Genomic DNA, 115,343 nt, shown 5'->3' with positions numbered 1-115,343 from the left:
CCGTCCAGCAGGGCGAGCCGCCGGCGGCTGGCGGTGGCTTCGAGGATGGCCTGTTCCCGGTCCGTCACGTCCACCATCAGCCCGCCCACTCCGGGGCGGGAGCCGACCGCCTCGCTCAGCGGGAAGAAGCTCACCGACCGCACCTGGTCACGGTCCGGATGTCCCTGCGGGCGCATGCCCACCAGCGCCCCCACGACCGGTTCGCCGCCGCGGGCGACGGCGCGGAGCATGTTCTCGTACTCGCCGCCGTCGGACATGATCATGATCTCGTCCATGCGGCGCCCCAGGTGCTCCTCGATGGGCAGGCCGTCCATGTCGGCGAGCACCTGGTTGAGGTGGATGTACCGGAGGTCCGGGTCGAGCATGACCAGACCGATCGGGCAGGTCTCGAAGAGGGCGTCGAGGAAGGCGAGGTTGGTCTTGACCCGGTCGAGCTCGTCGCTGCGGCTCGCCAGGCCCATCACCACGGGCCGGCTGCCGGCTCCGGTGACGGGGAAGACCCGGAAGCCGCAGTCGAAGGCGGTGCCGTCACGGTGCCGCGCCTTCAGCTGGCCCCGCCAGTACCCCAGGGTCCGGCCCTTCTCCGCGAGCCCGGCACCGGAGACGGATTCGCCCCGGACCTCGTCGGCGAAGAGGAGGGCGGCGGGCTTCGACAGGACGGCGGCGGATTCGTACCCGAAGAGCTCCCCCGCGCCGGGCCCCCAGTAGCAGACGAGGCCGCGGTCGTCGATGCCGAAGACGGCCACGCGCACGTGCTCCAGCAGCGTCCCCGGCTCGGACCAGAACGGGCCGTGAACCTCCTCGCCCCCCGGCCTAGCCGATGGCACGAGACGACCCCTTCCGCCCGCCGATCCCTCCACCCATTATGCGGACGCCACCGTGATTGCGCGGCGGCTGGCAGGCGAACCGCACCGATATGACAATGGGATCCATGTGCACACATGGGGGCGATCCCCTCGCGGCAGAGCAGCCGCGGGGCCGGGGAGTCGGGCCGCGCCACCGGCGGGGCTTCGCCTAATCTGGCACAAAATTTCCGCATCATCGCGAAGGGGAAATACGGTGCCTTCTCGCCTCAACCCGTACATCAGCTTCAACGGCAACGCCCGGCAGGCCATGGAGTTCTACAAGGGTGTCTTCGGCGGCACCCTGACGGTGAACACGTACGGCGACTTCGGCAGCGGGAAGGAGGCCGGAGGCTCCGACGACCTGATCATGCACAGCATGCTCGAAACCGACAACGGCTTCACGCTCATGGGCGCCGACAACCCACCGGGGTCGGAGATCAAGCCCGGGAACAACATCACGATCAGCGTGAGCGGGGACGAGGCCGACGAGCTGCGCGGCTACTGGGCCAAGCTCTCCGGCGACGGCGCGGTCGCTGTCCCGCTGGAGAAGCAGATGTGGGGCGACGTCTTCGGCATGTGCACGGACCGCTTCGGCATCACCTGGATGGTCAACATCGTCCAGCCCCACGGCTGACCCGGCGAGGCCTGCCCGCGAGCTCCCGGACAGGGCCTAGCAGCCCGGGCCCTCGGGACCACCCTTCCACGGTGGCGCTCCGGGGGTCCGTGTTGCGCCACCCCGGCACCTGCCGCCGGCGCCCGGCTCCCGCATGATCGATTCCCTGCACCGAAGGAGGAGCCCGTGCGCTCCTCCCCCACCGCATTCCTTCGATCACGGGAGCCCGCCACATGTCCGACATCAGCGTGCGTGCCGTACGGGCCGAGGACTTCGCCCAGTGGCGCGCCCTCTACCGCGGCTACGCCGATTTCTACAAGGTGGAGCAGACCGAGGAAGCGGCCGCCACCGTGTGGTCCTGGGTGAACGACCCCGGCCACGAGGTCGGCGCCCTGGTCGCCGAGGACGCCTCCGGCCGCCTCCTCGGCCTGGCCCACTACCGCCCGTTCGCCCGGCCGCTCTCCGCGACGGTCGGCTGCTTCCTCGACGACCTGTTCGTGGCGCCCGAACACCGCGGATCGGGCGCCGCCGACCGGCTGCTCGGCGCCCTGCGCGAGCTCGCGGCCGAGCGCGGCTGGAGCGTGGTCCGCTGGATCACCGCGGACGACAACCACCGCGCGCGGTCGAAGTACGACCAGGTGGCCACCCGCACCATGTGGGTCACCTACGACATGGCACCCAGCCGCTGACCCCGGCTACGCGCTCGTGAGGATCACGAGCTGCCGGGTCGCCCGGGTCATGGCGACGTAGCGGCTGACGGCGCCTTCGACGCCCTCGCCGAAGGTGTCCGGGTCGATCAGGACGACCAGATCGAATTCGAGCCCCTTCGTCAGTTCCGGCGCCAGCGTCCGGACCCGCGACGTGGTCCGGAGCGCGCCGCCGTCACCGATGTCGCCGGTGGCGATGACACAGGCGACCCCCTCGGCGTGCGCGGCGAGCCAGGTGTCGAGGACCTGGTCCAGCTCCGCGACGGAGCCGTGGGCGACCGGGATGCCGCTGCTGCGGATCGAGGTCGGCACGTTGGCGTCCGGGAGCACGGCGCGGATGGCCGGCTCCGCGTGCGCCATGACCTCTTCCGGCGTGCGGTAGTTGACGCTCAGGGAGGCCACGTCGATACGGTCGAGCCCGACCCGTTCGAGCCGTTCCCGCCACGACTCCGTGAACCCCTGCCGGGCCTGGGCGCGGTCGCCGACGATGGTGAAGCTGCGGGACGGGCAGCGCAGCAGCAGCATCTGCCATTCGGCGTCGGTCAGTTCCTGCGCCTCGTCCACGACGATGTGCGCGAACGGGCCGGCGAGCTGGTCCGGTTCGGCGCGGGGCAGTGCGTCCTCGTCGACCAGGGTGTCCTGCAGGTCCGCCCCGTGCAGCATGCCCACCGCGCCTTCGCTCTCGTCGAGCACCACGTTCTGCAGCAGGCTGTCGATGGCGTCGGACCGGCGCGCGCGTTCGGCGGCGACGGCCGCGTCGTGCCGGCGCTTGCGTACGGAGGCCTCCGCGTCGCCGAGCCGCTGCCGGGCCGCGTCCAGGAGCGGCAGGTCGGACACCGTCCAGGCCTGGGCGTCCGTGCGCTGCAGCGCGCGGACCTCGTCGGGGCCGAGCCACGGAGCGCACTTGCGCAGGTAGGCGGGCACCGACCACAGGTCCGCGACGAGGTCGGTCGGCTCGATCATCGGCCACGCCCGGTGGAGGGCCTTGAGCAGCTGCCGGTCCTGCAGCAGCGCCCTCCTCAGCAGGTGGGGCGGGGCGTCGCTGTCGTCCTTGTCCATCAGGATCGTGGCCAGCTCCTCCCTGATCTGGTCGTGCGCCTCGTTGTGCGGCGTGCCGGATTCCACCGCGTCGAACGCCACCGCCCAGTCGTCGGCGCTGAGCCAGAGGTCGGACCAGGGGGTCTCGACCTCCATTCCCTCGGTCGGCGGCTCCTCGTAGATGCGGACGGCCGCTTCGACCGCCTTCACCAGGTCGGCGGACGCCTTCAGCCGGGCCACGCCCGGGTCGGTCTCGACCGCTGCTCCGGCCCCCTCGGTGACGAGGTCGCGCAGGGTGCACGTCTGCACGCCTTCCTCGCCGAGGCTGGGCAGGACGTCGGCGACGTAGGCCAGGTAGGGCTCGTGCGGGCCGACGAACAGCACGCCGCCCCGACGGTGGCCGAGGCGGGGGTCGGAGTAGACGAGGTGCGCGGCCCGGTGCAGGGCGACGACGGTCTTGCCGGTGCCGGGACCGCCGTCGACGACGAGGGCGCCGCGGGATCCCGCCCGGATGACGGCGTCCTGGTCGGCCTGGATGGTGGCGAGCACGTCCCGCATCCGCTCCGAGCGGTTGGAGCCCAGGCTGGCGATGAAGGCGGACTGGTCGTCGAGCGCGGCGTGCCCTTCGAGCCCGTCGGCGGTGAACACCTCGTCCCAGTAGTCGCTGATCCGGCCGCGGGTCCAGCGGTACCTGCGGCGGCTCGCCAGACCCATCGGGTTGGCGTGGGTCGCCGCGAAGAACGGCTCGGCCGCGGGGGAACGCCAGTCGACCAGGAGCCGGCGCCCCGTGCTGTCGGTGAGGCCGAGGCGTCCGATGTAGACGGGCTCGGCGTCGTCCGCACCGACGACGTGTCCCAGGCACAGGTCCAGGCCGAAGCGGCGCAAGGTGCGCAGACGGCTGGTCAGGCGGTGGATCTCCGCGTCCCGGTCCATCGCCTCGCGGCCGATGCCGCCGGGCGCCTTGCGCGTGGCCTCCAGGCGGTCGGTCAGTTCGGCGATCGATTGCGCGAGGCTCTCCGAGATGGCCGCGAAGTGCTGCTCGTCGCGGTCGATCAGTGCCGCGTCGGCCTTGGCGACAAGGCGCTCGGGGAGGTCGAACGCACTGGTGGTGGCAAGGGAGTTCACTGCATCAGCTCCGATCCGCGGTCGCACGACTGATCATTCGACAACAGCACACACACGTGGTGGATCTCCCGTTTCGCCAGGTCGGAGCTCGGTCCGCGAAGTCTGCCTCACGGCCGGGGCCTTGCCGCAAGCCCCCCGGTGCGCTATAAGTTGAGAGCGGCAAGGAGTGGTTCTACCTCCTTGCCTTTTTCTTTGCCCTCGTGCGTTCTCGGCGTCGCCGCCACGCCCGCGCGCCGTTCCTGCATGCCACCCACATCACGGCCCGGTGGTCGCGCGCGCCCCCGAAACCGGCTACTGGCGAGTACTGCATCTGCTAGGCGAATTCATGGAATCAGCCCTACTTGCAGGCTTATCTGACTGATACATTCCGCAAGCGCAATCCGCATGCCCGTCAGCTCGCGGCGGCCCACGACCTGGCCCGCCCGGCTTCCACGCCCCTTCGCCGCCGTGCTCTCAGGGGTGCCCCTGACGCTCCCCACGGCCCCGCACCCGTACCGCGACACCGCTGTGCGCCCCCGGCCGGCCGCCTCAAGCCGAGATCCACTCCGAAAGGGAAATTTTTGATGAGGAACATGCTTCTGCGGCGCTCCGCCGCGGGGAAGGCGCTGGTCGTGAGCGCCCTGCTCATCCTGGCCATACCGGGAAGCGCGTACGCCAACACGGTCGGCGTGACCGTGAAGACCCCCGGGGCGACCTCGGGTCCCGGCTCCACCTTCTCCGAGATCACGACCAACGCCGCCTGCAGCAGCGGCCTGATCTCCGGCGGCGGCATCAACCAGGCCATCGGCACCGGCACTTCGTCCAACGGCAACAAGATCAACGGCACCTCGCCGAGCCCCAACGGCAGCACCGAGTACCTCGGCTCCACCGGAGTCGTCGGTACCGACGTGACCTACTGGCTCGGCATCGGCGGGAGCGGCGGCGCGGTCAACGCCTCCTTCTCCAGCACCCCGTACGCGATGTGCTTCAGCAGCAGCCTGATCAACCACACCCAGGTGGTGATGAACAAGGTCGCCGGACCCACCACCAGCTCGACGGTGGGCCTCGTCACCGCCACCTGCCCGGCCAACACGCGGCTGCTCGGCGGCGGAGCCCGGATCACCCCGGCCGTCGTCGGCAGCCTCAAGCCGATCGCCAGCTTCAACGACTCCGCCCACGGCTACGGCCAGAAGGCCGCGGCCGACGGGGAGACCAACCCCGACTCCTGGAGCGCGGTGGGCTGGAACGGCGGCGGCGGGGACAGCGGCAACACCACGTACGCGTACGCCATCTGCAGCGGCAACAACATCGACATCAGCGGTACGACCGTCAAGGTCCGCTTCAGCGAGGTCAGCGGCCCCACTTCCGCCACCAGCGGCGCGACCGTGACCGTCGGCTGCGGCCAGAACGACGGCAAGCTGGTCAGCGGCGGCGCCGCGATCAGCGGAGGCTCCGTCACGACGACGAACTTCACCGGGCCGGGCTCCCCGGGCGACCACCTCAACGGCAGCTACCCCAGCGACTCCGGGGGCAACCCGGTCGCGGACGGGACCACCACGGCCTCGTACTGGTCGGCCTTCACCCACACCGGTGGAGGCAGCTCCCCGAACACCTACTCCGACGCCTGGGCGCTGTGCGCCGACGACGGCGTCTGAGCCACCCGTAGCGCGGTCGCCGCAGCCGGCCACGGTCGTGGCCGGCTGCGGCCCGCACCACTCGTCTCCCAAGTACCCCCGTTTGGAACCCTCTTGAGCATGTACCGATCGAAGTTCCTGAAGGCCGCCGCCGCGGCCGGCCTGCTGGCCGCCGCGCTGGCGCCCCTGCCCGCGACGGCCGATCCGGCGGCCCCGGCCGCCCCCGGCCCCTGCGGCACGGGCGGCGTCTTCACCGCCGCGCCGCCCACGTGCACCTACGCCGCCGTCGGCACGGACACCTTCACCGTCCCGGCCGGAGCGACCGCGGTGACGGTCGCTCTCTTCGGCGCCGAGGGCGGCAGCGCGGCCGGCTTCGTCCTCCCCAGTCCCCCGAACGACGGCGCCCCCGGCGGACTGGGCGGCGAGACCCGCGCGGACCTGGCCGTCACGCCGGGTCAGAACCTCCAGATCACCGTCGGCGGAGTCGGCAGCTCGGGGACCTCCCGGAAGGGCGAGTTCGCACGCCCCGGGGGCCGTGGCCACGGCTCCGGCGGCGGTGGCGCCCACGGCGGCGGCGGCTCCGGCGGCGGCGCGAGCGACCTGCGGACGGGCGACTTCGGCGGCGCCGACCGGATCCTGGTGGCCGGCGGCGGCGGTGGCGCGGGCAACGGCGGGCCGCTGCTGCACGGCGGCCACGGCGGCGGGCTCGAAGCGCAGCCCGGCGGCCAGGGCGGCGGCCCGGAGGGGTCCGGCCTCGCGGGCGGCGGTGGAACCCAGTCCGCCCACGGCGCGGGCGGACCGCGCAACAACACCGTCGGCGCGCCGGGAGGCGCGGGCAGCGACATCGACCAGTACGGCAGCCAGCCCAACCGCGGCAGCGGAGGCTCCGGCGGCAACGGCGGTGGCGGCGGAAACGGCGGCGGCGGTGGCGGCGGCGGTTACTTCGCCGGTGGCGGCGGCTCCGGCGGCGGCCGGCCCGGCGACCTCGCCGGGGCCGGCGGCGGGGGCAGCAGCTACGCGGCGCCCTCCGCCACCGGAGTCACCCTCGCCCAGGGCGTCAACCGGGGCAACGGCAAGGCGGTCGTCTCCTTCCGGTACGGGGCCTCGCTCGCGGTGGCCGCGGACACGGCCGCGCCGCTGTTCGGCCACGCCGTCACCCTCACCGCCACCGCCACCTCGGCCAATCCGACGGCGGACACCCCGGGAGGAACGGTCACGTTCCTCGACGGGACGACCCCGCTGGCGACCGTCCCGCTGGACGCCGGCCGCGCGCAGCTGCGCACCGGCGCCCTCCAGCCCGGCGACCACGCGATCACCGCGACGTACAGCGGGGACGCGAGCCACACGGCGGGCGTGACGGAGGCGCCTTCCGGGGTCACGGTGGGCTTCAGCGAGCCGTGCATCACCACGGCGCGCGTCGGCGCCCTGACCGTGCGCGCCGGCCAGGCGCTCTGCTTCGCCTCCGGTGGCAGCCAGACGGGCCCGGTGACGGTGGCGCCGGGCGGGTCGCTCGCCCTGTCGGACGCGCGCGTCACGGGTGCCGTCTCGGCCGACGGCGCTCTCGCCGTGAGCGTCTGCCGGTCGCGCCTCACCGGCCCGGTGTCCGTCACGGGCACCGCCGGTTATGTACTGATCGGCTCGCAGGACGCGGCGGCGGGCTGCGCCGGCAACACGTTCCAGGGGCCGCTGAGCATCGTGGGCAACACCGGGGGTCTGCAGGCCTCGGCCAACACCGTCACCGGACCGGTGCGGATCGACGGCAACCGCGGCAGCGGCCCGCGGGCCGGGGAGGACGCCCCGGCGTTCCAGGCCAACCGGGTCACCGGACCGCTGCGCTGCGAGGGCAACGAGCCGGAGCCGGTGCAGACGGGCACGGTCGTCACGGGCCCCCGGACGGGGCAGTGCCGCCAGGCGCCGTAGCGACCGGAGGCAGGCGGCAGCACGGCGAGGCACCCGGGACGGCCGTCCCGGGTGCCTCGCCGCATCCCGCCCGGCACGAGCGGCGGAACACCGCCTATGCTGCGGGCGTGCCGTCGTATTCCATGGGGCAGGCCGCCCAGTTGCTGCGCGTGAGCCCCGAGACCGTCCGCCGGTGGGCCGAGACCGGACGGCTGCCGGCCGGCCGCGGCCCGGACGGGTCCCGGATCGTCGACGGGCTGGTCCTCGCCGCCTTCGCCAAGGACCGTGCCGCCGGGCTGCATCCCCTGCCGTCGGGGACCGTCGTCACCTCCGTCCGCAACTCCTTCGCCGGGATCGTCACCGCCGTGCGGCTCGACGACGTGGCGGCCCAGGTCGAGATCCAGTCGGGCCCGCACCGGGTGGTGTCCTTGGTGACCAGGGAGTCGGTCGAGGAGCTCGGCATCACGGTCGGGGCGACGGTGACGGCCCGGGTGAAGTCCACCGAGGTCCACATCGACCTGGCGTAGCCGGGCCCCTGCCGGCCGACGCCCCGCGCCCGCGCCCGCGCTCCGTCATCCGCAGCGCAGGGCCGCGTACAGGTCCAGCTTGTGGTCGAGGCGGGACAGGGCGCGGCCCGTCAGGGCCTGCACCCGCTCGATCCGGTAGTGCACGGTGTTCACGTGCAGGTGGAGCGCCTCCGCCGTGCGCGCCCAGGAGCAGTTGTTCGCCAGGAAGACCTCCAGGGTCTCCCGCAGCATCCCGTCCCCGAGCGCCCCGAGGATCTGGGCGGCGAACACCGTCCGCACCTCCGGCGGGACCCCCGCCATCAGTTCGGCGAGGGTGTCCAGCTGCTCGACCTCGCGCACCGGGACGGCCTCGTCAGCCGCCGTCAGCGCGAACCGGGCCTGGCTGAGCGAGGCGCGCAGTCCCTCCGCTCCCGCGGTCTCGGCCCCCACGCCCAGCCGGAGGTCCGCCTGCGGCCCCCCGCACTGCTGCAGCAGCGGCCACACCGCGCGGAGCCGGTCCGCCGCGTCGCCCCCGGTGTCCGGGTCCTCGTGCAGCACCGCCACCGAACGCCCCACCGCGTACGAGGCGTTGTCCAGGTGGCGCAGGGCCTCCGCCAGGGCGTCGCCCGAGGTCGCCGTCAGGACCCGGTACGGCCCGCCCGGCGGCAGCCCGGCCGCCGCGAGCGCCTCCTCCAGGGCTCCCGCGTCCGTCGGCGCGGGGGCCGCCGGGGTCCCCTCCAGCAGGGCGGTCAGCTCCTGTCCGGCCGCCCGTTCCGCGGCGAGCCGGCGGGCTTGGCCGCCGCGGCACTGGGCGAGCACGTCGGCGATCTCGTGGAGCACGCGCGGAGGCGCCGCGTCCGGGTCGGGCACGTGCAGCTGCCAGGCGTCGTACGGGGAGCTCTCGGCCTCGATCCGCAGCCAGACCCCGCCCCGCGCGGAGGCGGCCGAAGCCTGCCGGGCGGGAAGCTCGGGGGCCGACGGCGTACGGGCCACCGTGCGGCCGCTGGCGGTGAGCAGGTAGCAGGACACCCGGCCCAGGTGCGCGCAGGCCCGGTCCAGGAGCTCGGCGGGGCCGGCTCCGCCCTCGACGAGCCGGCTCAGTTCGCCGCGCACGTTCTCGGGCAGGGCGAAGAGCCGGGTCGGGCGACGGCTCAGATCGCCCCACTGGCGCAGGTACACCGCTTCGGTCACCGCGCGGAAGCTGGTCCGGGCCGGGACGGCCACGAGCGGCACCCGGTGGGCCCGGCAGGCGGCCACCAGTTCGTCGGGGACCCTGCCGTGGGTCTCCTCCCCGGCCAGCAGCGCGGTGGCTCCGGCGTCGGCGAGGGCGGTGACGAAACGATCCGCCTTGGCCTCGTCGCCTTCCGACCACCACACCAGACCGCTCAGCACGAGCTCCCCGGGGCCCAGGAACCGGCCGGGCTCCTCCAGGTCGGTGGCGGTGACCCCGATGACCTCCTGGCCGAGAAGGGCTTCCTCGCCCCAGAGCAGGTTGAGGCCGAGGCTGTCGAGCTGGAGCAGGTCGAGGACGTGCATGGCGGGGACTCCTTGCGGCGGGCGGTGCCCACATTCGCGAGGTGAACAGAGGCCGAGTCATCGTAAATGCTAGGTGAAGCACCCGGGGGGCCTCTTGGTTGATCCTCCAGGACGGACCGCGGCGGCCTCGTTCGTTTCCGCGGCCGGGACCAGTCGTTTCGCCCGGGCCCCCTTGCTTCACTGGCGGAAACCCCTCGGTGGCCAGAAAGGCTGGTGGCGCGAATTGGATCTCAACACGGTGCTCGACGTACGCGATGCGCGCCGCCGCGAACCCTGGCGTCCCGGCGACGCCTGGCTCGGCGGCGGCACGTACCTCTTCTCCGAGCCGCAGCCCCACATCCGCCGCCTGGTCGACCTCTCCCGGATGGGCTGGCCGCCCCTGTCCTGGCAACCCGACGGCTCCCTCGACATCGCCGCGACCTGCACCATCACCGAGCTGTCCCGGTTCGGCCGGACCCTGCAGAAGACCGCCGCCCCGCTCATCGAGCAGTGCTGCCGGGCCTTCCTGGCCAGCTTCAAGATCTGGAACATGGCGACCGTCGGCGGGAACCTCTGCAACGGCCTGCCCGCCGGCCCGGTCATCTCCCTCGCCGCCGGCCTCGACGGCACCGTCCTGCTCCAGGGCCAGGACGGCTCCACCCGCCGGCTCGCCGTCACCGACTTCATCCGCGGCGCGGGCGTCAAGGACCTGCGCGACGGCGAGCTGCTGCGCTCGGTACGCATCCCGGCCCGCGCACTGGAGTGCCGGACGGCCTTCCGCCAGGCCTCCCTCTACGGACTGGGCCGTTCCGGCGCCCTGATCATCGGCACGGCCGACCCCCGGGACGGCTCCTTCGTCCTGATCGTCTCGGCCGCCACCACCCGCCCCTTCCGCTTCTGGTTCGCCCTGTGGCCGACCGCCGCCGAGCTGCGGGCGGCCATCGACGACACCGTCCGCCCCGACGAGTGGTTCGACGACATCCACGGGCTGCCCGCCTGGCGGCGGCACATGGCACTGCGCCTGGCGGAGGAGATCCGCCGCGAACTCACACTGGAGGAGGCTTCCCGATGAGCTACGAGATCGAGATCAACAAGCAGCGCTTCGAGGACGAGCCGCGGGCCGGCCAGTGCCTGCGCACCTACCTGCGCGAGCACGGCTGGTTCGGCGTGAAGAAGGGCTGCGACCAGGGCGACTGCGGGGCCTGCACCGTCCACGTCGACGGGCAGCCGGTGCACAGCTGCCTCTACCCCGCCGTCCGCGCCGGGGGCCGCTCCGTCACCACGGTCGAGGGCCTCTGCTCCCCCGGCGGCGAACTCCACCCCGTCCAGCAGCAGTTCCTCGACGCGCAGGGCTTCCAGTGCGGCTTCTGCACGGCGGGCTTCCTGATGACCACCGCCGCCCTCCAGGCCGAGCAGGGCACCGCGCACGACGACGGCAAGCTCGACGACCTCCCGCGCGCCTTCAAGGGCAACATCTGCCGCTGTACGGGCTACCGGGCCATCGAGGACGCCGTCCGCGGGGTCAAGCACACCGAACGTCCCGAGGCGGGGCAGGCCGTCGGCAAGTCCCTGGGGGCCCCGGCCGGCCCGCTGGTCGTCACCGGCACCGCCCGCTACACCTTCGACGTCGAGGTGCCCGGGCTGCTGCACATGAAGCTGCTGCGCTCCCCGCACCCGCACGCCCGCATCGTCTCCATCGACACCCGCGAGGCCCTCCAGGTCCCGGGCGTGCACGCCGTCTTCACCCACCACGACGCCCCCGACCGGCTGTACTCCTCCGCCCGGCACGAGCACCCGACCGAGGACCCGATGGACACCCGCGTCCTGGACGACGTGGTCCGCTTCGTCGGGCAGCGCGTGGCGGCCGTCGTCGCCGACAGCGAGCAGGCCGCCGAGGAGGGCTGCCGCCGCGTGGTCGTCACGTACGAGGAGCTCCCGTACGTGATCGACCCGGAGGAGGCCATGCTCCCGGGCGCCCCCGTCCTCCACCCCAAGGGCCCCGAATCGGGGATCTTCCGCGCCGAGAACAACGTGTGCGGCGAGGTCCACCACACCATCGGCGACATGGAGCAGGGGTACGCGGAGGCGGACGTCGTCTACGAGGAGACCTTCCAGACGCAGCGCGTGCAGCACGCCAGCCTGGAGACCCACGGCAGCGTCGCCTACTTCGAGCCCAAGGAGGAGGGCGACGGCGAGCGCATCACCGTCCGCTCCTCCACCCAGGCGCCGTTCCTGACCCGGCGGGCGCTGTGCGCCCTCTACGACCTGGGCGAGGACGAGGTCCGCGTCGTCGCGGGCCGCGTGGGCGGCGGGTTCGGCGGCAAGCAGGAGATGCTGACCGAGGACATCGTGGTCCTCGCCGCCCTGAAGCTGCGGCGTCCGGTGAAGCTGGAGTTCACCCGGGCCGAGCAGTTCTACGGGGCCACCACCCGCCACCCCTTCAAGATCACCATCAAGATCGGCGCCAAGGCCGACGGCACCCTCACCGCGCTGCGCATCCGCGTGCTCTCGAACACCGGCGCCTACGGCAACCACGGCCCGGCCGTCATGTTCCACAGCGTCGGCGAGTCCTTCGCCGTCTACAAGGCGCCGAACAAGCAGGTGGAGGCGTACTCCGTCTACACCAACGGCGTACCGGCGGGCGCCTTCCGCGGCTACGGCCTGGGCCAGGTCCTCTTCGCCCTCGAATCGGTGATGGACGAGCTCGCCATCAGGCTCGGCATGGACCCGCTCGTCCTGCGCGAGAAGAACGTCATCGGCGCCGGCGACCACATGGTCACCCCGATCGGCCACGAGCCGGACCTCTTCATCGCCTCGTACGGGATGAAGCAGTGCATGGACGTGGTCCGCAAGGCCATCGCCGAGGACCGCAGCCACGAGGACGTCCCGGAGGGCTGGCTTACCGGCACGGGCTCGGCGGTCGCGATGATCGCGACCGGCCCCCCGGGCGGCCACTTCGCCGACGCCCGGGTCAGCCTGCTGCGCGACGGCACGTACGACATCGCGGTGGGCACGGCGGAGTTCGGCAACGGCACCACCACCGTCCACAAGCAGATCACCGCGGGCGCGCTGAACACCACGGTCGACCGGATCACGGTCCGCCAGTCGGACACGGACGTCGTCCGGCACGACACCGGCGCGTTCGGCTCGGCCGGCACGGTGGTGGCGGGCAAGGCCGTGATGCTGGCGGCCGACTCGCTCGCGGAGCGCCTCAAGACCTTCGCGGCCCGGCACACGGGCGTGGCCCGCCACCTGTGCAAACCGGGTGCCGAGGCCTTCGACTGCGCGGGCCGTGTCGTCACCCTCAAGGAGCTGTACGAGGCCGCGTACGACAAGGGCAAGCTGGACGAGATCGCGGCGGACGGCCACTGGACCGGCTCCCCCCGCTCGGTGGCCTTCAACGCGCAGTGGTTCCGCCTGGCCGTCGATCCGGACACGGGCGAGATGAGGATCCTGCGCAGCGTGCACGCGGCGGACGCCGGCAAGGTCATGAACCCGATGCAGTGCCGCGGCCAGGTCGAGGGCGGCGTGGCCCAGGCGCTGGGCGCGACCCTCTTCGAGACGGTACGGGTGGACGAGCGCGGGGAGGTGACCACGGCGGCGTTCCGCCGCTACCGGCTCCCCCAGTACGCCGATGTCCCGCGCACCGAGGTGCACTTCATGGAGACCTCGGACGCGATCGGCCCGCTGGGCGCCAAGTCGATGAGCGAGAGCCCCTTCAACCCGGTGGCGCCCGCCTTCGCGAACGCCCTGCGGGACGCCACGGGGGTGCGTTTCACGGAGATGCCGGTGACCCGGGACGTGGTCTGGCAGAAGATGCAAGCCCACCGCGAGGAAACCTCACACAGGTGCCAGCCACATAGTGAGATGCGGGTGGCAGATACGTTTCTAAGATGACGAAGTCTGGGCATCGGACCCGTATGGCCAAACTCATGCTGCACGGCGATCTGGACCACCCGGCGACCCTGAGCGTCGCGGACCTGCGGGAATGGCCCCAGCACCGCATGGAGGTGGTGTTCGAATGCGCCACCAACGGCCCGCAGCACCACGTGTTCGAGGGCGCGCTGCTGCGCGACGTGGTCGCGGGGGCCGGTCCCGCCTTCGACGCCCGGCGGCGCAAGGACCGCTCGCGCTTCCTGCTCGCCGTCAGCGGCGGGGACGGGCACCACACCGTCCTCGCCTGGGCCGAGCTCGACGAGGACTTCGGCGACAGCCCGGTGCTGCTGGCCACCCGCCTCGACGGGGAGGAGCTCGACGAGGCGGGCGCGCAGCTGGTGGTCCCCACGGACCGGTGCGGGGCGCGCTACGTCAGCGCCGTCACGCACGTGTGGTTCGGCGCGCTGGCGGCGCCGGACCTCTGACCGGGCCGGCCGGCCCGGCCTGCGACCGGGGATCAGTCGGTGGCGAGGGAGATCTCGGTCGACTTGATCAGCGCGACGACCGACGAGCCGGCGGACAGGCCGAGCGCCTCGACCGCGTCGGCGGTGACGGCCGCGGTGAGGTGGCCTCCGTTCACGTTGACCTTCACGGCGGCCATGGCCGGGCCGGTGGCGACGTCGGAGACCGTGCCGGTGAGCTGGTTGCGGATGGAGATGTGCTCGACCGGGCCGGTGGCCAGGGCCACCTCGGTGGCCTTGACGAGCGCCTTGACGCCGGAGCCCGAGGTGATGCCGAGGTCCTTGACGGCGTCGGCGGTGATGGCCGCGGTGATCTCCTGTCCCCCGTCCAGACGGACCTTGACCGTCGCCATGGCCTCGCCGACGGTGACGGCGGTGACGGTGCCCGGGATCTGGTTGCGGATGCTGAGACTCATGAAGGTTCGACCTCTTGTCTGGACACGTCGCGGTCCGGAGGGAACCGCTCACGATCGACCGTAGGGCCCCTCGATCCGGCTCGCACGGACCCCCTCGCATCGGCCGGCCGGAACCACCCGCCCGGCTGGCCCCCGCCGGTGCGGGCGTCCTCGGGAGCGCCCTCGAAACCGCCCGGCCGTCAGAGCGGGTCGCCCAGGGGCCCGTACTCCTCTTCCAGGCTCCGGGCCCAGTGCGCGGCGAAGTCCGGTTGCGTGCCGTCGGCGTCGGTGAAGCCGTACTCCCGGTACAGGCCCCACGTGGCCAGGGCCCGCCCGGTCTTGGCCATGACGTCGGGGTCGGCGGCCAGCGCGGCGACTGCCCGGCCGAGGTAGGCGGGGGTCTCGGAGTGCGCGAAGTTCGGGTCCTGGGCGGCGCCGTCGCGCCAGTTGTCCTCGGTGACGCCGAAGTGGTCCAGCAGGGTCTCCGAGCGCAGGAAGCCGGGTGTGACGGCCACCGCCGCGACGCCGAACGGCCTGAGCTCGGCCGCCTGCGCGACGGCGAGCCGGATCACGGCGGACTTCGCCAGGTCGTAGAAGAACGAGCCGCGGTAGCGGGCGGTGTTGCCGTCGGTGACCTCCACGACCAGGCCGCTCTTGCGGGCGACCAGCAGCGGGAGCACGAACCGGCTGGTGATGACGTGGGTCTCCACCGCCTGGCGCAGCAGCCGGAGACCGGTCTCCAGGTCCTGCTGCCACAGCGGGTTCTCCCAGTCGGTCAGCGGGTCGCCGCCCCATACGGAGTTGACCAGGACGTCGAGCCGTCCCCGCTGCTCGTCGGCGATCCTCTCGGCGAGGGCCCGGACCTCGTCGGGGCGGCTGTGGTCGACGCGGACGGGGATGCCGGTGCCGCCCGCGGCGGTGACCTTCTCGGCCGTCGCCTCGATGGTCTCCGGGCGGTCCAGGTCGGAGCGCCCGGCCGTCCTGCTGCTGCGGCCGGTGACGTACACCGTGGCGCCGGCGGCGCCGAGCTCGACGGCGATGCCCCGTCCGCCTCCCCGGGTGCCGCCGGCGACGAGGGCCACCCGGCCCTTGAGCGGGCGCGTGTCGGTCATCGTGATTCCTCCAGGTCTCGGCCGTGCCGGGGCGCGACGTGCGGGAGCAGTACGGTGTCGAGCTCCTGCCGGAGCCGCTGTTCGAGGGTGCCGCGGCGTTCGAGCGCCCAGGTCAGGCCGGCTCCGGCGGTGATCGCCTGCACGGTGCGGGCCAGGGCCGCGACATCCGTTCCGGCGCGGAGCTCGCCCGCGCCGGCCGCCTCCGCCAGCAGCGCCTCGACCGCCCGCCCCTGGGCCCGGTGAACGGCCAGGGCGTGTGCGGAGAGCTGCGGGTCGGCGAGGTCCGTGCACAGGAAGGCCAGATGGTGGGCGAAGGTCTCCGGTGTGTCCATCCCGGCCACCGATTCCACCGTGAGCGCCGCCAGGGCCCCGAGCGCCGAGGCGTGTGCCTGACGCACGCGGCCGGCCCGTTCGCCCGCGTCCTTCGCGGACTGCTCGGCGAGGGCCAGCAGCAGACCTCGCTTGGACCCGAAGCGCTGCACGAGGGTGCCGGGCACCAGCCCGACCTCGCGCGCCACGGCGGCCAGCGTGAGCCCGGCCGGCCCGACCCGGCCCATGACCCGGGCCGCGGCGCGCAGGATCACCACGTCCTCGACCCCGCGGGGACGTCCCACCACCGCACACCCCCTAATTAATAAATGCTCGTTCATTTATTAAACCGCGCGATGCACGCCGCGGCAAGCCCGCCTTGCGGCCGGGACTCGACCTTGCGCCCGCGGCCCGGGCACTGGCCTACTACCAGAAGGCGCGGGAAGTCCCGCGGTCCGGCCCCCGGTTGACGCCGCGGCAAGATAGCAGCCTTTCGCGGACCCGCCGGGATGTTTGTCCGATGGTGATGTCCTCCCGCAGCGGCGCCACGCCTGGCACTAGCGTCCCGTGACACCCCGGGAATGCGGGTGTGCACCGCACGGCTCGTGCGGACCCTCCTGCCCCGCCACCTTCCCGGCCCCTGGAGCAAGGAGGCACAGTGCTGTCATTGCGGCGGAGATCATCCTTCAGCAGCTTGTCGGTGGCCACGAGATACACGATCGGAAGCGGTGTCGTCATCACCGCGCTTGCGCTCACCCTGATCGCACTGCTGATACCCGTGGACCGGTTCGGCGGCACCGCCACGGCCGCCGCCGCGGCTCCCGCGGGCGACGACGACGGCCTCGGAACGATGAGCACGGCGTACGGGCCGCTGACGGCCGTGGACCGGGACTTCATCCGCAAGGTCCGGCTCGCCGGGCTGTGGGAGCTGCCCGCAGGACGGCAGGCCCAGCAGCGCGGGACGCGCCCCCCGATCCGCACGGCGGGGGACCACCTCGTCGACGGCCACACCAAGCTGGACCGGGAAGTCATCCAGGTCGGCCAGGCCCTCGGCGTCGATCTGCCCAACCAGCCCTCCGCGCAGCAGCAGGAGTGGCTGAGTCAGATGACCCGCGCCAAGGGGGACGAATACGAACGACTGTTCATCAAGCTGTTGCGCCGAGCGCACGGAAAGGTCTTCGCACTGGTGGCCGTGGTCCGGGCGCAGACCCGCAACTCCATGGTGCGAGCCCTCGCCACGTCCGCCAACACCACGGTCCTGGACCACATCACGGTCCTCGAAGACAGCGGACTGGTCGACTTCGACTCGCTCTCCGACAATGTCCAACCGACGAAGTGAAGTGATCGCATGAGTCAAAAGGGCCACAAACGCCCCCGGTTGTCGAACAAGCTCCTGGCCGTGGTCTCCGCCCTCGTGCTGGGCGGTGGCGGAGTCGCCATCGTCGCCGGAAACGCGTCCGCGGGACAGGAGGGTGGCCGTGCGGGGAAACTGACGGCGACCATCGACTGCCCCGACGTCGGGGAGAAGATCACCGCCGTGCCCGACCAGGCCAAGGCCCAAGTGGACGAGGGCCTCGCCAAGCTGGACGACCAGGTGGCCGATGCCTACCGGCGGCTCGCCGCCGGCGAGGCGAAGGGCGACGCCCTCCTCGGCGAGCTCAAGCAACAACGTGACCAGACCATCAACGGCATGGCCGACGCGATCGGCCGCGCAGGCCAACCCCCTGCGGAGATAAAGCAGTTGAGCGCCTGCACGATGAAGGAGGCGCCCGCCGCGGACGACGCCCAGGCGGGCGGGGGCGGCGAGCAGAACGCCGCCGCCAAGAACGGCGCCGGGCAGAAGGGCGGTCCCGCGCGGAGCGACTTCGTCAACATCACCAAGATCAAGCCGAACGTACGCACCCCCGCCGCCGCGGGAAACGCCTCCAAGGGATCCTTCAGCTCGCAGTGCGGCCGCAACGAGAACGGCCACTTCAACCCCGACAACGTGATCGTCGCCCCCGGTGTCTCCAACGGCGCCCACCACATGCACGACTACGTGGGCAACAAGACCACCGACGCCTTCTCCACCAACGACAGCCTCGCCGCCTCCGGCACCACCTGCGGCAACGGTGACCAGTCGAGTTACTACTGGCCCGTGCTGCGGCTGCGCGACGGCAAGGCGGAGCGGGACGCCAACGCTCCCGGCGGCGGCCAGGACGCCAACGTCGGCACCATCCTCCAGCCGAAGCAGGTGTCGATCACCTTCAAGGGCAGTCCCGTCGGCAAGGTCACCGCGATGCCCCGGTTCCTGCGCATCATCACCGGTGACGCCAAGGCCTTCACCAACGGCAATGCCAACGCCAACGCCTCGTGGAGCTGCACCGGATTCGAGAACCGCCAGCTGAAGGACAAGTACCCGGTCTGCCCCAAGGGCAGCGACGTGGTGCGCAGCTTCACCTTCCAGAGCTGCTGGGACGGCAAGAACGTCGACAGCGCCAACCACCGGACGCACGTGGCCTTCCCGGACAAGAACGGCCGCTGCCAGAAGGGGTTCAAGGCCATTCCGCAGCTGGTGATGCGCCTGACCTACGGGGTGGCGCCGGGTGCCCGCTTCGCCGTGGACAGCTTCCCCGAGCAGCTGCACAAGCCGGTGACCGACCACGACGACTTCATCAACGTCATGTCGAACGGCCTGATGAACAAGGCCGTGAGCTGCATCAACGACGGGCGCACCTGCCGCTGACCCCCCTGGTCCGCACCGGTCCGGTTCCTCGCGATCCGGGCCGGTGCGGACCCTTTTGCTCCCGGGCCGGGCGCTTCCCTCCCCCACCCACCGCGCCCGGCCCGGGAAAGGTGTTGGTCCGGAGCCGACTTCGGGCCAACACCGCACACAAGAAGCCCGGCCCGGCCCCGTGACGACGGGGCCGGGCCGGGCTGCTTGCGGTTCAGAGGCCGTTCAGAGGCCGTTGACGCGGGCCATGCGCCCGACGACGACGGGGGTGAAGTCCGCGGTGATCACGCGCGCCGCCCTGCGGCTGACACGCGAGTGCTGGCGCCGCACCTGGGCCATCAGCCGGCGGCTGCGCAGGGCCATCTCCAGTTCGAAGCGGGTACGGGGGTCGCGCAGGCCGGTGCCGAAGAGCTTCTCCAGCTGGCGCATCCGGTAGCGCACGGTCTGCGGGTGCACGCTCAGGGCTTTGGCGGCCTCGGGGGCGCCGCCGCCCTCCAGCCAGGCGAGCAGGGTCACCTCCAGGCGCTCGCTCTGGCGCGGGGTCAGGTCGGCCAGCGGCCGCAGCCACCGAGCGGCCAGCGCGTGGGCGAGCGGTTCGTCCTGGAGCAGCAGCAGGGTCGAGAGGTGGTCGTCCACGAACACGGCCCGCAGCTCCAGGCCCGGGCGGGCGGGCGTCAGGGCGAACAGCCGCAGGGCCCAGCGCAGCGAGGAGGCCGTGTCCCGGAGCGGGACCGCGTGTCCGACGGCCGCGAACCGGCCGCGCAGCAGCTGGTCCAGAGGGGCGCGGCTGTCGGGGTCGGGGCTGGGGAGCAGCAGGCACGGCCGGCCCGCGAAGGCGCCGGCGAGGGCCTCGGGCAGTACGGAGGCGAGCTGTTGGGCCTCGACGGGCGTGGCCGGCACGATGGCCCGTACGGCGGGCGGGAGGGGCCAGCCGGCGGCCTCGGCGAGCTCGACGAGAGAACTCTCGGAAGCCGCCCGGTCATCGGTGAGCGCCTTGAAGAGGTCCTCACGTGCACGGTCGGTGTCATTGGCGCTCTCGCGGGTGTTCGCCCGAACGCCTTCGCGAACGCCCTCGTACCGGCCCTCGTGCGTGACCTCGCACTCGTCGTTCCTCTCGACCGTGATTCCGGCCTTGATCCGGGCCTTGGTCTCGGCCCTGGTCTCGGGCCTGCTCCCGCGCCTGGTCCCGGCCGCGACTTCGCCCGTGTCGGTGTCCGCGATGTCGTCCTCACTCTCGTCCGGGCCCTCGTCCGGGTCCTCGTCCCGGTCCTGGTCCTCGTACTTGTCCGGTGTCTGTTCCCGGGTTTGCTTCTGGTAGCCGAGCGCGGTGAGGAGAGCCTCTTCCACGCACTGCCTGAGCAACTCGTCATCGATGGCATCGTTGTCATCGATAAGGGCGGAAAATTCCGGAATTCCATGCAGAAGCTCCTCCACTATCTCGGCGGCCAGCGCGGGCAGTTCTTTGCGCAGGACGCGGGTCCACTCGCCACGCGGGCGGGACCAGATGCGGTTCAGAAGTTCGCACATCGTTTCCTCGTTCGTGCCGGGGTGAGGCTTGTCCGGGGAAGAGCGACAAGCCCGCCGAGGTTGCCCCCCACGCCAACAACGCTGTCTGGCACGGGAGTTGCGGCCCTCGTACTCCCTCCTGGAGAGGTCCGGCCACTTACGGCCCCTTGATTTTGCGGTAATTTTGCCGTCGGGGACGCGTAGGTGACAGGCGGCGCGGTGGCCAGTCGCAACCTCCGCTGGAGGGGAATCTTCCGGTGTTGTTCGATGCGTCGGAGACGCGGTGCGAGAAATTATCACGTTTCGATAAATCCTGTGGAGCTGGTGTGCAGCTCCACGATGCTGCTGCACTCCGGCCCCAAGTTCCCTCGGCCGGCGCGGAGTTTCACAGCGCTGCCGGGCACAGAGGACACAACGACCCCCGGGTGCCCGAGCGCCAGGTGGAGTGCTCGGAGCCCAGGCGCACAGGAGAACTGGATGCCCCTGCCCCAGCCTCACATGCCCCGCTCACACAGAGCCCGCCGCAGAAGCCGTCACGCGGCAGCGGCAACGGCACCGGCCGCCGGCCGCCGGGCCGTTCGGCGGCCCTCCCTCCTTCCCACCGCAGGCAGACTGCGCCCCGGCGTGATCTGCGCCGCCGGCGCGGCCATCGTGGCCTTCGCCGTGGCCGCCCGCGCGGGCGCCCTGACCCATCTGTGGGACTTCCTCGACTACGGGGCGGGCGTGCTCTCGCTCGTCTCGCTCACCTCGACCGTCCTGTGGGGGCTGGTGGCCAGCGACCGGCTCCTGCTGGGGTCGGGCCACCGGCTGCTCGCCCAGGGCGTGCACCGCGGCCTCGCGGTGGCGGGGCTGGGCTTCCTGGCCCTCCACATCTGGGTCAAGATCGCGGAACAGCGGACGACGGCGGCTTCGGCGGCGGTGCCGTTCACGGACGTCGGCCAGCCGTTCCTGATCGGCCTCGGCTCGCTGGCCGGATACCTCTTCCTCGCGGTGGCGGTTTCCGGTGCGGTGCGCAGCGCCTTCGCCACCAAGGGCCGCTCCCTGTGGTGGCGGGCCCTGCACTTCGGGGCCTATCCCGCATGGGGCGCGTCCCTGGTGCACGGGCTGAAGGCGGGCCGGCCCGCCGACGTCTGGGTCACGGCGGCCTACGCCCTGTGCCTGGCCGGTGTCGCCGGTGTGCTCGCCTTCCGTCTCAAGGCCCGCATCAGTGATGTGACGAACCGGCCGCCCACCCCACAGCCCGTGGCGCAGCCGTCCGTTGTACTGGCGTCCGTGCCCCGGCCGAGGCGGGGCACGCGTCCCGTCCCGTTCGACCGGCCGGCGGCGCCGCCCGGGCCCGACGACCCGCCGCGTACCGCCGTGTACGCGCGGAGCCGGGCCGGCAGCCTCGGCCCGGCGGAGGAGCAGTTCGCCACCCGAGAGCAGCGGCTGTGACCGGCGAGCCGACCCCCAGCCTGGGCTGCGTGGGCGCCCCCAGACTGCTGGCCGGGCTCGACCAGGCCCCCCGGCTCGACCGCGTCGCCCATCTGACCACGCACGGCTCGCTGCCCCGGTACCGGCCGGAGGAACTGGTCGACCTCGCCGACAACATCGACCTGCGGGGCCGCGGCGGGGCGGGCTTCCCCTTCTCCCGCAAGCTGCGCGCGGTCATGCGGTCCGCCCGGGGCCGCGAAGGACAGACCGCCGTCGTCGTCAACGGCAGCGAGGGAGAGCCGAGTTGCCTCAAGGACACCGCACTCCTGCTGCACGCCCCGCACCTGGTGCTCGACGGTGCCCTGCTGGCCGCCGCCGCGATCTCCGCCGAGGACGTCGTGGTCGGCGTCACGAGGACGGACGTGGAGCAGTCGGTACGGGCCGCCGTCGCGGAACGCGGCCCGGCCGGACGCCGGGTGCGGGTGGCACTGCTCCCCGAACGCTTCGTCACCGGCGAGGGAACCGCCCACATCAACGGATTGAACGGGGGTGAGACGCTGCCGTCCGGGCAGAAGGTGCGGACCAGCGAGCGGGGCCTGAACGGCGTTCCCACCCTGCTGTCCAACACCGAGACCTTCGCCCAGCTCGCCGTCGCCGCGCGGCTCGGCGCGCTGGACTACCGTACGGCCGGCCTGCCGGCCGAGCCGGGCACCGTCCTGCTGACCGTCGCCGGCTCCACCGTCGTCGAGACACCGACCGGGGCCGCGCTGTCGTACATCCTGGAACTGTGCGGCACCGGTCCCGGCCAGGGCGTACTGGTCGGCGGCTATCACGGCAAATGGCTGGATCCGGGGTCCGCCCGGGCCGCGGAGGTGTCCCGGCAGTCCCTCGACTCGCTCGGCGCGCGGCTGGGCGCGGGAGCGGTCCTGCCGCTGCCCGAGGACACCTGCCCGGCCGGCGAGGTGGCACGGGTGACCCGCTGGATGGCGAAGGAGTCGGCCGGCCAGTGCGGCCCCTGCGTCCGCGGGCTGCCCGCACTGGCCGACGTACTGGAGGACGCGATCCGAGGAGGGGGCGCGAGCGCCCTCGAAACGGTGCAGGCGCGGCTCAAGGCGGTCCTGGGCCGCGGCGCGTGCAGTCATCCCGACGGCACCTCGCGCTTCGTGGCCTCGGCGCTGAGCGTGTTCCCGGACGAGTTCCGGGACCACGCCCTAGGCAGCGGGTGCGGCCGGCGGGTGCTGGGGGCGCTGCCGCTGCCCCAGGACGAGAGTCCGGAACGGCTGGTCGTGGACTGGACCCTGTGCAAGGGGCACGGCCTGTGCGTGGACATCCTGCCCGACGTCGTACGGCTCGACGCGGACGGCTTTCCGGCGCAGGCGTCCATGCCGGTGCCGGGACGGCTGCGGCCGAAGGCGCTGCGCGCGGTGCGGCGCTGCCCGGCCCTCGCCCTGCGCATCCAGGACTGAACCATTGCGCCGGGTTCAATCTTGGCGCGATCTGACAAATTCCCAGGGAATTCCGCTTCGACCGCCGGGAGCCCCGTATCAATTACCGGGGCAAGGAAACGCGGAACCGAACCTGAAGGAGAGATCGTGAAGAGGATGCGTCGTGAGATATTCGCCGGGTCGGCGGTCGCGGTACTGCTGATGACCGCCGCATGCGGAACCGGAGACAATTACTCGGGAAAGGGGAGCTCGGTCCAGCCGGTGGGCGACAGCAAACAGGTCGGGAACGGATACGACGACGTCTACGGCAGCGGATCCGGGGCCGACCCGGGCGCGGCCGGCAAGAGCGGCCCGGCCGGGCAGCTGAAGGTGCAGGACATCGCGGACCTCGGCGAGGGGGTCACCGACAGCGAGGGCTTCACCCTCTACCGGTTCGACAAGGACACGCCCAAGCCCCCCAAGTCCAACTGCGAGGGGGACTGCGCCACGACCTGGCCCCCGGTCCCCGCGGACGACGCCACGGCCGGTCAGGGCATCGACAAGACCCTCCTCGGCTCGGTCGCCCGGGCCGACGGGACCCGGCAGCTGACGCTCGCCGGATGGCCCGTGTACCGCTACGCGAAGGACGCCAAGGCGGGCGACAGCCTCGGCGAGGGCGTCGGCGGAACCTGGCACGTGCTGGGACCCGGCGGGAAGCCGGCCGCTCCGGCCAAGGGCGGGGCGGACAAGGAGGCGGACAAGGGCGAGGCGGACAAGACCGGGAACGACGGCGCGGAGGAACAGCTCACCGAACTCGCCGCCAATCAGAATGCCCAACTCGGCCCCATCCTCTCGGACGCGGAGGGCCGGACGCTCTACCGGTTCGACAAGGACAGCGCCTGGCCCATGAAAATCGGCTGCGTGGACGCCTGCACGGATACCTGGAAGCCCGCCAAGCCGGTCGACAAGGCGAATGTGAAGGGAATTGCCGCCGAATTGATCGGCAAGGTGAAGCGGCCCGACGGCAGTGAGCAATTGACGATCGACTGCTGGCCGGTCTATACGTTCACCGGCGACAAGGAACCCGGGGACATCAGCGGGCACAACAACAAGGGCCTCTGGTTCGCCGTCACCGACAAGGGCAAGAAGGCGAAGGTGACCGGCTAGGACCGGGCCGGTCCCTCCCGGCGCATCCCCCCTGCTCCCTGCCCCTCCCCTCGACGCGTGGTGCCCGGGCCCTCCCCTCCCGGGCACCACGACCCCCGTCCCGATCAGCCAGTGAGGTCGCCATGCCCTCGTCCACCTACCGCCGTACCCGCCGGACGGGCCCGTCCCGTGCGGCCCTCGCCGCGCTGTGCCTCACGGCCCTCCTGTGCGGCGGCTGCGGCACGGGGAAGGCGGCCGCACACCGCACCCCGGCGTCCGCCCCCCAGACCTCGATCGAGGAGATCGCCACGGCCATCGGCTGCACCGCCCAGGTGAGCGTGGAGGCGGACGAACTGCGGCAAGGGGGCTGCGAGACCGGGCAGGGCGGCTCCTACCGGATGGTCACCTTCGCCGCTGAGAAGGGGCTTCGCTCCTGGCTGGCCGAGGCCCGGGCCTACGGCGGCATCTATCTGGTCGGGGACCGGTGGGTCGTCACCGCCCGTTCGGAGGATGCCCTGGTGGCGGTGCGCGGCCGGCTCGGCGGCTCCCTGGAGACCGGCGACACGCACGCCGGCCCCGCGGAGCATGCCGGCCCTTCCGAGCACGGCGAACCCTCCGCGCACGCCGAGCACTCCGCCCATCCCTGAACCTCCACTGCTTTTCGGCCACTTGTTCTGGTTTCAGCTCATTCATGAGGAGCACAAGGTACGACCCTTCGGGATGATTCGGCAGGCCCTCCACGTACAACAAGGTGGACCTGTCAGCGACTTCACCGAAAGGAACCGCCTTCGTGCGCCTGAAACGCTTCGCACCGCTGCTCGCCGCCGCCGGACTCGTCGCGTCCACCGTGCCCCTGCTGTCCGCGACCCAGGCATCGGCCGCCCCGGCATCGGACCACCTGCGGCAGAAACCCGCCTGGCAGCGCTGCAGCCCCGAGCTGCCGGCCTCGTACGAGTGCGCCACGCTCAAGGTGCCGCTCGACTACCGGCGTCCCGACGGGCAGACGATCGACCTCGCCATATCCCGGATGAAGAGCGAGAATCCGGCCAAGCGGCACGGCGCCATGCTGCTGAACCCCGGTGGCCCCGGCGGTTCCGGGCTGGACCTGCCGCTGATGATGAACGAGGCGATGCCCAAGGAGGTCCGCGAGCAGTACGACCTCATCGGCTTCGACCCGCGCGGGGTCGGCGCCAGCAGCCCGATCACCTGCGGACTGGACGACGCCGAGCAGGACTTCAACCGGGCCTACCGCCCGGAGACCTTCGGCTCCGACGTGACCTGGGCGCGCACCGTCGCCGACAAGTGCCGCGAGAAGGCCGGTTCGGTGCTTCCGTACATCACCACCCGCAACACGGCGCGCGACATGGACACGATCCGCGCGGTGCTGGGCGAGCGCAAGCTCTCGTACCTGGGCTACTCGTACGGGACCTACCTCGGCGCGGTGTACTCGCAGATGTTCCCGGACCGTACGGACCGCTTCGTGCTCGACAGCGGTGTGGACCCGCAGCGGATCTGGCGCGGCATGATCCAGGTCTGGGCCACCGAGGCCGAGCCGGCGTTCGCGCGGTGGACGCAGTGGGCGGCGGAGCGGTCGGCGGAGCACCAGCTGGGTGACAGCCCGAAGGCCGTGTCCGAGACGTTCTGGGGGCTGGTCGCGCGCGCCGACAAGGAGCCCATCGACTTCGAGGGCATGAAGATCAACGGGGACATGATCCGCTCCGCACGCGGGGTGTTCTTCTACCCGGCGCAGGCCACTCCCCTGGTCGTGGCCCTGAAGGCCGCGGCCGAGGGCAAGCCGCTGCCCGCGGGCACGACGCCGACCGAGATGAAGCGGCTGCTGACCGGCGGCGCGGCTGCCGAGCCCGCCTCGGACAACAGCACGGCCGTCTTCTGGGCGGTGGCGTGCGGGGACACCGGCAGCTGGCCCCGCTACACGGAGCAGTACGAGCGGGACGCGGCGAAGGACAAGGCGAGGTACCCGCTGTACGGGGACTTCGCGTCCAACATCAAGCCGTGCGCCTTCTGGGACCGGCCGGTCGAGGCGGCCACGCCGATGAACAAGAAGGCGAACGTGCTGACCGTGCAGAACGAGTGGGACTCACAGACCCCGCTCGTCAGCGGGCAGGGCCTGCACCGCGCGCTCAAGGGCTCGCGGATGGTGCTGGCGGCCGGCGGTGAGGGCCACGGGGTGTACCTCGCCGACCCCACCTCCTGCGCCAACGCGCCGGTCCACGCGTACCTGACCACGGGCAAGCTGCCCGCCCAGGACGTGACCTGCCAGAACCCGGCGAGCGCCGCCGAGCAGCGCGGGGCCGTGGTCCCGTCGAAGCCGCTGCCGATCCCGGCCGGGCCCGGGCGGTTCTGACACCGTCCGGACGACGCCAGCTCGGCCGGACGGACGAATGGCCGGACGAACGGGCGAGTGGACGGTCAAGCGCGGGACGCCTCCGCGGCAGCCTTGATACGGCGGCCGAAATCGGGGGCGTCCTTGCGCGCGGCGCTCGCCGCGAGGCCGACGAGCAGCTTGCCGAGGCCGTGGCCGTGCAGGGTGTTGAAGATCCGGACCCGGGTGCGGCCGCCGGGGAGGGCTTCGAGGTCGTAGCCGCCCTCGGCGGTGACCAGGTTCTTGCTCTGCTCGGTCCAGCGGATCAGGTGCGGCGGGTCGAAGCCGACGATGCGGAACTCGCGGGCGGTCTTCATCCCGGCGTCCTTGACCGTGCTGCGGAAGACCGTGCCGAGGGCCGTGGGGCCGTCCGGGACCCTGGTGATCTCCTGGACGCGCGGACTGAAGTCCGGATCGTTGCGCCCGTCGGCGAGGTAGGCGAAGACCTCCTCGACCGGCCGGTCGATCTCGACGCTCGCCTCGAACTGTCCGGACATGTCAGCTCCTCGGTGTGACTGCACCTGTGATCCACGATCCCAGAACGCCACCCGGTGCGCGCGCCGGGGGCGAGTACCGGTGATCGCTGGTGGGACCGGGGCGCCTGCCCCTACGATGCCTCTGGTCAGGTACATGCCCGACCCATAACTGAATGCCTGCGCGACTGGGGGAAGCCGGTGTGATTCCGGCGCTGACCTGCAACCGTGTGCGGCGCATCCGCGTCGCGAGTCGGACAACCCAGCGTGTGGTGCGTACGGCTTCCCACTGTCACGGTCTGCAGCACGAAGCCCTGAGCCCAGGCTCACCGCTCACCTGTGTCCGCTTTCCCGGGCCCGGGACCGCGGTGTTGCCCAGGGCGATCGGGGCCGGCGGCGCACGACCTCGAGTTCACGCCAGGAAGGCACTCCATGCGCCAGACCCTCGCCCGCCGCGCCCTGATCACCACGGCGGCCCTCGGGCTCGCCCTCGCCACGGCGCCGGCCGTCGCGCACGCCGAGGCCGCCCCGAACACGAACAAGAAGATCAACGTGTCCCTCACCGTGCAGGGTCCCGACGGTCTGCTGTTCAAGGGGAAGGTCAACACCAAGGGACACGACGTCACCACGGCGACCGGCGGCACGCACAAGTGCGACGGCACCAACGGGGCGGCGAACCCGACGGCCGTGCCCACCCCGACGGCCGCGCTCGACGACGCCGCCCGCCGGAACTACTTCGCCTGGGACGGCACCTGGTACGCGTCCTTCGACGACTTCTCGGTGGACTCCATCAAGAACGTCAGCGGCGGCGGATCGGCCTACTGGAGCATATCGGTCAACGGCACCCCGACCCCGGTCGGCGGCTGCCAGTTCAAGCTGAAGGCGGGCGACGAGGTGGCCTTCACCTGGACCGCCTTCTAGAGCAGGCCGGAGGAAGCGTCCGCCGGGACGGAGCGCCTCCCGACGGGAGCGCGGAGCGGCTCACCGGGCCGCTCCGCGCTCCTTGTCCGTGCCGCCGGGGTCCCTCAACCCCGCAGCGGCACCACCGGGTCCCTCATCAGCCCCGGTCGTATGTGTGGAACCCGCGGCCGCTCTTGCGGCCCAGCAGCCCCGCCTGCACCATCCGCTGCAGCAGCGGGGGCGGGGCGTAGAGCGGCTCCTTGAACTCCTCGTACAGGGATTCCGCGATGGCCGCGACGGTGTCCAGGCCGATCAGGTCGGCGAGCTTGAGCGGGCCCATGGGGTGGGCGCAGCCCAGCTCCATGCCGGTGTCGACGTCGGCGGCGGTGGCGAAGCCGGACTCGGCCATCCGGATGGCCGAGAGCAGGTACGGGACCAGCAGCGCGTTGACGACGAAGCCGGCCCGGTCCTGCGACTGGACCGTGGTCTTGCCCAGGGATTCCCGGGCGAACGACTCGACCGCGGCCAGTGTGTCCGCCGAGGTGTGGAGGGAGGAGACCACCTCGACCAGGGGCAGGACGGGGACGGGGTTGAAGAAGTGCAGTCCCACGACCCGGTCGGCGCGGCCGGTGGCCATGCCCAGCCGCATGATCGGGATGGCGGACGTATTGGTCGCCAGAATGGCTTCGGGGTCCTCGACGATCTTGTCGAGGGCGGTGAAGATCTCGGTCTTGGCCTCGGGGTTCTCGGTGACGGCCTCGATGACCAGCTGCCGGTCGGCGAGGTCCTCCAGGTCTCCGGTGAACACCAGCCGGGCCAGGGCGTCCTCGGCGGTGAACCGGTCCAGCTTGCCCCGCTGGACGGCGCGTTCGAGGGAGACGGCCACCCGCTCGCGGGCGGCGCGGGCCGCGGTGGCATCCGCCTCGGCGACGACGGTGTCCAGGCCGGCGCGGGCGCAGACCTCGGCAATGCCGGCTCCCATCTGCCCGCCTCCGACGACCCCGACGCGCAGGACCCGGGTCGGCTGCCGGGCCGGGGCGCTCACGCGGTCACCTGCACGGCGGCGGTGCGGACCAGGTGGCGGGTGTACGCCTCGGGGGTGAAGAACGCGGGCAGCTGCACCGAGAGCGCGGTGTCGACGAAGACCTCACGGGCTTCGAGGACCAGGGCCTGCGGGTCCTCGGCCTCCAGGGCGGCGCACTCGGCGTCGAGGAGATCGGTGAGCGTGCGCCGGTCGACGCGGTCGTGGCGGAGCCACTGCCAGATCTGCACGCGCGCGATCTCGGCCGTGGCGGCGTCCTCCATCAGGCCGTACAGGGCGACGGCGCCGCTGCCGCGCAGCCAGGCGTCGAAGTAGCGCAGGGCCACGGCCACGTTGGAGCGGATGCCCTCGGAGCTCGGCGGAGCGGCGATCCGGCGGACCGACAGCAGATCGGCGGCGGCCACTTCGACGTCCTCGCGCGTCCGCTCCAGCTGGTTCGGCCGCTCCCCCAGCACCCCGTCGAACACCTCGCGGCAGACGGGGACGAGTCCGGGGTGGGCGACCCAGGAACCGTCGAAGCCGTCTTCGGCCTCCCGCTCCTTGTCGAGCCGGACCTTGGCGAGGGCGGCCGTGTTGGCCTCGGCGTCCTTGCTGGGCACGTGGGCGGCCATGCCGCCGATGGCGTGGGCGCCCCGCTTGTGGCAGGTGCGGACGAGCAGTTCGGTGTACGCCCGCATGAACGGGGCGGTCATGGTGACCTTGGCCCGGTCCGGGAGCTGGAAGTCGGTGCGGTGGCCGAAGGTCTTGATCAGGCTGAAGAGGTAGTCCCAGCGGCCCGCGTTCAGCCCGGCGCTGTGCTCGCGCAGCTCGTGGAGGATCTCCTCCATCTCGAACGCGGCGGTGATCGTCTCGATCAGAACGGTGGCCCGGACCGTGCCGCGCGGGATGCCCAACAGCTCCTGGGCGAACAGGAAGATGTCGTTCCAGAGCCGGGCCTCGTACCGGTTCTCCAGCTTGGGCAGGTAGAAGTAGGGGCCGTGCCCGGCGTCGATCTGGCGCTGCGCGCAGTGGAAGAAGTACAGGCCGAAGTCCACGAGCGAGGCGGACACGGGCCGGCCGTCGACCTCCAGGTGCTCCTCGGTGAGGTGCCAGCCGCGCGGGCGCACCATGATGGTCGCGAGCTCCGTCCCGAGGCGGTACTCCCTGCCCTCCGGGGTGGTGAAGTCGATGCGCCGCTCGATGGCGTCGAGCAGGTTCAGCTGGCCGCCGATGACGTTGTCCCAGGTGGGCGCGGTGGCGTCCTCGAAGTCGGCCATCCACACCTTCGCCCCGGAGTTGAGGGCGTTGACGGCCATGCGGCGCTCCGGCGGGCCGGTGATCTCGACCCGCCGGTCCGTCAGCCCGGGCGCGGGCGGGGCGACCCGCCAGTCGGGGTCGGTACGCACGCCGACGGTGGCGCGGGAGAAGTCCAGGGGCGACCCGGCGACCAGATGGGCGGCGCGGCGGCGGCGCTCCTTGAGGATCTCCAGGCGGCGGTCCGCGAAGGCGGCGTCGAGCCGGCCGATGAACTCCAGGGCCTCGGGGGTCAGGATCTCCTCGTGGCGCTCACCCAGCGCGCCGAGGACCTGGACACTGCTGGTCAGGGGCGTGTGTGACATGCGGTTCTACTCCTCGGCGTGGGGCGGCCGGCGCCCGGGGCCGCGAGGGCCCCGGGCGCCGTCGGACGGCGATCGGAAGGCGATCGGAAGGGGCCGGCGGGAACCGCCGGGCCTCGCGCTCCTAGTGGAACTGCTCCTCCTCGGTGGAGCCGGAGAGCGCCGTCGTGGAGGAGGCCGGGTTGACGGCGGTGGAGACCAGGTCGAAGTAGCCGGTGCCGACCTCGCGCTGGTGCTTGACCGCGGTGAACCCGTGCTCCTGGGCGGCGAATTCGCGCTCCTGGAGGTCGACGTAGGCGGTCATGCCGTGCTCGGCGTAGCCGCGGGCGAGCTCGAACATGCCGTGGTTGAGCGAGTGGAAGCCGGCCAGGGTGATGAACTGGAAGCGGTAGCCCATCGCTCCCAGCTCCCGCTGGAACTTGGCGATCTGGTCGTCGTCCAGCGCCGCCTTCCAGTTGAAGGAGGGCGAGCAGTTGTAGGCGAGCATCTGGTCCGGGTGCTCGGCGTGGATCGCCTCGGCGAACTCGCGGGCCTGGGCGAGGTCCGGGGTGCCGGTCTCGACCCAGATCAGGTCGGCGTACGGGGCGTAGGCGAGGCCTCGGGCGATGACGGGCGCCATGCCGTTCTGCACGCGGTAGAAGCCCTCCGCCGTGCGCTCCCCCGTCACGAACTGCGCGTCGCGCTCGTCGACGTCGCTGGTCAGCAGGTTGGCGGCGAGGGCGTCCGTACGGGCGATGACCAGGGTGGGGACATCGGCGATGTCGGCGGCCAGGCGGGCCGCGTTGAGGGTGCGGATGTGCTGCGCGGTCGGCACGAGCACCTTGCCGCCCAGGTGGCCGCACTTCTTCTCGGAGGCGAGCTGGTCCTCGTAGTGGATGCCGGCCGCACCCGCCGCGATCATCGCCTTGGTCAGCTCGAAGGCGTTGAGCGGGCCGCCGAAGCCGGCCTCGGCGTCGGCGACGATCGGCGCCAGCCAGTCGGTTGTGTCGCCGCCGCCCTCGGCGGTGGCGATCTGGTCGGCGCGCAGCAGCGCGTTGTTGATCCGGCGCACCACCTGCGGCACCGAGTTGACCGGGTAAAGGCTCTGGTCGGGGTAGGTGTGGCCGGCCTGGTTGGCGTCGGCGGCGACCTGCCAGCCCGAGAGGTAGATCGCCTGCAGCCCGGCCCGGACCTGCTGGACGGCCTGGCCTCCGGTGAGCGCGCCGAGCGCGTGGACGTAGTCCCGCTCGTGCAGCTGGCGCCACAGGCGCTCGGCTCCGCGCCGGGCCAGGGTGTGCTCCTCGCGGACGCTGCCGGAGAGCCGCACCACGTCCTCGGCGGTGTAGGTGCGCTCGATCCCGGCCCACCGCGGGTCCGTGGCCCACCGCTGTTCGAGCTGCTGGGCCGCCGCCGTCGTGTTCGCCTCTGCCATGACCGTCACCGTCTCCATGAATCGCTTGATCTGCCAATGTTCTGGTCAGCTGTGCAAGGTGCTGGCACCGTGTGCCTCAATGTGGGATCGCGGCCGCCGGACCGACCCGTAGGCCGAACGGAGCAATGTTGCCGAGCCGCCGAGCCGGAACCGCCGGGATCTCCGACATTAGGGCATGAATCGCGCCCGGAGCGTCCGTCTCGGCCGCCGGGTCCGGCGGGCCGCAGGACAGACTCTGACAGTGGCACCGAGTGCCATCAAGGAGGGACGGATGCCAAGTTCTGCCAATCTTCACCGGCGGTTTTGCCAAGTTTGCAAACGTCGGCGGGGCGCGGATCCCGCGTAGGGTTACGGCTGTCCCCGGCACCCGAGGAGCAGGCGAGGAGCACGGTGAGCAAGACGTACGCGGGCGCGCGGCTGCGGCGGTTGCGCGAGGAACGGCGGATGAGCCAGGCGGAGCTGGCGCGCGTCCTCGCGATCTCGCCCAGCTACCTCAACCAGATGGAGCACGACTCGCGCCCGCTCACCGTCCCGGTGCTGCTGCGGCTCACCGAGGCGTTCGGCGTCGACCCGGGCTTCTTCTCGGAGCGCGACACCTCCCGGCTGGTGGCCGACCTGCGCGAGGCGCTCGCCGCGGAGGTCGCCGAGGCCCGGGTGTCCGCCTCGGACCTCGCGGAACTCGCCACCCGGATGCCCGCCGTCGCCTCGGTCCTGCTCGACCTCGGCCGGCGCGGCCAGCTGCTCGCCGAGCGGCTGGCCGGGGCCGCGGACGGCCGGGACGGCGCGCTCGACCTCCCGCGCTCACCGCACGAGGAGATCCGCGAGTTCTTCTACCGGCGGCAGAACTACCTGCACGACGCCGACCTCGCCGCCGAGGAGCTGGCCCGCGAGGTGGGGATCCGTCCGGGGGACGTCGTACGCGCCCTGTCGGCGCGGCTCACGGACCGGCACGGGGTGCGCCTCGCGGCCGATTCGGACCGGCTGCACCACTACGACGAGCGCTCCCGCGTCCTGCACATCTCCAGCCGGCTCCGGCCGGGCCAGCAGGCCTTCCGGCTCGCCACCCAACTGGCCCTGCTGGAGTACGGCGAGGAGCTGGACGCCCTGGCGGCGGAGGACTTCCCGCCCGGTTCCGCGACCCACGGCCTGGCCCGGATCGGCATCGCGAACTACTTCGCCGCGGCGCTGATCCTCCCGTACCGCGCCTTCCACACGGCCGCGGAGGAGTTCCGCTACGACATCGAGCGGCTCACCGACCACTTCGGCCTCGGCTACGAAACCGTCTGCCACCGCCTCAGCACCCTGCAAAGGCCCAGGCTGCGTGGGGTCCCCTTCTCCTTCGTACGCGTGGACCGGGCTGGGAACATGTCCAAGCGACAGTCCGCCACCGGATTCCACTTCTCCCGGGCGGGCGGCACCTGCCCGCTGTGGAACGTCTACGAGGCCTTCGCCGCGCCCGGCCGCATCCACGTCCAGGTCGCGGCCATGCCCGACGGGCAGCGCCACCTGTGGACCGCCCGCGCCGTCACCCGCCACCGGGGCGGCTGGGGCGAGCCCGGCAAGACCTTCGCCATCGGCCTCGGCTGCGAGATCCGGCACGCGTCCCGCCTCGTCTACTCCGACGGGCTCGACCTGGACAACACGGCGGCGGCCACGCCCATCGGCATGGGCTGCCGCCTCTGCGAGCGCCTCGACTGCCCCCAGCGGGCGGTCCCGCCGCTCGGCCGCACCCTCGCCGTCGACGAGAACAGCAGCACCTTCATCCCGTACCCGGTCACCGCGGAACGCGGCTGAACGGCGCGGCGGGGCACAGCGCGGCGCAGCCCGGCGTGGCGGCTCAGTCCAGCCGCCGGGCCTCCGCCGCGGTCACGGGCTCACCGGCCCGTACGGAGTGCAGCACGTGGGCGAGCACCTCCGCGCCGCGCACCACGCGCGGCCCGGGCCGGTTGAAGTACGCCGGCCCGTCGAGGACCCAGACGGCGCCGGAGCGTACGGCGGGCAGCTCGTCCCAGCCGGGCAGGGAGGTGAGCAGCTCCCGCTCCCGCAGGGTGCGTTCGGGCGGGAAGCCGCAGGGCAGGACGAGGAGCACGTCGGGGCGTGCGGCGACGACCTCGTCCCAGGTCATCGCCTTGGTGTGCTCCCCCGGCGAGGCGAGCAGCGGCTCGCCTCCGGCGCAGTCGATCTGTTCGGGGACCCAGTGCCCGGCCGGCCACAGCGGGTCGAGCCATTCGACGGCCACCACCCGGGGCCGGGCGCGTCCCGCGGTCAGCCGCCGCACCCCCGCGAGCCGTGCGCGCAGTTCCCCGCGCCGCCGCTCGGCCCGCTCCCGTACGCCGAGCAACTCCCCCACGGTGACCAGGCAGTCCAGTACGTCGTCCAGGGTGCGGGGCTCCAGGCTGAGCACCCGCGGACCGGCGTCGAGCACCCGGACCGCCTGCGACACCCCGCGGTAGGACACGGCGCAGACGTCACACAGGTCCTGGGTCAGCACCACGTCGGGGGCGAGGGCCGCCAGGGCCGCGGTGTCGAGGGTGTAGAGGGAGGATCCGGAGTGCGCCGCGCCGCCCACGGCGTCGGAGATCTCCCGGCTGCTGAGCGTCTCGGCGGAGAATTCGGCCGCGGTGACGACCGGGACACCGGCGACCGCCTCCGCCGGCCAGTCGCATTCGTGGGTGCGTCCCACCAGGTCACCGGCCAGACCGAGCTCGGCGACGATGTCGGTGGCGGCCGGCAGCAGGGAGACGATGCGCATGCCCCGACTGTAGGCGCACCGCTGTGCACGGGGTGGTGGGGTGGACTTACTAGGACGTCCAACTATATGTTCGTTGAACAAGGTCCGCGGTGCAGGGAAGCCGGTGAGAAACCGGCACGGTCCCGCCACTGTGACCGGGGAGTGTGCTGCCATCCACACGCCACTGACGAGGTCTGTCGGGAAGGCGGGCGGCACGCGGGGATCCGGGAGTCAGGATACCGGCCGCGGAACGTTCCGTGTTGTCCACGAGGATGGAGCAGACACGCATGGCACCGGTCCGTACCCACGACCCTGGTGATCCGGCGGAGCGAGCGGCGACCCCCGCGTTCAGGTAGCTCTCGGCGGCCGACGAGCCGCCGTGTCCCACGGCGTTCCCTGCGGCGCACCCGACCCGGGTGCGGCCGCCGGTCCGCCGTGCCGTCCCCGGATCCACACCTGACGAGAGCAGGCAACCATGGTCCGCGAACTCACCCATTTCATCGGCGGCAAGCACGTCACCGGAGCATCCGGCCTCTTCACCGATGTGTACGACCCCAACACCGGCGCCGTCCAGGCCCGGGTCCCGCTCGCCGGGCGCGCCGACACCGAGGCCGCCATCGCCGACGCCGAGACCGCTCAGCGCGAGTGGGGCGAGTGGAACCCGCAGCGCCGGGCCCGCGTCCTGCTCCGCTTCCTCCAGCTGGTGGAGGGCGAACGCGAGTCGCTGGCACGGCTGTTGTCGGCGGAGCACGGCAAGACCATCGCCGACGCCCACGGCGATCTCCAACGCGGCCTGGAAGTGGTGGAGTTCGCCGCCGGCATCCCGCACCTACTGAAGGGCGAGTTCACCGACAACGCCGGCGGCGGGATCGACGTGCACTCGCTGCGCAGCCCGCTCGGCGTCGTCGCGGGCATCACCCCCTTCAACTTCCCCGCCATGATCCCGCTGTGGAAGGCGGCGCCCGCGCTGGCGTGCGGAAACGCCTTCGTCCTCAAGCCCTCCGAGCGCGATCCCTCGGTGCCGTTGCGGCTCGCCGAACTCTTCCTGGAGGCCGGTCTGCCGCCGGGCGTCCTCAATGTCGTCAACGGCGGCAAGGAGGCGGTCGACACCCTGCTGGAGGACCCGCGGGTCCAGGCCCTCGGCTTCGTGGGCTCCACCCCGATCGCGGCGCACATCTACGCCACGGCCGCCGCCCACGGCAAGCGCGCCCAGTGCTTCGGCGGCGCCAAGAACCACATGATCGTGATGCCGGACGCCGACCTCGACCAGGCCGTCGACGCCCTGATCGGCGCCGGCTACGGGTCCGCCGGCGAGCGCTGCATGGCCATCGCCGTGGCGGTGCCCGTCGGCGAGGAGACCGCCGACGCGCTGGTCGCGCGGCTGACGGAACGGATCGCCGCCCTGCGCATCGGCCGGTCCGACGACCCGGACGCCGACTTCGGCCCGCTGGTGAGCCGGGACGCCCAGGACCGGGTGCGCCGCTACGTGGACATCGGGGTCAACGAGGGCGCCGAACTCGTCGTCGACGGGAGGGGGTTCACCCTGCCCGGGCACGAGAACGGCTTCTTCGCCGGCGCCTCCCTCTTCGACCGGGTCACCCCGCAGATGCGGATCTACCGCGAGGAGATCTTCGGCCCGGTGCTGTGCGTCGCCCGCGCCGCCGACTACGAGGAGGCCCTGCGGCTGCCCACCGAGCACCCCTACGGCAACGGCGTCGCCATCTTCACCCGGGACGGGGACACCGCCCGGGACTTCACCCGCCGCGTCGGCGCCGGCATGGTCGGGGTCAACGTACCCATCCCGGTCCCGGTGGCGTACCACACCTTCGGCGGCTGGAAGCGGTCCGGCTTCGGCGACCTGAACCAGCACGGCCCCGACGCGATCCGCTTCTACACCCGCACCAAGACCGTCACCTCGCGCTGGCCCTCCGGGGCGAAGGAGGGCGCGAGCTTCACCATCCCGACGATGGGATGAGCCCGGTGACCACCACCCTCACCCCCGACCAGCTCGCCCTGGCCGAGGTCACCCTCGACTTCGCACAGGAGCAGCTCTCCCCGTACGCCGTCGCCTGGGACCAGGACAAGCACTTCCCGCTGGACGTGATCCGCAAGGCGGCGGACCTCGGGCTCGGCGGCGTCTACGTCCGCGAGGAGCACGGCGGTTCGGGCCTGTCCCGCAGCGACGGGGTCCTCGTCTTCGAGACCCTCGCCACCGGGTGCCCCTCCATCGCCGGGTACCTGTCCATCCACAACATGGTCGCCTGGATGATCGACCGCTACGGTGACGCCGGCCAGCGGGCGCGCTGGCTGCCGGACCTGTGCGCCGCCCGTTCGCTGGGCAGTTACTGCCTGACCGAGCCCGGCGCCGGTTCCGACGCCGCCGCCCTGCGCACCCGGGCCGCGCGGACGGGCGAGGGCTACGTCCTGAACGGGGTCAAGCAGTTCATCTCCGGCGCCGGCGCCTCCGAGGTGTACATCGTCATGGCCCGCACCGGCGGCGCGGGGGCCGGCGGGATCTCCGCCTTCGTCGTCGAACGCGGCGATCCGGGGGTCTCCTTCGGCCCCGACGAACGCAAGATGGGCTGGAACGCCCAGCCCACCCGCCAGGTGGTCCTCGACGGCGTCCGCATCCCCGCCGACCGGCGGCTCGGGGCCGAGGGCGACGGCTTCCGCATCGCCATGAACGGCCTCAACGGCGGCCGCCTCGGCATCGCCGCCTGCTCGCTGGGCGGTGCGCAGAGCGCGCTGGACCGCAGCCTGGCGCACCTGGCCGACCGCGAGGCCTTCGGGGCGCGGCTGCTGGACGCGCAGGGCCTGCAGTTCCGGCTCGCGGACATGGCCACCGAGCTGGCGGCGGCCCGCGCGCTGGTCCGGCAGGCCGCCGACGCGCTCGACCGGGGCGACCGGCTGGCCCCGCAGCTGTGCGCGATGGCCAAGCGGTTCGCCACCGACACCGGCTACACGGTGGCCGACCGCGCCCTGCAACTCCACGGCGGTTACGGCTATTTGAGCGAGTACGGCATCGAGAAGATCGTCCGCGACCTGCGGGTGCACCAGATCCTGGAAGGAACGAACGAGGTCATGCGCATCATCGTCGCCCGCGGGCTCACGGAGGCCGTGCGATGAGCACCGAAGCCGCAGCCTCCGAGGCCGCCGACGGCTCCGACCAGGTCCTCGTGCACACCGCCGGACGCGTCGGCCGCCTCACCCTGAACCGTCCCCGGGCCCTCAACGCGCTCACCCGCGCCATGGTGCTCCGCGTCGAGGAGGCGCTGGCCGCCTGGGAGTCCGATCCCGCCGTCGAGGCCGTGGTCATCGGCGGCGCCGGCGAGCGCGGGCTGTGCGCCGGGGGCGACATCCGCTCCATCTACGAGGACGCCCGCTCCGGTGGCACCGCCTCGGCGGACTTCTGGCGGGACGAGTACCGCCTCAACGCCCGCATCGCCCGCTACCCCAAGCCGTACGTCGCCCTCATGGACGGCATCGTCATGGGCGGCGGCGTCGGCATCTCGGCCCACGGCACCGTCCGCATCGTCACCGAACGCTCCCGCGTCGCCATGCCCGAGACCGGCATCGGCTTCGTCCCCGACGTCGGCGGCACCTGGCTGCTGTCGCTGGCGCCCGGGGAGCTGGGCACGCACCTGGCCCTGACGGGGACGGCGATCGGCGCGGCGGACGCGCTGCTGTGCGGGCTCGCCGACCACTTCGTGCCCGCGGAGCACCTGCCCGCGCTCGCCTCGGACCTGGCGCGCGACTCCGTACACGAGGTACTGGAGCGGTACGTCGCGCCCGCGCCCGGCGGCGTGCTCCCCGGCCATCGGGAGTGGATCGACCACTGCTACGCCGCGGACACGGTGGAGGAGATCGTGGCCCGCCTGTCCGGCAGCGGTGTGCCCGAGGCGAAGGAGGCCGCCGACACGCTCCTGGCCAAGTCGCCGACGGCGCTCAAGGTGACCCTGGCCGCCCTGCGCCGCGCCCGCGAACTGGGGCCGCTGGAACGGGTGCTGGAGCAGGAGTACCGGATCTCCTGCGCGGCCCTGGCCTCCCCCGACCTGGTCGAGGGCATCCGCGCCCAGGTCATCGACAAGGACCGCAGCCCGCGCTGGACCCCGGCCACCCTGGCCGAGGTCGCCGGCGCGGACGTGGAGCGGTTCTTCGCCCCGCTCGGCGAGGGACGCGAACTGCGCCTCGCCGGGACCGACTTCCCTCAGGAGGTGCCGTGGTGAGCAGTACCGTCGCATTCATCGGGCTCGGCCACATGGGCGGCCCGATGGCCGCCAACCTGGTCACGGCGGGCCACCGCGTCCTCGGCTTCGACCTCGTACCGGACCTGCTGGCCGCCGCCGCGGCCACGGGCGTCGAACCCGCGGACTCCGCCGCCGGGGCGGCCGCCGCGGCGGACGTGGTCATCACCATGCTGCCGGCGGGCCGCCATGTCCTCGCTCTCTACGGGGAACAGGGGCTCCTGGCGGCCGCCCGGCCCGGCACCCTGTTCGTCGACTGCTCCACGATCGACGTGGCCGACGCCCGCACGGCGCACGAGGCCGCCGTCGCGGCCGGACACCGGGCACTCGACGCCCCCGTCTCCGGCGGGGTGATGGGGGCCGAGGCCGCCACGCTCACCTTCATGGCGGGCGGCGGGGCCGGGGAGTTCGCCCGGGCCGAGCCGCTGCTGTCCGCCATGGGCAAGAAGGCGGTGCACTGCGGTGCGGCCGGGGCCGGCCAGGCGGCGAAGATCTGTAACAACATGATCCTCGCCGTGTCGATGATCGGGGTCAGCGAGGCCTTCGTGCTCGCGGAGAGCCTCGGCCTGGACCACCAGGCCCTGTACGACGTCGCCTCCACCGCCTCCGGCCAGTGCTGGGCGCTCACCGTCAACTGCCCCGTCCCCGGGCCCGTTCCGACGAGTCCCGCGAACCGTGACTACCGGCCCGGCTTCGCCGCACCCCTCATGGCGAAGGACCTCGGCCTGGCCGCGAACGCCCTGCGGGCCGGCGGTGTGGACGCGCCCCTGGGCCTCAGGGCCGCCGAACTGTACGCCGCATTCGCCGAGGGAGAGGGCGCCGGTCTGGACTTCTCCGCGATCGTCCGCACCCTCCGACCGCAGAACGGAACCCCCGCATGACCTACGAGACCATCCTGCTGGAGCGCAAGGGCCGGGTGGCCGTGCTCACCCTCAACCGGCCCGACGCGCTCAACGCCCTCAACCTGAAGGTCATGACCGAGGTCGTGGCCTCCGCGGAGGAACTGGACCGCGATCCGGAGGTCGGCTGCATCGTCCTCACCGGTTCCGCGAAGGCCTTCGCCGCGGGCGCCGACATCAAGGAGATGCGGCCGCAGAGCTACATGGACATGTACCTCTCCGACTGGTTCACGGCGTGGGACCGGCTCGGCCAGGTCCGTATGCCGACGGTCGCGGCGGTCTCCGGATACGCGCTGGGCGGCGGCTGCGAGCTCGCGATGCTGTGCGACGTCCTGCTGGCCGCCGACACCGCGGTCTTCGGGCAGCCCGAGATCAAGCTCGGGGTGATCCCCGGCATCGGCGGCTCCCAGCGGCTCACCCGGGCCGTCGGGAAGGCCAAGGCGATGGAACTGTGCCTGACCGGCCGCACCATGGACGCCGCCGAGGCGGAGCGGGCCGGGCTGGTGTCGCGGATCGTGCCGGCGGACGAGCTGCTCGCCGAGGCGCTCGCCGTCGCCGAGACCGTGGCGGGGATGTCCAAGCCGGTCGCGATGATGGCCAAGGAATCCGTGAACCGTGCCTTCGAAACCACCCTCGCGGAGGGGGTGCGCTTCGAACGGCGGCTGTTCCACGCCGTGTTCGCCACCGCCGACCAGAAGGAGGGCATGGCGGCCTTCGTGGACAAGCGCCCGCCGGGGTTCGTCCACGGCTGAGCCTCCGGGCGGGCCCGCGAGAGCCTCGCGGGCCCGCCCGGATCAGCCGAGCAGCGCGTAGACGGTCGAGGCCGTGGCGGCCGGTTCGTCCGAGCCCTCGGGGGTGAGCGTGATGTCGGCGAAGGCCATCCGCTTGCCGAGCTTGGTGACCCGTACGTGGATCAGGAGGTCGGCGCCGACCACCGGCCGCTGGAAGCTCGTCGACTGCTGGACCGTGGTCATCGGCCCGTAGCCGCCGCGGGCGGCGGAGATCGCGATGACGGTGGCCGTGTCGGCGGCCGCCATCATGGCCTGCCCCGAGAGGCCGCCGCCGTCCCGGGCCAGCTCCCCGGACCAGGGCAGGCGCAGCACGGCGTGCCGCTCGCCCGTCTCCTGGACGGTCAGTCCGAGGGCGAGCACCCAGGGGGCGAAGTGGTCGGCGAGGATCTTGTCTGCGTCTGCGGCTGAGAACGTCACCGGGAAATTGTGGCGGCCGGGCCGGACCGCCACAATCCCCTTCGGCCTGCGGATCTCAGAGCGCGGCGGCCAGTTCCGTGCCCTGCCGGATGGCCCGCTTGGCGTCGAGCTCGGCGGCCACGTCGGCGCCGCCGATCAGGTGCGCCTCGACACCGGCCGCGCGCAGCGCCTCGTACAGGTCGCGGCGCGGCTCCTGGCCGGTGCACAGGACCACCGTGTCGGCGGGCACGAGGCGCTGCTCCCCGTCGACGGTGATGTGCAGGCCCTCGTCGTCGATCCGGTCGTACGCGGCTCCGGCGACGGAGACGACCCCGCGGTGCTTGAGCTCGGCGCGGTGGATCCAGCCGGTGGTGGTGCCGAGGTCCTTGCCGACCTTGGTGGTCTTGCGCTGGAGGAGGTGGACCTGGCGCGGCGGCGCGGGGCGCTCGGGCTTCGCGAGCCCGCCGGGGCCGGTGTACGCGGTGTCCACGCCCCAGTGGCGGAAGTAGACCTCGGGGTCCTGTGAGGCGCCCTCGCCGCTGTCGGTGAGGAACTCGGCGACGTCGAAGCCGATGCCGCCGGCGCCGACCACGGCGACGCGCTCGCCGACGGGGGCGCCGTCGCGCAGTACGTCGAGGTAGCTGACGACGTTGGCGTGGTCCACGCCCTCGATGTCGGGGGTGCGGGGGGTGACGCCGGTGGCGACGACGACCTCGTCGTAGCCCTGGAGGGTCTCCACGTCGGCGCGGGTGTTCAGGCGGACCTCCACGCCGGACTCCACGAGCTGGGTGCCGAAGTAGCGGATGGTCTCCTCGAACTCCTCCTTGCCGGGGATGCGGCGGGCGATGTCGAGCTGGCCGCCGATGTGGCCGGAGGCCTCGAAGAGGGTGACGGCGTGGCCGCGTCCGGCGGCGGAGACCGCGCAGGCGAGACCGGCCGGGCCGGCGCCGACGACGGCGACGCTCTTCTTGGTCCGGGTCGGGGACAGGACGAGCTCGGTCTCGTGGCAGGCGCGGGGGTTGACCAGGCAGCTGGTGATCTTGCCGCTGAAGGTGTGGTCGAGGCAGGCCTGGTTGCAGCCGATGCAGGTGTTGATGGTCTCGGAGCGTCCGGCCGCGGCCTTGGCGACGAAGTCGGCGTCGGCCAGGAAGGGGCGGGCCAGCGACACCAGGTCGGCGCGCCCGTCGGCGAGCAGTTCCTCGGCGATCTCCGGGGTGTTGATGCGGTTGCTGGTGACGAGCGGGACGCTCACCGCGCCCATCAGCCGCTTGGTGACCCAGGTGTAGGCGCCGCGCGGGACGGAGGTGGCGATGGTGGGGATGCGGGCCTCGTGCCAGCCGATGCCGGTGTTGATGATGGTGGCGCCGGCCGCCTCGATCTCCTTGGCGAGGTGGACGACCTCGTCGAGGGTGGAGCCGCCGGGGATGAGGTCGAGCATGGACAAGCGGTAGATGAGGATGAAGTCCTCGCCGACGGCCGCGCGGGTGCGCCGGACGATTTCCAGCGGGAAGCGGACGCGGTTCTCGTACGTGCCGCCCCAGCGGTCGGTGCGCTTGTTGGTGGCGGCGGCGATGAACTCGTTGATCAGGTAGCCCTCGGAGCCCATGATCTCGACGCCGTCGTAGCCGGCGAGCTTCGCGAGGCGGGCGGCGCGGACGAAGTCCTCGACGGTGCGCTCGACCTCGGCGTCGGTGAGCTCGTTCGGCACGAAGGGGCTGATGGGAGCCTGGAGGGCGCTGGGGGCGACCAGGTCCTTGTGGTAGGCGTAGCGGCCGAAGTGGAGGATCTGCATCGCGATCTTCCCGCCCTCGGCGTGCACGGCCTCGGTGATCACCCGGTGCTCGGCGGCCTCGTCCTCGGTGGTGAGGCGGGAGCCGCCCTCGAAGGGGCGCCCGGCGTCGTTCGGGGCGATGCCGCCGGTGACGATCAGGCCGGCGCCGCCGCGGGCGCGCTCGGCGTAGAAGGCGGCGAGGCGCTCGAAGCCGCCCGCGTGCTCTTCGAGGCCGGTGTGCATCGACCCCATGACCACGCGGTTCGGCAGGGTGGTGAAACCGAGGTCCAGGGGGCTCAGCAGGTGCGGGTACCGGCTCTGGGAACTCATGAGGGGCGCCTCCTCGCGCGGGGGTGATGACCCTGTTCTAGCGAGGGGCGGCTGGTTTTGCAACTAGGTGCATAACCGGATGCCCGCGTCGCACCCCGCCATCCCAGGGCCCACGGGGCCGGCCCTCACGTACCTGTGGCGGAGTTCACGCCGGCGGCGCGGCCCGGGCCCCGCCGGGCGGACGGACGGCCGGCGCCGGTAGCGTCGGCCGGATGATCGAAAACCACTCCTTGATCGTGAACGGCCTCCCGTTCGGGTACCAGGTGGCAGGGCCCGCGGACGGCGATCCGCTGGTGCTGCTGCCCGCGCAGGGCGACTGGGCGTCGCTGCGGGACGAGCTCGCGCGCAAGCGCCGGGTGTACGTCCCGGACATGAGCAACCACGGCGGCGAGACCGAGGCGTATCCGTATCCGTCCTCGCAGCGGTTGTGCGACGAGCTGCTCGCCCTCCTGGACGCGCTCGGCCTCGACCGGGTGGACCTCGCCGGCCGTGCGAAGGGCGGGGAGGCGGCCTACCTGGTCGCACAGGCCCAGCCCTGGCGGGTGGCCCGGCTGGTCCTGGAGGAGGTCTGGGCCCCGCTCCCCTACGCCGGCCGCGGGAAGATGCGGCCCGAAACCACTGACGTGGACTGGTTCCAGCTCCCGGGGGACCCGTCCCTGCCCGAGCCCGATGAACTGGACGGGTTCCGGCGGATCACCGCACCGACCCTGGTCCTGGCGGGCGGCCCCGCGAGCCATCTCCGGCAGGACGTCCTCGCGGAGATGGCCCGCCGGATACCCGATGCGCGGCTGACCACGATCCCCGTGGGACACCTCGTCCACGCGGCCTCACCGCAGGAGTTCGTACGGTCGGTCGTGGAGTTCCTCGACGAGCTGCCCGACAGCGAATCGGCCCGGCTCTGGCTGGCCGAGCGCGGCGTGGTCCGGACCGGCGAGGACTCCTGGACGGACGGGGAGTCCGAGGAGGGCCGGCTCACCTCGAACGAGGTCGCCCACCGGTGGGCCGCGGCGGCCGTCGGGGACGACTCCGTCGACATGGAGCACCGGCTGCGGCTCGGCTTCGGCTTGGTGGACCTCCTGGACGAGTACCGGGTGACCGCCGAGATCGGCTTCGCCGTCCGGGGCACCGAGGATCCGGGCACGACCCGCGCGCTCTGGAACGGCTACCGCAGCCGGCTGGATGCTCCGGCGGCCTGCGAGGCGATCGTCCACTCCCTCCGGGTCGACTGGTTCGAGGACCGCGACACCGCTGAGACGGCCTTCACCGAGGTCCTCGGCAAGGACATCACACAACTGCGGCCGGACACCCCGGAGCCCATGCTGCGCCGCGCCCAGCGCGTGCTGGAATCCTCCGGACCGGTGCCCTGGCAGGTCAAGGCACTGGCCTACCGGGCCGCGGCCCGGGTGCCGGCCCTGCGCGAGGCGGTCTTCCGGGGCATCCTGCACAGCCACCACGACGTGTACGGCGATCTCGATCCCGTCCGGGCGCACGCGCTGCTCGACCAGATGGAACTCCCGGAGGACACCGAGCACCTGGCCGAGCTGCGGAGCGCACTGAAGAGCGGGCCCCGGCCCTGACGGCCGGGACGGGGTCGTGGCCGCGGCCCACCCCGGGCGGCGGTCAGACCCGGTGCAGGCGGACCGTGACGATCTGGAACGGGCGCAGGGTCAGGGGGACCGCACCCGCCGGGGTGGGGGCGCCCACCGCCGAGCCGGCCAGCGGGCGTTCCAGCAGGTCGCTCTCGACCGCCGCCGAGATGGGGAAGTCCGCCGTCAGGACTGCCGTCGCACGGCCCCCGCGGGACTCGTAGAGGCGCACGACCACGTCACCGCTGCGGTCCTCGGCCAGTTTCACCGCCTCCACGACCACCGCGTCCTCGTCGACGGCGAGCAGCGGGGCGACCGGGCCCGCGCCGGTCACGGTGCGCTCGGGCAGGTTCAGCGCGTGGCCCTCGCGGACCGCGTCCCCGATCGACGCGCCGGGCGCGAGGGAGAACCGCAGGGTGTGGGCGCCCTGGTCGGTCTCCGGGTCGGGGTAGCGGGGGGCCCGCAGCAGGGAGAGCCGGACGGTGGTGGTCTGACCGCCGTCGCTCCGCACGTCCCGGGTGACGTCGTGCCCGTACGTGGAGTCGTTGAGCAGCGCGACCCCCCAGCCGGGCTCCTCCGCGTGGATCCATCGGTGGGCGCAGATCTCGAACTTGGCCGCCTCCCACGACGTGTTGGTGTGGGTGGCCCGGTACACGTGCCCGAACTGCGTCTCGGAGGCGGTCCGTTCGGCCTTCACGTCCAGCGGGAAGGCGGCCTTGAGGAACTTCTCCGTCTCGTGCCAGTCCACGTCCGTGACGATGTCCACCGTCTTGGCCCCGGCCCGCAGGGTGACCGACTGGACGGCGGTGGAGGAGCCGAAGGAGCGGGTGACCCGGACCGTGGCGGCCGCCGGCCCGCTCTCGGTGACCTCCAGGACGTCCACGTCCACCAGGTCCGTCACCCGGTTGCGGTAGAACGCGTCGATGTCCCACGCGTCCCACATATTGGGGAAGTCCGGGTGGATCTGCAGCAGGTTCGCCGCGGTCCCCGGAGCCACCGTCTCGCGGCGCGCCTCCAGGTCGTAGACGGAGACGATCAGCCCGCGGCCGTCGATCTCCACCAGCAGCCGGCCGTTGGCCAGCACGTGCCCGCCGCCGTGCCGCTCCTCCACCGTGACCGGCTCCCCGGCCCCGGCCGGGCGCCCCGCCCCGCCGGCCGGGACACCGCGCCGGGCGTGCGGGGCGCAGTTGAAGACCAGCTCCTCGCCGCCCTCCCCGGCGAGGGCCAGCTGCGCGGCGAGGGTGATCCCCCGGAGTTCCTCGCTCAGCTTCGCGTACGTCTCGCGCGCCTCGCGGTGCACCCAGGCGATGGAGGAGCCCGGCAGGATGTCGTGGAACTGGTGCAGCAGCACCGTCTTCCAGATCCGCTCCAGGTCCTCGTACGGGTACCCGTACCCCGGCACCCTGACCGCGGCGGTGGCCGCCCACAACTCGGCCTCGCGCAGCAGTGATTCGCTGCGCCGGTTGCCCTGCTTGGTCTTGGCCTGGGAGGTGTAGGTGCCGCGGTGCAGCTCCAGGTAGAGCTCGCCCGCCCAGACGGGCGCGTCCTCGTACTCGGCGCGGGCCTTCTCGAAGAAGGCGTCCGGGCGCTCGATCCGCACCTTCGGGGAGCCTTCGAGGTCCCGCTGGCGCTTGGCGCGGGCCAGGTGTTCGCGGGTGGGTCCGCCGCCGCCGTCACCCCAGCCGAAGGGGGCCAGCGACCGCGAACCACGGCCCTTCTCCCGGTAGTTGCGGGCTGCGTGCGCCAGCTGGGCGCCGCCGAGGTCGGAGTTGTAGGTGTCGACGGGCGGGAAGTGCGTGAAGACGCGGGTGCCGTCGATGCCCTCCCACCAGAAGGTGTGGTGAGGGAAGGCGTTGACCTGGGACCAGGAGATCTTCTGGGTGAGGAACCACCGGGAGCCGGAGAGTTTGACGATCTGCGGCATCGCGGCGGTGTAGCCGAAGGAGTCGGGGAGCCAGACGTTGTTCGTCTCGATGCCGAACTCGTCGAGGAAGAACTTCTTGCCGTAGAGGAACTGCCGGGCCATGGCCTCGCCGCCGACCATGTTGGTGTCGGACTCCACCCACATGCCGCCGACCGGCACGAACTGCCCGTCCGCGATCTTCTTCTTGACCCGCTCGAACAGCTCCGGCCGGTAGGTCTTGATCCAGTCCAGCTGCTGGGCCTGTGACATGGCGAAGACGAACTCGGGGTGCTCGTCCATCAGGTTGGCCATGTTGGACGCGGTGCGCGAGACCTTGCGCACCGTCTCGCGCAGCGGCCACAGCCAGGCGGAGTCGATGTGGGCGTGGCCGACGGCGCTGATCCGGTGCGCGGAGGCGCCGGCCGGGGCGGCCAGCACCCCGGCGAGCTCGGCGCGGGCGGCGGCCGCCGAGCCTGGGACGTCCGTCAGGTCCACCGCGTCCAGGGCGGAGCCGATGGCGTGCAGGATCCCGTGGCGCCGGGCGTCCCCGGTGTCGAGCTGGACCATCAGGTCGTAGAGGACCTCCAGGTCCTGGACCAGTTCCCACACCTCGGTCTCGAAGACGGTGAGGTCCATCCGGGCGAGCCGGTAGAGCGGCTGGTCGCCGCTGGTCAGCCGGTCGCCCTCGTACGTGACCGCGTGGTCGACCAGGACCGGGTTGGAGGCGGCCTCGACGTACCATTCGACGCGCTCGCCGCCCTCGGCGCGGTCGGCGACGCGGACCCAGTCGTTGTACGGGTTGAGCGCCTTGATCTCGCCGCCGTCGGCCCGGTGGACCAGGCCCTCGCACTGGAAGCCGGGCATCATCCGGTCGAAGCCGAGGTCGAGGACGGCCTCGACGGTACGGCCGGCCCAGTCGGCCGGGACGGTGCCGGTGACCTTGAACCAGGTGGTGCCCCAGGCCGGGCCCCACGGGTCGCCGATCGCGCAGGGCCCGTACGGGGCCGCCAGGCCCTCGGCGACGGGGACGGGCTCCCCCGGGGCCTCCCAGCGCTCGACGGTCAGCGGGAGCGGGCGGGAGTGGACGGCGGGCTTGATCCGCTCCTTCAGGACCCGGCGGAGGCGGTGCTCGGTGATGCTGCGGTCGTCGTGCATGACGGCTGCTCCAGGGACTGGGTGGTCGGTACGGACGGCTGGTCGGTGCGGGGGCGGCGGAACGGGCCGGGCGGGCGGCGGAACGGGCCCGACGGTGGACGGACGGGCTCAGGTCTTGACTGCTCCCTCGCCCACGCCCTTGAAGAAGAAACGCTGGAGGGCGAAGAAGAGCAGCATCATCGGCAGGAGTGCGGCCATCGCGCCGGCGGCGATGAGCCTCTGGTCGTTGACGGTGGTGGCGCCGGCCAGGGTCTTCAGGCCGAGCTGCAGGGTGTAGTGGTCGCTGTTCGTGAGGACCAGCAGGGGCCAGAGGAAGTCGTCCCAGGCGCCCATGAAGCTGGTGATGCAGACGACGGCCAGGGCGCCCTTGGCGGCGGGGAGGAACACCCGGGTGAAGCGGGTCCATTCGCCCGCCCCGTCCAGGACCGCGGCCTCCTCGACCTCCTTGGGCACGGCGAGGAAGGCCGCCCGCATGATCATGATGTTGAGCACGGAGACCGCGCCGGGGAGCCAGACGCCGATGAGGGTGTCGACCAGCCCCATCTCACGGACCGTGAGGAACATCGAGATCATCACGGACTCGAAGGGGAACATCAGGGTCGCCACCAGCACGGTGAAGACGGCCCGGCGGCCCTTCCAGGCGGCCCGCGAGAGGGCGTACCCTCCCATCGCCGCGAAGAGCAGGTTCGAGGTGATCGCGAGGACCGCGACGGTGAGGGTGTTGCCGACGTACTGGAGCAGCGGGAAGGACTCGGCGACCCGGACGTAGTTGTCGAGGGTGGGCTGCGAGGGCAGCACGCCGTCGTAGACGTTCTCGGTGCGGCCGCGGATCGAGGTGAGGAACTGCCAGACGATCGGGCCCAGCATGACGACGAGCATCAGCAGGAGCGTGGCGTACCGGGCGGCCGGGCCCAGCCACCGGCGCCTGCGGACGGCGGCGCCGGACCGCCGGGGCGGCTCGTCTCCCGGGGAGGGCGGGGTGCTCAACTCTCGTCTCCCTTCGACAGGCGGCGGCCCAGCAGGCTGAAGACCAGGGTCAGGAGGAACAGCAGGATGGAGATGGCGGAGGCGTAGCCGGTCTCGCCCGAGAAGCCGAGGCCGACCTGCCGGATGAGGAAAGGCAGGGTGCGGGCGCCGCCGCCGGGGCCGCCGCTCTCACCGCCGAGGATGTAGATCTCGGTGAACACGCGCAGCGCGGAGATCGCGGAGAGGGTGCAGACCAGCAGCATCATCGGCTTCACCTGGGGGACGGTGATGCTGAAGAAGCGGCGGACGGGACCGGCGCCGTCGATGGCGGCCGCCTCGTGGAGGGAGGCGGGGACGTTCCCGAGGGCGGCCAGGTAGAAGACCATGTAGTAGCCGAGGCCCTTCCACACGGTCACGAGCATCGCGGAGACCAGCAGCATCGCGGAGTCCGTCAGGAACGGGATCGGCTCGGAGACGAGGTTCAGCCGCTGGAAGACGGTGTTCACGAGACCGTCGCTGCGCAGCACCCACTGCCAGATCAGCCCGACGACCACGGCGGAGGCGATCACCGGGGTGTAGAAGGCGGACCGGAAGAAGCCGATGCCGGGGACCTTGGTCTGGACGAGGACGGCGAGGGCCAGCGGGAGGAGGACCAGGCACGGCACGACGACCGCGAGGTACAGCACGCTGTTGCCGGTGGCGACCCAGAAGTCGGGGTCGTCGAAGGCGCGGCGGTAGTTGTCGAAGCCGACGAAGGTGCCGCCGCGCAGGATCTGCGCGTCGGTGAAGGAGAGGACGACGGTGTTGACGAACGGCCAGAGGCTGAAGAGCGCCACCATCGCCAGACCGGGGGCGAGGAACAGGTAGGGGGTCCACCACTTGCGGTGGACCAGGCCCGTATCGGCCTCCATGGCACGCCGCGCGGCCCGGCGTCGCCGCCTGTCCGCGGCCGTCACTTGTCGGCCGCGGCGGCGAGGAGCTTGTTCGCCGCTTCCTCGGCCTTCTTCACCGCCGTCCGGGGATCCTGCTCACCCGTGATGGCCTTCTGCACCTCGCGTACGACGGCGTCGCCGACCTGGTTGGTCCACTGGACGGGGGTGTTGGCATCGAGTGCGGCGGTCTTCAGCTGCTCGGCGCCGACCGCGCGGGCCAGGGTCTCCGCGTCCTTGCCGTCGCCCTTGTCCGAGAAGAACGGGTCGGCGAGGCCCTGGGCGTTGGACGGGTAGATGGTGGCCTTCCTGGAGAACTCCACCTGGTTGGGGCCGTTGGTCACCCACTTCGCGAACTCGGCCGCCGCGTCGGGGTGCTTGGTGTCCTTCTTGATGCCGAGCGACTGGGCGTAGATGCCGATGTGGCCGAGCTTGCCCGTGACGGCTCCCGCGACCTGTGTCTTCGCGTAGACCTGCGGGGCGTTCTGCCTGATGTCCTTGACGAAGCCCGGGGAGCCGGGGCCGAAGACGAGTTTGCCGCCGCCGTAGAGCTGGTTGATGTCGTCGGACTTGAGCAGGGACTCCTTGGGCATGGCGCCCTTGGCGTACAGGTCCTTCATCCGTTCCACCCAGGCGACGGCCTGGTCGGTGCCGAAGGTGAACCGGTCCTGCTTCTCACTGAGGATCGGTACGCCCATCTTCTGCCAGTCCCCGGGCAGCCGGCCCTTGGGGTCGGCCATGAAGGCGGAGTACTGGCCCCCGGACGTGGCGGCGATCTTCTCGGCGTAGTCGAAGAACTGCTCCACGCCGGTCGGCGGCTTGGCCGGGTCCAGGCCGGCCTTCTCGAAGAGTTCTCTGTTGTAGGTGAGGATCTCGGGGGTCACGTACCAGGGGTACGCGTACACGCTGTCCCCCTTGCCCGGCAGTTTGAACTGCTCCCAGGCACCGGGCACGTACTCCTTGGCCGCCGCCCCGTCGAGCTTGGCGACGTCGGCGAGCATGCCGCGGTCGGCGAGGAGCTGGAAGGAGTCGGTGGAGAGGTTGACCACGTCGGGGAGGGCCCCGGCCTGGGCGTCCGCGACGAGCTTCTCGTTGTAGCCGTCGCCGGGGACGTCCTCCCACTTGACCTTGACCTCGGGGTACTTCTGCTGGAACGCGTCGATGACCCCCTGCACGTAGGCCGTGAACGTCGGCTTCAGTTGGAGGGTCCGGAAGGTGATCTCACCGGCCACCTTGCCCGTCTTCTCGGCCTCTTTCGCGTCACCGGCGCCACCGCTGAGGCCGCACGCGGCGGTCGAGAGGAGCGCGCCGGTCACCAGCGCGGCCACGGCAATACGGGTCGGGTTCGAACGGGTCATCGTCGCCGCCTTTGCAGAAGTCCGGCCTCTTTGCCGGAGGCGGTGCCCACCGTCGCCCGAAGTCAGGATCCCGTCAATGAGGCAGACCTCCCATTGGCCGGTGACACCCGGGTGCCGAATGCCTCAACAGGCCTGCACGGATGGCCAGATGCCCTCATCACGCCAAGGTTGACCTCGACTAATGCGCTTTAGTCCAAAGCCTGTCGAGCATGATATCGATTCGATAACGAAGCCCGATCCTCCGTCAACATCCCCTCGCTTATGGCCGGTTCGCGAGGGCGTGCACTAATGCGCTTTACCACCGCACCGCGATGGCCGAGCCGAACGCGTTCCATCAGGCGGAGACCGGCGCCGGCATGCCCGTAGGACAGCGTGCGGAGTTGAAGAGGCGGATCGCCCAACAGCCGGGCATCGAGCGGGTGCGGCTCCACCGGGTGCGCGGCTGACCGACTGCGGCGCGGGCGTGGCCGGGCATTGGCCTCACGCTTGCCAGTCGGCTGATAATACTTCAGACCCCCTGGTCACGACCGGTGACCGCCCCTTGGGGGTGTGGCCGGCAGCGGCGCGAAGCGGCTGCCCTGACGTACGGGAAAGACGATCGCGTGAGCCCCAAGCACCCCCGCCCGGCGCAGAAGACCGACGACCAATTACTGCATGCCTCCCGCTCCACCGCGGCTGCGCAGCGGGCGGCGACGCCGCCCGTCGGGCTGATGGCGCTCCAAGCCGGTGCGGGCAACGCCGCGGTCGTGCAGATGCTCCGCCGGTCCGGTCACTCCATCGATCAGGAGCAGCACCAGCACACCGACGGATGCGGACACCAGCAGACCGGGCAGACCGGGCGGCCCGCGGTGCAGCGGTCCGCCGTCCACGACGTCCTGCGCACGCCCGGACGCCCCCTGGACGATGCCACCCGCACCGACATGGAAGCCCGGCTCGGCGCGGACTTCTCCGACGTCCGCATCCACAGCGACAGCGCCGCCAAGGCCTCGGCCGCGGAAGTCGGCGCCCGCGCCTACACCTCCGGCAGCCACGTCGTCATCGGTGACGGCGGCCACGACAAGCACACCCTCGCCCACGAACTCACCCACGTCATCCAGCAGCGCCAGGGCCCCGTCGCGGGCACCGACAACGGAACGGGACTCAAGGTCTCGGACCCGTCGGACCGGTTCGAGCGCGAAGCGGAAGCGAACGCCAGGCGGGTCATGGCGGGCGGCTCCCGAGCCGCCACGGACGTGCAGCGCCAGGCGGCGCCTTCGCAGGCCTCCGCCGCCCACCCCTCCGTACAGCGCGTCGAGAACCCTCAGGACCGGATGAAGGTCGAGTACTGGGAGGACAAGGCGGGACTGGGCGGATCCAGCAGCAGCGCCGCGAAGGACCGGGCCAAGCAGATCGCCACGTCCAAGGCCAACGCGAAGAAGTTCAAGGCCCACAAGCCTGCGCGCACGATCGACGAGATCGTCAAGAGCGTCGGCCCGAAGCTCCTGGCCGATCTGTCGCTGAAGGGGGAGGACGCCGGGCGGATGGAGCTGTTCAGGTCCATGAGCTTCGAGGAGGCCCACAGCGCCCTGACCTACTGGGGCGACGCGGCCTCGCGCACCGCACTGCTGGAGTACGTGGGCAGCGGTGAGGGCTCGGCGAAGGGCTTCAGGGAGCAGGGGTTCGGGGGCCTGACGATTGGTGCCCATCTCGGCGACCAGGGTCAGGCCGACGGGTACTACGACACCCAGGGTGCTCCCTACGCGGTCCAGCTGAAGTTCACGCTGAAGCCGGGCGCCCACGAACTCCTCTTCAACCAGGACCACATGGCTCTCGGACCGGGCTACAAGAACGACGTGATCCGCGAGGCGAACAAAAGCGGCGGGACCTACAAGAACGCGAGCCCGAACGAGGGCACCCTGGGCGGGTACATCGGTGTGAAGGCCGAGGACAAGGAGCCCTACAGCCTCGGCATCGCGCAGGGGGCCAACGGCAAGAACGGCAGGGAGCTCGGCGCGAGCCAGCTGCTCTTCCAGCTGTTCGTCGAGAACGTCGAACTCGTGAAGAACAGGTCGGGGCAGGACCTGCCGTAGCCCCGTCATGGCAGATCGCCGCGATGCCCCGGACCGGACCGGTCCGGGGCATCCGCGTGCGGGGGTGGCAGCACCTACTGCATCGGGTACTGCGTCTTCTCCGCGAGCTTGCCGTCCTTGAAGCAGAAGCGGAGCACGGTCTCCTTGCCGTTCTTGGTGTCGCCGCTGGAGATGTACCAGGAGCAGGCGCTGCCCTCGGGCTCGGCCGGTCCGCCCTCCTTGAGGGCGCCCTTCACGAAGCTGTCGCCGGACGGGAGCCTGCCGCGGACCTCGCTCTCCGCGTCGCCGGTCTTCACGGACTCGTAGACCGTGGGGTCGACCAGGGTCTTGTCGGCCATGTCGAGGACCTTGCCCATGCCGAAGACCACGGCCACGAGAAGCCCCACGCCCAGCACCAGCGCCACGCCGCACCCGATCAGACAACCCTTGCGCTGAGCCACGCCCGTTCCTCCATGTCGCTCCGTGTCCGGCGGCGGTCGCCTGGACGCTCACACCCTCGCAAGGGGCGGGGGTCCCGGACTGTCCTCGAAAGTCGTCGGGCGTCGCAACGATCGTCGTTCGAGGTCGGGCCGGTGTTCCGGGTATACAGGGAGGAGATCGACTATCCGGACGAAGCGAGAGGAATCCCCGTGAGCGAGCAGGACACCGTCGAGCCTCTGATCGTCGTCGGCGTGGACGGTTCGAACCATTCCAAGGAGGCCCTGCGCTGGGCCGTCGCGCAGGCCGGGATGACGGGCGGCCGGGTGCACGCCGTCATGGCCTGGGAGTGGAACCGCAATCCGTTCTCCATCGCTCCGGTGGCCGCCGAGGTCTCCGACTCCGAGGCGGTGACGGTCGAGGAGGCGGCCCGGCGGAAGCTGGCGGACACCGTCAAGGCGGCCGTCGGCGCCTCCCCCGGTGTGCCGGTGTTCCGTCGCGTCGAGCAGGGCTCCGCGGCTCAGGTGCTGGTCGACGCCTCGAAGGAGGCGGACCTGACGGTGGTCGGCACCCGTGGGTACGGCGGGTTCAAGGGCGCCCTGCTGGGCTCGGTGAGCCAGCAGGTCGTGCAGTACGCCGCCGGCACCGTCGTGGTCGTCCGCGAGGTCGAGGACGACGCCTGACGGCGGGCGACGGCGGGCGACGGCGGCCGACGGGCAGCGGGCGGCGGCCGGGCCGTCCGCCGGCGTCCCGGCCCGGCGGCCGGCTCAGGCCGTGGGGGCCACCAGGTCCCGGGGGTCCGTGTTGGCCCCGCACAGGACGACGGCGACCCGCTCGCCCAGCGGCTCCGGCGCACCGCGCAGCGCCGCCAGGGCGGTGGCCGCGCCCGCCTCCACGACGATCCGGTGCTCCTCCCAGAGGGCGCGCCGGGCGGCCGTGATGGCCGTGTCGGACACGAGCACGGAGGTCACGTGCTCCTCCTGCGCGGCGGCCAGCGCGTCCGCCGAGACCCGGGTGGCTCCCAGGGAGTCGGCGGCGACCGAGTCCACGGCCACGTCCACGACCCGGCCCGCCGCCAGGGCCGCGTTCAGGGCCCGGCAGTTCTCCGGCTCGGCCGCGATCACCCGTACGCCGTGCTCGCGCGCGGCGGTGGCGATCCCGGCGAACAGTCCGCCGCCGCCGACCGCGACGACCACGGCGTCCAGCCCGGGCAGGGCGGCCCGGATCTCGTCGAGCAGCGTCCCGGCGCCCGCGGCGATGAGCGGATGGTCGTAGGCGTGGCTGCTGAGCGCCCCGCTCCCGGCGGCGAACCCCTCGCAGGCGGCGAGCGCTTCGGCGTAGCGGTCGCCGACGAGCCGCACCTCGGCCCCGTATCCGCGCAGCCGGTCCACCTTCACGCGCGGGGCGTTGGCGGGCAGGAACACGGTCGCGGGCACGGACAGCGCGCGGGCCGCCCAGGCGCAGGCGAGCCCGGCGTTGCCGCCGGAGGCGATGGTGACGCCCGCGGCCGGGAGGGCGCCGGCCTCGTGGTGGGCGGCGAGGAAGTTGCGGGCGCCGCGCGCCTTGAAGCTGCCGGTGTGCTGGAGGTACTCCAGCGCGTACCAGACCCCCGCTTCGGCCGCGGGCGCCACGGCGACGGGCCGCGTCCCGCCGGCGATCCGGTCGGCGGCGGCGCGGACGGCGGCGTAGTCGAGCTGCTGTGCCGGTGCTGCTTGCACGGTCTGTCTCCCCATCAGGTGGTGGGCCGGGCGGCCTCGATCAGCTGGCGCAGGGCGCCGTAGTACACCTCGTGGTCCGTCAGGGGCGGCAGTACGTCGGCCAGTCCGCCGCAGAGCACGGGGAACTCCGCCGGATCCAGCGCGGCCAGGGCCGCCCGCGAGGCGGCGGTGGCCCCGGCCGGGTCCCGGTGGTCCACGAAGGCCGCGCTGCCCAGGGTGAGCAGGTACATGCGGCGGTAGACGGTCATCGCCTCGGCGGCGGTCATCCCGGCGGCCACGCTGTCGGCGAGGGCGGGCTCGACGAGCCGGGCGAGGAGCTGGCGGCCGAGCCAGGGCCGGCCGCCGCGCAGCACCAGCAGCCCGGGGTGGGCGGTGAGCAGCAGGTAGAGCGCGCGGAACCGCTGCTCGGTGGCCTGCGCCCAGTCCGTGCCGGCGGGGATCTCGGGGAGCTGCGCGGCCAGGTGCTCGGTGCACAGGTCGAGCAGCCCGGCGAGGTCGGTGCAGCGGCGCTGGACGGTGGCGTGGGAGACGTCGAGCCGGTCGGCGAGGGTGCGGAAGCTGAGGCGCTGCGGCCCTTCCTCGTCGAGGATCCGGAGGGCGGCGACGGCGATGGCCTCGGGGGTCGCACGGTCCAGGGCGTCTGATCTGCGAGGCATGAGATACACCGTAACATACGACGTATCTTCTCTTTCGTGTGACATCGATTGCAGCCATATTGCTGGTCATTGGCCGACAACGAGCGACTTTTGTTGACAGTGGGTAATCGCATCGCTGCACTGGGCGCACGCCTGCCCCCACGTCAAGGAGACTCCGTGCCGCCTCGCCTGCGTGCGTCGCTCCCCTGCCTGACCGCGGCCGCCCTGTTCGCCCTCGCGCTCTCCCCCGCCCCGGTGGCGGCCGAGCCCCGGGCCACCTCGGACACCCCGCTCGCGCTCACCCCTCCCATGGGCTGGAACAACTGGGCGCACTACATGTGCGACATCGACGAGGCCAAGGTCGTCGCCAACGCCGACGCGCTCGTGTCGACCGGTCTCGCCGCCAAGGGCTACGACACCGTGACGGTCGACGACTGCTGGATGACGAAGAGCCGGGACGCGCAGGGCGCCCTGGTCGTCGACACGGCGAAGTTCCCGCACGGCATGGCCTGGCTCGGCGAGTACCTGCACGCCAAGGGCCTGAAGTTCGGCATCTACCAGGACGCCGGCTCGCTCACCTGCGAGAAGTACCCCGGCAGCGGCGCGCCCCAGGGCGGCGGCGCGGACCACTACGCCCAGGACGCCCGGCAGTTCGCCTCCTGGAACGTCGACTACGTGAAGATGGACGGCTGCAACCTGTGGGTGCCGCCGGGGCAGACCAAGGAGCAGGCCTACCGGGACGCCTACAACGCCGTCGCGAAGGCGCTGCGGGAGAGCGGCCGGGACATGGTCCTGTCGGCGTCGGCGCCCGCCTACTTCCAGCAGGGCGAGTGGGGCGGCTCCGACTGGCACAAGGTCCTCGGCTGGGTCGGGGAGACCGGGCAGCTGTGGCGCGAGGGCAAGGACATCAAGGTCTACAACCCGGCCACGCCCGCCACCTCGCGGTGGAGCTCGGTCCTGGGCAACTACGGCTACAACCGCTGGCTCGGCCGGTACGCGGGCCCCGGCAACTGGAACGACCCCGACTTCCTGCTCGCGGGCGCCCCCGGGCTCACGGCGGCCGAGAGCCGCAGCCAGGTCGCCCTCTGGGCCATGATGGCGTCCCCGTTCATCCTCTCCTCCGAGGTCTCCAAGCTGACCCCGCAGGGGCTCGCCGCCCTCGGGAACACCCGGATGATCGAGCTGGACCAGGACCCGATGGGCCGGCAGGGCGCGGTGGTCTCCTCCAACGCCACCTTCGAGATCCTGGCCAGGCCGCTGGCGAACGGCGACCGGGCGGTGGCCGTGCTCAACCGCTCGGCCACGACGCGGGACATCAGGGTGCCGCTCGACGAGATCGGCCTGAGCGCGTGCACGGCCGACGCCCAGGACCTGTGGAGCGGGACGCGCCGGGAGGTCACCGAGGCCCTCACCGGAAGGCTGGCCGGGCACGACACCGCGGTCTGGCGGCTCAGCCCGCGCGGCTGCGCCGAGGCCGTCCCGACCGGGCAGGTCGTCGGTGACGGCGCCAGGTGCGCCGACGGGGCCAACACCACGGGCGTCGGCGCGGTCGTGATGGCCGCCTGCACCGGCGCCCCCGATCAGCGGTGGACCCTGGGCGACGACGCGAGCCTGCGGCTGGCCGGCGAATGCCTCTCCGCGGGCGAGGACGGGCTCGTGGAACTGGCCGACTGCGCGCCCGCGCAGGACCGGCAGCCCGGCCAGAGCTGGACGCACCGCCGCGACGGGGCCCTCGTGGAGCCGGAGAGCGGGATGTGCCTGACGGCGCCGGCCGCCGCCGCGACCCCGGATGCCCCGGCCGCCCGGCTGCGGCTGACCGCCTGCGGCGACCACCGGGTCGACCAGGCCTGGGCCCTGCCGGTCTGACGGCCCGAGCCGACCGATGAGGAACACGATGCCGCGCGGCGGGCGCCGCCCGCTCACCCCCCGCCCGCTCGCCCTCGCCGCGCTGCCCGCGGCGCTGCTGGCGCTGGTCTGCGCGGGGCCCGCGCCCGGGGACACCGCCCCGGGCGCGGGGTCGCCCGCACCTGCCGACGTACGGACCGATGCGCGGTCCGACGTACGGTCCGACGTACGGTCCGACGCGCGGGACGGCGTACGGGCCGGTGCGCCGGCCGACGTACGCAGTGCCGGGCGGGCGGGTGCGCCCCGGAGCCGGAGCTTCGACACCGCGCCCGCCCGGGCCGCCCTGGAGCGGCTGCTTCCGCGCCACTCCGGGCAGTTCACCCTGGTGCCCGACACTGCCGTCGGCGCCGACACCTTCACCGTGTCCGGGTCCGCCGGCGCGATCACCGTGCGCGGCAGCACCGGGGCCACCCTGCTCACCGGGGTCGGCTGGTACCTCCAGCACGTCGCCGGGGCCGACATCGGCTGGCCGGGCGACTCCATCGGCATGCTGCCCGCCCGCCTGCCCGCCGTCCCCGCGCCGGTCACCCGCAGTGCGCAGGTCCCGCACCGGTACGCGCTGAACGACACCGACGACGGGTACTCCGGCCCGTACCGCACCTTCGAGGAGCACCAGCGGCAGATCGACCTGCTCGCGCTGCACGGCGTCAACGAGGTGTTCGTGCAGGTCGGGGCCGAGTACCCGTACTACCTGGCGCTCCAGCGCTTCGGCTACTCCGCCGAGGAGCTGCGGCAGTGGATCCCCGGCCCCGCCCACCAGAGCTGGTGGCTGCTGCAGAACCTCAGCGGGTTCGGCGGCCCGGTCACCGAGCGGCTGATGCGGGAGCGCGCCGACCTGGGCGGGCGGATCGCCGAGCAGCTGCGCGGGCTCGGGATGACCCCGGTGCTGCCCGGCTACTTCGGCACCGTGCCGCCCGGGTTCGCCGCGCGCAACCCCGGGGCGGCCACGGTGCCCCAGGGCGACTGGGCCGGCTTCGACCGCCCCGACTGGCTGGACCCCGCCTCGCCCGCGTTCCGGCAGCTGGCCGCCGCGTACTACGCGGAGCAGCGCGAGGTGTTCGGGGACAGCACGATGTACCGGATGAGCCCGCTGCACGAGGGCGGTCAGACCGGGTCCGTCGACGTGGGCGCCGCGGCGGGTGCGATCCAGGCCGCCCTGCACGCCGCCCACCCGGGCGCGCTGTGGGCGGTGCTGGGCTGGCAGGACGACCCGACCCCGGAGCTGCTGGCCGGGGTGGACACGTCGAAGCTGCTGATCCTGGACGGGCTGTCCGACCGGTACAACCGGCTGGACCGCGAGGCCCGTTGGGGCGGCGCCCCGTACGCGATGGGCACCATCTACAACTTCGGCGGGCACACCACGATCGGCGCGAACACCTCCGTGTGGCTCGAACGGTTCGGCCCCTGGCGGGACAAGGCGAACAGTGCGCTCGCGGGTATCGCCTACCTGCCGGAGGCCACCGGGACCAACCCGGCCGCGTTCGACCTCTTCACGGACCTGGCCTGGGAGCCGGGCGGGATCGACCAGCGCGCCTGGTTCGCCGGTTTCGCGGCCCGCCGCTACGGCCGTCCCGACGCCGCGGCCGCCGCGGCCTGGGAGGAGCTGCGCAAGGGGCCGTACAGCACCTCCTCCGGGCTGTGGTCGGAGTCGCAGGACAGCCTGTTCACCGCCCGGCCGGGCCTGACCGCGGCGGGGGCGGCGTACTGGAGCCCCAAGTCCATGCGCTACCCGGCCGGTTCGGTCCGCAGGGCCCTGGACCACCTGCTGAAGGTGGCTCCGGAGCTGCGCGGCTCCAGCGCGTACCGCTTCGACCTGGTGGACACCGCCCGGCAGGCCCTCGCCAACCACTCGCGGGTACTGCTCCCGAAGATCAAGGCGGCGTACGAGGCCAAGGACCTGACCCTGTTCCGCACGCTCACGGCCGAATGGCGGCAGAGCGGGGCGAGGCTGGACGCGGTGACCGGCTCCGACCCGAACTTCCTCCTCGGCAGCCGGCTCGCCGCGGCCCGCTCCTGGGGCGCCGACCGGGCCGAGCAGGACCGGTACGAGTACGACACCCGCTCCCTGCTCAGCGTGTGGGGCCGCCGCAGCACCAGCGAGGGCGGTTTCCTGCACGACTACGCGAACCGCGAATGGAGCGGCCTGATCTCGGAGTTGTACCTCCCCCGGTGGGAGCGCTACTTCGCTTCGCTGGAGGAGGCGCTGGTACGGAAGGCCGCGCCGCGGGAGATCGACTGGCACGCCTTCGAGGCCGAGTGGGCCGGGCGGACCACCCGCCATCCGGACCGGCCGGGCGGGGACCCGTACCGGCTGGCCGCGCGGATCGCGGCGGCCCTGCCCCCGGCGGCCTCCGGCGGCTGACCTGCACCAGCCTCCGGCCCGGACACCGGTCCCCCGGTGCCCGGGCCGCCCCGCGGGAAGGGGTCATGGCCTGCGCCGCTGCGCCCCACGGGCGGCGCCGGCCGCGGCCAGACCGAGGACGGCGATCGAGACGGCCGAGACCAACAGGGTTTCCCGGGCCCCGAGTCCGGCCACCAGGGGGCCGCCCAGCGCGGTACCGAGCGGGACCGAGAGCACGCGGACCGCCGAGCTCGCGGCCAGGGTCTGGGGGAGGAGGTGCCGCGGGGCCGAGCGCTGGAAGAGGGCGGTGGACAGCGCGGCGTACGGAGGCCAGAGCAGACCGGCGGCGGCGAACCCGGCGACGGCGACGGCCGTCGGCGCTCCCAGCCCGGTCGGCAGCAGGAACAGGCCGAAGGCGACGACGATGCCGGTCGTGGCCGGCCACATCGGCAGGCGGCTGAGGTATCCGGCCAGTACGGAGCCGAGGACCGCGCCGATGCCGAACGCGGTGTAGAAGGCGGCCAGCAGACCCGCGGGACCGCCCAGGCCCTCCGAGACGTGCAGCGGCAGGGCGACGTACACGGGACCGAAGAGGCAGAAGAAGACGGAGCTCAGGCCGAGCAGCCCCAGCAGGGCCGGAGTGCGGCGGATGACGGCGAAGCCGGCGGTACGGGAACCGCTCTCCCCGGGTGCGGGAGCCCCTGGTGCGGGGCCCCCGGGTGCGGGCGCCGCCTCGTCGTGCGGGGCGCCGAAGAGGAACGTGGCGGCCAGGACGAGGAAGGTCGCCGCGTCGACGGCGATCACGGTCACGGCGCCGCCCCGGAGGATCAGGGCGCCGGCGAGCGGCGGGCCGAGGACGGTGGAGAGCGAGCCCATACCGGACAGGACGGCGTTGCCGGCCAGATGGTCGCGCTCGGGCAACAGTCCGGCCAGCAGGGTGTAGACGCCGGCCTGACCCCACGAGTGCAGGATGGAGGAGAGGGCGAGCAGCACGACGTACAGCTCGATGCCCAGCGTCCCGAGCGCGTGGCACACCGGAATCGCTCCCAGGGCGGTGGCCCGCAGCAGCGCGTCGCAGGCGACCAGCCGGGCCGGGGACCGGTGGCGCAGGAACCGTCCCAGGAGGACGGCGCCCACCGCGCCCGAGAGCGTGTAAGCGGCGGCCGCCAACGCGACCCACAGGCCACGCTGCGCCGCCGGTGCGAGCTCGATCGCCAGCCAGCTCACGCCGACCACGGCCATGCCGTCGCCGAGCGAGGAGACGGCGAATCCGGGTAACAGCCGGCGCAGCGTCGCGTGGGTGAGCACCGGCCGGTAGGGCGAGGTGCGCAGGGTCCGGGCGGGTTTCAGGGGCACGGTGTCCACGCTTCCGGGGAGTGAAGGGGGGTCATGCCGTCATCGTGTCCGCGCACCCCACCGCCGCCGCGGTCCGTTCACTGCGGGCGTGGTCCTTTCACCCTGGGCGCAAGAGGCCGGCGCTGCCCCGCCGCGGCGGCACGGCGCCGCCGCGGGGCCGCCCGGGCGCGGCACACTGGCCGTGTGAAGGCAGACCCGAGCCGTTCGGCGCGGCCTCGGCGCACGCTGGGCGCCGTCAGCGGTCTCGTCGCGGCCGTCGCCGGGCTGGCGGTGGCGGAGCTGGCCGCTGCGGCCGTCCGGCCCGAGGCCTCGCCGGTCACGGCCGTCGGCGGGGCGGTGGTGGATGTGACGCCGGTGGCCGTACGGGAATGGGCGATCGGCCTGTTCGGCACCGCCGACAAGCTGGTGCTGACGCTCGGCATCGTCGCCGTCCTGGCCGTGGTCGCGGCCCTGGCCGGGCTGCTCGCCGTACGCAACCTGCCCGCCGGACTCGCGGTCGCGGGCGGATTCGGGCTGCTGGGGGCGGCGGCCGCGCTCAGCCGCCCGGAGGCCTCCTGGCGGGACGCGCTGCCCTCGCTGGCGGGCGGCCTGACCGCCGCCGGGGTGCTGTACCTGCTGATCACGGCGGCGACGCGGCCCCGGCCGGCCGGGGCGCCGCCGTTCGGGACCTGGGCGATGGACCGGCGCGGCTTCGGCCGGCTGGTCACCGCCGTCCTGGTGGGATCGGCCGCGGCGGGCTTCGCCGGGCGGCGACTGGGGGCCCACGGTTCGGCCGGCGCCACCGCCTCCCGGGCGCGTTTCGTCCTCCCCCGGCCCACCGTGCCCGCGCCGCCGGTGCCGGCCGGGGCCGACCTCCGGGTGCCCGGGCTGGCCCCGTTCCTCACTCCCGCCCGCGACTTCTACCGGGTGGACACCGCCCTGGTCGTCCCCCGCGTGGACGCGGACACCTGGCGGCTGCGCATCCACGGCGAGGGGGTCGCCCGGCCCCTCACCCTCGGTCTCCGGGAGCTGCTCGACCGGCCGCTGGTCGAGCACGACATCACCCTCACCTGCGTGTCCAATGAGGTCGGCGGCCCGTACGCGGGCAACGCCCGCTGGCTCGGCGTACGCCTCGCCGACCTGCTCCGCGAGGCGGGCGTGCGGCCGCCGTCCCGGGGAGGTCCGGCCGACCAGCTGGTGGCGCGTTCGGTGGACGGCATGACGCTCGGCACACCCGTCGAGGCCGTCATGGACGGCCGGGCGGCGCTGCTGGCCGTCGGCATGAACGGGGAGCCGCTGCCCTTCGCGCACGGGTTCCCCGTCCGGATGGTCGTACCGGGCCTGTACGGGTACGTCTCCGCCTGCAAATGGCTGACCGAGCTGCGGCTGACCACCTTCGCCGCATACGACGCCTACTGGGTGCGCAGGTCCTGGGCCCAGCAGGCCCCGGTCAAGACCCAGTCGCGGATCGACACCCCGCGCCCGTACGCCGGCCTGGCGCCGGGCCGGGTGGCGGTCGCCGGGGTGGCGTGGGCACAGCACCGCGGCATCGAGGCGGTCGAGGTACGGGTGGACGGCGGCCCCTGGCAGCAGGCGCGGCTCGGGGCCGCGGACGGGGTCGACACCTGGCGGCAGTGGGTGTGGCCGTGGGAGGCGACCCCCGGGCGGCACACGCTGGAGGTGCGCGCGACGGACGGCACGGGCGCCGTCCAGACCGGGGTCCGCACCGGGACCGTGCCCGACGGGGCGACCGGATGGCACGCGGTGGAGGTACGGGTCAGGGCCCTCGGCTGAACTGCCCCGGCGGCGCATCCACGGAATAATCCGTACATCATTCGCATGTCGCCCCGCACGACAGGAGCCCGCGCCGTGGAGCTGACCAGTACGTCGTTCCTCGTCGCGCTCGTCGTCGTGACCGCGCTCGCCGTGCTCGCCGCGCTGCTCCTGTGGAACCGGATCCCCGGGCCGGGGTGGGTGCGCTGGCCGGCGCGGTTGCTGATGATCGGTCTGTGCCAGCTCACCGCCATCTGCGTGGTGGCCACCTGGATCAACGGCAGTTACGGGCTCTACTCGTCCTGGGACGACCTGCGGGGCACCGACAGCGTGCAGGACGCGGGCGCGATGACCGGGCCGGCGGTGGGCCGGGCCAGGTTCACGCAGAACGGAGACGGCACGCGGACCACCTTCTTCCGGGGCTCCCACGCGAAGCTCGCCGGACAGGTGACCGTGTGGACTCCCCCGGAGTACGGCGCGCCGGGCGCGGACCGGACGCGGTTCCCCGTGCTGATGCTGCTGCACGGCCATCCGGGCACGCCCCGCACGTGGATCGACCTCGGCGAGATGCCGGAGGCGCTGGCGCAGCTGGTGGAACTGGGAGCGGCGCACCCCTTCATCCTGGTGATCCCGGAGATCTCCCCCGGCGGGGTGAACACCGACTGCAGCAACACCCCGCAGCGCAGGATCGCCGACTGGCTCGCGCTGGACGTGCCGGATCTGGTCGCGCGGAACTTCCGTACGCTGCCCGCCCCGGGCGGCTGGGGGCTGATGGGCGTCTCCACCGGCGGCTTCTGCGCGGTGAAGCTGCCGCTGCAGTACCCGAAGGTGTTCCGGGCGGGCGCGGCCCTGGACCCGGACCCGCTGACGGGTGACCCCGAGGTGCTGGCCGACCCGGCGCTGCGCGAGCGCAACAGCCCGATGTGGCTGGTGGAGCACGCGAAGAAGGCGGACGTCGGGGTGTTCCTGGCCACCTCCGCCCAGGACAAGGACAGCCCGCCGCAGCAGCTGGAGGCCTTCGCCAGGGCCGCGGCGGGCAGCGGGGTCCGGGTCAAGACGCTCGTCCGCCCGGCGGGCGGCCACAACTTCCAGACCTGGACCGGGATGTACCCGGACGCACTGGGCTGGCTGAGCACGGAGCTGACGCCGCCGGGCGCGGGCTGAGCCGTGCACGTCACGCGTGCGCGTCAGGCGTGCGCTTCACTCGTGCGCGTCACTCCTGGAGCGCTTCCGGAGTGCGACGGGTGACACCCCCCGTTAGCCTGCGTGACGGGGCCCGCACCCACGAGGCGGGGAACCGGGGAGCCTTCGCCCCGACCCGCATGGAGGCACCACTGTGCGCAGTTCCAGGATCCTCACCCGCACCTGTCTGGGCCTGCTCCTGGGCGCCTCGCTGGCCGGCGGATGCACCCTCGGCCGTGCCGAGAGCGCCGCGAGGCAATGTGCGGCCGGCCAGGTCTCCCGGGGCGGCACGTGCCTCCCGGGCGATACGGAGGACTTCACGCGGCAGCAGGTCGCCGACGCCCTCGCGAAGTACAAGCTGACGGCGGCGATGGCCGAGGTGTGGGTCGACGGTGAGCGCGTCTCGGCCGCCGCGGCCGGGGAGACGATGACGGGCTTCCCCGCGACGACGGACATGCGTTTCCGCATCGGGTCGGTCGCGATCCCCTATCTGACGACCTCGCTGCTCAAGCTCGTCGACGAGGGCGAGGTCAAGCTCGACGACAGGATCTCCCGCTGGCGCCCGGACCTCCCGCACGCGGACGAGATCACGCTGAAGATGCTGGCCTCGACCTCCTCCGGGTACGCGGACTACGTCACGGACCGGACCTTCATCGCCGATCTCTACAAGAACCCCTTCCGGACCTGGACGGCGGAGGAGCGGGTGAGGATCTCGGTCTCCAAGCCCCTGGTGCTGCCCCCCGGTTCGGGCTTCGCCTACTCGCACGCCAACTGGGTGATCCTGGGCGACATCATCGCGAAGGTGAGGCGCAAGCCCCTCGAGGAGGTGATGGTCGAGGACGTCCTCAAGCCACTCGGCCTGAACCACACCGCCATCTCGTCGAGGGCGGACATCCCCGAGCCGGTGCTGCACTCCTTCGACAACGAGCGGGGCGTGTTCGAGGACGCCACGTACTGGAATCCGTCGTGGACCCTGGCGCCCGGCGCGGTGATGACGGGAACGCTGGAGGACATGGCGAAGTCCTTCACGGCGATCGGCGAGGGAACGCTGCTGACGCCCGCGTCGCACGAGGCCCAGCTGACCGGCGTCGTGAAGGTCAAGGGGGACACCTGGTTCGCGCTGGGTCTGCCCGTGCAGAACACCTGGATCGTCCAGAACCCGTCCTTCGCCGGCTACGAGGGCACGGTCGCCTACCTGCCCTCCAGGAAGCTCGCCATCGCGACGGTGGCGACGCAGGGCCTGGGCAGCACCGTCCAGAACGCCAGCTCCGACGTGCTGCAGGCGATCGCCGCGCACCTGGCCCCGGAACGGCCCCTCACGCTGGGCTGACGGGCCGCCGCCCGCCGGGGCCGGTCTCGGCGGGCGGCGGGCGGCGGGCGCGCTAGTTTCCGGCCAGGCGGACCGGGAGCGTCTCCACACTGTTGCCGATGAAGCTGCGCTGGTGCGGGAGTCCGGCCTCGGGGGTGGCGAGGTCGAGGTCGGGGAAGCGGGTGAAGAGCCGCTCCAGCGCGATGGTGGCCTCCAGCCGGGCGAGCGGGGCGCCCACGCAGTAGTGGGCCCCGTGCCCGAAGGAGAGGTTGCGGGCGGCGGTGGGACGGGTGATGTCGAAGCGGTCGGCGTCCGGGCCGTGGAAGGCCTCGTCGCGGCCGGCGGCGGTGTAGCCGGCGAGCACCGGGGTGCCCTGCGGGATGACTGTGCCGGCGACGGTCAGGTCGCGGGTGGGGTAGCGGAAGGGGAACCAGCTCACCGGGCCGTCCCAGCGCAGGGTCTCGTCCACCACGTCCGACCAGGTCGCCTTGGACTCCAGGACGAGGTCCAGCTGGTCGCGGTGGGTGCACAGGGCGCGGACGGCGTTGCTGATGAGGTTGAGGGTGGTCTCGTGGCCCGCGACGAGCATCAGCCGCATGGTGCCGATGAGTTCGGCCTCGCTGAGCCGGTCGCCGTCGTCGTCGCGGGCGGCGATCAGGGCGCTGGTGAGGTCGTCGCCCGGCGCCTCCCGGCGGGTGGCGGCGATCGTCCCCATGAGCTCGACCAGCTCCCGTACGGCGGCCATCGCCTCGGCGGGGGTGGTGTCCGTGGCGATGATCACCTTGTTGGACAGGTGGTGCAGCCGGCCCCGGTGCTCGGGGTTCACCCCGAGCAGCTCGCAGATGACGCTCATCGGGAGCGGGAGCGCGAAGTGCTCGCGCAGGTCGGCGACCCCGTCGGGGGCCTCGGCCGCGGCCCGGGCGAGGCCGTCGAGGAGTCCGTAGGTCAGCTCCTCGACGCGCGGCCGCAGCCTCTCCACCTGGCGGGCCGTGAAGGCCTTGCCGACCAGGGCGCGGAGCCGGCGGTGGTCCTCGTCGTCGGCCGTGTGCATGCCCTGGGCGTTGGCGAAGACCCGCAGCGGCCAGTCCCTGGGGATGGTGCCGTCGTGCAGGGCCGGGAAGTGCCGGGCGTCCTTGGCCACTTCGGGGTGGCCAAGGAACTCCTTCAGCGCGTCGTGGCCCAGGACGACCGCTCCGGGCACCCCGCCGGGCAGTACGACCTCCGCCACCGGGCCGCGCTCGGCGCGCAGCCGGGCGTTGAGGGCGTGGGGGCAGCCTCCGGCGGGGTCGATGACGTGCGGGGCGCCCGAGGCGGACGGGACGGGGGAAATGGGGGACGACAAGCCGGCTCTCCTGACCTGATGGACGAAACTCGGTCAACAGTGCGGCCTCGGGGGCGGGTTGGACAAGCCCGCCCTGCCCGCGTCTCAGAACCAGGTGACGGTGAGGGCGAAGGCGGCGCCGGCGGTGGCCCCGGCGGTGTCCGTCGCGGTGGCGGTGACCTGGGCCGTGCCGCTGCCCCAGGCCTTGCCGGTGATCCGGCCGGAGGCGCTGTCGAGGGTCAGGCCCCAGGGCAGGCCGGTGGCGGCGTACCGGACGGGGGGCTTCCCGCCGGTGGTGGTGAGTTGGATGGTGCAGGACTGGTTGAACTTGCACGTCTGCGGGCCGGGGTTGGCGAGCCTCAGGTCACCGGGGGTGGGAGTCGGGGTCGGGCTGGGCGTGGGAGTCGGTGTGGGAGTCGGTGTGGGGGTGGGGGTCGGCGTGGGCGTGGGCGTCGTGCCGCAGCCCGGGGTGGCTTCCGGCGGCAGCGGGACCCGCCAGACCTGGGTGTCGTTCTCCGACCCGACGAGCAGGCTCGTGCAGTCCGCGTACGTCACCGTCTCGCCCTGCGATTGGGCCGGGAGGGCGACGTCCGCGAGCTTGACCCCCGCGGTGTCGTACACGGAGGCCGTGTTGGCGCCCACGGGCCCGCCGCTGCGCAGGGTGTAGGAGGCGCCCGACGGGGAGAACGCGCCGTCGGTGGCGAACACCGGGCCGGGTCGGACCGGCGTGAGGGTGTTGACCTGCCCGGTCACGGGTGGGAGCGGGGCCTGGTAGAGCTGGCCGGCGGCTCCGATGAGCTTGCTCGCGATGTAAAGCCGGCCGGTCACGGGATCGGCGAGCAGGGACTCGGCGTCGTGCTTGCCGTCGGCGTAGGAGAAGCGGTACGTCACCGGCGTGACCGTGGCGTTGGCCAGCTGGTCGGGCTCGGTGAAGCCGTGCACGGTGATCTCCGCGCGGCCGCTGAAGTTGTCGCCGATGTCGCCGACGAGGATCGCCGGGCCGCCCGAGGCGTCCTTGCCGAGCGCGAGGCCCTCCCAGTCGGTGTTGCCGACGCCGGAGAGGGTGTAGGTGGCCAGCAGCCGGCCGGTGGCGCCGTTGCAGTCGACGGCGAAGACCTGGTTGGTGTTCCCGCTGTCGTTGACGGCGTAGAACACGCCGGGGTGTTTGCGGCTCATGGCGAGGCCGCTGAACTCGGCCAGCCCGCCGGGGAGGGTGCACTTCTTCTCCGGCGCGAGCGCTTGGGTTCCGGCGGCCGCCACCGCGGCGGACGGGGCCGGGGAGGCGGTGGCGCTGGCCATCCAGGCGACCGCGGGCAGGATCGTGGCGAGGGCCGCGGTCGCGAGGGCGGCGGCCCGTGGGGGTGTCAGGAGTCGGGACATGCGCACAATGTGAGGGGACATCAGTTGCTGTGCCAGGCCCAATCCCCTCCCGTTCGAGCATCGTTCAATGCCGAGGTGGCATGTCCCGTCAGCGCACCGGCTCCCGGACCGGTCCCTTGTGTCCGGCCTGTGCGATGAACGCGCGGGCCGCACGGCTCAGCGGCCGACGGGCGTGGGCGATGCCCACCGGGCGCAGCAGCGGCGGGGTGAAGGAGCGGATCTCGGCCCGGCTCCCGAAGGCCCTCAGCACCACGTCCCGGTACCAGATGAGCGAGCCGCGGCCGTCCGTCACCCCGGTCACCCAGGCGAGGCGTTCGTCGACCTCCAGGGAGGGGACGGGCCGCACCCCGAGGCAGCTGAACATGGCCTCCATCTCGGTGCGCCGGCCGGTCCCCGGGGTGGGCAGGACCATGGGCAGGCCGTCGAGCATGCGCAGCGGCATGGGATGCGGCAGCCGGGAGCCGGCCGGGGAGATCAGCACCACCTCGCGCTCCTGGATGAAGTGGGTGGAGAGCTCCTTGTCGACGGGCAGGTCGACCAGGGCCAACTCCGCCCGCCCCTGGTTCAGTTCCTCGACGAGGACCTCCCTGCTGTCGTGCTGGTGGATGCGGACGTCAACCGTCGGGTGCCGCTCGGTGAAGGCCGCGACCAGATCGGAGGCCAGGTCGAGGGCGAGGGTGGGGGTGGTGACGAGGGTCAGGACGGCCCGGGCGTCCCTGCCGTGCGGGGTCCCGATGTCGTCGATGGCTTCCACCGCGTTGAGCACGGTGCGGGCCAGCCGGACGACCCGGGCCCCCTCCGGCGTGAGGTCCACCCCCCTTCCCCGGCGGGCGAGGAGCTCGACGCCGAGATCGCGTTCCATGGCCTGGACGGCCCGGGACAGGGCGGACTGGGCGACGAAGACCGAGGCGGCGGCGCCGGTGATGGACCGGCAGTCGGCGACGGCGACGAGGTAGCGGAGCTGCGCCAGCGTGGGGGTCATGACCGGACGGTAACCGCGCGAGGCTGTACCTGTAAGGGCTCGTCGGGTGAACAACTGACCGGGTGCGACTCCCCGTTCATGCCCGGTCGGCGGATAGGCATGCCCATGCGGCATGCCCGCAAGGACGCGCCGGACCGGGCCGGGCCGCGGGGTCCGCCCACCCAGGCGGGCAACGTCGCAGGCCACGGCTCGGCCGGGACGGATCGCGGGTCCCATCCGGAGGTACGCCGGGCGGTCCGCGCCCGCCGAGGGAGCGAAGTACCGCACTCCGCATAGCTGTTGACAGTGCACGGCGGTCACCGCACGATGCAACGCGGCATGAGGGTGTTTGACCACTGTTCAAGCCTGCCGCCGCACACCGGCCGAGGTGCGAGACCCCCGCACTCCCCTCCTCGCGCTCTGCCGCTTCCTTGTGCTCTCCGTTCTGCCGTTCTTCCGTCCTGCACTCCGCCATGTCACACAGCACTGGAAGAGGAGCGCCCGTGACCCCCCATCCCCCACAGTCCGCCGCCACCCGCGATCTGGTCGTCGCGGTCAGTCCCTTCGAGGAGCCCCGCCCGGGGATCGTGATCGCCGCCGAACGTGCCGGGTCCCTCGGGCTGCTCGACCTCGGCCGGGACGCGCACGCCGCACGGGACGGCCTCGCGGAGTCGGGCCGCCGGCTCGGCGGCAGCGGCAGGTACGGAGTGCGGGTGCCCGCGGGCTGCCCGCTCGGACCGGAGGAACTGCCGGCCGAGGTGGACACCGTGCTGCTCGCCGACCCCGCCTGGCACACCCCGGATCGGGTGGCCGCGTGGGCGGCGGCCGCCGGGCGGCCCCGGGTGTGGGCCGAGGTGACCAGCCTGGCGGAGGCCACGGCCGCCGTGGCCGCGGGGGCGGACTCGCTCGTCGCCAAGGGCCACGAGGCCGGCGGCCGGGTGGGCTCGGCGACCACCTTCGTCCTGCTCCAGCAGCTGCTCGGGGACCCCTCGGTCCGGGTTCCCGTACGCGCCTGCGGCGGGATCGGCCCGCACACGGCGGCCGCGGCCGTCGCGGGCGGGGCCGCCGGAGTGCTCCTCGACGCCCAACTGGCCCTGACCGTCGAGGGCGAGGCCGGGATACCGGCGGAAGTGGCCGCCGCGCTGCGGGCGATGGACGGTTCCGAGACCCGGCTCGTCGACGGACACCGGGTGTTCGCACGGCCCGACCTCACCCCGCCCGGGGGTCCGGCGCACCTGCTGCTCGGCGCCCGGGACCTGCGGTCGCAGCTGCTGCCCGTCGGACAGGACGGAGCGTGCGCGGCCCGGCTCGCCGAACGCCACCGGACCACCGGCGGTGTGCTCCTCGCCGTACGGGCGGCCGTCCGCGGGCACCTGGAGGAGGCTGCCCGGACCGGGCCGCCGGCCGTCGCGCAGGGCCCGATGACCCGGGTGAGCGACCAGGCGGCCTTCGCCGAGGCGGTCGCCGCGGCGGGCGGGGTCCCGTACCTGGCGCTCGCGGTGATGGAGGGCCCTGACGTACGCCGGCTGCTGGCCGAGACCGCCGAACGGCTCGGGGAGCGCCCCTGGGGCGTGGGGCTGCTCGGCTTCGCCCCGCCCGAGCTGCGGCGGGCGCAGCTGGCGGCCGTGACCGGGGCCCGTCCACCGCACGCGATCATCGCCGGGGGCACCCCGGCGCAGGCGGCCCCGCTGGAGGCGGCCGGGATCCGCACCCACCTGCACGTGCCCTCGCCCGGCCTGCTGGAGCGGTACCTCGCCGAGGGGGCGCGGCGGTTCGTCTTCGAGGGGCTGGAGTGCGGCGGGCACGTCGGGCCGCGCGCCTCGTTCCCGCTGTGGGAGGAGCAGATCGAGCGGCTGCTGTCCTGCCCCGAGCCGGAGGCCCTGGACCTGCTGTTCGCGGGCGGGATCCACGACGAGCGGTCCGCCGCGATGGCGCTGGCGGCCGCGGCTCCGCTGGCCGGGCGCGGCGCGCGGATCGGGGTGCTGATGGGCACCGCGTACCTGTTCACCGAGGAGGCCGTGGCGGCGGGCGCGGTCCTGCCGGGCTTCCAGCGGGCGGCGGTGGAGTGCGCGGACACCGTACTGCTGCGCACCGCGCCCGGGCACGCCACCCGCTGCGCGGACACCCCGTACGCCGAGACCTTCGAGGCGACCCGGCGGCGGCTCGCGGAGAGCGGCGTGGAACCGCGCGAGATGTGGGAGGAGCTGGAGCGGCTCAACCTGGGACGGCTGCGGATCGCCAGCAAGGGCCTGCGGCGCGCGACGGACCGGCTGGAGGCCGTGGACGAGGAACAGCAGTACGCGGAGGGGCTGTTCATGCTCGGGCAGGCCGCGACCCTGCGCACCGCGACCACAACGGTCGCCGCACTGCACGCGCAGGTCACCGAGGGGGCCACCGCACTGCTGGAGCGCCGGGCCCGCGACTTCGCGGACGGCGGGGCGGCGGAGCCGGCCGACCCGCTCGACATCGCCGTGGTCGGCATGGCCTGCGCCTACCCCGGCGCGCCGGACCTCGCCGCCTACTGGGCGATGGTCCTCGCCGGGACGGACGCCGTCACCGAGGTGCCGGCCGACCGCTGGGACCCGGCGCTCTACTACGACCCCGACCCGGCCCGGGCCGGGGAGCGCACTCCGTCGCGCTGGGGCGGGTTCCTCGGCCCGGTGCCCTTCGACGCCCTCGCCCACGGCATCCCGCCCGCCTCCCTCGCCGGGATCGAGCCGGTGCAGCTGCTGGCCCTGGAGATCTCGGCGCGGGCCCTCGACGACGCCGGCTACGGCAGGGAGCGCGCCTTCGACCGCTCGCGGACCTCGGTGGTCTTCGGCGCGGAGGCCGGTACCGAACTGGCGGGCGCGTACGGGCTGCGCGCCCTGCACCCCGCCTACCTGGGCGAGCTGCCGCCCGGCCTGGACGAGCAACTGCCGCGGCTCACCGAGGACTCCTTCCCCGGCATCCTCGCCAACGTCATCGCCGGCCGGGTCGCCAACCGGCTCGACCTGGGCGGGGCGAACTGCACGGTGGACGCCGCCTGCGCCTCCTCCCTCGCCGCCCTGGACCTCTCGTGCCGCCAACTGCGCGACGGGGACAGCGACATGGTGCTGTGCGGGGGCGCCGACGTGCACAACGGGATCAACGACTACCTGATGTTCGCCTCCGTCCGCGCCCTCTCGCCGGGCGGCCGCTGCCGGCCCTTCGACGCGGCCGCCGACGGGATCGCCCTCGGCGAGGGCGTGGGGGCGCTCGTCCTGAAGCGGCTCGCGGACGCGGAGCGGGACGGCGACCGGGTGTACGCCGTGATCAAGGCGGTGGGCTCCGCCAGCGACGGCCGCTCCCTCGGCCTGACCGCCCCCCGCCCGGAAGGACAGCGACGCGCCCTGGAGCGGGCCTACGCACGGGCCGGCATCGCCCCGGCCGAGGTGGGCCTGGTCGAGGCGCACGGCACCGGCACGGTGGTCGGCGACAGCACCGAACTGGCCGTCCTCAGCGACCTGTTCACCGCCTCCGGAGCGTCCGCCGGATCCTGCGCCCTGGGCTCCGTCAAATCCCAGCTCGGCCACACCAAGTGCGCCGCCGGACTCGCCGGACTCATCAAGGCCGCACGGGCCGTCCACACGGGCGTCCGGCCGCCCACCCTGCACATCGACACGCCCAACCCGGCCTGGCAGGCGGAGACCAGCCCCTTCTCCTTCGACACCGAGGCGCGCCCCTGGGCCGTCCCCGCGGAGCGGCGGATCGCCGGAGTGAGCGCCTTCGGCTTCGGCGGCACCAACTACCACGCGGTGCTGGCCGGTTACGGGGGCGCGGAGGAGCCCCGGCACGGCCTGGAGGAGTGGCCGGCCGAGCTGTTCTGCTTCCGCGGCGAGGACCGGAAGGCGGCCGGCCGCGCGATGGCCCGGCTCGCGGCCCGCCTGGAGGAGAACGACTCGGCCGGACGCCCCTGGCCCCTGCGCGACCTCGCGGCGGAAACCGCCACCGGCTCCGGCCCGGTCCAGGTGGCGATCGTCGCGGCCGACCTCGACGAACTGGCGGCCCGCCTCGAACAGGCCCGCACCTTCACCCACGGCACCGGCATCCACGTCAAACGGGAGCACCCGGACGGCCTGACCGCCTTCCTCTTCCCCGGCCAGGGCAGCCAACGCCCGGGCATGCTCAACGAGTTGTTCACGTCCTTCCCCGCCCTGCGCACCCTCCTGGACTCGGCTCCGCCCCCCGTCGTAGCGGCGATGTTCCCGCCGGCGGCCTTCACCGCCGAAGGACGGGCGGCCCAGAAGACCGCCGTCACCGACACCCGCGTGGCCCAGCCGGCCCTGGGACTGGCCGGGGCCGCAGCGCATCTGCTGCTCGGCGAGCTCGGCGTACGCCCGGACTGCGTGGCCGGGCACTCGTACGGGGAGCTCACCGCGCTCTGGGCGGCCGGGGTCTACGACACCGAGAGCCTGCTACGGCTGAGCGCCCGCCGCGCCGAGGCGATCCTGGAGGCCGCCGGCGCGGACCCGGGCACCATGGCGGCCGTCTCGGCGACACCGGACGAGGTCGCCGCACGCACCGGATGCACCATCGCGAACCACAACGCCCCCCGCCAGTGCGTCATCTCCGGCCCCACGCCCACCGTCAAGGAGGCGGTCTCCGCACTCCGCGAGGCGGGACTCTCGGCAGAACCCCTCCCGGTGGCCTGCGCCTTCCACAGCGAAGTGGTGTCGGAGGCATCGCAGGCCCTCGCCACGGCCCTGTCCGAAACACCGATGGCAGCTCCCACCACCCCCATCTGGTCGAACACCACAGGCGGCAGGTATCCGACATCACCGGCGGAAATCCAGGACCTCCTGGCCCGCCAGGTCGCGGAGCCGGTCCGGTTCGTCGACGAGGTGGAGGCCATGTACGCGGCCGGCGTCCGCACCTTCGTGGAGGCGGGCCCCGGCCGCGTCCTCACCGCCCTGATCGGCCGCATCCTCTCCGACCGCCCCCACACCGTGGTCCCCCTGGACATCCCGGGCGAACACGGCCTCGTCCGCCTGGTCACAGCCCTGGCGGAACTGATCTCGGCAGGCGTGGCGATATCACCAGAGGCCCTGTTCCGCGGTCGCACCTCCCGCCTCCCGGAGCGCGCCCCGCGCCGCCCGGGCTGGCTGGTGGACGGCCACCTGGTCCGCACGGCGGCCGGCACCCCGGTCCCCGGCGGCCTCCGCCCGGCCCAACGCGTGGCCGCGCCGGACCACGACACGACCACGAACGGAGGCACGGGCATGACCTCAGGTACCAGTACGGGCAGGTCGGCAGGTCACGAGGAAGCGGTCCTGGAATACCTCCGCAGCACCCGCGAACTGGTCGCCGCTCAGCGGGACGTCCTCCTGGGCTACCTGGGGCTGCCATCCCATGGGCCGGAGACCACGTCCGCCGGGGCAGGGAGCGTGCCGGGGCGATCCCCGCAGGGCGCCGAACGCCATGTGGCCCGGCCCGCCGACCCCCCGACACGTTCGGCGTCCGAGGAGACGCCCCGGCGGGCGCCCGGCCCCACCCCTCTCACGGACCCCGGCGAAACCGCGCCCCCCGCCCGGTCCCCCGAGGCGGTCATGGAGGTCGTCCTGGAGATCGTCCACACCCGGACCGGATACCCCCTGGACATGCTCGACCCCGGCCTGGACCTGGAGGCGGACCTCTCCATCGACTCGATCAAGCGCGTGGAGATCATCGGCGCCCTGGCCGACCGGATCGGCCTCCCCCAGGACCCGGGCGGCTCCGCGGTCGAGGAGCTCTCCCGGATCAAGACCCTGCGCGCCATAGTCGACTGGATCACCACGCACACGGCAGCACAGCCGACCTCGCATCCAGCACCCCAGGCCCAGCCGGCCACACCCCCACTCACCCGCCTCCGCGTCGACACCGTCCCCGCACCCCCCGCCACCCCGGACCCGGAAGCCCTCCGCGGCCTGCGGATCGGCGTGGTCGACGACGGCCAGGGCCTCGCCCGGGCACTCTCCACGGCACTGGAGGCGTACGGGGCCGAGCCGCACCCCCTCACCGAACCCGAGCCCGGTTTCGACGCCATCGTCGACCTGACCGGTCTGCGGACCGGCTCGGAGCCCGTCCTCCCGCAGCTCTTCCCCGCACTGCGCCGCGTCCTGACGGACGGAACGCACCGGCTGCTCCTCGTCACCACACCCGGCGCCCCCGCCGCCGGCCTGCACGGCTTCGCCCGCAGCGCCGCCCTCGAATTCCCCGGCACACTCGTCCGCGCCGTGGACGTCCACCCCAAGGAGGCGCCCGAACAGGTCGCCGCACAACTCCTCGCAGAACTGAGCTGCACCACCCCCCACGCGTCCGTCGGCTACACCACGGAGGGCACCCGCACCACACGCACCCCCGTGGCGGCCCCCCTCACCCCGGATGGAGGCACCGCGCAGCCCCTCGGCCCCGACTCCGTCGTCCTGCTCACCGGCGGGGCCCGCGGCATCACCGCCCGCACCGCCCTGGCCCTGGCCCACGCCACGGGTTGCCACATCGAACTCCTGGGCCGCACCCCGGAACCCGCCTCCAACTCCGCCGACGAGTTCGCCCAGGCCCAGGACCGGGTCGCCCTCCGCGCCGCCCTGATCGCGGCAGGGCTCCGTACGCCCGCGGAGATCGAGGCCGCGGCCTCGCGGATCCTCGCCGAGCGCGAGGTGCGCGCCACCCTGGCCGCTCTCACCGCGGCCGCCGCCTCCGTCCGCTACCACTGCGCGGACGTCACCGACGAGCGGGCCGTACGGGCCGTCGTGGCCGACGTACGGGAGCGCCACGGCCGGCTCGACGGCATCGTGCACGGCGCCGGAGTCCTGCGCGACGGCCTGCTGAGCGACAAGCAACCGGCCGACTTCACCCAGGTGTTCACCACGAAGGTGGCCGGCGCCCGGCACCTGGCGGCCGCGGCCGCCGAACACGGCTCGGCGCCCGCCCCCCGCTTCCTGGCCCTGTTCGGGAGCGTGGCCGGGGTCTACGGCAACCGCGGCCAGACCGACTACGCCGCGGCCAACGACGCCCTCGACGGCCTCGCGCACAGCTGGGCGGAGTCCTTCCCGGGCCGGGTGCTGTCGGTCGACTGGGGCCCCTGGGCCGCGGAGGCGGGCGGGATGGTCACCCCCGAGCTGGAGCGTGCGTACGCCCGGCGCGGCATCCCGCTCATCGATCCGGCGGCCGGCACCGCCGCGTTCCTCGCCGAACTGTCGCACGGGACCGACGTACAGGTGGTCCTGATGGCAGCGGAACAGGAGGACGGTGGCCGTGAGTAACCGACGGAGCGGCACCGGCCCCCGCCCCACCGACGCCGCCATCGTCGGCATGGGCGCGGTCTTCCCCGGCGCCCCCGACCTGGCCGCCTACCGCCGCAACCTCCTCGCCGGTACGGACTCCATCGGCGAGGTCCCGCCGGACCGCTGGGACCCCGAGGTGTACTACGACCCCACCTCGGGACCCAACGCGGGATCCGCCCCGGGACCCGCCGCCGGCGACCGCTTCTACTGCCGCAGGGGAGGCTTCGTCGACGGCTTCGCCGCCTTCGACCCGACCCGGTTCGGGATCATGCCGGCCGCCGTGGAGGGGGCCGAGCCGGATCAGATGCTGGCCCTGCACGCGACGGCGGAGGCGATCGCCGACGCGGGCGGCGAGGACCGGCTGCCGGCCGACCGCTCGCGGATCGGGGTGGTGCTGGGCCGCGGCGGTTTCATGGGTGTGGCCACCGCCCGTCTCGACCAACGGGTGCGTACCGCACACCAGTTGGCGCAGACCCTGCGGGAGCTGGCGCCGGAGCTGGGCGAGCGGCGGATCGCGGCGGTGCGCTCGGCCTTCCAGGACGCGCTGGGGCCGGAGCGGCCGGACGCCTCGATCGGGCTGGTGCCGAGCTTCACGGCCGCCCGGACCGCGAACCGGCTGGACTTCCGCGGCCCCGCCTACACCCTGGACGCGGCCTGCGCCTCCTCCCTCCTGGCGGTGGACCAGGCGGTGGGACTGCTGGCCTCGGACCGCTGTGACGCGGTGGTCGCGGGGGCGGTGCACCACTGCCACATCGCGACGCTGTGGAGCGTGTTCACTCAGTTGCGGGCGCTGAGTCCGAGCGAGCGGATCCGGCCCTTCGACCGGAGGGCCGACGGGACCCTGCTGTCCGAGGGGACCGGGGTGGTGCTGCTGAAGCGGCTGGCCGACGCGCAGCGGGACGGCGACCGCGTGTACGCGGTGATCCGCGGGACGGGCGTGGCGGGGGACGGCCGTGCGGCGAGCCTGATGAGCCCCCTGGTCGCTGGCCAGGTACAGGCCCTGGAGCGGGCCTGGCGGCAGGCCGGACTGGATCCGCGGGCGCCGGGCGCGCTGGGCCTGCTGGAGGCGCACGGGACGGGCACCCCGGTCGGCGACGCGGCCGAACTGGACACCCTGGCCCGGGTGTTCGGCCCGACGGAGCCGGGCGACCGGCTCGGCATCGGCTTCGGTTCGGTGAAGTCGATGCTCGGGCACACCATGCAGGCCTCGGGCATGGCCGGGCTGATCAAGGCCGCGCTCGCGGTGCACGAGGGGGTGCTGCCGCCGACGCTGCACCTGGAGGAGCCGCACCCGGACCTGGCGCGGACCCGGATGCGGCCGGTGACGGCGGCGGAGCCGTGGGAGCGGGGGCCGGCGCCCCGCCGGGCCGGGGTCAACGCGTTCGGCTTCGGCGGGATCAACGCGCACGTGATCCTGGAGGAGGCCCCGGCGGGCGCGCGCCCGCCGCTTCCGGTGCGGCGGTTCCTGCCGCTGGGGGCCACGGCCGCGCCGGTGGGGCCGGCCGCGCGGGCCGACGTACTCCTGATCGGCGCGGACACGCCGGCGGAGCTGTCGGCCCGGCTGGCGTCCGGTCCCCCCGCGTCCGGTGGGGACGGGCCCTGCCGGGTCGCGGTGGTCGGCCCGACGCCGCAGCGGCTGGCGCTGGCCGCGAAGGTGGTGGCGCGGGGCCGGCCGTGGCGGGGGCGCGGGGACGTGTGGTTCACACCGGAGCCGCTGGGGGGCCGGGTGGCGTTCCTGTTCCCGGGCCTGGAGCCGGAGTTCGCCCCCGTGGTCGACGACGTCGCGGACCGGCTCGCGCTGGCGCCGCCCCGGCTCACCCGGGGCGCGACCCTCGTGGAACGGGCCCTGGACGCAATCGCGACGGGCCGCTTCTTCGCCCGGGTGCTGCCCGGACTCGGCATCGAGGCCGATGTGCTGGCCGGCCACAGCCTGGGCGAGTGGGCGGCGATGGTGGCCGCCGGAATGTATCCGCAGGAGGCGGCCGACACCTTCCTGGACTCGCTGCAGCCGGACGATCTGCGGGTCCCCGACCTCGTGTACGCCGCACTGGGCTGCGGCGCCCGGCGGGCCGAGGCGGCCTTGCACGGCCTGAACGCGGTGGTGGTCAGCCACGACAACTGCCCGCACCAGTCGGTGATCTGCGGGGATCCGGACCAAGTGGCGTCCGTGGTGGAGCGGTTGCGCGCCGACGGGGTGCACGGCCAGGAACTGCCGTTCCGTTCGGGCTTCCACACCCCCATGTGGGAGCCGTACCTCGGCCAGGTCCGTGCCGCCTTCGGCCGGCTGCCGCTGAGGTCCGGCTCGCTCCCGGTGTGGTCGGCGACCACGTGCGCGCCGTTCCCGCCCGACCCGCAAGAGGTGCGGGACCTGGTGATCCGCCATCTCCTGGAGCCGGTCCGCTTCCGCGAGTTGACGCTGCGGCTGTACGAGGAGGAGGGCGTGCGCAGCTTCGTCACACTCGGGCCGGGCAGCCTGCCGGGCTTCGTCGAGGACACCCTGCGCGAACGTCCCCACCTCTCGGTGTCGACCTCCTCCCCCCGGCTGCCGGGCCTGGCGGCCCTCAGCCGCACGTGCGCCGCGCTGTGGGCCGAGGGGTACGCACCGCGCTGGGGGCTCCTGGCCGAGGCGGCCCCGGCGGCCGGTTCGCCGCCGCGCCCCGGCCCGGCCGCACCGCGGCCGGCACCCGCCGGACCGGGGCTCCGCATGCCACTGGACCTGGGGTCCCCGCTGGTCCGCCTGGGCGAGGCGGCCCGCGGCTCCCTCAGCGGCCTCCTCACGCCGGCCGCTGCCGCCCAGGCCCCGGCCCCGGCGGCGCCCCCTCCCCCGGGGGTGCGGCCGGTGTTGCTCTCCGCCCTGGACGCGGTGCTGGCCGATGCCGGCTCGGCCGCCCGGGCCGTGACCGACGCCTGGTCGGCCGCAGGACCGCCGAAGGTCCCGGCAGAAACACGGGCCCGGGCACAGGCACGGCCGCCGGCCCAGGAACGCCTGCGGCTCTCCCTCGCCGCGCTGCCCTACGTACGCGACCACTGCGTGTACCTCCAGCCCGACGGCTGGCCGGAGGACTCCGACCGGTTCCCCGTCGTGCCCATGACCACCATGCTGGAACTGGCCGCCGACGCCGCCCGGCGGCACGCCCCGCCCGGCCTCGCCGTCGTCGGCTACGAGGACGTACGGGCCCTGCGGTGGCTCGCCGTCGAGCCGGCCGTCGACGTCGAGGTCCGCGTCCGCGGTGACGGGCCCGGCCGGCTGCACGTCACCCTCGGGGAGTACGCCTCGGTGGTGGTGCTGCTCGGCGAGCGGTACGGGGAGCCGCCCGCGCCCGACGGCACCCCGCTGCGCGACCCCGGGCCCGCGCCCGTCAGCGCCGCGGCCCTGTACCGGGACCGCTGGATGTTCCACGGGCCGCGCTTCGCCGGGGTCCACGAGGTGCGGACCGTCGGCTCGGACGGCATCCACGGCGTACTGCGGGCCCTGCCCGACCCGGGCGCGCTCCTCGACGCCGCCGGACAGCTCTTCGGGCACTGGATGCAGCTGCGGCTCCCGGTGGACCGGCTGGTCTTCCCGGCCACCGTGGACCGCATCCGGTTCTTCGGGCCGCCACCGGCCCCGCAGGATCTGGTCACCGCCACCGCCCGGATCCGCGAGGTGCACGACGTCACCGTGCGCGGCGACCTCGAACTGCGCCGGGCCTCCGGCGGGGTGTGGGCCCGGATCGAGGGCTGGACGTACCGCCGGTTCGGCGCCGACGAGCGGGTCTGGCCGATGAAGTTCACCCCGGAGGTCTGCGGGATCGGCGAGCCCCGGCCCGAGGGCTGGTGCCTGGCCCGGCGCCGCTGGACCGATCCCGCCTCGCAGGAGCTCGTGATGCGCCGCTACCTGGGCGCCCCCGAGCGGGCCGCCTACGAGCGGCTGTCGCCGCGGGCCCGGGCGCCCTGGCTGCTGGGCCGGATCGCGGCCAAGGACGCCCTGCGCGGGCTCTTGTGGGACGGCGGGGCCGGGCCGGTGTTCCCGGCGGAGGTGCCCATCGGCAACGATCCGGCCGGCCGGCCGCTCGCCGAGGGCCCGCTGACCCGGGGCCACCGGCTGTCCATCGCCCACAAGGACCGGATCGCGGTCGCCCTCGCCGACCCCGCGCGGCCGGTCGGCATCGACGTGGAGCCGGTGACCGCCGACCCGGACGCGCTGATCCGGATCGCCCTCGGGCCGGACGAACTCCGCCTCGCCGAACGGCTGGCGGCCCGCGGGGGCACCGGTCTGCCGGCCGCGCTCACCGCCCTGTGGTGTGCCAAGGAGGCCGCCGCCAAGGCGGACGGCGGCGGGCTGGGCGGGCGGCCGCGGGACTGGCGGGTGACCGGTGATCCCGATTCCGGCGCCCTGCTCGTGACGTCCCCGGACGGGCACCCGTACCCGGTCCGCACGACCCGGCTCGGCACACCTCTCGCCGACTCGCCGCTCACCGCCACGCTCCCCACCACGATCACCGCCGCGCCGGCCGACCCGTCCCCGCCCGACCACGTCGTCGCCTGGACCGCCCACTCGACCGCGCCCTCCCCCGTCCCCTTCCACCTCACGGAGAACCGTCATGGCAACTGACATCCTCGCCGAGATCACGGGCATGCTCGTGGAGATCGTCGGCGACGAGTACCTCCTCGCGGAGGAGGTCACGATGAAGACGACGTTCAACGAGGACCTCGCCCTGGAGAGCATCGAGTTCGTCGCCCTCGCCGAGCTGCTCCACCACCGCTACGGCGCCGGCGTGGACCTGATGGGCTTCCTGGCGGAGAAGGACATGGACGCCATCCTGGCCATGTCCGTCGGTGAACTCGTCACCCACATCGGCCGGATCACGCACACCTCCCTGGCCCGGGTCTCGGCGGGCGGCTCGCCCGCGTCGGCCGGCTGAGCCCGCCATGGCCGTCGTCCTCGCCAACTCCCTGCGCTTCCACGTCCAGCGGCTCCCGGCCGCCGACGGAGCCGACGCCCCGGACCGCCCCGTCGTGGTCTTCCTGCACGGGCTGGTCGTCGACAACCTCTCCTCCTTCTACTGCCCCCTGGCCGTGCCGGTGGCCCGGGCCGGGCACGAGGCCGTCCTCTACGACCTGCGCGGCCACGGCCGTACCGAGCGCCCGGCCTCCGGCTACGACGGCCGCACCGCCGTACGCGACCTCTTCGCCCTGCTCGGCGCGCTGGGCCTCGGGCAGCGCCCGGTCCACCTGGTCGGCAACAGCTACGGCGGGACCCTCGCCCTGCACGCCGCCCTGGCCCGGCCCGACCTCGTCGCCGGGCTCACCCTCCTCGAACCCCCGCTCGGCGGGGCGTGGGTGGAGAACATGGTGGACACCCTGTCGGCGGCCGCGCTCAGCCTGGAGGACAGCCCGGTCCCCGCCGAGCTGCTCACCCTGCGCCTGCGCAAGGCCGCCAACCTCACGGCCATCGCCGACGCCCTCCTCAACCGCACCACGCTCATCGACGACATCGCCGCGAGCCGCGCCTTCACCCCGGCCGACTACGCCCGGCTGCGCTGCCCGGTCCTGACCGTCTGCGGCGAGCACTCCGAACTGGTGCCGGGGGCCCGGGAGCTGGCCCGTCACGCCCCGCGGGGCGCGCTGCGGATCCTGCCGGACCTGGGGCACGACGTGCTGAAGGAGAGCAGCGGGGTGCTGCGGGAGTCCGTACTGGCCCATCTCGACGCGACGGCCGCACCGGCTCCGGCGAACCCGACCGCCACGACGACGACGGCGGCAGCGGTACGGCCGCGGGCGGGAGCGCTGGTCCGGTGAAGGTGCTGTTCACCGTGCCCCCGCTGGCGGGGCACGTCAATCCGACCGTGGCCGTCGGGGCCGAACTGGCGGCCCGGGGGCACGAGATCGCCTGGGCCGGGCCGGCCTCCGCACTGGCCCGGCTGCTGCCCGCGCAGGCGCGGATCCTGCCGGCCGGCGAGGAGGCGGGCGGCGGGTACGCGGCGCTGCACGAGCGCTGGCGGGATCTGCGCGGGGTGGGGGCGCTGCGGTTCCTGTGGGAGGAGGCGCTGGTGCCGCTGGCCCGGGCGATGGTGCCGGGGGTGGAACGGGCCGTCCGGGCGTTCGGGCCGGACGTGATGGTCGCCGACCAGCAGGCCCTGGCCGGGCCGCTGGTCGCCCGGCGGCTCGGCGTCCCGTGGGCGACCTCCGCCAGCACCTCGGCCGAACTGACCCGGCCCTTCGCCGACTTCCCGAAGGTCGGGGAGTGGGTGGCCGGGCAGGTCTCCGGCCTGCTCGCGGAGTTCGGTGACGCGGCGCGGGAGCAGGGGGGCTGGGACCCGCGGTTCTCGGAGCGGCTGGTCCTGGTCTTCTCCACCCCCGAACTCGTCGGAACGGCCGGCGAGTTCCCGGCGCACCACGCCTACGTCGGACCGGCCTTCGGGGCCCGTCCGGTCCCTCCGGGCTTCCCCTGGCAGCGGCTGGACCCGGCGCGGCGGCGGGTGCTGGTGTCCCTGGGCACCCTCAACCAGGAGGCCGGTGCCCGCTTCTACGGGGCGGTGCTGGGAGCCGCCGAACGGCTCGCCGGGGAGGTCCAGTTCGTGCTGGCGGCGCCCTCCGCGCTGATCGGGCCGGTGCCCGGCCACGTACTGCTCCAGGAGAGCGTGCCGCAGCTGGACCTGCTGCCGCACCTGGACGCGGTGGTCTGCCACGCCGGCCACAACACCGTCTGCGAGGCCCTCGCGCACGGGCTGCCGCTGGTCGTCGCCCCGATCCGGGACGACCAGCCGATCGTGGCCCGGCAGGTGGTCGAGGCCGGGGCCGGAATCCGGGTGCGCTTCGGCAGGACCCGGGCCGAGGAACTGCGCGACGCGCTCACGGCCGTGCTGGACGATCCCGGCCCCCGCCGGGCAGCCCGGCGGATCCAGGCCTCATTCGCCGCGGCGGGCGGGGCTGCCGCCGCGGCCGACCGGTTGGAGAAACTGCTATGACGCCACCCCCGCTCTCCCGGGTCCGGTGGACCTCCGCGGTGTTACTGGCCGCACTCGCCGCGGGCACCGTACGCGCCGGGCGCCGGCTGCGGGCGATCCCGGTGCTGCCCGTGACCCCGCCCGCGGCGGCCGGCGTGCCGCGGCCGGCCGGATGGCGGCTGCTCACCGCCCGCGGCGTCGAGCCCGACGCGGCCACCTTCCTCGCCGCCTGCGCGCACGCCGAAGGGGAGGGACTGCGGGTGCTGGACCTGCTGCCCGCGGACCTGGCCGCCGAGCGGGCGCTGGGGCTGCTGCGGCTGGTCGATCCCGCCCGGTACCGGTGGGACCGGCTCGGCGAGGGGCGCGGGGCCGGGTTCGCCGTTCTCGTCGCCGAGGAGGTGCTGGCGCGGGCAGGGGTGGATCCGGTCGGGCCGCGCCCGCAGCCGGCGGAACTCCTGGCGCTGACCCGCAGGTTGAAGGAGTACGCCGCCGACGCGACGGGCCTGGCCATCGCCCCCGGCCTGAGCTGTGGGGCGCCCGACGAGCCCCGGGGACCGGCGCGGGTCGCCGAGCTGCGGGCCCAGGGGCTGCCGCCGGGGGCGCTGGCCGCCGCACAGCTCGGCGGGCTGGCGCTGCTGGCGGGTGTCGCACTGCGCCAGGGCCGGTGGGGCGCGGCCGCGGCCGGGCTGTACTGGCTCCAGCCGTACCTCGCCCTGGGCGGGCCGGGCTCCCCGCTGCGGCCCGCCGATCTGGCCCGGGCCACCGCGGCCCGGCCGCTGCGCTCCCTCGGCGCCGCCCTGCGTACGGCCGCGGCGGCCGGCCGGGACGCGACCGGCGAGGACCACGCGCGGGACACCGCGCGCGCCGCCGCCTATCGGGCCGAACTGGGCGCCGGCGTCGCGCACTTCCTCGAACCGCGCCGCCCGGACTGCCCGTGGTGCGGCTCCGGCCGACTCGCCGTCCGGGTCCGGGTGCCCGACCTGCTCCAGGGCAAGCCGGGCCTCTTCACCCTGGAGCAGTGCGGGGAGTGCGGGCACGTCTTCCAGAACCCCCGACTGACCCCGGAGGGCCTGGAGTTCTACTACCGGGACTTCTACGACGGGCGCGGCGGCGAGGGCGCGGGCACGGTCTTCGGAAGGCTGGGCGCCGCCTACCGGGGGCGGGCCGAGATGCTCCTCCCGCACGCCGAGCCGTTGTCCTGGCTCGACGTGGGCACCGGGCACGGCCACTTCTGCAACGCGGCGCGGGCCGTCTGGCCGCGGACCCGGTTCGACGGGCTCGACATGGGCGACGGGGTCCGCGAGGCGGAGCGCCGCGGCTGGGTGGAGACCGGATACCAGGGCCAGTTCCCGGAGTTCGCGTCGAAGCTGGCGGGCCAGTACGAGGTGGTCAGCATGTACCACTACCTGGAACACACCCGGGATCCGCTGGCCGAACTGGACGCGGCGGCCGCCGTCCTGGCCCCCGGCGGGTTCCTGACCATCGAGCTGCCCGACCCCGAATCACGGATGGCGCGGCTGCTCGGCCCGGCGTGGCTGCCCTGGTTCCAGCCCCAGCACCAGCACCTGGTGCCCGCCGCGAACCTGCGCGAGGCACTCGCCGACCGGGGGTTCACCGTCCTCGCCGAGGAGCACGGACCGGCCCACCAGGGCAACGACTTCTTCGGCGCGGTGGCGCTCACCGCGACGCGGCTGGCCCCGGACCCGGACCGCCCGTGGGCTCCCCCGGCCACGGCCGGCGCCCGGGCCCTCGCCCACGCCGTCCGGCTGGCCGTCCTGCCGGCGTTCGCGGGCGCGGCGGCACTCGACGCCCTGCGCACGGCGGCGGCCCACCGCACGGACGGCGGCAACGCCTACCGCATGCTGGCCCGCAAGGACGTCCCGTGACGGCCCCGGAAGCCCCCGGGCCGCGCACCGCGGGTGCCGCACATCCAGTCTCGCCTGGGGGTACCCCCGGACGGAGTCCGAGGGAGTTCGAGGCGCGGGGTCCTGGGCGGAGCCCCGGTCTCCGCCCGGGCGGGACGGAGCCCCCCGGCCCCGCCGGAGGCAACCTGGCGCGGCGGGCCACCGCCGATCCGCTGTTCCGGCTCGTCGCCTACGCGCTGGAGGCCGCGCACGGACGGCCCCCCACCGCCGTGTGGAGCGCGCCGTACGCCTTCCACCTGGGCTCCCCCGGGCTGGTAGCGGCGGCCGGCTGGCCCACGGCCGCCGCCGCGGCCCCGCGCACCGACGGCCTGGTGCGGCTCAGCTCCCTCGCCCACCCCGCGGACAGCTGCGATCTGCCGCTGACGCTGTCCGGGCCGCCGCCCGCCGCACCCGACTGGGCCGTGCGGCCGTACACCGTGCTGCGGGCGCTGGCCCGCGCCGGTCACGGCCCCGGCGGGACGGACCTGCACGTGCAGGGTTCGCTCACGGGGGCCGCCGGCCTGGCCACGGCGGAGCCCGCCGAGTGCGCGGTGGCGCTGGCGGTGGCCGACGTGCACGCGGCGGCGGGTGAGCGGCCGGACCGCGCGGACCTGGCCCGGCTGCTGGCCGACGCCCTGCCCGACGGGGACGACGGACTGCGCCGCTCGGTGCTCTTCGCCCGGCCGGGCCGGGCCCTGCTGGTGGGTCCGGAGCCCCGGAGGCGGCAGCGGTACGTGCCCTTCGATCCGGCGTCCTCGGGGGCGCGGCTGGTCCTGGTCGCCGTCCGGGGCGAGGCCGCGGACCGGTCGCGGGAACTGGCCCGGGCGGTGTCCTGCGCCCGGCGGGCCGGTGCGCTGAGCGCCTGGCAGCCCGGGCCCCGGCCGGGGCGGAGCGTACTGGTGCTGCTGCCCGAGGCACGACTGACGGCGGTGCGGGCCGCGGTCGCGGAGGACTTCCGCGGCCGGGGCCGGCCCGTACCGCGCTTCCTGAACATCGCCGTGGCCGGTGCGGCGCGGCGCGAGGAATGACACCGGGTCGCTGGACCCACGACAGGGAGGAAACACCCATGCCCACCCCCTCACCATCACCCTCGTCCAGGGCCGAGCTGAGACGCCGGACCCGCTGGTCGTCGCTCGTGGCCGGGCTCGGCGCGCTCGGCCTGCTGGGCGCCTTCACCGTGGCCAACTCGCAGGCGGCGCAGAGCGCTCCGGCCGCTCCAGCGGCGGCCGCGGCCGCGCTGCCGACGTACGACCACGTGGTGGTCGTCGTGTACGAGAACAAGCAGTACGGGGAGATCATCGGCAGCGCGAACGCCCCGTACATCAACCAGCTGGCGAACGGCGGCGCGAGCCTGACCGGCATGAAGGCGCTGACCCACCCCAGCCAGCCGAACTACTTCAACCTCTTCTCCGGTGCCACCCAGGGCATCACGGGCGACGGCTGCTACACCCCGCAGTCGATGACGGCTCCGAACCTCGGCCAGGAGCTGATCGCCGCGGGCAAGACCTTCGCGACGTACAACGAGGACCTGCCGAGCGAGGGGTCCACGGCCTGCACGAACGGCCAGTACGCGCAGAAGCACAACCCGTGGTTCGCCTTCAAGAACGTGCCGCTGAACACCGGCAAGACCTGGGCGCAGTTCCCGCAGAACAACTTCGCGGCGCTGCCGCACCTCTCCTTCGTGGTCCCCAACCAGTGCAACGACATGCACTCGTGCTCCGTGAACACCGGAGACACCTGGACGAGGAACAATTTCGACGCCTACGCCCAGTGGGCCAAGGCCAACAACAGCCTGCTGGTGCTCACTTGGGACGAGGACAACTACCTCGGCTCGAACCAGATCGCCACCGTCTTCCACGGGGCGAAGGTCAAGACGGGCAAGTACGCCACCGCCTTCAACCACCACCACCTGCTGCGGACCTTCGAGGACCTCTTCGGCACGGCGACGCACGCGGGCAACGCGGCCAACGTCCAGCCGATCACCGAGGTGTTCGAGACCTCGACGGAGCCCACCCCGACCCCCACGCCCACGCCGACCCCCACCCCCACCCCGACACCGACCCCGACCCCCACGCCGACCCCCACCCCCACTCCGGGTGATCTGAAGCTGGCCAGCCCCGGCCCGCAGACCTGCAAGTTCAACCAGTCCTGCACCATCCAGCTCGCCGCCACCGGCGGCAAGCCCGCCTACCGGTACGCGGCCACCGGCCTGCCCTGGGGCCTGACGGTCGACGCCGGCTCGGGACGCATCTCCGGCAAGCCCTGGGGCAGCGGCACGGTCCAGATCACGGCGACGGTCACCGACACCACCGGCACCACGGTCACCGCCGCGTTCCCGCTCACCATCAACTGGTTCTAGCCGCTCCCGAGGAGGCATCCGTGTACCTGTCGACCAGCCGGGCCGCGGACATCGCCGGGGACACCCCGGCTCCGAAGGGCCCCCTGCGGGCCGTCCCCGGCACGGTGTTCGCGCTCGGACTGGTCAGCCTGGTCACGGACGTCTCCGCGGAGATGGTCACCGCGGTCCTGCCGCTGTACCTGATGGCCGGACTCGGCATGTCCCCGCTGGCGTTCGGCGCCCTGGACGGGCTTCACCAGGGCGCCACCGCGCTGCTGCGCCTCGCGGGCGGCCGGATCGCCGACCGAACCCACCGCCGCAAGCTCGTCGCGGGCACCGGCTACGCGCTCTCCGCCGTGTGCAAGGCCGCGCTGCTCGCCGTCACCACCCCCTGGTCGGTCGCCGCGGTGCTGGCCGCCGACCGGACCGGCAAGGGCCTGCGCACCGCCCCGCGCGACGCGCTGATCTCGCTGTCCGTCCCGCCACAGGAGCAGGGCCGCGCCTTCGGGGTGCACCGCGCGCTGGACACGGCGGGCGCACTGCTGGGGCCGCTGGCCGCGTTCGGGGTGCTGTGGGTGGCGGTGGACGGGTACGAGGCCGTGTTCACCGTCAGCTGCTGCATCGCCGTGCTGGGTGTGGTGCTGCTCGCCCTCTTCGTACGGGAGGCCCCCGCGCCCGCCCCGGCCGCGCCCCGGACCCCGCCGCCCCCCGTACGCACCCTGCTCCGGCTCTCCGGCCTGCGGCGGCTGTGCCTGACGGCTGCCGTGCTCGGCCTGTTCACCGTCGGCGACGCCTTCCTCTACCTGCTGCTCCAGCGCCGGCTCGACCTGTCGGCCGCGCACTTCCCGCTGCTGCCCGTGGGCACGGCCGCCGTGTTCCTGCTGGCCGCGCTGCCCGTGGGCCGGCTCGCCGACCGGCTGGGGCGCCACCGGGTCTTCCTCGGCGGGCACGTGCTGCTCCTCGGCGCCTGCCTGCTGCTCCTGGCCCCGGTACCGGCCGGGGCGCCGCTGGTCGCGGGGGTGCTCGCCCTGCTCGGCCTGTTCTACGCGGCCACCGACGGGGTGCTGATGGCCGCCGCCGGGCCGCTGCTCCCGGCCGGACTGCGGACGACCGGGCTCGCGGTGCTCCAGACCGCGCAGGCGCTGGCCCGGTTCGCGGGTTCGCTGCTCTTCGGCGCGGCCTGGACCCTGTGGGGGCCGGGCCAGGCGCTGGGCCTGGCGGCGGGCGGGCTGCTGCTGTCCCTGACGGCGGTCGCCGTGTCCGGGGGGACGCGGGCGGGGCAGCCGTCGTAGGGTCGGCCCATGCCGGAAACACAGCGGACTCTCGAAGGCAGGGTGGCCCTCGTGGCCGGGGCAACGCGGGGAGCGGGCCGCGGCATCGCGGTCCAACTGGGGGCGCAGGGCGCGACGGTGTACGTGTCCGGAAGGAGCACCGCCGGCCGCCGCTCGGAGTACGACCGCCCCGAGACGATCGAGGAGACCGCCGAGCTGGTCACGGCGGCGGGCGGCCGGGGCATCGCGGTGGTCGCCGACCACCTGGTGCCGGCCGAGGTCGAGGCGCTGGTGCGGCGGATCGACACCGAGCAGGGCCGGCTCGACGTCCTGGTCAACGACGTCTGGGGCGGGGAGCGGCTCTTCGAATGGGAGAGCACGGTCTGGGAGCACGACCTGGACAACGGGCTGCGGCTGATGCGGCTGGCGGTGGAGACCCACGCCGTCACCAGCCATTTCGCGCTGCCGCTGATGCTGCGCGAGCCGGGCGGCCTGGTGGTGGAGATGACGGACGGCACGGCCGAGTACAACGCGAGCCGCTACCGGGTCTCCTTCTTCTACGACATCGCCAAGTCCTCGGTCCTGCGCATGGCGTTCGCGCTGGGTCACGAGCTGGGGCCGCGCGGGGTCACGGCGGTGGCGCTGACCCCGGGCTGGCTGCGCTCGGAGATGATGCTGGACAACTTCGGGGTGACGGAGGAGAACTGGCGGGACGCCCTGACCAAGGTTCCGCACTTCGCCATCTCCGAGACCCCGTCGTACGTGGGCCGGGCGGTCGCGGCGCTCGCCGCGGACCCTGAGGTGGCGCGCTGGAACGGGCAGTCCCTCTCGAGCGGGCAGCTCGCGCGCGTCTACGGCTTCACGGACCTCGACGGCAGCCGCCCGGACGCCTGGCGCTACATGGTCGAGGTCCAGGACCCGGACCTCCCGGCGGACACCACCGGCTACCGCTAGCTCGTCTCGTCCGGGCCGGCATGGCGTCGGGTCACACTGCCGCGCGGCCCACTGTGGTGGTCGTGCACATGGGATGTCCGGCGATGCGTCTCTAGCGTTCCGGCCATGACGAGCCAATTTCGCGCGACTCCCGGATCCTTCGCGCACGGTGCCGGCGGCGTGGACCTCTCGGGGCGCACCGCCCTGGTGACCGGGGGCGCCAGCGGCATCGGGCGGGCCTGTGCACAGGCGCTGGCAGAGGCCGGGGCCCTGGTGCACGTGGTGGACGTCGACGCCGAGGCGGCCAGGGCCGTGGCCACGGCCGTCGACGGCCGTCCGCACACCGTGGACCTCGCCGACGCGGAGGCGGTGCGCGCACTGCCGGACGAGGTCGACATCCTGGTCAACAGCGCCGGGCTGCAGCACGTGGCGCCCATCGAGCACTTCCCGCCGGCCCGGTTCGAGCTGATCCAGAAGGTGATGGTCACCGCGCCCTTCCTGCTGATCCGGCAGTGCCTGCCGCACATGTACGAAGCCGGCTGGGGCCGGGTGGTGAACATCTCCAGCGTGCACGGCCTGCGGGCCAGCCCCTTCAAGTCCGCCTACGTCGCCGCCAAGCACGGCCTGGAGGGCCTGAGCAAGGTCACCGCCCTCGAGGGCGCCCCGCACGGGGTGACCAGCAACTGCATCAACCCCGGCTACGTACGCACCCCCCTGGTCGAGCACCAGATCACCTCACAGGCCGCCGCCCACGGCATCGCCCCCGAGGCCGTCGTCACGGACGTACTGCTGGAACGCACCGCGATCAAGCGGCTGATCGAACCGGAAGAGGTGGCCGCGCTGGCGGTGTGGCTCTGCGCTCCCCTCACGGGCTACATCACCGGCGCCTCACTCCCCGTCGACGGCGGCTGGGGCGCGCACTGACGCTCCGGGCCCCAGGGGTGAGGGTGTGCGCCGAGTGGTGGACGACCGGCTTGCCGGGGTGCGGGCACTGGTGAAGCATCAGATTTCGGGACGTTCCGCCTGGGCATCGTGATGCCACGACACGCGGCGCGTCATCCTCTGCCTGCCTGCTCGACCTCATGAGGAGTGGCCATGGAAGACAGCCCGCTGAACCGTCGACGGCTGCTGTGGGGTGCTGCCGGCGCGGCGGGCACGGCTCTGGCCGCTGTCGGGCTGCCCCGGCTGATGAGGCCCGAGGAGAAGGCGGAGGCGGCACTGCCGCGCCCCGTGCGCAAGGCCCCCGTCGCCGCCGGGCCGCCTGCGACCCTGCGAAGGGACCCCTCGGTGGACTACGCTCCCGCCGTCTGGATCGAAGCCTCCGAGTCCAACTACACGCCCTCCGACCGTCCCGAGGCGTATCCGATCGAATACGTCGTCATTCACCTGACAACGGACATCCTGCCGATCATGTTCACCAAGTTCAAGGACCCCGCCGAGAGGGTGTCGGCGCACTACGTGATCAGCACGACCGGCACGCGGATCGCCCAGTGCGTGCGCGAGCGCGACGTGGCCTGGCACTCCGGCAGCGTTTGGTACAACTACCGGAGCATCGGCATCGAGCACGAAGGCTGGACCGATCAGCCTGTCTACACCGACCAGATGTACGAGGCATCCGCCGTGCTCACGGCCACGATCTGCGCGAAGTACGACGTGCCGGTCGACCGGGACCACATTCTGGGCCACGTCGAGGTCCCGCTGTCCACTCACGACGACCCCGGGCCGGTGTGGAACTGGGAGAAGTACATGAAGCTCGTCGAGACGGCCCGCCGGCGCATCAGGACCTGACACCGCGTCGGCCCCGTCACTCGGGCTTGCCGTCGCCGTAGAGCCACGCGTCCCAGATCGAGTCGAGGTCCCGGCCGGCCCTGGCCTCCACGTACGCGGTGAAGTCGTCCGTGGAGGCATGGCCGTGGCGGTGGCGCAGGGTCCAGCCCCACACCAGGGTGCGGAAGGCCTCGTCGCCCACGGCCTGGCGGATCTTGTGGATCACCATCGCGCCGCGCACGTACACCGGCTGGCCGGAGATGTCCGAGGCACTCGGCGGCTCGGCGGGCGGGAAGTCCCACTCGTCGTCGTCCGCAGCCTTGGCGTGGTTGCGGTCGAAGTGGTCCTGGGCACTGGCCCCGCCGTGGTCCTCGGTCCACAGCCACTCCGCGTAGGTCGCGAAGCCCTCGTTGAGCCACATGTCCCGCCAGGTGCGCGGGGTGACGGAGTTGCCGAACCACTGGTGGGCCAGTTCGTGCACCACGTTGGTGACGTGGAAGATGCCGGCCGGAATGGTCGGCCTCGTCTGGGTCTCCAGGGCGTAGGGCACGTCGGCCGCCTGATCGACGATCACCCCGGCGGCGGAGAAGGGGTAGGGACCGAACCTCCCCTCGGCCCATTCCATGATCTCGGGGAACCTGCCGAGGACCGCTCCGTCCTCGTCCACGCTCGCGGTCGTGTCCATCGCCGACACGACCGGGACGCCCGATCGGGTCCGGGAGGTCCTGATGTCGTAGCTGCCGATGGCGACGGTCGCCACATGGCTGGCCATGGGCTCGGCCTGGTGCCAGTGGAAGGTGGCGCGGTCGCCGCTGGTGCGCCGGGTGCGCAACAGCCCGTTGGAGATCGCCTGCACCTCCTTGGGGACCGTGACGGTGATGTCGTACGAGGCCTTGTCCGAGGGGTGATGGTTGCCCGGGAACCAGGACATCGAGCCCTTCGGCTCACCGAACGCGACCGCTCCGTTGTCCGTCCTCAGCCAGCCTTCGCGCCACCCGTGGTCATGGGTGATCGACTCCGGCGTGCCCGCGTACCGCACGACGCTGCGGAAGGCGGCGCCCTTCCTGAGGTGATCGCGCGGCTGCAGGGTCAGCTCCTGCCCGTCGTGCCGAACCCGCGCCTTGTGGCCGTCGACGGTGGCGCTCAGCACCTCCAGGCCGAGGAGGTCGAGATTGAAGGCGCTGAGGTCCTCGGTGGCCTTCGCGGTGATCTCCGCAGTGCCCTCGAGGCGGCCGCTGCCGGGGTCGTAGGCCAGGGTCAGGGCGTAGTGGGTGACGTCGTAGCCGCCGTTGCCGAGCTCCGGGAAGTACGGGTCACCGGCGCCAGCGGCACCGGGGCGCCCGCCCCGGAACACCGTGCCAGGTGCCGCCGTCCGAGTGGTGTCCGCGCCGGCACGAGCACCCGCCCTCGCGTCCGCGCCCGTACGGACCCCCGTCCCACCGCCGCCGCGGCCGTCGGGCTCCGAGCACGCGGGGAGTGCGGCGAGCAGGCCCGCGACCGCGAGGGCGGCCAGACGGCCGGAAGTCTTCACGCAGCCGATCATGACCCAGGCCCCGAGCGCCCCGCCCTCGCCACGCCGCGCCCATGACCCTCCTGGCGGGCACGGCCCCGGATGCCGCAGCAGGTGCCCCTGTCGTACCTGGCTGGAGTCGGGGGGCTCATACGGACTCGCCGGACCAACCCCCCGAGACGCTCAGTGGCTGTGGCCGTCGTTGTGCTCGGGCGCCTTCGGGCTGGGCTTGGCCGAGGGGGCCGTAACGCCAACTGCCACAGGCTCTTCCGTGAGGGCTATGGAAGCTGGACTCCGGACCAGGCATCGACTTCGCACTGTCTGTCGGCATTGTTCCCTGCGGTCACGACTGTGCCGTTGGCACGCAGGCCAAGGGTGTGCGTTGAACCGGCCGCCACGGCGACAATGTCGCGCCAATCGCCGACTTCGCACTGTCGGTGGCTGTTGTCTCCCGCTGCGAGGACCCGTCCGGACGCGGTAACCCCGACGGTGTGGTAGCTGCCCGCGCTGAGCGCCACCACGTCTTCCCAGTCATCGACCTCGCACGCCCCGGCTGCCCGGTCTCCGGTCGCGACTGCCCGCCCGTCGGCTCTGAGGCCGACGGTATGGAGATACCCGGCCGAAATGGCGGCCAGGTCACGCCACCCTTCAATGGCACACTGCCCTCGTCGGTTGTTCCCCGCGGCCAGTGCAGAACCGTCCGACCGGACGCCAACCGAGTGCCAGTCACCACACGAGAGGACGACCATCTCGCGCCAGGACTGCACGTCACACTGTCCTTCTGAACTCCGGCCGACTGCTAGCACGCGGCCATTCGCGAGCAGCCCAAGTGTGCGGCGCCAGCCTGCGGCCACGGTCGTGATGCCTCGCCATCCTGCGACATCACATTGCCCATCGCCATTCCACCCCGTTGCCAGCACCGTGCCGTCCGACCGGAGTCCCACCGTATGAGACCTGCCCGTGTTCGTCGCGGTATGGACGTTGCCGGCTGCCACGGCGACGACGTCTTCCCATCGCTCGACACGACATTCAGCGGCTGCGGTATTGCCCACGGCGAGAACGGTTCCGTCCCAGCGCCGTCCCACCGAATGACGCCTTCCGGCCGCCAGCGCCGACGAGTTGGCGAGCATTCCGCCTCCTTGTACTTGGCGCGAGTTCGCGGCAGGGGATGTCACCTTACTTTGGACTGGAATCAGAGCGAGGTCCTCAGTCGTCGCCAGCAGATGACGGCGCAACCGGGTGTGATGAAGGCGTGGTGGATGTCGTCGCGGATCTCCCAGCGGATGCGTAGGCGGCGGAGCCAGTGCATTAGCGCGATGGCGCCTTCCGCGGCTCAGCGGTGTATGCCGAGCCCGGAGCCATGTTCGGTGCCGCGTCGGGCGATGTGCGGGGTGATCTCGAACCGTCGGACTTGGTCGCGGCAGCTCTCGTGGTCGTAGCCGCGGTCAGCGTAGAGGTGCTTCGGACGGCGCAGCGGTTGGCCGCGTTTGCCTCTGATCGGCGGGACGGGCCCGGCCACCGGGAGCCCGGGGGCTCCAGTGTGTCGACGACCGGTTCGCGGGGCTACTCCCCTTCGCAACCGCCAACACCACCCCACCGGAACGGGGACCCCGGAACGGGGACGGGGGACCCCGGAACGCCTCCGGTTCATGGATGGAGTGTCGCCCCGCCATTGACGAGGATGCCGGTGCGCTGGCCCGGCCTTACGGCGACGGGCCCGGGAACCCTGATGCCGACCGGGCTCTCCAGGCCGTCGACGGAGACGGTGACCATCGCGTCGTGGCCGTAGAAGGTCACGTCGGTCACGGTGCCCTGGGCGGCCGTCGCGGCTTCGGTGAGCTGGAGTTGCTCGGGCCGCAGCAGGACCGTGCCCCCGCTCCTGCCGACGGGGGGCACCTCCAGGGGAAGGCGGCCGAGCGCGGTCGTCGCAGTGCCGTCGTCGGCGGTGCCGGGGATGAGTACGGCGTCGCCGACGAAGCAGGCCACCCAGGGGTCGGCGGGGCGGCGGTAAACCTCTTGCGGCGTGTCGCACTGAGCCACGCGGCCGTCCCGTACCACGGCGACGAGGTCGGCCGTGGAAAGGGCTTCCTGCTGGTCGTGGGTGACCAGCAGGGCCGTGGCTCCAGTGGCGCGCAGGGCAGCTCGGACATCCGCCCGGACGCCGGCGCGCAGGGCGCTGTCGAGGGCGTTGAACGGTTCGTCCAGCAGGACCAGGGCCGGCTCCGGCGCCAGCGCTCGGGCCAGGGCGATGCGCTGCTGCTGGCCGCCGGACAGTTCGTGCGGCATCCGGTCTCCGTAGCCGCCGAGGCCGACGAGTTCGAGCATCTCCTCAGTGCGGCTCCGGCGTCCGGCACGGTCGAGGCCGGTCAGCCCGAACGCGACGTTGTGGGCGACGCTCAAGTGGGGGAAGAGCGCGCCTTCCTGAGGAACGATGCCGATGCGGCGTCGCTCGGGGGGAAGGTGGACGCCGGGGCCGGCCAGGGTGCGCCCGCCGACGGTGACGGTGCCCGCGTCGGCGCGCAGGAAGCCGGCGATGACGCGGAGCAGGGTGGTCTTGCCGCAGCCGGACGGTCCCAGGAGAGCAGCCAGGGTGCCGGCGGGGACCGTGAGGTCGAGGCCGCGCAGGACGGGCGCGTCCGGGGCGTAGGACTTCGACACTCCGGTGATCTGTACGTCGGTCATGTGCGGTGCCGCCCGAGGAGGTAGGAGGGGATGGCCGCCAGCAGGATCAGCGCCGCGGCATAGGGGGCCGCAGCGGCGAACGAACCGGTCCCGGTCTCCGTCCAGAGGCGGGTGGCGAGGGTGTCCATGCCGGTGGGGCGCAACAGGAGCGTCGCGGGGAGTTCCTTCATGCACACGACGAAGGTGAGGGCGGCTCCGGCGGCGACGCCGGGCGCGGCCAGGGGCACCGTGATCTCGCGCAGTACGCGCAGGGGGCTGCGGCCGAGCGAGCGGGCGACGTCCTCCAGCACGGGCGGGGACTGCAGTACGGCGGCCCGGGTCGCGGCCACCGCGACGGGCAGGAAGAGCACCGCGTACGCGCAGACCAGCAGCGGGAGCTCCTGGTAGAGGGGTTCGGCGTAGCGGACCGCGAAGAAGACCAGGGACAGGGCGACGGTGATGCCGGGCAGCGCATGGCCGGCATAGGCGGACTGTTCCAGCAGGTGTGCGGTCCGGCCCCGGTGGCGGGCGGCGATCACCCCGACGGGCAGGGCGAGGAGGGTGGTGAGCGCGGCTCCCGCGGCGGCGACGCCGAGGGTGGTGCCGGCGGTGTCGAAGAGCCGGGCGGGGTCCCAGGTCGCGGAGTTGCCCACGGCGAGCCAGTACCCGAGGGTGGCCAGCGGCATGAGGACGGCGATGGCCACGACCGCCGTGCACCAGGCCAGGGCGGGTGTTTGCCACCGGCCCAGCGCCGCGGGGACGGCCGGGCGTGCCGTGCCGGTACCGGTTCTGGCGTGGCTCGCGCGGCCGCGGGTACGCGCCTCGGCGGCGACGAGCAGGATCGTCATCACCACGAGGACGACGCTGAGGGCGGCGGCCGGGGTGCGGTCGAAGCTCGCCCGGTAGGAGGTGTAGATGCCGCGGGTGAAGGTGTCGTACCGCATCAGGGAGACGGCGCCGAAGTCGGAGAACACGTATAGCGCGACCAGTACGGCTCCCCCGGCCGCGGCGGGGCGCACCTGCGGCAGTGTGACGCGCAGGAAGGTCTTCAGCGGCCCGTGGCCGAGCGAGCGCGCGACCTCTTCCTGTGCCGGATCGGCGCCGCGCAGTGCGGCGGTGACGGGCAGGTAGACGTACGGGAAGCTCACCAGGGTCAGCGCGAGGGCGGCGCCGCCGAAACCCGCGAGGCCGGGGAACGCGGACAGCCAGGTGAAGGCGGCGACGTAGCTCGGCACGGCCAGGGGCAGGGTCACCAGGACCGACCAGGCCCGGGCGCCGGGCAGCGCGGTCCGTACGGTGAGCCAGGCCAGGGACACGCCCAGCACGAGGCATGCCGATACGACGACGGCGGCCAGTCCGAGGCTGCGGCCGAGCAGTTGCGCCGTGCGCTCGTTGGCGATGACCTCCCAGGCGAACGCGGGACCGCGCTCCAGAGAGCGAACGCCGAGGTAGCCGAGCGGCAGCAGTGCGAACACGGCAGCAGCGGCCGCCGGCAGGAGCAGGGCGGCGGGCGGGCGGCGCCCGGCGCGCAGCCGCCCGGCCGGCGCGGTGGCGCCTGCCGGGCGGACTGCGGGATCCGCCGGTGCGACGGGATCCGTGGAGTGCATCAGGGTCAGACCATCCCGGCTTCCTGGAGCATCTTCAGGGTCTCCTGAAGCGAATCCAGCTTGCCGAGGTCGATCTTGGGGGCGTCGAGGGAGGCCAGCGGCGGCAGGCCCTTGACGGTGCTGGTGACACCGGCGGCCAGCGGGTACTCCTTGGTGTCCTCGGCGAAGTACTTCTGCGCCTTCTCCGAGAGCAGGAAGTCGACGGCCTTCTGCGCCGCCGGCGCCTGGTCGCTGCCCTTGAGGATGCCGACTCCGGCCGTGTTGACGAGGGCGCCCGGGTCACCGCCCGGCAAGAAGTGGATCTTTGCCTTGACCTTGCTCTCGCCCTTTTCGGCGACCTGCTCGTACCAGTAGTAGTGGTTGATCAGGCCGAGCGAGACCTCGCCCTTGCCGACGCCGTCGAGGACCTTGAGGTTGTTCTCGTAGACCTTCGGCTCGTTGGCCTTCAGGCCCTTGAGCCAGGTGCGGGTGGCGTCGTCGCCCTCCAGGACGCGCATGCCGGTGACGAAGGCCTGGAAGGAGGCGTTGGTCGGGACGTAGCCGATCTTGCCCTTCCACTCCGGCTTGACCAGGTCGTGCACGGTGTCGGGGGCCTTGGCGACCTGGGCGGGGTTGTAGGCGAGGACGCGGGCGCGCCCGGAGGTGCCCACCCAGTCACCCGCGCCGCCACGGAAGGCAGCGTCGACCTTGTCGAGCGAGGCCTGGGGCAGCTGCTCCAGCAGGCCCTTCTTGGAGAGTGCGCCGAGGGCTCCCGCGTCCTGGGAGAAGAACAGGCCCGCCTTGGTCTTGTCGCCCTCTTCCTGGATCTGGGCGGCGAGTTCGGCGCTCTCGCCGTAGCGGACGGCGACCGTGGTGCCGACGGCCTTCTCCAGCTCGTCCAGGAGCGGCTTGACCAGCTTCTCGTTACGGCCGGAGTAGATCACGAGCCCGGCATCGTCCTCGTCGACGCCGCAGCCCGCGAGGGCGGGAAGGAGGAGCGCTGCCGCGGAGAACGCGGCGAGACGGTGGACCAAGGGGCGTCGCATGGGAAGCCTTCCTGCACGTGCAGCGAGAACCTGAACGCCCAATAAGTAAGGTAAAGCTAACCTAAAGGCAAGGGTGACGCATGCAACATTTTGGCTTCACCGCGGGTTCGGCGAAGCCGACTCTACCTGTGAATTCCTTATGGATCTTCAATGTCTCAGCTGTGACTTTCCCGTGACTATCCCCTGAGGTAAGGCTTTCCTAAGATGCGCTCGTGACAGCCCTTCCCGCCCTACTCCCGGGTACCAACACCGTTCCGTTCGCCGGCACCCTCGCAGCCCATGGCGGCCGCACCGCGCTCATCACCGCCGACGGCCCGGTGACCTACCGCGAGCTCGCCGCCCGGGTGGAGGCGACAGCCAGTCGTCTGGGGCGGAAGCGCCGTCTGGTCCTGGTCGTCGGCGCCAACACCGTCGAGGCGCTCGTCGTCCACCTCGCGGCCCTGTCTGCGGGGCACCCGGTCCTGCTGGTGCCGGGCGACCACCCCGAAGCCGTGCAGTCGCTCGTCGACGCGTACGACCCGGACGTCGTGGCGCACCCGGACGGCGGACAGTGGGTACTCGACGCGCGCCGACCCGTCTCGGCGCACGACCTGCACCCGGATCTCGCGCTGCTGCTGAGCACTTCCGGATCGACCGGTTCACCGAAACTCGTACGCCTGTCGCACGAGAACCTTCAGGCCAACGCGGAATCCATAGCCGATTACCTGGAAATCCAAGAAACCGACCGCGCGGCCACGACGCTGCCGATGCACTACTGCTACGGCCTTTCCGTCATCCACAGCCATCTGCTGCGCGGCGCCGCACTGATCCTCACCGACCTTTCGGTGGCGGACAGTTGCTTCTGGGACCTGTTCCGGAACGCCCAGGGAACGACCTTCGCCGGTGTCCCGTACACCTTCGACCTGCTCGACCGCGTCGGCTTCGCCTCGATGGACCTGCCCCACCTGCGCTACGTCACCCAGGCGGGCGGCCGGCTCGCGCCCGACCGGGTCCGGCACTACGCGGCCCTCGGCCGCGCCGCCGGCTGGAAGCTGTTCGCGATGTACGGGCAGACCGAGGCGACCGCCCGCATGGCCTACCTGCCGCCCGAACTCGCGGAAACCCATCCCGAGGCAGCCGGAGTCGCGATCCCCGGCGGCTCCTTCCGGCTCCAGCCGCTGCCCGACTGGCCAGACGAGAACACCGGCGAGCTCGTCTACGCCGGGCCGAACGTCATGCTCGGCTACGCCGACGCCCCCGAAGACCTCGCCCTGGGCCGGACCGTGGACGAGCTGCGCACGGGTGACATCGCGCGGCGCACCCCTGCCGGGCTGTACGAGATCGTCGGCCGCCGCAGCCGGTTCGCGAAGATCCTCGGCCTGCGCATCGACCCGGCGCAGGTCGAGACGATGCTCGCACGGCACGACGTCGCGTCCCTGTGCACCGGCGACGACGAAGCCCTCGCCATCGCCGCCATCGGCACGGGCGCAGCTACCGCACGCCGGATACGAAGCCTGGTGACGAGCGAGTGCGGCCTGCCGGCCCGGGCGGTCCGCGTCCATCTGCTGGCCGACCTCCCCCGTCTGGCCACGGGCAAGCCCGACTACCGGGCCGTGCGCGAACTGGCCCGCCCGAACGACCTCGGCTCATCGACGCCCGAGCACCCTCTCGGCAGCGGCCCTGAAGACCTGTGCCTGCTCTATGCACGCATCCTCGACCGGCCCGACGTGACGCCGGACGGCTCCTTCGTCAGCCTGGGCGGCGACTCGCTCTCGTACGTCGAGATGTCCCTCCACCTCGAAGAGCGGCTCGGCCACCTGCCACCGGACTGGCACACCACGCCGATCCGGGAACTCAGGCCGCCGGACGGAGAGATCCCCGTGCACAGGCGGGCGCTGGAGACCAGCGTCGCCCTGCGCGCGATGGCGATCTTCTGCATCGTCGGCTCGCACATCCACGTCTTCGGCATCAAGGGTGGCGCACACCTGCTCCTCGCCATCGCGGGCTACAACTTCGCCCGGTTCCACCTCACCACCGCCGAGCGCGGCGAACGCGTCCGGCGCGCCTGCCTCAGCATCGCCCGGGTCGCGGTGCCGTCCGTGATCTGGATCGGCTTCGTACTCCTGATCAACGACGACTACACCCTGGCCAACCTCGCCCTCCTCGACAGCGTGCTGGGGCCCGCGGACAGCAAGACGGGCATGCACTTCTGGTTCATCGAGGCGCTGGTCTACATCCTGATCGTCGCCGTGGCCCTCCTGGCGCTCCCCCTCGCGGACCGGGCCGAGCGCCGATTCCCGTACGGCCTGCCCCTGACGCTCGCCGCTTTCGGCCTGCTCACCCGCTACGACCTGCTCGGCCTGCCCGACCGGACACAGATACCCGACGCGGTCACCGTCTTCTGGCTGTTCGCGCTCGGCTGGGCAGCCGCGAAGGCCCGAACGAAGGTGCAGCGGATCGTCGTCACGGCCGCCGCCCTGGCCACGGTGCCCGGCTTCTTCCCCGGCGACCCCGGGCGAGAGGCGATCATCATCGCCACGTTCGCCCTACTCGTGTGGGTGCCGTCCCTCCCTAGCCGAGAACGCGTCAACCAGGTCGCCGGCCTCCTGGCCACCAGCTCCCTCTACATCTACCTCACCCACTGGCAGATCTTCCCGCTGATCGACGGCTTCTCCCGGCACCTGGCCTTCCTCGCCTCCTTGGTCTTCGGCATCGCCTACGCCACCGCGGCGACCCGCCTGATGCGCGGACTGCCGTCGCTGCTCTCACGGGGTTCGCTGCGCGAACGCGCCCGTCAAGGATCCCGCGTCCGGGTTCGGGAGACCGCAATGCCGCGCTTCGGTCGAACGCCTGCGCCGGCAGCTTCCGTTCAAGGTCACGGAGGTTCCTGAACGAGGAAGGCGCGCATGGCCCTTCGCGGTCAGCCGTGGTCGAAGTCCAATGTCACGCCATGACTGGCGGGGCGGGTGCGGCAGGCGAGGACGAAGCCTTCCGCTGCCTCTGCGGGCTCGAGGTCGCCGGGGTCATGGTGGACGTCACCGCAGGTGACCTTGGTTCGGAACGCGTCGACAGCCCGCCAGGGCCGTGGGACAGTTCGACACCGCCACCGAGTTCACGGTCACCGTGACCACGACGCAGGTCGCCAAGCAGCACCCCATCAGGATCATTCTCCCGCCGGGCTACTGGGACGACCCGGCCAGGCGATACCCGGTGCTGTACTTTCTGCACAGTTCAACCGCGATGATCACAGTGATCCCGGACGGCGGGCCGAGGGGCTGGTACGCCAACTGGCCTGACGAGAACACAGGGGCGGGCGCGCAGAACTGGGAGACCTTCCACCTCGACCAGGTGATTCGGTTCATCGACGACAACCTGCGCACCATCGCCCTGTTCGGCTCGCCCTACCCGGTGTTCACCATTGACCTGCTGTGGAACGAGGCCGACCCTGCCGCCCACATGAGCAGGCTGGCTGGTATCGGCATCTCGATCTACACCGGCAGCGGGCCGGCGATCCGCTCGCACCGGAGTGGCATGCCGTACTACTACGTGGGCTACGGCAACGGTGCCGGCTCGGGAACCCGGTGCGACGGCCACCACAACGCCGGCTGCTGGGCACAGGACCTGGTGGACTACATCCCCCGTCTGGAACGGGCCTTCGCAGCCGGCTGAGCCACTGCGGCATCGGCTGAGTCCCCGCGGGGCAGCCGCACTGCCGGTCGGGCGAAGTGCTGTTGGAGGCGGGTGTGGCGGAACTGGTAGACCGCGCCGGCCTTGCGCAGCACACCCCGTCGGTGTGCGTCATCGAGGAACGCCATCGTCGTGCGGGGCAGTAGCCCGGTCAACGGCAGCCAGAGGCGCGCGAATACCGCCCACTGGCCCCAGGCCGTCAGGCTCAGTACGGTGCCGAGCCCGGCCCCGAAGGCGGTGAGGAGCCCGAACCGGAGCCCGTCCGGGATGGTCCAGCCGAGCCGGATGCCCCACAGGTAGCCGTCGAGCAGTTCGACGGCAGGCCAGCCCGCGACCGCGACCCCGGCCCCGAACAGGGGGGCGAACAGCAGCCATTGCAGGAGCACGGCCTTGCGGTTGCGGGTCAGCAGCTCACCGGGGCCGGGTGCCGTTTCGATGGCTTCGAGCGCCTCGCACCAGGCCATCGCGGCGCCGACGAGCCCGCCCACGACGGCGAACATGCCGCCGTAGATGACGGCGTCCACCAGCCCGACCCTGAGGGCGTACGGGTCGCCCGACAGAAGCTTGCGGACGATCCCCTGCAGCAGGCCGATCCCGAGCCCGCCTGCCAGCCCTCCGGCGAACCCGAGCCCGGCCCGGGCGAGGATCTCCGTGCCGGACCTGGCCCCCGGCCGCCGCGCGCCACGGCCGAGGCGGATGCGAACGTGGGAGGGTTCGAGGGCCCCGCCCTTGAACGCGAAGCCGATCCCATGGGCGAGGGCGAAGGCCATGGCCGCGGGGACGGCGTTGATCAGGGCGTCGACCGCGGCGACGAGGATCCCGTGCACGAGTCGGGGCCACAGACCGGGTTCGGGCCCCGGATAGGCAAGGGCTGCCTGGACCCCGTCCACGAGGCCGACGACGAGGCCGACGCACACCGCGCAGACGAGCCCGGTCACGGCCATGCGCGGCCAGAGGCTCACGGCGGTGCCCAGTTCCCACCAGGCGAGATCGGGCGTGCCGCGCCGTTCCAGGTGCCGCGCGAGGAAGCCCAGCCAGTGCGAGACCCGCTGCTGGTCCGCCCGCCGGCCCTCCCAGGGCGCCTCCCGTGACGTCCTGCGGCCGGGCTGGGGAGGAGGCAGCGGACGTGCGGGGTAGACGGACGGGACCAGCGAGTCCAGCAGGTGGCGCTCGACGGCTGCGGTGGTCGGGAAGCGGAGCCGGTCGGTGAGCTCCTTGGGGAGCTCGCCCGGGCGGGGATGCGCGTAGGCGGTGCGGCACAGCCACAGCATGAGCGGGACCTTCAGTGCCTCGGCCGCGGGGCAGGTCGGGTCCTTGCGCAGCGCGTCCGCGAGCGGGCGCCAGCTCTCCTGCTGCTGCGGGGTGGCAGACCTGAGGAGGTACTGCGCGGCCTGCTCGGCGGTCAGCGGGTCGGCCTCGACGACGGCGGCCTCCCGCAGCACGGACGCGGAGTCGACAGCCGTCCGGTAGTCCTCGGTCCGGCACGTCAGGATCAGCGGGATGCCCGCCGCCAGAGCGGTGTTGAGCTCCTGCAGGGCGTTCGGCCGCTCGGCGGCCGGCAGCTCGTCCAGTCCGTCGAGCACGGGCAGCACGCGGTGGCGGGCGAGGAGCTCACGAACCGTCCCGCGCTTCAGAAAGGGGTACTCCCGCAGGATCTGGCGCTCCAGCCACCCGGTCAGGTGCTCCTCGGCCGGCCGCCAGGAGGCGAGTGGCAGCAGCACCGGGACCGGGGCGCCCACGTCCATCCGCTGCAGCAGTTTGATCACCAGCAGGACAGCGAGGCTGCTCTTGCCGCTGCCCGGCCCGCCCAGAACCACCAGCCTGCGCTGTTGCGGGTGCGAGAACGCGTCGGCGAACGACCCCAGGTCCGCGGTGCTCGCCTCGCCGGGACGCCCGGTCCGTTCGGCGTGGTCGGCAAGCTCCGCGTCGCTCGTGGCGCGCCAGCGTACCGGGATCGGGTCCGGCCCCAGCAGACCGCGCAGGGCGGCCTCCCCGCGCCACTGTGCCAGCACCACGTGGCCCAGGCGCTGCGCGCCCAGCTCCACCGGGTCGGGGAAGGTGAGGGTGAGGTAGTTGTTCTGGACGTTGTGGTCGCCGAGCTGCACGGCAAGCGGGCCTTTGACGACGATGTCCCGGTCGTGGTGGGGGGTGTGGTCGGGCCCTGGCCCCGTGTCGCTCATGGGGAGCCGAAGCGGTTGTGCTGCCGCGTGTGGTCGCCGATCACGAATGCGGTGGGTCCGTTGAAGGTGTTCCCGCTCACGGTGGGCCTGCCGTGGTCCGGACCGCCAGTCCGGGGGCCGCCTCGCCCTTGCCGGCGGCCGGCCGCGGGGGCGGGGCCGAACCGGCGTCCTGATCGTCCGCTTCCGCCGGGCCGGACTCGTTCTCCTCCCCCAGCTGTTCGGACCCCGGTTGGAGGCCCGGTTGGAGGCCCGGTCGGGAGAGCACCACCTCGTGCAGACGATCCGTCCCGGTGTCCGGTGACCGATCGACCGCCGGCCCCTCCCGGGCCGCTGCCCGCCGGACCTTGCCCACGGCCCATGCGGGGCGGTGGCCGCCCGCCGGTTTCCCACCCGCCGTGCTCGCTCTCCTGCACGACCTGCTCGTCAGTGCACCGCCCCCTACCGACAGGGCGTCACCACCGGCTCCGGGGCCGAGGCCGGTCACGCCCCGGAGCCGAAGTGGTTGTCCTGCCGGTTCCGGTCGCCGATCTGTACGGCGGTCGGGCCCTGGAAGGTGGTGCCGGACAGCGTGGTGCCGCCCGCCGGACCGGATACGGGCTGCCCGGCAGCCAGGCTTCGCAGCTCGGCCGCGACCCCCTCGCGTTCCCCGGCGTCCAGGCTCTCCAGCAGGGCCTCGAAGCGACCCTGCCAGGTGATCTCCTGACCCTCCCGAACGTACTCCGCTTCCGTCAGTCCGGCCGCCGTCAGCAGGTCGGCGGTCCGGTCGAGCCGTTCGAGCTCCGCCCGTTCCCGGCGACTGTCCGCGCGCCCGAGCAGCCGGGCCACCCGCTGCCGCAGCCCACCCCATGCATCGGTACCCGCTGCCTGCACCACCGCCGTGGCACCCGCCGCCGCCACCGCAGACAGCGCCTCTTCCAGCATGCCCGCCCCCTCGCCCGTACCTGTGGTCCTCCGGTCGTCCGACGACCGTACCAAGGCACGCACCGTCGGACAGGGTCTCCGGGAAACCAACCGAGCACCGCGCGACGGCCACGCCGACTGGACGCCCCTGCGGCGCCCCGATGTCCGGAAGGCTGCCGGAGACGGCCTGACGGACCATGAGAAAGGAGCCTCGGCCTCGGGGTGCAGCACGGGGCCTTGCGTAACTCGGCCGGCCAAGGACAGGGCGGACCGGGGCGAGCGCGACGACCGGCTGACCAGCGCAGAGAAGGAGCCGGCTCGGCTGCAGGATCACCTCAGCATCTTCGCCGTTGACGCGGCCGGTGGTCTGTTCACCCAGTGGCGGACGGCGCAGCATGATCAGCGGCTGGCGTCGGCCGGTGCCTTCACGGTTGTCAGGCGGGGCGTCCGGGGCTGAGGAGCGCGGCGCCCTCGCGTGTGTGGTGGCCGGGCACATAGGAGGGGGCCTGAATGTGATGGGCAGCCACATATACCGTTGACCTGGGGACTTCTACGTTGTGGCGACACCGATCGTCCCCGCAGACCCCCTGGAAGTGGTGTTCATGGCCTCCCCCGAGACCGCTCCCCCGACCGCCGGATCCATCAAGAGAATCGTCGCCGCCAGTCTCGTCGGGACCACGATCGAGTGGTACGACAACTCATCCGACCAGAGCTGCCACCTGCGGCTTTCCGGTGCACAAACCATCTGAACCAGCACCGAATCAGCACGGGATCCGAAGCGGGCCGCTCCTCCCTTCGCCCCGACACCTCCGCCAAGGACATCAGCAAGGCCGTCTCCGTCACGCTCAGTCAGCTCATAGCTGCGAGAATGTCCACGTGCTGGTGCCCGCACCCTCGTCGACCCGCTCGGCGTGACCACTGCGGTCCGCGCGCCCTCACCGGGGACACCGGGACCCCTCCCGCTCTGTCCCTGGGCCCCCGTGCTCCCTGGAATCGGCGGCCCCACGCGTGTGCGGCGTTCGACCGGCTCCGGCGCTCGCGCGCCACGGCCCGGGGGGGGGGGGGGGGGGAACGTCCGCCAGAGTTCACTCGGTCAGGTTTGCGTGACGGTACCGGCCGGGAGCGTCAGCGCGCGGTCGCGGGGTGCGGGCACCCCTGCAGCGCCGGGCGGTCCCTCGTGCGGACGGCGGGGAGCCACGCTGTGGGGGGTGTGGAGCCGGGCGGGAGGCGGACGTGGAACCAGCGGGTGGACTGCAGGTCCTCCTCGTCGATGACGGCCCGGCCGTCGGGCAACTGGCAGTCGACCGCGAGGACGTCGCCGTGCCACACCCGGGACGGTACGACGTTGTCCGCGGTGTACTGGCGCATCGGGTCGATCGCCAGGCCCAGACTGCACTGCGGGTCCCGGTCGGCCCGCTCCTGGCAGCCCTTCTCCGCATTGAACACCCGGATCGTGCCGGCCGCCGCGCCATCCAGGCCGTCCAGTGCGGAGGAGCCCGCCCGTGCCGCGTCCGACCACAGGGTCGTACCGGCGATCCCGCAGAACACGGTGGAGAGGATCGCGGCGCGGGCCCGGCCCCACAGCCGTCCCGCGCCCCTCCCGCGCGCCTCCTGTTCGGCGGTGATGCGGGCGAGCAGGCTCTCGGCGGTGTGCGGGGCACGCGCCGCGTGGGTCGGGGCGAGGCAGTCGGCGGCGAGCTCGCGCCAGAACGCCGGCACGGCCTGGTCCATGCGCAGCGGCGCGCGCCCTTCGCCGTACTCCTGGACGGCGGCGCCGCGCGCCATGGGCGTGGCGCCGGAGAACGGGGAGGCGCCGGAGCCGAACACCTCGTGGATGATGATGCCCAGGGCCCAGATGTCGGCACTCGGCCGGACCTTCACGCCCAGCTCCCCGAGGGGTGCCCGCCAGCGCTCGGGCGGAAGGTAGTCCAAGGTGCCCATGGGGGGTGCGTACCCGTACGTTCCCGTCATCTGGGTGGCGAGCCCGAAGTCCGAGAGCTTCACGGAACGGCTGCCGTCCAGCAGGACGTTCTCCGGCTTGAGGTCGGCGTGGACCCAACCCGACCGGTGGAGGTGGGCAAGTCCCTCGCAGATCCCCGCGATCAGCCGGGCGCGGTCGGCCTCGGCCACCCCGGCGTCGAGGAGTTCCCGCAGGCTGCCCGCGGCCCGCTCCATGACCAGCACGATCGCGCCGTCCAGGGCGGGGCGGTCCGGTGCCTCGAGGACGAAGGAGTCCAGGAGGCGGATCAGCCGCGCGTGCCCGGCCCTGCGTCCCAGTTCGACCTCCCGGCGGGCGGACTCCACGATCCTGCGCGTCTGGCGCGGGGCGTACCCGGCGGTCGGCATGATTTTGAGAGCGATGTCGGCGGGTGCCGCGGACGGGTGCGCGGGGGCCCGGCCGGTCCGGTCCGGGTACCCGTCGGCGGGCCGTGCGGCGTAGACCGTGGACCAGCCTCCGGCCCCGATCAGGTCGGTGATCGTCCAGCCTCGCACCTGGTGGCCGGGCGGGAGCAGGTCCGTACCGTCGCATTCCGTGATGCCGCGCAGGGTGTGGGGCGTCGTCATCGCGCGGTCTGCCGCTCCCGCCCGCCGGCCCCCGTCAGGGGTGGCAGCAGCGTCAGGTACTCCTCGCGCACGAGCCCGAACCGCAGGGCGAGCCCGACGATCTCCTCCCGCTTGCCGTTGCGGCGGTCGCCCTTGCCGGGTTCGCGCGGGTCCGAGGCGCCGATGCGCAGCTTCTCCTCGGCGAGGTAGTCGATGTGCGAGCTGACCGCTCGCGCGGTCAGGGTGGCGCAGGCGACGTGGCCCTTGAGCCGTTCGACGATCTGGGGCGTGGTGGGGACCGCGACGCGGGACTGGTCGCGCAGGCGCGGTTCGCAGAGCGCGAGGAGTACCAGGAAGTAGGTGGCCGTCTCGTCCAGCGAGTAGGCGGTGACCGTGAGGCGGCCCAAGGGGGTGCCCATGGCCTCCGGGTCCAGGTAGACGTGATCGGGAGCGAACACCTGGAAAGAGACGGGGACGTCGCTGCGGGTGGGCAGCACGACGCGCGAGAACTCGAACGGGACGGGCGCCCCGACCCGGCGGGGCGGGATCCTCAGGTACTCCCCGGCGCCCTCCGGGTTCTCCACGAGGTAGCTGTGGGTGGTGCTGTGGTTCGTCAACTGCCAGTGGTCGTCGGTCACGCGGATCTCCCCGGCGAGCCGGGAGATCGCCGCGTCGGCGAGGCGGAGCTGCACGGGGATCTTCGCGGATCCGCGTCCGAAGCGGGCGACTTCGCCCGGTCCGAGCCGTAACGTCACGGCATCGCCGTACGGTTCGCCGCCGTCGGCGCCACTGCACCCCTGCGGCAGATGAACGACTACCCCGCTCACCGCTCCCCCGTTCCACGCGTCGTGCCGGACCGACGATTGGAACAATACTCATCTCTCAAGGGAGTTCATCGGCGCACTTCAGCCACTTCGGCCAGGACGGCCCGTCGGGTCGGACAGCCCGCACCGGCTGCCCCGGGAGGCTCTCCGAGCCCCTCTCCTCGCGGGCGGCTCCCCCTGTGTCCCCGGTCACTCCGGCCCTCGTGCGGCGATGGCGGTTTGGGGTCGTTCTCGGCTCTCTGGCAAGCGGTTCGGGGGAAGATGTCGTGCCGCGGCAAGCAAGCGCGGCATGCCGCCACCGCGGGCGGCCGTACGGGACCGGCCCTTGCGCCCCCGGTCGCGGACGTCGCGTACGGGACCTGCCGGGGTGGGGAAGGTCACCGTGCCCGAGGGGGTCACGGCCCCGCGGAACCGCCCTTTCGCCCCTTTCATGTGGCGCGATCCGCACTCCGGGTTCAGAGTGCGGGACGGCCCGATACGACGGGTGCGACCGTCCGGTCGCCGAAGGCCGTCCACAGCCGCCACCCGCCGCTCGGCCGATCCTGGACGCGGGCGCGCATCCTGCCCTTCGGGGTGACGGCGAAGACGTGCGTGCGCCCGGTGGGATCGGACGCGACGGCGGGCGTGGCGGCGAGCCTGATCCGGGGCTCCCCGAACTCCCCGCCAGAAGCCCAGCTTCCACCGGGGGCGGTCTGCCAGCGGTTGCCGAGCCGGGCGCCACCGGGCGTCAGCGAGAACGCCTCGAGGCGGCCGTCGGCGTTGGCGGCGAACGCCGGGGCAGCGGCGCTCCAGCCGAACATCGGCAGTCACTCGTCCCAGCCTCCGTTCGGCACGGACTGCCGCCGGCTGAAGGTTCCCACGCCCGACGGTCCGATCGCGGCGACGGTGAGCCGGCCGCTGCCGTCCCCGGCCACGCGCGGCGCGGCGCCGGACGCGGTGCCGAAGCGCTGCCACGCGGGGGTCCAGGCGCCGCCCGGGGTCTCCTGCCACCGGTGGAAGATCCCGGAGCCGCCGGGAGCAAGGGCGAAGACCTCCAGCCGGCCGTCGGCGTTGGCCGCGACCACCGGTGGCGCGCCCGCGGCGCCGCCGAAGCCCGCCTCCCACGGGTCCCAGGCCCGGGATCCCGGTGCCGCTTGCCGCCGCCGGGCGACGGACGCGCCGCCGGGGCTCAGGGCGAACGCCTCCAGCCTGCCGTCGGCGTCGCGGGCGACGGCGGGGGCGGCGCCGGCCGGCCCGCAGCGCCATCGGGTCGCGGGCCGCGATCCCGCGGAACAGCGGGCCGGACGGCTCGCGCGTCCAGGTGAACAGATCGTCCGACGTGGCGAGGCTGATCGCGGCGCCGCTCATGCCGCCGCCCGCGTAGAATATCCAGAACCTGCCGCCGGCCTCGATGACATGCGGGGCCCACAGGTGCTCCTCGCCGTGGTAGCCCGGGTCGACGGTCAGCGCGTCGGCGTGGGTGGTCCAGGGGCCGTACGGGGCGGGCGCGGAGGCGTGCGCGAAGGAGACCTCCGCGGCACTGTCCGGTGCCTCGCCGGGCGCCGCGCCGTTACCGACGATGTTGAACAGGTGCCACCGGCCGTTCGCCCGGATCAGGGTGTGGTCGTTGAGGTAGCGGCGCCGGCCTGGCGTGGAGGGGTCGTAGACGTCGGTGAAGGAACCGGCGCCCACCCACTGGGACGCCGGACCTGGGACGGAGACCGCTGCTGCGGCACGGCCCGTGAGCGGGAGCGCGAGGGCTCCCGCTCCGGCCGCACGCAGCAGGTGGCGCCTGCTGAACGGATGCACGAGAAGGCTCCAGACGAACGTTTACTGTCAGTTGATCGCGGGTCCGGCGGTGTCCTTGAGCCAGCCCCACTGGGACCAGGTGGAGAAGCCGGTCTGCCAGCGGTGGTAGACCCCCGTGGGATTGGTCCCGAAGACCTCGAGCCGGCCGTCGGCGTTGGCCGCGGCGGTGATCTCCGTGCGACCGGAACCGAAGGACTCCCACGAGCCGTAAGGGGTGTTCACCCCGGTCTGCCACATGTGCTGGGCATCGCTGCCGTTGAGAGCGAACACCTCGACCCGCCCGTCCACCGTGGGCTGACTCGTCAACTGCGAGTTCGCCAGACCACCGGTCTCCTGCCAGCCCGACCAACTGGTGGGACTGGTCTGGTACCGGTGGAAGACGCCGACCGGCCCGGAGGCGAACACCTCAAGCCGGCCGTCCGGCGCCTTCGCCAGCTCGATACGGCTCTCCCCCGGGCCACCGCCAGTCCCTTCCCAGCCCGACCAGCCACCGGAGGGCTGGTTCTGGTAGCGGTGCCGAAGGATCTGGCCGTTGATCGCGAACACCTCCAGCCGGCCGTCGGCGTTCGGCCCGATCGCCAGCTCCGCACCCCTGGGCCCCGCGATGAACTCCCACGCCGACTAAACGCCGTTGATGCTCTCCTGCCAGGCATGGTGCACACCATCGACCCCGGCCGCGAATACCTCAAGACGCCCGTCCACCGACCGCGCCGACACCACACGACCCGACTCCGCGGGATACACCAACGGCGCGGGACCAGGCTGACTGCCGGGTACGCAGGTCATGCTGATGCCACGTTCCGCCAGGTAGGGAATCGGGTCGACACGCACGGACGCGCCCGCGTTCCCCCAGACCCGAAGGTGGAGATGAGGCCCGCTGGACTGGCCCTCGCTGCCCATCAGCGCGATCTACTGCCCGGCGCTCACACGGTCGCCCTCCTGGACGTCCCGCTGGTACGTGTGGCCGCACTCGGTGATGGTGCCGTCGGGGTGCAGAATGCGGATCCACTGCCCGTAGCCGGGTTCGTATCCCGAGATGGTCACCTCGCCGTCGCCGACCGCGTAGATCGGGGTGCCGTGGTCGTTGGCGATGTCGATGCCGTTGTGCTCCCAGCTGTAGTACTGGGAGATGTCGCCGGCGGCCGGGCAGGCGGCGGCGAAACCGGCGGCCCGGGTCGGGACCGGGGAGGAAGCGGTCCGCGCCCCGGCCGGTGAGGCGACGGCGAGCCCCGGTGCGAGGATCACGGTCAGCGCGAGAAGAAGCCCGAGCACCCGACCGGGCAGCAACCCGGACATGCCTCGGGAGAGGACGGACATCACGCGAGGTTCCCCCGTCACGCCTTGCGCAGGCGGTCGATGACGCCGTTGATGTCGTCCTGCAGCAGATTCCGGCGGACCCAGTGGCCGCCCTCCACCTCGTGCTGCTCGTAGGGGATGCCCGCACGGTCGAGGTTCCACTTGAACTCCCGCTGGGTGGCGAGCACCAGGGTCTCGTTGGCGTAGCCCTGGATGTCCTGGGGGCTGGTGCCGGCGACCAGGAAGACCCGCTTGTGCCGGTAGCTCTCGATGCGCTCGCACGGGTTGTCCGCGCTGACCCGGGCCTGGTTCCAGAAGGGCACGCCGTAGATGCTGCCGCCGTTCAGTTCCACCGCGGCGGAGGAGGCGTTGGCCCAGTGGGTCACCAGGTCACCATTGCCCCCGCGCAGGTTGGCCGGGCCGGAGTGGGCGCTGACCGAGGCGAAGTGGCCGTAGTACTTGGCCGCGTACTTCAGGGCGCCGAAGCCGCCCATGGAGAACCCGGAGACGGCACGGCCGTCGTACTCGGCGTAGGTGCGGAAGTTCGCGTCGATCCACGGGATGAGCTGGCCGATGTGGAAGTGCTCCCAGTTCCGGGCGCCGATGTTGGAGCTCACCGCGTTGGAGTACCAGCCGGCGCGGCCGCCGTCGGGCATCACGACGATGAGGTCCTTCCAGGCGGTCAGCCCCCGGATGTCGTGGAACCGGTCGAAGGTGATGAAGTCCTCCAGGCCACCGTGGAGCAGGTAGAGGACCGGGTAGCGGCGCCCGCTGGTGTGGTAGCCGTCGGGGAGCAGCACGTTGACGGCCGGGGTCCAGCCGCCGATGGCGGAGGTCTGGAACCGGTAGTACCACATCCGGTGGTCCTGCTCATTGCGTTCCGTGACGCGCAGGTCGTCGGCCGCCGAGGCCACCGACGCCGACGCGAGAACACCGCCGGCTCCCAGGGCCGCCGCGGCGGTGAGCCCGCCGGCGGACTTGAGGATGCTTCGGCGGCTGGGGTTCTGCGTGGTCAAGGTGACCTCCTGTGGGCGAGCTGACTGGGGATCCGGCTGCCGTCCCAGCGGCACCGGCGGTTTGGAGGCTAGCGATCCCCGCCCGGGAGGAGTATCCGGAACCTTACGGGCTGACAGAACCGGCTCGCGTCCTCTAGGGCCTGTGTGATGTCGTGAAGGCAACTCGCCAATGCTCAGTGGAAGTTCATCGAGCCGTAGCTGCCGATCGGTTGGTACGGCCAGGACCCGGAGCGGTTGCGGGAGCAGTTCGAGGGGGTGATCTGGCGGTCCGCTCCAGTGCACGGTGGCGGGAGATACCTGCCGAGTTCGGCCCCTGGGCCACCGCCTACGGACGCTTCCGCGTCCGGCGGGACGCCGGTGTCTTCACCGCCCGCGCGCGAGCCTTAGCGGGAGGGGCCGCGGGTGACCATCCGTAATTCTCCGGATCCCCGGGCCGTGTCCCTCTCGGTAGCTTTCAGCGCGATCACACTGTGACCCAGCGCGACCGCGACGGGTTCCCTTTTCCGTAAGTGCCTCGTACCGCTACCGACCAGGAGCCCGTTGTGAGCGCACACCATCCCTCCCGCAGAGCGCCTCTCAGAGCCGCCGGTGGACTCTCGGCTGCGATATCCCTCGCAGGCGCAAACGTCCTCGCGACGGGATCCGGGGCCAGTGCCGCCGGAAACGGCATCGGTCTCCGCTCCGCCCAGCCCATCCAGTCAGACGTGGGCGGCCCGATCACCCGCGACGAGATCCTTCTCCGTGCCCGGCCCGGGACTATGGCTGGATCGAGCGCCAGATGCGGTCGGACAGGACACCGGCGGCCTCGGTGAGGTCGATGTCCTGCGGGGTGGCCAGCCAGCGGTGGGCGGTCACCGCCACCGGCCCGACGACCAGGACCTCCAGGAGCGCATCGGGCAACGCCGCGATCTCACCCGCCTCGACCCACGGCCGCAAGTGGTCGGCGACGCGCGGAAAGTGGTCCGGCTCGACCCCGCGGGAGCGGTCCGCATGGACGGCCAGGTAGCTGGAGTACGCCGAGCCGTGCAGGAACCGGGCCGTCTCCGGGTTCTCCCGGGTGAACCGCAGGTACGTGGTCACCAGTGCGCGGATTCCGCTACGGGCGCTCCTGGCCCGGCCGAAGGCGATGAGGACCTCGCCGTACTGCCGCTCCAGACAGCGCGAGTAGAGCGCGGCGGCCAGACCGTCGACGCTGCCGAAATGGTGGTACAGGCTGACCCCGCTGCCGAGGTGATCACGTGGACCGTGAAGCCGGCCTGGCCCTCGGCGGCGTACACCTGGAGTGCCGCGGCCAGCAAGCGTTCGACGGTGATCTCGCCACGGGACTGCTTCGTTGCCATGGGCGGAGAGTTTGGTGCGCGACCGGAAGTGTGCGCCGGGTGGCGGATTTCGGGCCCCGCCGCGGTCGCATGCCGGGGCGGGCCGGCCAGTGAGAACCGCCCGGCCTCGCGGCCGGTTCGGACGGGTCGGGCCGTGTTCCTCCGGCAGCGTCATCCCGCCAAACTAAAATGCTTTTCTAGAAACTCATTCCATATCCAGGCCCCGAGGAACCATACTGACGCCGTTCCGCGGCCCCGAGTCGTAAGGCCTTCAGGGTCCATCTCACTCCAAGGAGACGCATGAGAATCACACGGGTCGGCCTCCTGGCAGCGGCGGCGGCAGCGCTGCTGCTCGCACCGATCGCGCCCGCGCCCGCCTCGGCCTCCGCCCCGGCTCCACAGGTGAACGCGGCGGCAGACCGGCCGGACTTCTTACTTCCGTTCCCCTGTAACAGCGTGATCGAAGTGAAGACCTACCGAGGTCACAACCCGGACGACAAGAAGATGGACATGTACCGGCAGGGCATGCGGGAGGGCAGCCCCATCCTGGCCTCGGCCGACGGCTACGTGCACGAGACCTTCTCGCCGGGCGGGCTGGAGATCCGGCACGGCGGCGGATGGTTCACCACGTACATGCACATGACCGGCGTGGCGAGGGAAGGCACGTGGGTCAAGCGCGGCGACGTGGTCGGCTACATGGGGGACGTCGGTTCGGAAGGCAGGCCCCACCTGCACTACGAGCAGCTCTACAACCCCAGCAGCGACCAGGACGCCGACAACCAGCACATCGTCAACCCCGTCCTTCAGGGGCAGGGGCCGCTGGTCTTGAACCCCGACAGCCCGATCACCATGACGAGCACGAACTGCGGTGTGTCCGCCGGCAGTAGCCTGTTCGCGCAGTCCCCGGACCGTTCCGCCGTGTTCCAGTGGTCCGGTAACGGGACGACCTGGAACAAGGTCGGCGGAGCAGCCGGAACACTCTTCGCCGGCGGGGCGGGCGTGTTCGCCACCAACCCCACCAACGGCGACCTCTACAAAATGAACGGCCCCAACAACTGGGCCAAGATCGGCGGACCCGCCAAGACCTTCGCCGTCAC

85 protein-coding genes, 2 pseudogenes and 2 riboswitches (1 of these 89 running past the window's edge) are annotated in these 115,343 nt (G+C 72.9%); of the genes and pseudogenes, 48 read left to right on the top strand and 39 right to left on the bottom strand.

Annotated elements, in window-relative coordinates:
- A protein-coding gene (locus ACIPYQ_RS23770) for a SpoIIE family protein phosphatase (RefSeq protein ID WP_401254498.1) crosses the window boundary here: on the bottom strand, nucleotides 1–827 show its beginning. Its footprint begins 1,237 nt before the window's first position; 827 of the gene's 2,064 nt are visible here — the first part of the coding sequence; its start codon is at nucleotides 825–827; its stop codon lies off the left edge, out of view.
- A gap of 232 nt (nucleotides 828–1,059) precedes the next feature.
- Here ACIPYQ_RS23770 and ACIPYQ_RS23765 point away from each other — a divergent pair, with 232 nt between their 5' ends.
- Nucleotides 1,060–1,479 carry a VOC family protein gene (locus tag ACIPYQ_RS23765; RefSeq protein ID WP_401254495.1) on the top strand — a complete coding sequence of 140 codons (420 nt, stop codon included), beginning with the start codon at nucleotides 1,060–1,062 and terminating at the stop codon, nucleotides 1,477–1,479.
- Between the two features lie 212 nt (nucleotides 1,480–1,691).
- Nucleotides 1,692–2,147 carry a GNAT family N-acetyltransferase gene (locus ACIPYQ_RS23760; RefSeq protein ID WP_361769335.1) on the top strand — a complete coding sequence of 152 codons (456 nt, stop codon included), beginning with the start codon at nucleotides 1,692–1,694 and terminating at the stop codon, nucleotides 2,145–2,147.
- A gap of 6 nt (nucleotides 2,148–2,153) precedes the next feature.
- On the opposite strand, the gene helR is transcribed toward ACIPYQ_RS23760, so the two are convergent.
- Nucleotides 2,154–4,328: an RNA polymerase recycling motor ATPase HelR gene (gene helR, locus ACIPYQ_RS23755; RefSeq protein WP_401254491.1), complete on the bottom strand. Its 2,175-nt coding sequence runs from the start codon at nucleotides 4,326–4,328 to the stop codon at nucleotides 2,154–2,156.
- A gap of 563 nt (nucleotides 4,329–4,891) precedes the next feature.
- On the opposite strand from helR, the gene ACIPYQ_RS23750 reads away from it, so the two are divergent.
- The 3 genes from ACIPYQ_RS23750 to ACIPYQ_RS23740 all read left to right on the top strand — a co-directional run bounded on the left by ACIPYQ_RS23750 (nucleotide 4,892) and on the right by ACIPYQ_RS23740 (nucleotide 8,367).
- Nucleotides 4,892–5,962, top strand: coding sequence for a hypothetical protein (locus ACIPYQ_RS23750; RefSeq protein ID WP_401254488.1), 1,071 nt, complete (start codon nucleotides 4,892–4,894; stop codon nucleotides 5,960–5,962).
- A 99-nt stretch (nucleotides 5,963–6,061) separates the two neighbouring features.
- Nucleotides 6,062–7,861, top strand: coding sequence for an Ig-like domain-containing protein (locus ACIPYQ_RS23745; RefSeq protein ID WP_401254485.1), 1,800 nt, complete (start codon nucleotides 6,062–6,064; stop codon nucleotides 7,859–7,861).
- A gap of 107 nt (nucleotides 7,862–7,968) precedes the next feature.
- A complete protein-coding gene (locus ACIPYQ_RS23740; protein WP_383577757.1) occupies nucleotides 7,969–8,367 on the top strand; it encodes a molybdopterin-binding protein in 399 nt (132 codons plus the stop codon).
- A gap of 45 nt (nucleotides 8,368–8,412) precedes the next feature.
- Here the strand turns inward: ACIPYQ_RS23740 and ACIPYQ_RS23735 are convergent, their stop codons facing one another.
- Nucleotides 8,413–9,882: a PucR family transcriptional regulator gene (locus ACIPYQ_RS23735; RefSeq protein WP_401254482.1), complete on the bottom strand. Its 1,470-nt coding sequence runs from the start codon at nucleotides 9,880–9,882 to the stop codon at nucleotides 8,413–8,415.
- 223 nt (nucleotides 9,883–10,105) lie between these two features.
- Between ACIPYQ_RS23735 and ACIPYQ_RS23730 the strand changes: the two genes are divergently transcribed.
- Genes ACIPYQ_RS23730 through ACIPYQ_RS23720 form a run of 3 tightly spaced genes read left to right on the top strand, consistent with a single transcriptional unit; the run spans nucleotide 10,106 to nucleotide 14,222 of the window.
- Nucleotides 10,106–10,933, top strand: coding sequence for an FAD binding domain-containing protein (locus tag ACIPYQ_RS23730; protein ID WP_401254479.1), 828 nt, complete (start codon nucleotides 10,106–10,108; stop codon nucleotides 10,931–10,933).
- Nucleotides 10,930–13,758 (top strand): molybdopterin-dependent oxidoreductase, encoded by a 2,829-nt coding sequence (locus ACIPYQ_RS23725; RefSeq protein WP_401254476.1) that lies wholly within the window; start codon nucleotides 10,930–10,932, stop codon nucleotides 13,756–13,758. The genes ACIPYQ_RS23730 and ACIPYQ_RS23725 overlap by 4 nt, the downstream gene beginning before the upstream one ends.
- Nucleotides 13,755–14,222, top strand: coding sequence for a molybdopterin-dependent oxidoreductase (locus ACIPYQ_RS23720; RefSeq protein ID WP_361764370.1), 468 nt, complete (start codon nucleotides 13,755–13,757; stop codon nucleotides 14,220–14,222). Before ACIPYQ_RS23725 ends, ACIPYQ_RS23720 begins: the two co-directional genes overlap by 4 nt.
- A 32-nt stretch (nucleotides 14,223–14,254) precedes the next feature.
- Here the strand turns inward: ACIPYQ_RS23720 and ACIPYQ_RS23715 are convergent, their stop codons facing one another.
- From ACIPYQ_RS23715 to ACIPYQ_RS23705, 3 genes are all read right to left on the bottom strand, one after another.
- On the bottom strand, nucleotides 14,255–14,674 hold the full coding sequence (locus tag ACIPYQ_RS23715; protein WP_401254473.1) for a molybdopterin-binding protein: 420 nt from the start codon (nucleotides 14,672–14,674) through the stop codon (nucleotides 14,255–14,257).
- A 179-nt stretch (nucleotides 14,675–14,853) separates the two neighbouring features.
- Nucleotides 14,854–15,765 carry an SDR family oxidoreductase gene (locus ACIPYQ_RS23710; protein WP_401254470.1) on the bottom strand — a complete coding sequence of 304 codons (912 nt, stop codon included), beginning with the start codon at nucleotides 15,763–15,765 and terminating at the stop codon, nucleotides 14,854–14,856.
- Nucleotides 15,762–16,379, bottom strand: a complete 618-nt coding sequence (locus ACIPYQ_RS23705; RefSeq protein WP_401254467.1) for a helix-turn-helix domain-containing protein — start codon at nucleotides 16,377–16,379, stop codon at nucleotides 15,762–15,764. Before ACIPYQ_RS23705 ends, ACIPYQ_RS23710 begins: the two co-directional genes overlap by 4 nt.
- Nucleotides 16,380–16,774: 395 nt before the next feature.
- Here ACIPYQ_RS23705 and ACIPYQ_RS23700 point away from each other — a divergent pair, with 395 nt between their 5' ends.
- Nucleotides 16,775–17,413: a DUF4142 domain-containing protein gene (locus tag ACIPYQ_RS23700; protein ID WP_361764358.1), complete on the top strand. Its 639-nt coding sequence runs from the start codon at nucleotides 16,775–16,777 to the stop codon at nucleotides 17,411–17,413.
- 9 nt (nucleotides 17,414–17,422) lie between these two features.
- Nucleotides 17,423–18,799, top strand: coding sequence for a DUF1996 domain-containing protein (locus tag ACIPYQ_RS23695; RefSeq protein WP_401254463.1), 1,377 nt, complete (start codon nucleotides 17,423–17,425; stop codon nucleotides 18,797–18,799).
- 213 nt (nucleotides 18,800–19,012) lie between these two features.
- Here ACIPYQ_RS23695 and ACIPYQ_RS23690 read toward each other — a convergent pair whose 3' ends face one another.
- Entirely contained in the window at nucleotides 19,013–20,314 is a 1,302-nt protein-coding gene (locus tag ACIPYQ_RS23690) for a PucR family transcriptional regulator (RefSeq protein WP_401254460.1), read from the bottom strand.
- Nucleotides 20,315–20,917: 603 nt separating this feature from the next.
- On the opposite strand from ACIPYQ_RS23690, the gene ACIPYQ_RS23685 reads away from it, so the two are divergent.
- The 5 genes from ACIPYQ_RS23685 (at nucleotide 20,918) to ACIPYQ_RS23665 (ending at nucleotide 26,641) form a co-directional block, all read left to right on the top strand.
- On the top strand, nucleotides 20,918–21,727 hold the full coding sequence (locus ACIPYQ_RS23685) for a hypothetical protein (RefSeq protein WP_361764349.1): 810 nt from the start codon (nucleotides 20,918–20,920) through the stop codon (nucleotides 21,725–21,727).
- A gap of 29 nt (nucleotides 21,728–21,756) precedes the next feature.
- Nucleotides 21,757–23,172: an NADH-ubiquinone oxidoreductase-F iron-sulfur binding region domain-containing protein gene (locus tag ACIPYQ_RS23680; protein ID WP_401254457.1), complete on the top strand. Its 1,416-nt coding sequence runs from the start codon at nucleotides 21,757–21,759 to the stop codon at nucleotides 23,170–23,172.
- Between the two features lie 135 nt (nucleotides 23,173–23,307).
- Complete coding sequence (locus tag ACIPYQ_RS23675) at nucleotides 23,308–24,297, top strand: SCO0930 family lipoprotein (RefSeq protein WP_401254454.1); 990 nt, start codon at nucleotides 23,308–23,310, stop codon at nucleotides 24,295–24,297.
- Nucleotides 24,298–24,419: 122 nt separating this feature from the next.
- Complete coding sequence (locus ACIPYQ_RS23670) at nucleotides 24,420–24,923, top strand: hypothetical protein (protein ID WP_401254451.1); 504 nt, start codon at nucleotides 24,420–24,422, stop codon at nucleotides 24,921–24,923.
- A gap of 143 nt (nucleotides 24,924–25,066) precedes the next feature.
- The gene (locus ACIPYQ_RS23665) at nucleotides 25,067–26,641 is read left to right on the top strand and encodes an alpha/beta hydrolase (RefSeq protein ID WP_401254448.1); all 1,575 of its coding nucleotides are present in this window, start codon (nucleotides 25,067–25,069) and stop codon (nucleotides 26,639–26,641) included.
- A gap of 65 nt (nucleotides 26,642–26,706) precedes the next feature.
- On the opposite strand, the gene ACIPYQ_RS23660 is transcribed toward ACIPYQ_RS23665, so the two are convergent.
- Nucleotides 26,707–27,156, bottom strand: a complete 450-nt coding sequence (locus ACIPYQ_RS23660) for an SRPBCC family protein (protein WP_401254445.1) — start codon at nucleotides 27,154–27,156, stop codon at nucleotides 26,707–26,709.
- Nucleotides 27,157–27,273: 117 nt separating this feature from the next.
- A riboswitch (cobalamin riboswitch) is annotated at nucleotides 27,274–27,417 on the top strand.
- A 147-nt stretch (nucleotides 27,418–27,564) separates the two neighbouring features.
- Between ACIPYQ_RS23660 and ACIPYQ_RS23655 the strand changes: the two genes are divergently transcribed.
- Nucleotides 27,565–28,053 (top strand): DUF4430 domain-containing protein, encoded by a 489-nt coding sequence (locus ACIPYQ_RS23655; RefSeq protein ID WP_401254442.1) that lies wholly within the window; start codon nucleotides 27,565–27,567, stop codon nucleotides 28,051–28,053.
- 136 nt (nucleotides 28,054–28,189) lie between these two features.
- On the opposite strand, the gene ACIPYQ_RS23650 is transcribed toward ACIPYQ_RS23655, so the two are convergent.
- From ACIPYQ_RS23650 to aceA, 3 genes are all read right to left on the bottom strand, one after another.
- A complete protein-coding gene (locus tag ACIPYQ_RS23650) occupies nucleotides 28,190–29,077 on the bottom strand; it encodes a 3-hydroxybutyryl-CoA dehydrogenase (protein ID WP_401254439.1) in 888 nt (295 codons plus the stop codon).
- Entirely contained in the window at nucleotides 29,074–30,672 is a 1,599-nt protein-coding gene (gene aceB, locus ACIPYQ_RS23645; RefSeq protein WP_401254436.1) for a malate synthase A, read from the bottom strand. Before aceB ends, ACIPYQ_RS23650 begins: the two co-directional genes overlap by 4 nt.
- A gap of 121 nt (nucleotides 30,673–30,793) precedes the next feature.
- On the bottom strand, nucleotides 30,794–32,080 hold the full coding sequence (gene aceA, locus ACIPYQ_RS23640; protein ID WP_361764326.1) for an isocitrate lyase: 1,287 nt from the start codon (nucleotides 32,078–32,080) through the stop codon (nucleotides 30,794–30,796).
- Between the two features lie 390 nt (nucleotides 32,081–32,470).
- On the opposite strand from aceA, the gene ACIPYQ_RS23635 reads away from it, so the two are divergent.
- Nucleotides 32,471–33,874, top strand: a complete 1,404-nt coding sequence (locus ACIPYQ_RS23635) for a short-chain fatty acyl-CoA regulator family protein (RefSeq protein WP_401254432.1) — start codon at nucleotides 32,471–32,473, stop codon at nucleotides 33,872–33,874.
- 43 nt (nucleotides 33,875–33,917) lie between these two features.
- Here ACIPYQ_RS23635 and ACIPYQ_RS23630 read toward each other — a convergent pair whose 3' ends face one another.
- Complete coding sequence (locus ACIPYQ_RS23630) at nucleotides 33,918–34,832, bottom strand: cobalamin-binding protein (protein ID WP_401254430.1); 915 nt, start codon at nucleotides 34,830–34,832, stop codon at nucleotides 33,918–33,920.
- A 63-nt stretch (nucleotides 34,833–34,895) separates the two neighbouring features.
- Nucleotides 34,896–35,074: riboswitch (cobalamin riboswitch) on the top strand.
- Nucleotides 35,075–35,286: 212 nt separating this feature from the next.
- Here ACIPYQ_RS23630 and ACIPYQ_RS23625 point away from each other — a divergent pair.
- From ACIPYQ_RS23625 to ACIPYQ_RS23605, 5 genes are read left to right on the top strand one after another with little or no spacing between them, the layout of a single operon-like run.
- The gene (locus ACIPYQ_RS23625; RefSeq protein WP_401254427.1) at nucleotides 35,287–36,786 is read left to right on the top strand and encodes a CoA-acylating methylmalonate-semialdehyde dehydrogenase; all 1,500 of its coding nucleotides are present in this window, start codon (nucleotides 35,287–35,289) and stop codon (nucleotides 36,784–36,786) included.
- Nucleotides 36,783–37,937, top strand: coding sequence for an acyl-CoA dehydrogenase family protein (locus ACIPYQ_RS23620; RefSeq protein ID WP_401254424.1), 1,155 nt, complete (start codon nucleotides 36,783–36,785; stop codon nucleotides 37,935–37,937). The genes ACIPYQ_RS23625 and ACIPYQ_RS23620 overlap by 4 nt, the downstream gene beginning before the upstream one ends.
- A complete protein-coding gene (locus ACIPYQ_RS23615) occupies nucleotides 37,934–39,037 on the top strand; it encodes an enoyl-CoA hydratase/isomerase family protein (RefSeq protein WP_401254421.1) in 1,104 nt (367 codons plus the stop codon). Before ACIPYQ_RS23620 ends, ACIPYQ_RS23615 begins: the two co-directional genes overlap by 4 nt.
- Nucleotides 39,034–39,936 carry a 3-hydroxyisobutyrate dehydrogenase gene (gene mmsB, locus ACIPYQ_RS23610; RefSeq protein ID WP_401254418.1) on the top strand — a complete coding sequence of 301 codons (903 nt, stop codon included), beginning with the start codon at nucleotides 39,034–39,036 and terminating at the stop codon, nucleotides 39,934–39,936. The genes ACIPYQ_RS23615 and mmsB overlap by 4 nt, the downstream gene beginning before the upstream one ends.
- Entirely contained in the window at nucleotides 39,933–40,706 is a 774-nt protein-coding gene (locus tag ACIPYQ_RS23605; protein WP_401254415.1) for an enoyl-CoA hydratase, read from the top strand. Before mmsB ends, ACIPYQ_RS23605 begins: the two co-directional genes overlap by 4 nt.
- Nucleotides 40,707–40,748: 42 nt before the next feature.
- Here the strand turns inward: ACIPYQ_RS23605 and ACIPYQ_RS23600 are convergent, their stop codons facing one another.
- Together ACIPYQ_RS23600 and ACIPYQ_RS23595 are read right to left on the bottom strand one after the other, a co-directional pair.
- The gene (locus tag ACIPYQ_RS23600; protein ID WP_361764302.1) at nucleotides 40,749–41,162 is read right to left on the bottom strand and encodes a PaaI family thioesterase; all 414 of its coding nucleotides are present in this window, start codon (nucleotides 41,160–41,162) and stop codon (nucleotides 40,749–40,751) included.
- 55 nt (nucleotides 41,163–41,217) lie between these two features.
- Nucleotides 41,218–43,242: an FAD-dependent oxidoreductase gene (locus tag ACIPYQ_RS23595; RefSeq protein ID WP_401254411.1), complete on the bottom strand. Its 2,025-nt coding sequence runs from the start codon at nucleotides 43,240–43,242 to the stop codon at nucleotides 41,218–41,220.
- Nucleotides 43,243–43,454: 212 nt separating this feature from the next.
- Here ACIPYQ_RS23595 and ACIPYQ_RS23590 point away from each other — a divergent pair, with 212 nt between their 5' ends.
- Nucleotides 43,455–44,819 (top strand): alpha/beta fold hydrolase, encoded by a 1,365-nt coding sequence (locus ACIPYQ_RS23590; protein ID WP_401254408.1) that lies wholly within the window; start codon nucleotides 43,455–43,457, stop codon nucleotides 44,817–44,819.
- Between the two features lie 43 nt (nucleotides 44,820–44,862).
- Here ACIPYQ_RS23590 and ACIPYQ_RS23585 read toward each other — a convergent pair whose 3' ends face one another.
- From ACIPYQ_RS23585 to ACIPYQ_RS23570, 4 genes are all read right to left on the bottom strand, one after another.
- Nucleotides 44,863–47,886 carry an alpha-mannosidase gene (locus ACIPYQ_RS23585; protein WP_401254405.1) on the bottom strand — a complete coding sequence of 1,008 codons (3,024 nt, stop codon included), beginning with the start codon at nucleotides 47,884–47,886 and terminating at the stop codon, nucleotides 44,863–44,865.
- A gap of 108 nt (nucleotides 47,887–47,994) precedes the next feature.
- Nucleotides 47,995–48,873, bottom strand: a complete 879-nt coding sequence (locus ACIPYQ_RS23580; protein WP_401254402.1) for a carbohydrate ABC transporter permease — start codon at nucleotides 48,871–48,873, stop codon at nucleotides 47,995–47,997.
- Nucleotides 48,870–49,763 (bottom strand): carbohydrate ABC transporter permease, encoded by an 894-nt coding sequence (locus ACIPYQ_RS23575; RefSeq protein WP_401254399.1) that lies wholly within the window; start codon nucleotides 49,761–49,763, stop codon nucleotides 48,870–48,872. Before ACIPYQ_RS23575 ends, ACIPYQ_RS23580 begins: the two co-directional genes overlap by 4 nt.
- Nucleotides 49,764–49,804: 41 nt before the next feature.
- Nucleotides 49,805–51,139 (bottom strand): ABC transporter substrate-binding protein, encoded by a 1,335-nt coding sequence (locus ACIPYQ_RS23570; protein ID WP_401254396.1) that lies wholly within the window; start codon nucleotides 51,137–51,139, stop codon nucleotides 49,805–49,807.
- 311 nt (nucleotides 51,140–51,450) lie between these two features.
- Here ACIPYQ_RS23570 and ACIPYQ_RS23565 point away from each other — a divergent pair, with 311 nt between their 5' ends.
- The gene (locus tag ACIPYQ_RS23565; protein WP_401254393.1) at nucleotides 51,451–51,585 is read left to right on the top strand and encodes a hypothetical protein; all 135 of its coding nucleotides are present in this window, start codon (nucleotides 51,451–51,453) and stop codon (nucleotides 51,583–51,585) included.
- Between the two features lie 204 nt (nucleotides 51,586–51,789).
- Nucleotides 51,790–53,208, top strand: coding sequence for a DUF4157 domain-containing protein (locus ACIPYQ_RS23560; protein ID WP_401255030.1), 1,419 nt, complete (start codon nucleotides 51,790–51,792; stop codon nucleotides 53,206–53,208).
- A gap of 74 nt (nucleotides 53,209–53,282) precedes the next feature.
- Here the strand turns inward: ACIPYQ_RS23560 and ACIPYQ_RS23555 are convergent, their stop codons facing one another.
- Nucleotides 53,283–53,648 carry a hypothetical protein gene (locus ACIPYQ_RS23555; RefSeq protein WP_362238169.1) on the bottom strand — a complete coding sequence of 122 codons (366 nt, stop codon included), beginning with the start codon at nucleotides 53,646–53,648 and terminating at the stop codon, nucleotides 53,283–53,285.
- Nucleotides 53,649–53,837: 189 nt separating this feature from the next.
- On the opposite strand from ACIPYQ_RS23555, the gene ACIPYQ_RS23550 reads away from it, so the two are divergent.
- On the top strand, nucleotides 53,838–54,308 hold the full coding sequence (locus ACIPYQ_RS23550) for a universal stress protein (protein WP_401254389.1): 471 nt from the start codon (nucleotides 53,838–53,840) through the stop codon (nucleotides 54,306–54,308).
- Between the two features lie 84 nt (nucleotides 54,309–54,392).
- Here ACIPYQ_RS23550 and ACIPYQ_RS23545 read toward each other — a convergent pair whose 3' ends face one another.
- Both ACIPYQ_RS23545 and ACIPYQ_RS23540 read right to left on the bottom strand, forming a co-directional pair.
- Nucleotides 54,393–55,358 (bottom strand): serine/threonine dehydratase, encoded by a 966-nt coding sequence (locus tag ACIPYQ_RS23545; RefSeq protein WP_401254386.1) that lies wholly within the window; start codon nucleotides 55,356–55,358, stop codon nucleotides 54,393–54,395.
- Complete coding sequence (locus tag ACIPYQ_RS23540; RefSeq protein WP_401254383.1) at nucleotides 55,358–55,999, bottom strand: TetR/AcrR family transcriptional regulator; 642 nt, start codon at nucleotides 55,997–55,999, stop codon at nucleotides 55,358–55,360. The genes ACIPYQ_RS23545 and ACIPYQ_RS23540 overlap by 1 nt, the downstream gene beginning before the upstream one ends.
- A 156-nt stretch (nucleotides 56,000–56,155) precedes the next feature.
- Here ACIPYQ_RS23540 and ACIPYQ_RS23535 point away from each other — a divergent pair, with 156 nt between their 5' ends.
- Together ACIPYQ_RS23535 and ACIPYQ_RS23530 are read left to right on the top strand one after the other, a co-directional pair.
- Nucleotides 56,156–57,844, top strand: a complete 1,689-nt coding sequence (locus ACIPYQ_RS23535; RefSeq protein WP_401254380.1) for a ricin-type beta-trefoil lectin domain protein — start codon at nucleotides 56,156–56,158, stop codon at nucleotides 57,842–57,844.
- A gap of 16 nt (nucleotides 57,845–57,860) precedes the next feature.
- Complete coding sequence (locus ACIPYQ_RS23530) at nucleotides 57,861–60,245, top strand: alpha-N-acetylglucosaminidase (protein ID WP_401254377.1); 2,385 nt, start codon at nucleotides 57,861–57,863, stop codon at nucleotides 60,243–60,245.
- Between the two features lie 63 nt (nucleotides 60,246–60,308).
- Here ACIPYQ_RS23530 and ACIPYQ_RS23525 read toward each other — a convergent pair whose 3' ends face one another.
- Nucleotides 60,309–61,580, bottom strand: coding sequence for an MFS transporter (locus ACIPYQ_RS23525; protein WP_401254374.1), 1,272 nt, complete (start codon nucleotides 61,578–61,580; stop codon nucleotides 60,309–60,311).
- Between the two features lie 183 nt (nucleotides 61,581–61,763).
- On the opposite strand from ACIPYQ_RS23525, the gene ACIPYQ_RS23520 reads away from it, so the two are divergent.
- The 3 genes from ACIPYQ_RS23520 to ACIPYQ_RS23510 all read left to right on the top strand — a co-directional run bounded on the left by ACIPYQ_RS23520 (nucleotide 61,764) and on the right by ACIPYQ_RS23510 (nucleotide 65,844).
- The gene (locus tag ACIPYQ_RS23520) at nucleotides 61,764–63,353 is read left to right on the top strand and encodes a molybdopterin-dependent oxidoreductase (protein WP_401254371.1); all 1,590 of its coding nucleotides are present in this window, start codon (nucleotides 61,764–61,766) and stop codon (nucleotides 63,351–63,353) included.
- A 45-nt stretch (nucleotides 63,354–63,398) separates the two neighbouring features.
- The gene (locus tag ACIPYQ_RS23515; protein WP_401254368.1) at nucleotides 63,399–64,496 is read left to right on the top strand and encodes an alpha/beta hydrolase; all 1,098 of its coding nucleotides are present in this window, start codon (nucleotides 63,399–63,401) and stop codon (nucleotides 64,494–64,496) included.
- Between the two features lie 172 nt (nucleotides 64,497–64,668).
- Nucleotides 64,669–65,844, top strand: coding sequence for a serine hydrolase domain-containing protein (locus ACIPYQ_RS23510; RefSeq protein ID WP_401254365.1), 1,176 nt, complete (start codon nucleotides 64,669–64,671; stop codon nucleotides 65,842–65,844).
- 52 nt (nucleotides 65,845–65,896) lie between these two features.
- Here the strand turns inward: ACIPYQ_RS23510 and ACIPYQ_RS23505 are convergent, their stop codons facing one another.
- The 3 genes from ACIPYQ_RS23505 to ACIPYQ_RS23495 form a co-directional block, all read right to left on the bottom strand.
- Nucleotides 65,897–67,165 carry a cytochrome P450 gene (locus ACIPYQ_RS23505; RefSeq protein ID WP_401254362.1) on the bottom strand — a complete coding sequence of 423 codons (1,269 nt, stop codon included), beginning with the start codon at nucleotides 67,163–67,165 and terminating at the stop codon, nucleotides 65,897–65,899.
- Nucleotides 67,166–67,249: 84 nt separating this feature from the next.
- Nucleotides 67,250–68,524: a putative Ig domain-containing protein gene (locus ACIPYQ_RS23500; protein ID WP_401254359.1), complete on the bottom strand. Its 1,275-nt coding sequence runs from the start codon at nucleotides 68,522–68,524 to the stop codon at nucleotides 67,250–67,252.
- Nucleotides 68,525–68,612: 88 nt separating this feature from the next.
- The gene (locus tag ACIPYQ_RS23495; protein ID WP_401254356.1) at nucleotides 68,613–69,506 is read right to left on the bottom strand and encodes a LysR family transcriptional regulator; all 894 of its coding nucleotides are present in this window, start codon (nucleotides 69,504–69,506) and stop codon (nucleotides 68,613–68,615) included.
- 482 nt (nucleotides 69,507–69,988) lie between these two features.
- Here ACIPYQ_RS23495 and ACIPYQ_RS23490 point away from each other — a divergent pair, with 482 nt between their 5' ends.
- From ACIPYQ_RS23490 to ACIPYQ_RS23435, 12 genes are all read left to right on the top strand, one after another.
- Nucleotides 69,989–76,747, top strand: coding sequence for an SDR family NAD(P)-dependent oxidoreductase (locus ACIPYQ_RS23490; protein WP_401254353.1), 6,759 nt, complete (start codon nucleotides 69,989–69,991; stop codon nucleotides 76,745–76,747).
- Nucleotides 76,740–81,362: a beta-ketoacyl synthase N-terminal-like domain-containing protein gene (locus ACIPYQ_RS23485; protein WP_401254350.1), complete on the top strand. Its 4,623-nt coding sequence runs from the start codon at nucleotides 76,740–76,742 to the stop codon at nucleotides 81,360–81,362. Before ACIPYQ_RS23490 ends, ACIPYQ_RS23485 begins: the two co-directional genes overlap by 8 nt.
- A complete protein-coding gene (locus ACIPYQ_RS23480) occupies nucleotides 81,352–81,672 on the top strand; it encodes an acyl carrier protein (protein WP_401254347.1) in 321 nt (106 codons plus the stop codon). Before ACIPYQ_RS23485 ends, ACIPYQ_RS23480 begins: the two co-directional genes overlap by 11 nt.
- A gap of 7 nt (nucleotides 81,673–81,679) precedes the next feature.
- The gene (locus ACIPYQ_RS23475) at nucleotides 81,680–82,549 is read left to right on the top strand and encodes an alpha/beta fold hydrolase (protein ID WP_401254344.1); all 870 of its coding nucleotides are present in this window, start codon (nucleotides 81,680–81,682) and stop codon (nucleotides 82,547–82,549) included.
- A 2-nt stretch (nucleotides 82,550–82,551) separates the two neighbouring features.
- Entirely contained in the window at nucleotides 82,552–83,718 is a 1,167-nt protein-coding gene (locus ACIPYQ_RS23470; protein WP_401255027.1) for a glycosyltransferase, read from the top strand.
- A complete protein-coding gene (locus ACIPYQ_RS23465; protein ID WP_401254341.1) occupies nucleotides 83,715–85,583 on the top strand; it encodes a methyltransferase domain-containing protein in 1,869 nt (622 codons plus the stop codon). The genes ACIPYQ_RS23470 and ACIPYQ_RS23465 overlap by 4 nt, the downstream gene beginning before the upstream one ends.
- Nucleotides 85,580–86,629 carry a galactokinase gene (locus ACIPYQ_RS23460; protein WP_401254339.1) on the top strand — a complete coding sequence of 350 codons (1,050 nt, stop codon included), beginning with the start codon at nucleotides 85,580–85,582 and terminating at the stop codon, nucleotides 86,627–86,629. The genes ACIPYQ_RS23465 and ACIPYQ_RS23460 overlap by 4 nt, the downstream gene beginning before the upstream one ends.
- Nucleotides 86,630–86,667: 38 nt before the next feature.
- Nucleotides 86,668–87,960, top strand: a complete 1,293-nt coding sequence (locus ACIPYQ_RS23455; protein ID WP_401254336.1) for an alkaline phosphatase family protein — start codon at nucleotides 86,668–86,670, stop codon at nucleotides 87,958–87,960.
- Between the two features lie 20 nt (nucleotides 87,961–87,980).
- Entirely contained in the window at nucleotides 87,981–89,231 is a 1,251-nt protein-coding gene (locus ACIPYQ_RS23450) for an MFS transporter (protein ID WP_401254333.1), read from the top strand.
- 9 nt (nucleotides 89,232–89,240) lie between these two features.
- The gene (locus tag ACIPYQ_RS23445; protein WP_362241285.1) at nucleotides 89,241–90,164 is read left to right on the top strand and encodes an SDR family oxidoreductase; all 924 of its coding nucleotides are present in this window, start codon (nucleotides 89,241–89,243) and stop codon (nucleotides 90,162–90,164) included.
- 105 nt (nucleotides 90,165–90,269) lie between these two features.
- The gene (locus tag ACIPYQ_RS23440; RefSeq protein ID WP_401254330.1) at nucleotides 90,270–91,067 is read left to right on the top strand and encodes a 3-hydroxybutyrate dehydrogenase; all 798 of its coding nucleotides are present in this window, start codon (nucleotides 90,270–90,272) and stop codon (nucleotides 91,065–91,067) included.
- A gap of 171 nt (nucleotides 91,068–91,238) precedes the next feature.
- Nucleotides 91,239–91,931 (top strand): peptidoglycan recognition family protein, encoded by a 693-nt coding sequence (locus ACIPYQ_RS23435; protein WP_362241289.1) that lies wholly within the window; start codon nucleotides 91,239–91,241, stop codon nucleotides 91,929–91,931.
- Nucleotides 91,932–91,947: 16 nt separating this feature from the next.
- On the opposite strand, the gene ACIPYQ_RS23430 is transcribed toward ACIPYQ_RS23435, so the two are convergent.
- The 5 genes from ACIPYQ_RS23430 to ACIPYQ_RS23410 all read right to left on the bottom strand — a co-directional run bounded on the left by ACIPYQ_RS23430 (nucleotide 91,948) and on the right by ACIPYQ_RS23410 (nucleotide 98,713).
- Entirely contained in the window at nucleotides 91,948–93,441 is a 1,494-nt protein-coding gene (locus ACIPYQ_RS23430) for a M1 family metallopeptidase (RefSeq protein ID WP_401254326.1), read from the bottom strand.
- 257 nt (nucleotides 93,442–93,698) lie between these two features.
- On the bottom strand, nucleotides 93,699–94,550 hold the full coding sequence (locus ACIPYQ_RS23425; protein WP_401254323.1) for an RCC1 domain-containing protein: 852 nt from the start codon (nucleotides 94,548–94,550) through the stop codon (nucleotides 93,699–93,701).
- 517 nt (nucleotides 94,551–95,067) lie between these two features.
- On the bottom strand, nucleotides 95,068–96,102 hold the full coding sequence (locus ACIPYQ_RS23420) for an ABC transporter ATP-binding protein (protein WP_401254321.1): 1,035 nt from the start codon (nucleotides 96,100–96,102) through the stop codon (nucleotides 95,068–95,070).
- Nucleotides 96,099–97,688 (bottom strand): ABC transporter permease, encoded by a 1,590-nt coding sequence (locus ACIPYQ_RS23415; protein WP_401254318.1) that lies wholly within the window; start codon nucleotides 97,686–97,688, stop codon nucleotides 96,099–96,101. The genes ACIPYQ_RS23420 and ACIPYQ_RS23415 overlap by 4 nt, the downstream gene beginning before the upstream one ends.
- A gap of 5 nt (nucleotides 97,689–97,693) precedes the next feature.
- Nucleotides 97,694–98,713: an iron ABC transporter substrate-binding protein gene (locus ACIPYQ_RS23410; protein ID WP_401254315.1), complete on the bottom strand. Its 1,020-nt coding sequence runs from the start codon at nucleotides 98,711–98,713 to the stop codon at nucleotides 97,694–97,696.
- 212 nt (nucleotides 98,714–98,925) lie between these two features.
- On the opposite strand from ACIPYQ_RS23410, the gene ACIPYQ_RS23405 reads away from it, so the two are divergent.
- A complete protein-coding gene (locus tag ACIPYQ_RS23405; protein WP_401254312.1) occupies nucleotides 98,926–101,583 on the top strand; it encodes an AMP-binding protein in 2,658 nt (885 codons plus the stop codon).
- Nucleotides 101,584–101,776: 193 nt separating this feature from the next.
- Nucleotides 101,777–102,361, top strand: a complete 585-nt coding sequence (locus tag ACIPYQ_RS23400) for a hypothetical protein (protein ID WP_401254309.1) — start codon at nucleotides 101,777–101,779, stop codon at nucleotides 102,359–102,361.
- On the opposite strand, the gene ACIPYQ_RS23395 is transcribed toward ACIPYQ_RS23400, so the two are convergent.
- Both ACIPYQ_RS23395 and ACIPYQ_RS23390 read right to left on the bottom strand, forming a co-directional pair.
- On the bottom strand, nucleotides 102,322–104,559 hold the full coding sequence (locus ACIPYQ_RS23395; protein ID WP_401254306.1) for an NACHT domain-containing protein: 2,238 nt from the start codon (nucleotides 104,557–104,559) through the stop codon (nucleotides 102,322–102,324). The two genes, ACIPYQ_RS23400 and ACIPYQ_RS23395, sit on opposite strands and share 40 nt — an antisense overlap.
- Before the next feature lie 480 nt (nucleotides 104,560–105,039).
- The gene (locus tag ACIPYQ_RS23390; protein ID WP_401254303.1) at nucleotides 105,040–105,480 is read right to left on the bottom strand and encodes a hypothetical protein; all 441 of its coding nucleotides are present in this window, start codon (nucleotides 105,478–105,480) and stop codon (nucleotides 105,040–105,042) included.
- A 536-nt stretch (nucleotides 105,481–106,016) separates the two neighbouring features.
- Here ACIPYQ_RS23390 and ACIPYQ_RS23385 point away from each other — a divergent pair.
- The gene (locus tag ACIPYQ_RS23385; RefSeq protein ID WP_401255055.1) at nucleotides 106,017–106,208 is read left to right on the top strand and encodes a hypothetical protein; all 192 of its coding nucleotides are present in this window, start codon (nucleotides 106,017–106,019) and stop codon (nucleotides 106,206–106,208) included.
- 376 nt (nucleotides 106,209–106,584) lie between these two features.
- Here ACIPYQ_RS23385 and ACIPYQ_RS23380 read toward each other — a convergent pair whose 3' ends face one another.
- The 6 genes and pseudogenes from ACIPYQ_RS23380 to ACIPYQ_RS23355 all read right to left on the bottom strand — a co-directional run bounded on the left by ACIPYQ_RS23380 (nucleotide 106,585) and on the right by ACIPYQ_RS23355 (nucleotide 112,927).
- Nucleotides 106,585–108,024: a serine/threonine-protein kinase gene (locus tag ACIPYQ_RS23380; RefSeq protein ID WP_401254300.1), complete on the bottom strand. Its 1,440-nt coding sequence runs from the start codon at nucleotides 108,022–108,024 to the stop codon at nucleotides 106,585–106,587.
- Nucleotides 108,021–108,830 carry a serine/threonine protein kinase gene (locus tag ACIPYQ_RS23375; protein ID WP_401254298.1) on the bottom strand — a complete coding sequence of 270 codons (810 nt, stop codon included), beginning with the start codon at nucleotides 108,828–108,830 and terminating at the stop codon, nucleotides 108,021–108,023. Before ACIPYQ_RS23375 ends, ACIPYQ_RS23380 begins: the two co-directional genes overlap by 4 nt.
- Nucleotides 108,831–109,282: 452 nt before the next feature.
- A complete protein-coding gene (locus ACIPYQ_RS23370) occupies nucleotides 109,283–109,627 on the bottom strand; it encodes a hypothetical protein (RefSeq protein WP_401254295.1) in 345 nt (114 codons plus the stop codon).
- 6 nt (nucleotides 109,628–109,633) lie between these two features.
- Complete coding sequence (locus ACIPYQ_RS23365; RefSeq protein WP_401254292.1) at nucleotides 109,634–109,891, bottom strand: hypothetical protein; 258 nt, start codon at nucleotides 109,889–109,891, stop codon at nucleotides 109,634–109,636.
- Between the two features lie 751 nt (nucleotides 109,892–110,642).
- Nucleotides 110,643–111,911, bottom strand: a pseudogene (locus ACIPYQ_RS23360) (peptidoglycan DD-metalloendopeptidase family protein).
- A 38-nt stretch (nucleotides 111,912–111,949) separates the two neighbouring features.
- Entirely contained in the window at nucleotides 111,950–112,927 is a 978-nt protein-coding gene (locus ACIPYQ_RS23355) for an alpha/beta hydrolase (protein ID WP_401254289.1), read from the bottom strand.
- Between the two features lie 198 nt (nucleotides 112,928–113,125).
- On the opposite strand from ACIPYQ_RS23355, the pseudogene ACIPYQ_RS23350 reads away from it, so the two are divergent.
- A pseudogene (locus ACIPYQ_RS23350) lies at nucleotides 113,126–113,328 on the top strand (transposase); the annotation flags it as partial.
- A gap of 355 nt (nucleotides 113,329–113,683) precedes the next feature.
- Here ACIPYQ_RS23350 and ACIPYQ_RS23345 read toward each other — a convergent pair.
- Nucleotides 113,684–114,007 (bottom strand): hypothetical protein, encoded by a 324-nt coding sequence (locus ACIPYQ_RS23345; protein ID WP_401254286.1) that lies wholly within the window; start codon nucleotides 114,005–114,007, stop codon nucleotides 113,684–113,686.
- Nucleotides 114,008–114,546: 539 nt separating this feature from the next.
- On the opposite strand from ACIPYQ_RS23345, the gene ACIPYQ_RS23340 reads away from it, so the two are divergent.
- On the top strand, nucleotides 114,547–115,343 hold a 797-nt coding region (locus ACIPYQ_RS23340; protein ID WP_401254283.1), incomplete at its 3' end, for a M23 family metallopeptidase.

The organism is Streptomyces sp. NPDC090045, assembly GCF_044747975.1.
In the GTDB taxonomy this organism is placed as follows: domain Bacteria; phylum Actinomycetota; class Actinomycetes; order Streptomycetales; family Streptomycetaceae; genus Streptomyces.
This window is presented reverse-complemented; position numbering and strand designations above follow the sequence as displayed.

What these genes read in the sequence shown, in the direction of transcription:
- ACIPYQ_RS23760 (WP_361769335.1), top strand. Translation starts at nt 1,692, where the DNA reads ATGTCCGACATCAGCGTGCGTGCCGTACGGGCCGAGGACTTCGCCCAG.
- ACIPYQ_RS23750 (WP_401254488.1), top strand. Translation starts at nt 4,892, where the DNA reads ATGAGGAACATGCTTCTGCGGCGCTCCGCCGCGGGGAAGGCGCTGGTC.
- ACIPYQ_RS23745 (WP_401254485.1), top strand. Translation starts at nt 6,062, where the DNA reads ATGTACCGATCGAAGTTCCTGAAGGCCGCCGCCGCGGCCGGCCTGCTG.
- ACIPYQ_RS23735 (WP_401254482.1), bottom strand. Translation starts at nt 9,882, where the DNA reads ATGCACGTCCTCGACCTGCTCCAGCTCGACAGCCTCGGCCTCAACCTG.
- ACIPYQ_RS23725 (WP_401254476.1), top strand. Translation starts at nt 10,930, where the DNA reads ATGAGCTACGAGATCGAGATCAACAAGCAGCGCTTCGAGGACGAGCCG.
- ACIPYQ_RS23720 (WP_361764370.1), top strand. Translation starts at nt 13,755, where the DNA reads ATGACGAAGTCTGGGCATCGGACCCGTATGGCCAAACTCATGCTGCAC.
- ACIPYQ_RS23715 (WP_401254473.1), bottom strand. Translation starts at nt 14,674, where the DNA reads ATGAGTCTCAGCATCCGCAACCAGATCCCGGGCACCGTCACCGCCGTC.
- ACIPYQ_RS23710 (WP_401254470.1), bottom strand. Translation starts at nt 15,765, where the DNA reads ATGACCGACACGCGCCCGCTCAAGGGCCGGGTGGCCCTCGTCGCCGGC.
- ACIPYQ_RS23695 (WP_401254463.1), top strand. Translation starts at nt 17,423, where the DNA reads ATGAGTCAAAAGGGCCACAAACGCCCCCGGTTGTCGAACAAGCTCCTG.
- ACIPYQ_RS23690 (WP_401254460.1), bottom strand. Translation starts at nt 20,314, where the DNA reads ATGTGCGAACTTCTGAACCGCATCTGGTCCCGCCCGCGTGGCGAGTGG.
- ACIPYQ_RS23675 (WP_401254454.1), top strand. Translation starts at nt 23,308, where the DNA reads ATGCGTCGTGAGATATTCGCCGGGTCGGCGGTCGCGGTACTGCTGATG.
- ACIPYQ_RS23670 (WP_401254451.1), top strand. Translation starts at nt 24,420, where the DNA reads ATGCCCTCGTCCACCTACCGCCGTACCCGCCGGACGGGCCCGTCCCGT.
- ACIPYQ_RS23660 (WP_401254445.1), bottom strand. Translation starts at nt 27,156, where the DNA reads ATGTCCGGACAGTTCGAGGCGAGCGTCGAGATCGACCGGCCGGTCGAG.
- ACIPYQ_RS23655 (WP_401254442.1), top strand. Translation starts at nt 27,565, where the DNA reads ATGCGCCAGACCCTCGCCCGCCGCGCCCTGATCACCACGGCGGCCCTC.
- aceB (WP_401254436.1), bottom strand. Translation starts at nt 30,672, where the DNA reads ATGTCACACACGCCCCTGACCAGCAGTGTCCAGGTCCTCGGCGCGCTG.
- aceA (WP_361764326.1), bottom strand. Translation starts at nt 32,080, where the DNA reads ATGGCAGAGGCGAACACGACGGCGGCGGCCCAGCAGCTCGAACAGCGG.
- ACIPYQ_RS23630 (WP_401254430.1), bottom strand. Translation starts at nt 34,832, where the DNA reads ATGCGCATCGTCTCCCTGCTGCCGGCCGCCACCGACATCGTCGCCGAG.
- ACIPYQ_RS23625 (WP_401254427.1), top strand. Translation starts at nt 35,287, where the DNA reads ATGGTCCGCGAACTCACCCATTTCATCGGCGGCAAGCACGTCACCGGA.
- ACIPYQ_RS23620 (WP_401254424.1), top strand. Translation starts at nt 36,783, where the DNA reads ATGAGCCCGGTGACCACCACCCTCACCCCCGACCAGCTCGCCCTGGCC.
- ACIPYQ_RS23615 (WP_401254421.1), top strand. Translation starts at nt 37,934, where the DNA reads ATGAGCACCGAAGCCGCAGCCTCCGAGGCCGCCGACGGCTCCGACCAG.
- ACIPYQ_RS23605 (WP_401254415.1), top strand. Translation starts at nt 39,933, where the DNA reads ATGACCTACGAGACCATCCTGCTGGAGCGCAAGGGCCGGGTGGCCGTG.
- ACIPYQ_RS23595 (WP_401254411.1), bottom strand. Translation starts at nt 43,242, where the DNA reads ATGAGTTCCCAGAGCCGGTACCCGCACCTGCTGAGCCCCCTGGACCTC.
- ACIPYQ_RS23590 (WP_401254408.1), top strand. Translation starts at nt 43,455, where the DNA reads ATGATCGAAAACCACTCCTTGATCGTGAACGGCCTCCCGTTCGGGTAC.
- ACIPYQ_RS23585 (WP_401254405.1), bottom strand. Translation starts at nt 47,886, where the DNA reads ATGCACGACGACCGCAGCATCACCGAGCACCGCCTCCGCCGGGTCCTG.
- ACIPYQ_RS23575 (WP_401254399.1), bottom strand. Translation starts at nt 49,763, where the DNA reads ATGGAGGCCGATACGGGCCTGGTCCACCGCAAGTGGTGGACCCCCTAC.
- ACIPYQ_RS23570 (WP_401254396.1), bottom strand. Translation starts at nt 51,139, where the DNA reads ATGACCCGTTCGAACCCGACCCGTATTGCCGTGGCCGCGCTGGTGACC.
- ACIPYQ_RS23565 (WP_401254393.1), top strand. Translation starts at nt 51,451, where the DNA reads ATGGCCGAGCCGAACGCGTTCCATCAGGCGGAGACCGGCGCCGGCATG.
- ACIPYQ_RS23545 (WP_401254386.1), bottom strand. Translation starts at nt 55,358, where the DNA reads ATGGGGAGACAGACCGTGCAAGCAGCACCGGCACAGCAGCTCGACTAC.
- ACIPYQ_RS23540 (WP_401254383.1), bottom strand. Translation starts at nt 55,999, where the DNA reads ATGCCTCGCAGATCAGACGCCCTGGACCGTGCGACCCCCGAGGCCATC.
- ACIPYQ_RS23530 (WP_401254377.1), top strand. Translation starts at nt 57,861, where the DNA reads ATGAGGAACACGATGCCGCGCGGCGGGCGCCGCCCGCTCACCCCCCGC.
- ACIPYQ_RS23515 (WP_401254368.1), top strand. Translation starts at nt 63,399, where the DNA reads ATGTCGCCCCGCACGACAGGAGCCCGCGCCGTGGAGCTGACCAGTACG.
- ACIPYQ_RS23500 (WP_401254359.1), bottom strand. Translation starts at nt 68,524, where the DNA reads ATGTCCCGACTCCTGACACCCCCACGGGCCGCCGCCCTCGCGACCGCG.
- ACIPYQ_RS23495 (WP_401254356.1), bottom strand. Translation starts at nt 69,506, where the DNA reads ATGACCCCCACGCTGGCGCAGCTCCGCTACCTCGTCGCCGTCGCCGAC.
- ACIPYQ_RS23480 (WP_401254347.1), top strand. Translation starts at nt 81,352, where the DNA reads ATGGCAACTGACATCCTCGCCGAGATCACGGGCATGCTCGTGGAGATC.
- ACIPYQ_RS23475 (WP_401254344.1), top strand. Translation starts at nt 81,680, where the DNA reads ATGGCCGTCGTCCTCGCCAACTCCCTGCGCTTCCACGTCCAGCGGCTC.
- ACIPYQ_RS23465 (WP_401254341.1), top strand. Translation starts at nt 83,715, where the DNA reads ATGACGCCACCCCCGCTCTCCCGGGTCCGGTGGACCTCCGCGGTGTTA.
- ACIPYQ_RS23455 (WP_401254336.1), top strand. Translation starts at nt 86,668, where the DNA reads ATGCCCACCCCCTCACCATCACCCTCGTCCAGGGCCGAGCTGAGACGC.
- ACIPYQ_RS23445 (WP_362241285.1), top strand. Translation starts at nt 89,241, where the DNA reads ATGCCGGAAACACAGCGGACTCTCGAAGGCAGGGTGGCCCTCGTGGCC.
- ACIPYQ_RS23440 (WP_401254330.1), top strand. Translation starts at nt 90,270, where the DNA reads ATGACGAGCCAATTTCGCGCGACTCCCGGATCCTTCGCGCACGGTGCC.
- ACIPYQ_RS23435 (WP_362241289.1), top strand. Translation starts at nt 91,239, where the DNA reads ATGGAAGACAGCCCGCTGAACCGTCGACGGCTGCTGTGGGGTGCTGCC.
- ACIPYQ_RS23425 (WP_401254323.1), bottom strand. Translation starts at nt 94,550, where the DNA reads ATGCTCGCCAACTCGTCGGCGCTGGCGGCCGGAAGGCGTCATTCGGTG.
- ACIPYQ_RS23420 (WP_401254321.1), bottom strand. Translation starts at nt 96,102, where the DNA reads ATGACCGACGTACAGATCACCGGAGTGTCGAAGTCCTACGCCCCGGAC.
- ACIPYQ_RS23415 (WP_401254318.1), bottom strand. Translation starts at nt 97,688, where the DNA reads ATGCACTCCACGGATCCCGTCGCACCGGCGGATCCCGCAGTCCGCCCG.
- ACIPYQ_RS23410 (WP_401254315.1), bottom strand. Translation starts at nt 98,713, where the DNA reads ATGCGACGCCCCTTGGTCCACCGTCTCGCCGCGTTCTCCGCGGCAGCG.
- ACIPYQ_RS23395 (WP_401254306.1), bottom strand. Translation starts at nt 104,559, where the DNA reads ATGAGCGACACGGGGCCAGGGCCCGACCACACCCCCCACCACGACCGG.
- ACIPYQ_RS23390 (WP_401254303.1), bottom strand. Translation starts at nt 105,480, where the DNA reads ATGCTGGAAGAGGCGCTGTCTGCGGTGGCGGCGGCGGGTGCCACGGCG.
- ACIPYQ_RS23380 (WP_401254300.1), bottom strand. Translation starts at nt 108,024, where the DNA reads ATGACGACGCCCCACACCCTGCGCGGCATCACGGAATGCGACGGTACG.
- ACIPYQ_RS23370 (WP_401254295.1), bottom strand. Translation starts at nt 109,627, where the DNA reads ATGTTCGGCTGGAGCGCCGCTGCCCCGGCGTTCGCCGCCAACGCCGAC.